Consider the following 113,325-nt stretch of genomic DNA (forward strand, 5'->3'; position numbering starts at 1 on the left):
TCGCTCGAGTGGGCGACCAGCTGCCCGCCGCCGCGGCACAACTTCACCTCGCTGCCGCGCATCCGCTCGGAGCGCCCGGCGTTCGACCTGCACCACCCCGAGGTCGCCGCGATGGACCACGTCGAGCCGGAGGACCCGGGCCCCCTCGACTGGGCGCCGCAGCGCACCGGCGAGCGGGAGCTGGCCGAGGAGCGCATGACCCGGGACACCGGTGAGCAGCGCCAGTCGACGGCGACGGTCGTCGAGGACGACATCGAGGACGTGCGTGCGCGTCGCGAGGAGGACGAGCGGTGAAGATCGAGGCGAAGCTCTTCCTCTACGGGATCCTCTTCTTCATCCCCGTCGGCCTGATCTACGGGTTCTGGAGCGGCGGCGAGGCGGTCGGCACGGTCGGCATCCCGCTCGTGGGTGGCCTGGTCGGCATGATCGGCGGCTACTTCGCGCTGCTGGCCCGTCGGATCGACCCCCGCCCCGAGGACGACGAGCTCGGCGAGATCGAGCAGGGCGCCGGCAACCAGGGCACGTTCAGCCCGTGGAGCTGGTGGCCGCTCGTCGTCGCGCTGGGTGGCTCGGTCGCGTTCCTGGCCATGGCCATCGGCTGGTGGCTCATGGTCCCCGCAGCCGTCCTGGGCGTCATCGGGCTCGTGGGATGGATGTTCGAGTACTCGCGCGGCCAGCACGCGCACTGACGCACAGCACTCCACGACGGCCCGTCACCCTCGAGGTGGCGGGCCGTCGTCGTCCACCTGGGCCCACACGGGGACGGAGATCGAGCAGTACGTCGACACCGACGATCCCCGCTCCAGGCTGTGGCGGGCATCGGGGGAGACGAGCTCGCTCCTCCTCAGTCCGCTGCGGAGTGGCGGGACGACGAGCTCGTCATCCTCTGAGCCGGCGAGCTCTGAGATCGTCGGCCGGCGCTCCCGACCGTCGGGGACACACAGCGGCCGCCCACCCCGAGGGGTGAGCGGCCGCTGTGGTGCGTCAGGGCGTCAGGCGGGGACGATCAGCCCGGCCGTCTGGGTGCGCGCGCGCGTGAAGCGCTCTGCGGCGTCCGCCCAGTTGACGATGTTCCACCAGGCCTTGATGTAGTCCGCCTTGACGTTGACGTAGTCGAGGTAGAAGGCGTGCTCCCACATGTCGAGCACGACGATCGGCACGAGGCCGAGCGGGTAGTTGCTCTGCTGGTCGTACAGCTGGAAGATCGCGAGCTTCTGGCCCACCGAGTCCCAGCCGAGGATCGACCAGCCGGATCCCTGGATGCCCGCGGCGTTCGCGGCGAAGTGCTTCTGGAACGCCTCGAACGACCCGAAGAACTCGTCGATCGCGGCGGCCAGCTCGCCGACGGGCTTGTCGCCGCCGTCGGGGGAGAGGTTCTCCCAGAAGACCGAGTGGTTGACGTGCCCACCAAGGTTGAACGCGAGGTTCTTCTCGTGCAGGTTCACCGCGGCGAAGTCGCCCGCCTCGCGCGCGGCAGCGAGCTTCTCGAGCGCCGTGTTGGCGCCCGTGACGTACGCGGCGTGGTGCTTGTCGTGGTGCAGCTCCATGATCCTGCCGGAGATGTGCGGCTCGAGCGCCGCGTAGTCGTACGGCAGATCCGGGAGCGTGTAGTCAGCCATCTCGTACCTCTCCTGCGTCGGGTGGCGGTGTTCAGCATCCGCCCGGAAACGCCGTCGCGGTGCCCGGCACGTCCGGCCGGACACCGCGAACGGTCGTCTGTGGGGTCAACTCTGGACCAGGATCACCTGTTCCGCGTGCCGGGCCCCGTCTCGTCCTCCGGGCGGAGGCGCGTGCCGCCGCCCGTCGGTGCGCTCTCGCCCAGCAGCTGGGCGGGGGCCTTCTCCTGGTCGGACCCGAGCGCGTCGTGCTCACCGTGCGAGTGCGACGCCTCCAGCTCGGCCGGCGTGACCGGCTCGACCCTGTCCTCGTAGAACACCTGCGACAGGCGCTGGCGCACGCGGTCCATCCGGTAGCCCTTGCGACGCACGCCGCGGGAGTCCTCCGCCGGCTCGATCTCGATCGGTCGCGTCGGGTCGTGCTGGACGCGCAGCCAGCGCGCGTGGGCGTCGAGGGGCTTGTGCACCTCGATGTACTCGCCGGACGCGAACCGCACGATCTGCCCGGTCTCGTGCCCGTGGAGGACCAGCTCGCGGTCCTTGCGCTGCAGCGCGAGGCAGATGCGCTTCGTGATGACGAACGCCGCCCACGGGCCCAGGAAGAACAGGACCCGGAACACCCACGTGATGTCGTTGATCGACAGGTGGAAGTGCGTCGCGATGATGTCGTTCGAGCCCGCGAGCACCAGGATGAAGAACGCGGTCAGCAGCGAGACGCCGAACGCGGTGCGGAACGGCCGGTTGCGCGGACGGTCCAGCACGTGGTGCTCCCGCTTGTCGCCGGTCGCGAACGACTCGACGAACGGGTACAGCGCCAGCAGCGTGAAGAGCACGCCGGGCACGACCACCGCGGGGATGAGGACGTTGAGCGACAGGGTGTACCCGTCGGGTCCGAACAGCACGTACTCCGTCTGGCCGGGCATGAGCCGCAGCGAGCCCTCGAGGAACAGCATGTACCAGTCGGGCTGGGCACCTGCGGACACGGGCGACGGGTCGTACGGGCCGTAGTTCCACACGGGGTTGATCGACAGCGTCGCGCCCATGAGCGCGATCACGCCGAAGACGACGAAGAAGTAGCCGCCCGCCTTCGCGACGTAGATCGGGAACAGCGGGTACCCGACGACGTTCGCGTTGGTGCGTCCGGAACCCGGGTACTGCGTGTGCTTGTGCAGCACCACGAAGAACAGGTGCAGCGCGATCAGCGCGAGGATCAGGCCCGGCACCAGCAGGATGTGGACCGTGAAGAGCCGCGGGATGATGTCGTGCCCCGGGAACTCGCCGCCGAACACGAAGTAGGACAGGTAGCTGCCCACGATCGGGATCGCCTTGATGACGCCGTCGGTGATGCGCAGGCCGTTGCCCGACAGGACGTCGTCGGGGAGCGAGTAGCCCGAGAAGCCGGCCGCGAGGCCGAGGATCAGCAGCACGAAGCCGACGACCCAGTTGAGCTCACGCGGCTTGCGGAACGCGCCGGTGAAGAAGACGCGCATCATGTGCGTGACGATCGCGGCCATGAAGATCAGGGCCGCCCAGTGGTGGATCTGCCGCATGAGCAGACCACCGCGGACCTCGAACGACAGGCGCAGCGTGGAGGCGAACGCCTCGGACATCTCGACGCCGTGCATCGTCGGCCAGGGGCCGTCGTAGTGCACCTCGGCCATGCTCGGCACGAAGAACATCGTGAGGAACACGCCCGAGATCAGCAGCGTGATGAAGCTGTAGAGCGCGATCTCGCCGAGCAGGAACGACCAGTGGTCGGGGAAGATCTTGCGCGCGAACTCCTTGACCGCTGTCCCGATGCCGGTGCGCTGGTCGAGGTAGTCGGCCGTCCTGGCGGCCTTGCCGCTCGGCGGTGCCGTGGTGGTGGCGCTCATCGCAGCCGCTCCCAGAAGCTCGGACCGATGGGCTCGTGGAAGTCGCTCTGCGCGACCAGGTAGCCCTCGTCGTCGACGGTGATCGGCAGCTGGGGAAGCGGCCGCTTGGCGGGACCGAACACGACCTTCGCGCCGTCGGCGACGTCGAACGTGCTCTGGTGGCACGGGCACAGCAGGTGGTGCGTCTGCTGCTCGTACAGGGCCACCGGGCATCCCACGTGGGTGCAGATCTTGGAGAAGGCCACGATGCCGTCGTACGACCAGCCCTCGCCCTGCTCCGACTTGATGTCCCGGGGGTCGAGCCGGACCAGCAGGACGACGGCCTTGGCCTTCTCGTCGAGCGGCGCGCCGGTCTCGTCCAGGCCCTCGGGGATCACGTGCACGACCGAGCCGATGGTCACGTCGGCCGCCTTGATGGGGCGACCGGTGGGGTCGATCGTGAGCTTCTTGTTCTTCGCCCACATCGTGTGCTTGAGCTTGCGGACGTTCCAGTCCTCGCCCACCTCACCGATCAGCGGCAGCGCGATGGTCAGGGGGAACAGCGCGAGCGACGAGACGAGGGCGCCCTTGAGCACGCCCCGCCGGCCGATCGCCGAGTCCTCGACGCCGTCCTTGAGGACCTGCACGGCCTCGGCGCGGGTCTGGTCCGAGCTGCGCTGGGCGTGCCGGTCCTCGGCCTTCTCGTGGTCGTTCATCAGCGACTTGGCCCAGTGCACGGCGGCGAGACCGATGCCCAGCAGGGCGAAGGCGAGCCCGAGCCCGAGCGTGAGGTTCGACCGGTGCAGCGTCTGGGGGGAGTCGCCCAGCGGGAAGGCGAAGTACGCGATGATGAACCCGATCGTGCCCAGGATCGAGATCGCGAACAGGGCGACGACCTGCCGCTCGGCACGCTTGTTCGCGGCCGGGTCGACGTCGGAGCGTCGCGGTCGGTGAGGGCCGAAGCCCGGGTTCGGGAAGCGCTCGGGCGAGTCCTCGCCCTCGCGCAGGACGACGTCCGAGCCCGCCGTGTCGGCGTGCGGCCGCTCGTCGTGGCCGTCGTGGCCGTGCTGGGTGATGCTCACGAGGACCTCGCTCCGATCCAGACCGCTGCTCCGATGAGCAGTCCCATGCCGATGACCCACGCCCACAGGCCCTCGCTGACGGGGCCGAGGCTGCCGAGGTCGAGACCGCCGGGCGGGCTCTCACGCTGCAGGTCGACGTAGGCGATGATGTCGCGCTTCTCGTCCGGCGTGAGGGTGGCGTCGTTGAAGACGGGCATCGACTGCGGGCCGGTCGCCATCGCCTCGTACAGGTGGGTGGGCGTGGTCTCCCACAGGTTCGGGGCCCACTTGCCCTGCGACAGCGCGCCACCGGCGCCGACGGCGTTGTGGCACATCGAGCAGTTGGTGCGGAACAGCGCCATGCCGTTGGCCGGGTCACCCAGCGCGGGGTCGACCTGCTCGGCGGTCGGCACGGCCGGTCCGGGGCCGAGCGCCGCGACGTACGCGGCCAGGGCAGCGATCTGCTCCTCGTCGAACTGCGCCGGCTTGGCGGGGGCCTGCGGACCGTTCGCCTGCATGGGCATGCGCCCGGTGCCGACCTGGAAGTCGACCGCCGCGGCGCCGACGCCGACGAGCGACGGGACCACGTCGGTCCCGGTGGCGTCCGGCCCGTGGCAGGTCGCGCAGTTGGCCTGGAACAGCTTCTCACCGGTCTCGACCTGGTCAGCCGATGCCGCCGCGGGGGCGGCGTCGGCGGACGTGGGGGACAGCACGGCGTACAGCGCGCCGGTGAGGAGCAGCGCCAGCAGGAGCAGCACGACCGGCGCACGCCGGTCGTGCCTGCGGGCTGCGAGTGCCTTCACGGATCGGTCCTCGTCTCGCGTGTCAGGGGATGTGCGGGTGGGTGGCGCCGGCCCGCGCGGGGCCGGCCGGCGTCATCGGACGAGGTAGATGACCGCGAACAGCGCGATCCACACCACGTCGACGAAGTGCCAGTAGTACGAGGTGACGATCGCCGTCGTCTCCTCGTGGTGGGTGAAGCGCTTGGCGGCGAAGGAGCGTCCCAGCAGGAAGAGGAACGCGATGAGGCCGCCGACGACGTGCAGGCCGTGGAAGCCGGTCGTCAGGTAGAAGACGGAGCCGTAGGGCGACGACGAGATCGTCAGCCCGTGCTCCACGAGCTCGGCGTACTCGAAGATCTGGCCGCCGATGAAGACCGCGCCCATCACGTAGGTGAGCGTCATCCACTCGTTCATGCCCCACCGCCGGAACTGCAGCAGCGACCCGGTGCGCACGGGCTGGAGCCGCTCGGCGGCCCACACGCCCATCTGGCAGGTCACGGAGGACAGCACCAGGACGGCGGTGTTCGCGAACGCGAACTGGAGGTTGAGCTTGGCGGACTCGACAGCCCACTCCTCCGGGACGGCCGCCCGCACCGTGAAGTACATGGCGAACAACCCCGCGAAGAACATGAGCTCGCTGGCGAGCCACACGATCGTCCCGACCGACACGGGGTTCGGTCGGTTCACGGTCAGGTGGGGGGCGGGGCGCGAGGCAGCCGTTGCGGTCGACACGTCCGCCATTATGGCTGACGGGAGCGTTGCTTGGGTCGTTGGACCCATGCGCGTCCCCGGGGATATGTCACATCGTCACCTTCGGTGCGACCCGGCGTGCCGCGATCCGCGCCGCGGACCGGTCGTGGCACCCGCGTCGCAGGTCGGACGTGCCAAGATGCAGTCTGCACGTCGACGACGAGTGAGGGGCACCATGAGCACCGCGAACCCGGCGGCCCGCGCGCCGCGCATCCTGCTGTACAGCGACGACGTGGACGCGCGTGAGCAGGTGCGTCTCGCGGTCGGTCGCCGCCTCGGGCGGGGCGAGCCAGACATCGCCTGGGTCGAGGTCGCCACCGCGGACGCCGCGATCGCCGCCACGGACGCCGGCGGCCTGGACCTGCTGGTGCTCGACGGCGAGGCCGACAAGGTCGGCGGGCTCGGCCTGTGCCGCCAGCTCAAGGACGAGGTGTACGACTGCCCGCCCGTGCTCGTGCTGACCGGGCGGCCGCAGGACGCCTGGCTGGCGTCGTGGTCCAACGCCGACGCCGTCGTGAGCCGGCCGCTGGACCCGGTCGTGCTGCACGCGGCGGTCGCCGACCTCGTGCACGCGGGCGTGCCGCGCGGATGACGGTGACGACGACCTGGCCCGACCTGCTGACGACGCTCGTCCGGGGCCAGGACCTCGACAGCGGGCACGCCGCCTGGGCGATGGACCGGATCATGAGCGGTGACGCCTCGCCCTCGCAGGTGGCCGGCTTCCTCGTGGCGCTGCGCGCCAAGGGCGAGACCGTCGACGAGCTCGCCGGCCTGGCGGACACGATGCTGGCCCACGCGCACCGGTTCGAGGTGCCCGGGCGCACCGTGGACGTCGTCGGGACCGGGGGCGACCGCCTGCACACGGTCAACGTGTCCACGATGGCGGCCCTGGTGGTCGCGGGCGCCGGCCTGACCGTCGTCAAGCACGGCAACCGTGCCGCGTCGTCGTCGACCGGTTCCGCCGACGTGCTCGAGGCCCTGGGCATCCGGCTCGACCTGCCGCTGGCACGCGTGGGCGCCCTGGCGTCCGAGGTGGGGATCACCTTCTGCTTCGCCGGCGCGTTCCACCCGGCCATGCGGCACGCGGGCGTCACGCGACGCGACCTCGGGATCGCGACCGCCTTCAACTTCCTGGGTCCGCTGACCAACCCCGCGCAGCCCCGGTCCAACGCCATCGGGGTCGCCGACGCGCGCATGGCGGGCCTCATCGCCGGCGTCCTCGCCGCCCGTGGCAGGTCCGCGCTGGTGTTCCGGGGGGAGTCGGACGGCCTCGACGAGGTCGCCGCGACCGGTCCCACCCGGTTCTGGGAGGTCCGGGACGGGGTGGTCCGCGAGGAGCTCGTCGACTGGGCCGCCGTCGGGGTACCCCCGGTGACGGTCGAGCAGCTGCGCGGCGGTGCCGCCGACCGCAACGCCGAGGTCGTGCGCGCCCTCCTCGGCGGGGAGCACGGTCCGGTGCGGGACACCGTGGTGCTCAACGCCGCTGCCGCGCTCGTCGCCGACGCGACGCTGCCCGGCACCTCCGCGGGCACGCTCGTGGAGCGGCTGGTCGCCGGGGCCGGGCACGCGGAGCGCGCGCTCGACGACGGCGCGGCGGCCGCGGTCCTCGAGCGCTGGCGGGCTGCCGCCGCGGCCTGACGCACGTCCCCGCGGCGGCTGCCGCCCCGGGTCAGTCCTCGAGGCCGAGCGCGAACGCCTCGTCGAGGTCGTGCCGCGAGTACGCGCGGAACGCGATGTACGTCTGCGTCCGCAGGACGCCGTCGAGCTTGCTGACCTTGTCGGCGATGACGTCGGCCAGCCGCTCGTGCTCCCGCACACGGACCATGGCGATGAGGTCGACCTCGCCGGTCACCGAGTACACCTCGCTGACGCCCTCGATCTCCGCGGCCGCGGCCGCGACCTCCGGGATGCGGGCGGCGTCGCAGTCGATCAGCACGATGGCAGTGAGCATGCCGCCATCATGCCGTGCGCTGCGGCACCCCGGCAGGGGAGCCGGGCGTATCGTCGACCAGCGGCGCGCGCGGCGCGACGAGGTCGAGGGCTACCGCCGCAGCCACGTCGCGCACCGCCTGCGCCGCGCGGACCGGCGAGGACCACTCGCCGTCCACCTCCACGAGGCGCACGCCCGGCTGCTCCAGCCAGGTCAGCAGCAGGTCCGTCTCCTCCGGGTGCGCGGCGGTCGCAGGCGCGACGGGCGGCGCCACGTGCTCCCCGCCGGCACGCAGGCTCGCGACGACGGGGCGCGGGTCGGTGCGCCGGTCGACGACGGCGGTGCCGGCCAGCCGGCCGTGCCGGACCAGCACGAGCTCCCACCCGCCGTCCTGCGTGCGGCACGCGGCGACGAGCTCGCGGACCGTGGCCAGGCGGCCGTGCCGTTGCGCGCGCGCCGCGCCGCGCAGGAACGCCGTGAGGCGGTCGCGCACCGCCGCCGCCTCCTCGAAGCGCTCCTGCGTGGCCAGCGTGCGGATGCGCGCCGCGTGGGCCTCGGCCACGGCCGCGGGGTCGCCGGTCATCGAGCGGCGCACCGCGTCCGCCACGCCGGCGTACGTCGTGACGTCCTGGCCGCCGGTGCACGGCGCACCGCACCGCCCGACCTCGGCGAGCACGCAGGCGTGGGCTCCGGGCGCCGGCGTCGCCGGCAGCCGGCCGGTGCACTGGCGCAGCGCGAACGCCGCGTGCAGGGCGTCCACCGCCTGCTGCGCGAGCGCCCGGGACGCGAACGGTCCGATGTGGGTCGGCCCCGGCCGCACGTCCCGCACGACGGACAGCCGCGGGAAGGGCTCGTCCGTCAGGCGCACCCAGGGCATGCGCTCGGGGGACCGGGAGCGGCGGTTGTAGCGCGGGGAGTGCTCGGCGATGAGGCGCAGCTCGCGGACCCGCGCCTCCAGCGGCGACACGCACACCACGGGGTCCACGCGCTCGGCCAGCCGCACCATCTCGGTCATGCGGCCGCGCTTCTCGGCCGAGGTGAAGTAGCTGCGCACGCGGCGGCGCAGCGAGGTCGTCGACACCCCGACGTACAGCACCTCCTCGCGCGGGCCACGGAAGAGGTAGACGCCGGGGGAGTCGGGCAGGCCGTCGGCCAGCGTGCTGCGGCGGCGCACGTCCGCCGGGACGGGGTCGGTGGCCGTCGCGAGGTCCTCGAGGTGCGTGACGCCCAGCGGCGCGAGCCGACCGAGCAGCGCGTGGAGCACGTCGACGGTCGCCCGCGCGTCGGACAGCGCGCGGTGGTTCGGGGTGACCTGCGCGCCGAACAGGGCGGCCAGGGTCGAGAGCTTGTGGTTGGGCGCCTCGTCGCGCAGCACGACGCGGCGCGCGAGCCGCACCGTGTCCACCACCGGGAAGCCGGGCCACGGACGGTCGAGCCGCGCCGCGGCGGCCCGCAGGAACCCGACGTCGAAGGGTGCGTTGTGCGCAACGAGCACCGACCCGCGGGCGAACTCCAGGAAGCTCGGCAGGACCTGGGCGATCGTCGGCGCGCCGACGAGCATCGACGTGGTGATCCCCGTGAGCACCTGGATGAACGGCGGGACGGGCCCCCCGGGGTCGACGAGCGTCTGGAACTCGCCGAGGACCTCGCCGCCACGGACCTTGACCGCCCCGATCTCGGTGATCGCGTCCTCCGTGGCGCGGCCACCGGTCGTCTCGAGGTCCACCACCACGAACGTCACGTCCCGCAACGGCGTGCCGAGCTCGTCCAGCCCGAGCTGCACGGGCGCGGCGCCCGGTCCGGGTGCCGTGTGCTCGAGCGGACGCAGACGACGAGCGGTGGGCATGTGGCGGACGGTACCCGGCCGCACCGACACCCCCCGCCGTCGACGGCGCCCCGACCTAGGGTGGGGCGCATGGCGGAGCCGCAGGACGGGGCGCAGGACGAGGTGCAGGACGCCGCCGAGGTGCCCGCGGACCTGCGGGCGGCGCTGGTGCGCCTGGCCGCCGACGTGCTCGGGGAGACCGACCCCGCGCAGACGCCCGCGGCGCTGCGTGCGGTGCGACGCTTCGCACCCCGGCGGCGCGCGACGGCCGGTGCGCTGCCCCTGTGGACGGCGCTGCAGGAGGACGAGGGCTTCCGGGCGCGCGTCACCCGGGTGTGGCTGCTCGCGCAGGACGGTGCGCCCGCAGCGGCGGAGCCCGACGCGGCCGGACCGCCGCCCGGGGCGTCCCCCGACGCTCCGGCGCTCGACAGGGCGGTCGGCGCCTGGTTGCAGGGGCACCCGTGGCAGGACCTGCTGCGCCCGGAGGCCCCCGCGCCCCGTCAGGACGCCGACGCGCGCCGCGACGAGGCGGCCGCGCGCGAGGCCGCCCGGCTGCGGGTCGCCCTGGGCGTGGCCCGCGAGGGCGAGCGTGCGGCCCGCGAGGAGCTCGCGGCGCTGCAGCGCGAGCTGCGCCGGCTCCGCTCGGACGCCGACCGCGCGCGCGGCGACGCGCGGGCACTGGCCGCGGCGGCCGCCGAGGACGCCCGGCGGGCGGCCGCGGACCACGCCGCCGCCACCGCCGAGCGGGCGGCCGCGGCCGCGGACCTGCGGGCGGCGACGGCCGAGCGCGCCGTGGCCCGGGACACCGCACGCACCGGCCGGCGCCTCGCGGAGACGCGCGCCCGCCTGCTGCTCGACACGCTGATCGACGCCGCCGGCGGGCTGCGTGCCGAGCTGGCGCTGCCGCCGGTCGTCGACCTCCCGGCCGACCTCGCGGCGCCCGCGGACGCGGCGCCGACCGACCGGCCCACGTCGCGGGGTCGCTCGGTCGACGACCCGGCGCTGCTCGACGACCTGCTGCGGCTACCGCGGGCGCACCTGCTCGTCGACGGCTACAACGTGTCGAAGACCGGCTGGCCCGGCACGACGCTGGCCGACCAGCGACGGCTCGTGGTGGACGGCATGGCGGCGCTGGCTGCGCAGACCGGCGCGGAGATCACCTGCTGCTTCGACGGGCAGCCCGGCCACCGGGCCGTCGCGGCCGTGCGGGGCGTGCGGGTGCTGTTCACGTCGGGGGAGACGGCGGACGACCTGCTGCGCCGCCTGGTGGCGGCCGAGCCGCCGGGCCGCGTCCTCGTGGTGGCGACGTCGGACCGCGAGATCGTCCGCGACGTCGAGGCGCACGGCGCCTGGGCGGTGCCGGCGGTGACGGTCGTGGAGCGGCTGCGGCGCCGCTGACGCCGGTGCCTCCAGGAACGACGGGGGACGCACCACGCCCCCGGCACGGGGTGCCGGGGGCGTGGTGACGGTGCGGTCGACGGGCTGCGGGTCAGCGCTCCCCGGAGGTGTACAGGGCCTCGACCTCGGCGGCGAAGTCCTTCAGCACCTCGGCCCGGCGGACGCTGAGCTTCGGCGTGAGGTACCCGTCGGCGATCGTCAGGTCGCGGTCGAGGATCCGGTACCGGCGGATGGACTCGGCGCGCGAGACGGCCTTGTTGGTGCGCTCGACGGCCCGGTCCAGGGACGCCAGGACGTCGGGGTCCTTCGCCGCCTCCTCGACCGACATCGCGGGCTTGCCGTGCGCGCTGAGCCAGCCGGGCACGCCCTCGGGGTCCAGCGTGATGAGCGCACCGATGAACGGCCGCTGGTCACCGACCACGACGACCTGGCTCACCAGGGGGTGGCCCCGCAGCCGGTCCTCGAGCACGCTCGGGGCGACGTTCTTGCCGCCCGCCGTCACGATGATCTCCTTCTTGCGGCCGGTGATCCGCAGGAAGCCGTCCTCGTCGATCGAGCCGAGGTCGCCCGTGCGGAACCAGCCGTCCTGCATGGAATCGGCGGTCGCCTGCGGGTTGTTGTGGTACCCGCGGAAGACCTGGATGCCCTTGATCTCGATCTCGCCGTCGGCGGCCAGCCGCAGCGCGGTGCCCGGCAGCGCGGGGCCGACGGTACCGATCTTGGTGCGCTCGGGCAGGTTGACCGTGGCGGGTGCCGTGGTCTCCGTCAGGCCGTAGCCCTCGAGGACCTTCAGGCCGACCCCGCGGTAGAAGTGCCCGAGCCGCTCGCCGAGGGGCGCACCGCCGGAGATGGCCCACTCGACCTGCCCCCCGAGCACCTTGCGCAGCTTCGAGAGCACCAGCACGTCGGCGACCTTGTGCTGCAGCCGCAGCCAGGGGCTCGGCCCGCGCGGGGTGTCCAGTGCACGGGAGTAGACGATCGCGGTCTTGGCGGCCCGCTGGAAGATCGCGCCCTTGCCCCCGGCGGCGGCCTTCTGCTCGGCCGAGTTGTAGACCTTCTCGAACACGCGCGGCACGGAGAGGATGAACGTGGGGCGGAAGGTCCCGATGCCCTCGATGAGGGTCTTGGTGTCGGGCCAGTGGCCCAGGGTCGCGCCCGCCGGGACCGTCAGCACGTGCACGAACCGCGCGAACACGTGCGCGAGGGGCATGAAGAGCATGGTCCGCGCGCCGGGGTCGGACACGACGGCGCTGAGCTTCTCGACCGCGTTCGTCGTCAGGACCGAGAAGTTGCCGTGCGTGAGCTCGACACCCTTCGGACGGCCCGTGGTGCCGGACGTGTAGATGACGGTGGCGAGGTCGTCGCGCGCCGCGAGACCACGACGGCGCGCCACCTCGGACTCCTCGACGCCGGCACCGGCCGCCACCAGCGTGTCGAGCGCGCCGTCGTCGATGACGAGCACCTCGCGCAGGGTGGGCGCCTGGCCGCGCACCTCGGCCACGACGTCGGCGTGCGCCTGCGTCTCGACCACCAGGAGGCTGACGTCGGCGTCCGTGAGGATCCAGGCGACCTGCTCGGCCGACGACGTCTCGTACAGCGGCACGGGGACCGCGCCGACCGCCCACGTCGCCCAGTCGAGCAGGGACCACTCGTACCGCGTCCGCGACATGATGCCCACGCGGTCGCCGGGCTGCACGCCCTTGGCGACGAGCCCACGCGCGGCCGCCACGATCGCGGCGTCGTACTCGCGCGCCGTCATGGGCAGCCAGGCGCCGTCCACGTAGCGCTCGACGAGCACCCGGTCCGGCGTGCTGCGCACGCGGGACGCGAGCAGGTCGTTGAGGTTGTCCGACGGATCGACCTCGACGAGGAGAGGGCTGTGGGACTCGTCCATGCTGACTCCAGTGGCAGGGGGGCGAAGGGTGCCATGAGGATACGGGACGTCCGTCCCTGGTCACGGGCGTCCGGACGGGTGGAGTCGCAGGCCAGGGGCACAGGGCTGTGCCGGGCGACCGGGTCACGGCCCGGCGTGCGGCGTGGTCGCGCTCCCGCACCGGTCGACACGGGCGCTAGCGTGGGTGGCGCGTGCGCGAGGGACGCGCCGCGGCGAGGGCAGGAGCGGACCGGGACATGCACGCCATCGGGGTCGACATCGGCGGGACGAAGATCGCGGCAGGCGTGGTCGACGACGACGGCAGGATCCTCGCGCAGACGCGGAGGGACACCGACCCCGACGACGTCGCGAGCATCGACGCCGCCATCGCGGACGTCTACCGCGAGCTGACCGCGTCGTACGAGGTGCAGCAGGTCGGTCTGGCCGCGGCGGGCTTCGTGGCCTCGGACCGCGCCCGCGTGCTGTTCGCCCCGAACATCGCGTGGCGCGAGTACCCCCTGCGGGACAACGTCGCCGCCCTCATCGGCGACCCCGACGTGCGGGTCGTCGTCGAGAACGACGCCAACGCGGCGGGGTGGGCCGAGTTCCGGTTCGGCGTCGGGCGGGACGTCGAGGACATGGTGATGCTCACGCTCGGCACCGGGCTGGGCGGTGCGATCGTCTCCGGCGGGCGGCTGGCCCGGGGTGCCTGGGGTGCCGCTGCCGAGATCGGCCACATGCGGGTGGTGCCCGGCGGGCACTACTGCGGCTGCGGGCACGAGGGCTGCTGGGAGCAGTACGTCTCGGGCTCGGCGCTCGTGCGCGACGCGCAGGCCGCCGCGATCACGCACCCGGAGCTCGCGGCAGGACTGCTCGAGCTCGCCGGCGGCGGTCCCGACGCGATCACGGGCCCGCTCGTCACGCGGGCGGCCCAGGACGGCGACCCGCTCGCCCTGGAGCTCCTCGGGGAGGTCGGTCGCTGGGTCGGGGAGGGTGCGGCCAGCGTCGCGGCTCTGCTCGACCCCGAGCTGTTCGTCATCGGCGGCGGCGTGAGCGCCGCGGGCGATCTGCTCCTGGTGCCCGCGCGCAAGGCGTTCGGCGAGCAGCTCTCGGGCCGAGGGCACCGGCCGGAGGCGGCGATCGTCGTCGCGGCCATGGGCAACGACGCCGGCATGGTCGGCGCCGCAGACCTCGCGCGGATCTGACGTCCACCCGCGCCGACGGCGGCGAGGCCGGTGGCCTCGCCGTCGGGACGGGTCAGACGACCGCGCCGTCGCCGTCCGTCGGCTCGCGGCGCTGTGGCATGCGCCACACCAGGATGGCCACGGCGAGGACGAACAGTGCGGCCGCCGCGCGCACGAGCAGGGCGGGCGCGTCCTGCCACGCGACGACCACCACGAGCAGGAACAGGGGCGACCCGATCGCGGCGCCCCAGGCCAGCGTGAGCAGCGGGTTCCCGCCCAGCACCGGGCCGGGGTCCTGCGGGACGAAGTGCTCGATGTCGTCCACGGCGTCCTCGGCCGCGTCGTACTGCGTGGTGCCGTCCCAGTCGCGGGCACCCAGGGGAGCGGGGCCGGGAGCGGTGTCGGCAGGGCCGGGCGCCTCCGGCGGGCCGACCGCGGCGGAGGGCTCCTCGGGTGCCGCGCGCAGCACACGGCCGCGGGTCGGCGGCTCGGGCGCTGCGTCCACGTCGGACAGCCGCGCGACCAGCGAGGCCCACACCTCGTCGTCGGTCGCGACCCCGTCGGCCGGGTCGTCCGCCCGCGGCCGGTCGTCGTGCGGCGGCCCCGCGGGGACGTCGCGGGGGTGCTCCGCGCCGGCGGAGTCGTCGGCGCCGGGGTCGTCCTCGGGACGTGCGTCCATGGGAGCACTCTAGAGTCGGACCCGACGAACCGGCCCGTCGCGGTCGGTGGCGGGTCCGCGGGCCGGCCGGCGGCCCGCGGGACGGGTCGGCGCGACGGATGTCGAGCGAGGAGACACGTTGTTCTACTGGTTGATGAAGCGGGTGTTCGTCGGGCCCCTGCTGCGCCTGGTCTACCGGCCGTGGGTGCGTGGTGCGCAGAACGTCCCCGCCGAGGGCGGTGCGATCCTCGCGAGCAACCACCTGGCCGTCATCGACTCCTTCTTCCTGCCGCTCGTGCTCGACCGCGCGATCGTGTTCATCGGCAAGCAGGAGTACTTCACCGGTGTCGGCCTCAAAGGGCGTGTGACCGCCGGCTTCATGCGCGGCGTGGGCACCATCCCCGTCGACCGCGGTGGCGGCAAGGCCGGTGAGGCGGCGCTGCGGACCGGCCTGCGGCGGTTGTCCGAGGGCGGCCTGTTCGGCATCTACCCGGAGGGCACCCGCAGCCCCGACGGGCGTCTCTACCGTGGCAAGACCGGCGTCGCCCGGCTGGCGCTGGAGTCGGGCGCTCCCGTGATCCCCGTGGCCATGGTCGGCACCGACGTCGCGCAGCCGCTGGGCCGGCGCATCCCGAAGGTCATGCGGATCGGGATCGTCATCGGCGAGCCGCTGGACTTCTCCCGGTACCGGGGCATGGAGAACGACCGGTTCATCCTGCGGTCCGTGACGGACGAGATCATGTACGCGATCATGAGCCTGTCGGGCCAGGAGTACGTCGACGTGTACGCCGCGACGCAGAAGGCCCGGATCGCCACGGGTCACCCCGAGGCGGGCGACGGTGCGGGCCGGATGCCCGCCGCGCCCGGCGGTCGACCGGTGCCCGATGTCCAGGTTCCGGTCCCGCCGCAGGACGAGGCCCCGCCGTCAGTAGGATGAGGTGGACCCGGCCGTGCGTCGGGCCCGTGCGCGTGCCCTGCGGCGCGCGCCCGCCGTCCTCTGCATGACGCCCGGCCCCGGACCTCGGTCCCGGTGGCGGGGTGCACGCAGGCCCCACGCTGGGCGCCGGCCGGGTGCGTCGTCGCAGCCCACGCCGTCATTGCTTGCCAACGAGAGGTGTGTCCCATGTCGGTCCGTCGCGTCGCCCTTCTGACCGCCGGCGGTTTCGCTCCCTGCCTGTCGTCCGCCGTCGGCGGGCTCATCGAGCGCTACACGGAGATCGCTCCCGAGGTCGAGATCATCGCGTACCAGCACGGCTACCACGGCCTGCTGCTCGGTGAGAGCGTCACCGTCACCCCCGAGGTGCGGGCGAAGGCCGGCATCCTCCACCGCTTCGGCGGGTCGCCGATCGGCAACTCGCGCGTCAAGCTCACCAACGCCAAGGACTGCGTCAAGCGCGGCCTGGTGAAGGAGGGCGAGGACCCGCTGCAGGTCGCTGCCGAGCAGCTCAAGGCCGACGGCGTGGACGTGCTCCACACCATCGGCGGTGACGACACGAACACCACCGCGGCCGACCTCGCCGCGTACCTGCACGAGAACGGGTACGAGCTGACCGTCGTGGGCCTGCCCAAGACGATCGACAACGACGTCGTGCCGATCCGGCAGTCGCTCGGGGCGTGGACCGCGGCCGAGGAGGCCGCCGGGTTCGCGCGCAACATCATCGGCGAGCACCGCTCGGGGCCGCGCATGCTCATCGTGCACGAGGTCATGGGCCGGCACTGCGGCTGGCTGACCGCCGCCGCCGCCGCGGAGTACCGCAAGTGGCTCGACACGCAGGAGTGGGTCCCGGAGATCGGCCTGTCGCGCGAGCGGTGGGACATCCACGCCGTCTTCCTGCCGGAGCTGGCCCTCGACATCGACGCCGAGGCCGAGCGCCTCAAGGGCGTCATGGACGAGCTGGGCAACGTCAACATCTTCCTGTCCGAGGGTGCGGGCATGCACGAGATCGTCGAGCAGCTCGAGGCCGCCGGTCAGCCCGTCGAGCGCGACCCGTTCGGTCACGTGAAGCTGGACACCATCAACCCCGGCCAGTGGTTCGCCAAGCAGTTCGCGGAGAAGCTGGGCGCCGAGAAGGTCATGGTCCAGAAGTCCGGCTACTACTCGCGCGCCGCGGCGGCGAACGCCGAGGACCTGCGTCTCATCAAGTCCATGACCGACCTGGCCGTCGAGTGCGCGCTGCGCGGCGAGTCGGGCGTCATCGGCCACGACGAGGAGGACGGCGACCGCCTGCGCGCGATCGAGTTCCCCCGCATCGCCGGCGGCAAGGCGTTCGACGTGTCCCAGGCCTGGTTCGGGGCGCTGCTGTCCGACATCGGTCAGCGGCTCGTTCCCGCGAGCCACTCGTGAGCGTCGAGCCGGACGCGGGCGTCGTCGCCGGGCTCGACGCCTGGGAGACGCTGCCGGTCGGTCAGCAGCCCCAGTGGCCGGACGCGTCGCAGGTGCGGCGCGTCCGCGACCGGCTCGCGAGCCTGCCCCCGCTCGTGTTCGCGGGCGAGGCCGACGCGCTGCGGGCGCAGCTCGCCGCCGCGTCGCGCGGCGAGGCGTTCGTCCTGCAGGGCGGGGACTGCGCCGAGACGTTCGCGGAGGCCACGGCCGACAACATCCGCAACAAGATCAAGACGATCCTGCAGATGGCGGTCGTGCTCACGTACGGCGCCAGCATGCCCGTCGTGAAGATGGGGCGGATGGCGGGGCAGTACGCCAAGCCGCGCTCGTCGGACGTCGAGACGCGCGACGGTGTCACGCTCCCCGCGTTCCGCGGCGACGTGATCAACGGCTTCGAGTTCACCGCGGAGGCGCGCACCCCGGACCCGGAGCGGCTGCTCGAGGCGTACCACACGTCCGCCTCGACGCTGAACCTCATCCGGGCGTTCACGACGGGCGGGTTCGCGTCGCTGCTGCGGGTGCACGAGTGGAACCGCGGGTTCACGTCGAACCCGGCGTACTCGCGCTACGAGGAGATCGCCGCGGAGATCGACCGGGCGATCCGCTTCATGGCGGCGTGCGGTGCGGACTTCGACGCGCTGCGCACGGTCGACTTCTACTCGGCGCACGAGGGGCTGCTGCTCGACTACGAGCGGCCGCTGACGCGCATCGACTCGCGCACGGGCCTGCCCTACGACTGCTCGGCGCACTTCCTGTGGATCGGGGAGCGCACCCGCCAGCTCGACGCGGCGCACGTGGACTTCTTCTCCCGCGTGCAGAACCCGCTCGGCGTGAAGCTCGGCCCCACCACGACGGGTGACGACGCCATCGCGCTGATCGACCGGCTCAACCCCACGGGGGAGCCCGGCCGCCTGACGTTCGTCACGCGGATGGGCGCCGGGAAGGTGCGCGACCTGCTGCCCGCGCTGGTCGAGAAGGTCACCGCCGACGGCCGGCCCGTCACCTGGGTGTGCGACCCGATGCACGGCAACGGCATCACGTCGGCCAACGGGTACAAGACGCGGCGGTTCAGCGACGTCATGGACGAGGTGGCTGGGTTCTTCGAGGTGCACCGCGCGCTCGGCACCGTCCCGGGTGGCCTGCACGTCGAGCTCACCGGTGACGACGTCACCGAGGTCCTGGGCGGCACCGAGGAGATCGACGACGAAGGGCTCGCCCTGCGGTACGAGACGCTCGTGGACCCGCGGCTGAACCACCAGCAGTCGCTGGAGATGGCGTTCCAGGTCGTGGAGCTGCTGCGCCGCGCCTGAGGGTGCGTGCCGAGAGCCCCGGAGCGGTGACGCTCCGGGGCTCTCGTGCGTCCGGGATGTCGCGGCGGCTCGTGCGGCGCCGGGTGGCCGGCCGCGTGCGGCACGGGGCCGGCGGTCACACGACCTGCAGCACGACCTCCGTGCCCCTCGGCACCGCCTCCCCGGCGCGGACGCTCTGGGAGCGCACGGTGCCGAAGATCCCGCCGAGCACGTTGTCCCGCCGGGCCGTGAGGCCGAGTGCCTCGAGCTCCGCCTTGGCCCGGTCGAACTGCTTGCCGGTGAGATCCGGCATCGGCACCGTCTCCGGGCCCTTGGAGACGGTCACGGTGACCACGTCGCCGCGGTGGGCCGTCTCGCGCGCCGCCGGGCTCTGGTCGATGATCCGGCCGGCCGGGACGGTGTCGTGGAACGCCTCCGTGGCCTCCACGGTGAGGGCGTCGGCGGCGAGCTGCTCCTGCGCGTCCTCGACGGTGATGCCGACCACGGAGGTGACCGTCACCGGTGCGGGTCCGTCCGACAGCACCAGCGTGACGGTGCTCCCGCGCTTGATCTGGTCACCTGCCGCAGCCTCGGCGCCGTCCGGCAGCGTCGCCGTGAGGACCTGGCCCACGGGGGCCTCGTCGTCGTGGGCGGGGGAGCCGTACCCGACCGTGAGGCCGGCGTCGGTCAGGGCCTTCTCGGCATCCGCCTGCATCGCGCCGACGACGCCCTCGGGGACCGGCACGAGGTCCGGACCCTTCGAGACCGTGTAGGTCACCGTCCCGTCCTTGCGGACCGGCTCACCGACGGGCGGGTCCGTCGAGACGACCAGGCCGGGCGGCACGTCGTCGTCGAACGCCTCGGCCCGGTCGTGCGTGAGGCCTGCCGCCTCCAGGGCGGCGACGGCGTCGGCCTCGGTCTCCGCCACGACGGCTGGCACCGAGGTGTACGCGCCGGGTCCGACCTGGAGGTACCACCACGTGCCGAGCCCGAGCAGCGCGGCGAGGCCGAGGACGGTGGCCACGAGGGGCCACCGGCGTCGGGTCGGGGGCGGCGGGGGAGCCGCGTCGACGACCCCCAGGCCGATGGGCAGCGCGACGGTGCCGCCGTGCGCGTGGGCCCCCACGGGTACCCGGGCGGTCAGCGCGTCGTCGTCGGGGTCGCCGGCGTCGGTGTCCTGCGAGAGGTCGGACTCCTCCGGGTCGGTCTCTGCCGGCAGCACGACCGTGGGCGGGACGTCGGCCCGCCGGTCGAGCGTGACGCCGTCGAGCACGGAACGCGTGCGTCGCACGAGCTGCAGCGCTGCGCCGGCGTCGACCGGGCGGTCGTCCGGCGTGTGGGCCGCGAGGGCGCCGACGAGCTCGTCGATCTCCGAGGGGAGCCAGTCGACGAGGGTCGACGGCGCGGGGAGCTCCGAGCTGACGTGCTGGAACGCGACCTGGATCGGTGTCTCGCCGGTGAAGGGCTGGCGGCCCGTGAGCATCTCGAAGAGCATGACGCCGACCGCGTAGACGTCGGTGCGTGCGTCGCTGGTGCCCTGGCGGACGAGCTCGGGCGCGAGATAGGCGACCGTGCCGAGCACCGTGCCGGTCGTCGTGGCGGTCACCTCGGTGACCGCACGCGCGAGACCGAAGTCGGCGACGCGCACGCGGTCGTCGGACGCGATCAGCACGTTCTCGGGCTTGACGTCGCGGTGCACCAGACCTGTGCGGTGCGCCGCCGAGAGGGCGTCGAGCACGGCCTCGGTGATGCGCAGCGCCTCACCGACCCGCAGCGCGCCCTGCTCGGCGAGGCGGCGACGCACGTTCGAGCCGTCGACGTACTCCATGGTCAGGTAGCTGGTCTCGCCGTCGAGCCCCTGGTCGAGCACCCCGACGATGCCGGGGTGCGTCAGGCGGGCTGCGCTGCGCGCCTCACGCCGGAAGCGCGCGATGAACGCGCCGCCCTGCGACCCCTCGGCGAGGTGCGGGTGCATGACCTTGAGGGCGACCTCGCGGTCGAGGCGCCGGTCGACCGCGAGGTACACCGTCGCCATCCCGCCGCGCGCGATGCGCGAGACGACCTCGTACCGCCCGTCGACCAGGCGGCCCACGAGCGGATCGGTGACAGTGGTTCCCACGCGCGGCAGTCTACGGGCGGGCTCAGGCAGATCGCGGGAGCCGCGCTCGTCAGCCGAAGCGCGTCATGAGCGTCTGCACGTTCGCCACGTAGCGGCGTGTGTCGGCGTACATGCCGTTGCGCTTCACGGAGCCGGCGCCCTGGTAGTAGGACGCGATCGCGCTCGGCAGGTCGTCGGACGTGCGGACCAGGGACCGCAGGATCGCGACCCCCGCCACGACGTTGTCGTCCGGGTCGAGGAGGTTCAGCTGACGGCCCACGAGCTGGGAGGCCCACTCGCCGGACGACGGGATCACCTGCATCGTCCCGATCGCGTTGGCGGGGGACACGGCCGTGTGGTCGAACCCGGACTCCTGGTGGGCCACGGCCTGGGCGAGCGCGGGGTCGACCCCCATCGCGCGGGCCGTGGCCGCGACCTTGGCCTGCATGTCGGCCCGTGACGGCGCACCCGACGCCAGCAGCGTCCGCTTGTTCTGGTTGGCGGCGTCGACGACACCGGACGAGTACGTGCGCCCGGCGAACGTGTTGCCGACCAGCTGCGTGGCGGGTGCGGCCTGCGGCGCTGCCGCGGCGCCCGGCACGGTCAGCTGCTGACCGGCGCGGATCGTGGCGCGTGCGTCGAGGCCGTTGGCCGCGACGACCGCCTGGACCGTGGTGCCGTGCCGCGCCGCGATGGCGGACACCGTGTCACCGCTGCGCACCGTGTACGCCGCGCCGGCCGCCGCGGGCTGCGCGGTGGCCGCCTGCGGTGATGCGGGGCGGGGTGCGTCGGCGCCGGGGATCGTGAGGGTCTGCCCGGCGCGGACGAAGGCGCGCGCGTCGAGGCCGTTGGCCGCGACGACGGCGGCGACGGTGGTGCCGTGGCGTGCCGCGACGGCGGACACGGTGTCCCCGCGCTGCACGGTGTAGGTGCCACCGCTCGCCGGTGCGGCTGCGGGTGCGGGTGCGGCGGCGGTGCCCCCTGCCGGTCCGGGGATCGTGAGGGTCTGCCCGGCGCGGACGAAGGCGCGCGCGTCCAGCCCGTTGGCGGCGACGACGGCGGCGACGGTCGTGCCGTGGCGTGCGGCGATGCCCGAGACCGTGTCGCCCGACCGCACGGTGTACGACGTGCCGGCGGCGGGTGCGGCCGCGGCCGGCGCCGCGTCGGGGACGCGCAGGACCTGCCCGGAGCGGACCCGTGACGGGTCGGCCAGGGCGTTGTCGGTGGCGATCCGGGCGACGGTCGTGCCGGTGCGCTTGGCGATGGACGTCAGCGTGTCGCCGTCGCGGACGGTGTAGTCGGCGGCGTGGCCGGCGGTCCCGGTCGCGGCGAGCGCGACGGTCGCGAGCGCGAGCGTGGCACCCGTCCCGGTCGCGGCGCGCGCCACGGTGCGCGGGCGCGGAGAGAGTGCGGACATGGCCCCCCCAGGCGGTGGTCAGTGGTGGTGCGTCGGTGATCGGCGTCCCCCGTCAGCACGGGCACCGAGTGACTCGTGGTGCTGGTGTGACAGGTGTGACGTCGTTCGACGCTAGACGAGAATGTCCAGGACGGGAAGCCCAGAGAGCCGATGACGGCCCTCCGACGTCGGAGCCGTAGGCTGACAGGGTGACTTCGCCCTCGGATCTGGACCAGCTGGTCGGCACGTGGCTGACCGTCCCCGACGTCGCGCAGATGCTCGGGGTCGACCCCGGCAAGGTGCGTCGCCTCCTGCAGGAGCGCAAGCTCGTCGGGGTGCGGCGCGGCACCCCGCCGGTGCTGAGCGTGCCGGCGGACTTCCTCGTCCCCGGTCACCTCGCCAACCCGGCCGCGCCCGACGTGCCGTCGGAGGACCGCCCGTGGACCGTGCTGGCGGCCCTGCAGGGGACGCTGACCGTGCTCGGGGACGACGGGTTCTCGGACGAGGAGACGCTCGCGTGGCTCTTCGGCGTCGAGGAGTCGCTGGGTGTCCCCCCGATCGAGGCCCTGCGGGCCGGTCGCAAGACCGAGGTGCGGCGGGTCGCCCAGGCGATGCTCTGACGGACGCCCCTGCCGGGTGAGCGCCCGGGAGACGTTCCGCTCAGGCCGTGCGGTCGACCGCCGCCCGCGCGAGCGCGACGAGCGCGCTGCGTGCCGGCTCGGGCCAGCCCTGCGCCTCGATCTGGGCGAACGCCTGCTCGCGCAGCTCCTCGATGAGCTCCTCGACCTCGGCGACCGCACCGGTGCGCACCAGCAGAGCCGTGAGCTCGGCGACGCCGTCCGCGTCGAGGTCCGCGTCGCCGACGCGACCGGTGAGGGTGGCGACGGCGTCGGTGTCGCCCGTCTCCGTGGCCCGTGCCAGCGCACGTGCCACGAGTACGGTGCGCTTGCCCTCGCGCAGGTCGTCGCCCGTGGGCTTGCCCGTCGTGGAGGGGTCGCCCAGCACGCCCAGCAGGTCGTCCCGCAGCTGGAACGCCTCGCCGAGGGGCAGTCCCACCGCGCGGCAGCCTGCCAGGGCGTCCTCGTCGGCGCCGGCGAGCGCCGCCCCGAGGACGATCGGGTGCTCCACGCTGTACCGCGCCGCCTTGGTCCGCACCACCTCGCGCGCCCGGCGCTCGTCCTCCGCCGGGTCGTCCCAGGGCATGGTCTGCGCGACCAGGTCGAGGTACTGGCCGATCGTCACCTCGGTCCGCATGAGCTCGTACACCGATCGTGCGCCACGCGCGACGGGCTCCGGCAGGCCGGCCAGTGCGCGCGACATCTCCTCGTCGCTGGCGATGAGGGCGAGGTCGCCCAGCAGGATCGCCACGCCGTCCCCGAAGCGCCGGGACCCACCGCGCCGACCCGCGGCGACGTGCTCGTCCGCGAACACGCGGTGCGCGGTGGGCAGGCCGCGGCGGGTGGAGGAGTCGTCCATCACGTCGTCGTGGAACAGGGCGGCCGCCTGGAAGAGCTCGAGCGCGGCGCCGGCCCGCAGGACCGCCACCTCGCGGTCGTCCCCGGGCACGCCGCCGTGGGCGCGCCAGGACCAGTAGCAGAACGCCGCGCGCAGCCGCTTGCCGCCGGCGAGCATCCGCTCCACCGCGTCCGCCAGCGGGGAGGCGTCCGGGCTGATCGCCAGGGCCGTGCCACGCAGCGCCGCCACGTGCCGCGCGAGGGCCGCGTCGATGCCGGCACGGAGGTTCTCGCGGTCGACCAGAGCAGCGTTCGCGGTGGGCACGGACCCACCCTAGGGGGCGGGTGCGCCGACCGTCCCCCCCAGCGTCATCGTGCGGAGCCCGTCACGGTCGAGGATGCCCACGACGACCAGCTCCGCGCCGTCCGAGCGGGCGAACGTCGTCTGGGCGGCCAGGCCCGGTTCGGGCACGGCCGGTGGGGCCTCGGCGAACCCGGCCCCCACCAGGGGCGCGCGCACGGCGTCGAGCAGGGCGGCGGTGTCCTGCCCCGTCCGCACGTTGAGGCTGATGCGCAGCACCCCGTCGGTGACGGGCTCGGCCGACGAGACGAGGATCTCCGCGTCAGGGGGCACCGGGACCAGGTCCGTGGGGAACCCCGGAGCGAGCGTGCCGACCGCCGAGTCCTCGGTGATGTCGTCCGTGAGCAGCGGCTCGCCGGGCGTGGGCGTGGCGCTCGCGGCACTCGGTGACGACGTGGGGGTCGGCCCCGGTGTCGTCGTGCAGCCGGCGCTCAGCACCGTGCCGAGCGCGAGGGCTGCGACCAGGGCGGGTGTCGTCGGGCGGGGCACGGCGCCAGGGTAGCCGCGCGGACCGGGAGCGTGAGCCGGGCACGGGGGAGCGCAGGTCGGCTCGCAGCGAGCCCGAGCCGACCACAGGAAGCCGCCGACGCGCCGTGCCCACAGATCCGCCGTCCCGGGCGCCCGTCGTCGGCCCCGCCCGCTTCGGTGAACCCATGGAACCCCTCGTCCTCCGGATCCACGAACCCCGCGAGCTGCTCGCCCTCGTCCCGCATCTCCTCGGCTTCCAGCCCCGGGACAGCGCCGTCGCCGTCAGCCTGCGTGGAGCACGCGGCCGCGTCGGGCTGGTGGCGCGTGTCGACCTGCCCGACCTCGCGGACGTGCTCCACGGTCCGCAGGTCGCACGGGCGCTGGCGACCCATCTCGACCGGGACGGTGCGCGTCGGGCCGTGCTCGTCCTCTACACCGCGGGCGGTGCCGGCGGTGCCGGCGGTGCGGGCGACGGGGTCGACGCGGCGGTGGCGCACGTGGCCGAGGCGTTCGACGTGCCGTTCGGGGGCGTCGAGGTCGTCGTGGTGGACCGGACGACCTACCGCTGCCTGTCGTGCGACGACGGGTGCTGCCCACCGGGTGGGCGCCCGCTCAGCGACCTGGAGTCCACCCGCGCCGGTGCGGAGATGGTGCTCGCCGGGTCCGTCGTGGCGCACGACCGGCAGGCGCTGGGCCACGTCGCGACGGCGCCGGGCGACGTCCGGCGCGCCGTCGGCCGGGTGCGCCGCCGACGCACCGAGGCCCGGACGCGCGCGACGGCGGACGGGCCCGGTGCTCTGGCCCGGTGGCGGCTCGAGACGCTGGCGGCCTGGCGTGCGCTCGTCACGGACGACGCGCCCCAGCCGCGTCGGGCCTCCCGCGCGGCCCTGCTCGGGCGCGTGGAGGCGGGACTGCACGACCGCCGGGTGCGCGATGCCGTGCTCGTCGCGGCGCTGCCCGGCTCCGGCAGCCTGCCCGAGCGTGCCCTCGCGCGCGGCGGCGCGGACGAGGACGCCGAGCTGCGGACCGCCGTGGGGCGGCTCGTGGACCCGGCGGAGGGCCTGCCACCCGGCGACGAGGTGGCCGCGGTGCGCCGGGCTCTGCAGGACGTCGTGGCGCACGGTCGGCGTGGCGCGCAGGCGCCCGCGACCACGCTGCTGGCCACGCTCGCGTGGTGGGAGGGCGACGGCGCGCTGGCCGCGGTGCTGCTCGGCCGGGCGCTGCAGGACGATCCCGCGTACCGCCTCGCGCACCTCCTGCGCACCGCGCTCGACGCCGGACTCGCACCCGGGTGGGCGCGTGCCGGCGCATGAGTCGAGGCCGGGGGCACACCGTGCGCGCGCCGAGGTCGTCGGTGGTCCTGCGCTCGGGTAGCGTCGCGCCCGAGGCCGGACCGGCCAGGAGGAGGAGCGACGATGGGGATCGTGGTCGGCTACCTGGCGACCCCGGAGGGTCACGCGGCGCTGGACGCCGCCGTCACGGAGGCGCAGCGGCGCTCGTTGCCGGTGGTGGTCGTCCTCAGCGCGCGCCCCGACGAGACCCCGGAGCGTCGTGCCGAGACCGAGCAGGCCCTCGCGCAGGTGCGCGAGGAGCTCGACGCGATCGGGGTCGCGCACGACGTCCGCCTGCTGGACGGTGGGGACGTGGCGGACGACCTCATCAGCACGGCGGAGGAGGTCGGTGCGGAGCTCGTCGTCCTGGGCCTGCGCCGCCGCAGCCCCGTCGGCAAGCTGATCCTGGGGTCCAACGCGCAGCGCGTCCTGTTCGACGCGCCCTGCCCGGTGCTCACGGTCAAGCCCACCGCCTGAGGCTGCCGGCCGGTGCTCCCGGCCCGGTGCTCCCACGTCATGTTCCCGGCGCCACGGGATGCGGTGCCGTGCGGTCGAACGACGCGCCCGGCACGCCGGCGGGAATGCCTGGTGCGCGTCGGACGTTGCAGCAGGTCGACCCCGGAGTTCACCTCGGCCGCCGTCGGCGCGCGCTCGACAGCACGCGCGGCGTGCCCCCGTGGGTCGGTACAATATCCGTCTGTCTCCCGGTCCTTCGGACTCCCCTCGGTTCCGGTTGCCGCGCTGACGAAAGGTCGTTCGTGACGTCCCAGACCCCCCACCCCGCACTTCCGCGCGAGTTCCAGCACCCTGCGCTGCAGGAGCTGGTCCTGCGTGGGCGGACCCACGGCAGCGTCGACAGTGCGGCTGTGCGCGCCGCCTGCGAGGCGGCCGGCGTCGAGGGACCCAAGCGGCTGCGCGCCGTGGTGCGCGGACTCGGCACGGCCGGTATCGACGTCAGCGACCTCGGCACCGCCGGGCGCGCGGTCGCCGCGACGAGCGCCAAGTCCCGCCCCGCCGCCAAGGCGTCCGTCGGTGACGCCGTGAAGCCGGCGCGCGCCAAGGCGGCTGCCAAGCCCGCAGCCAAGGCCCCCGCCGCGAAGGCGACCGCCGCGAAGGCGGCGCCCGCCAAGGCGTCGAAGGTCGGCGACGACGTGGACGTCGACGTCGAGGACGTGGAGGACGTCGAGCTCGAGGACGTCGAGGTCGTCGACACGGTCGACGTCGACACCGAGGTCGAGGAGGTCGTCGCGGACGACGCCGAGGAGACCGAGGCGACCCCGGCTGTCGCGAAGAAGGCCGACGAGCCCGAGGACACGGGCTTCGTCTACTCCGACGCCGACGACGACGACGCCCCTGCCCAGCAGGTCGTGACCGCCGGTGCCACCGCCGACCCGGTCAAGGACTACCTCAAGCAGATCGGCAAGGTCGCGCTGCTGAACGCCGAGCAGGAGGTCGAGCTCGCCAAGCGCATCGAGGCCGGCCTGTTCGCCGAGGAGAAGCTCGCCGAGACGCGTGACTCGCTGGAGCCGAAGCTGCGCCGCGAGCTCGAGTGGATCGCGCAGGACGGCCGCCGCGCCAAGAACCACCTGCTCGAGGCCAACCTGCGCCTCGTGGTCTCCCTGGCCAAGCGGTACACCGGCCGCGGGATGCTCTTCCTGGACCTGATCCAGGAGGGCAACCTCGGGCTCATCCGCGCCGTCGAGAAGTTTGACTACACCAAGGGCTACAAGTTCTCGACGTACGCCACGTGGTGGATCCGCCAGGCGATCACGCGCGCCATGGCCGACCAGGCCCGCACCATCCGCATCCCGGTGCACATGGTCGAGGTCATCAACAAGCTCGCGCGTGTGCAGCGCCAGATGCTCCAGGACCTGGGCCGCGAGCCCACGCCGGAGGAGCTGGCCAAGGAGCTCGACATGACGCCCGAGAAGGTCGTCGAGGTCCAGAAGTACGGCCGCGAGCCCATCTCGCTGCACACGCCCCTCGGTGAGGACGGCGACAGCGAGTTCGGTGACCTCATCGAGGACTCCGAGGCTGTCGTCCCCGCGGACGCCGTGAGCTTCACGCTCCTGCAGGAGCAGCTGCACCAGGTCCTCGACACGCTCTCGGAGCGCGAGGCCGGCGTGGTCTCGATGCGGTTCGGCCTCACCGACGGTCAGCCCAAGACGCTCGACGAGATCGGCAAGGTCTACGGCGTCACGCGTGAGCGCATCCGCCAGATCGAGTCCAAGACGATGTCGAAGCTGCGCCACCCGTCGCGCTCGCAGGTGCTGCGCGACTACCTCGACTGAGACGCCTCAGGCACCGACGACGAGAGCCCGGCCCGCGAGGGCCGGGCTCTCGTCGTTCTGATCCCGTCATCCGTCAGCCTTGACCAACCGTTAGTCGTCGCTGACCATTGCCATGTGACCGGGGTCGAGCAGGGGCGGACCGACGAGGCGTTGCGCGCCCTGGCCGAGCCGCGCCGTCGGGCGATCGTGCGGGTCCTGGCGGCCGGGGAGCTGCCCGTCGGCAGGTTGGCCGAGCAGTTCGACGTCACGCGCAGCGCGGTCAGCCAACACCTGCGCGTGCTCGAGGACGCCGGGCTCGTGACGCACCGCAGGGACGGGACCCGGAACCTGTACCGCACGCGCCCGGACGGGCTCGTGCCGCTGCGCAGGTTCCTCGAGGAGACATGGGCGGCCTCGCTGGACGCGGCGCGACGGGTCGTCGAGCAGGGGGCCGGGACGTCCGACGAGGAGGAGCACCATGAGCGACCTACGGGGTGAGGACACGCGCGGCGCGACTGGGCCTGTGAGGGAGGCACCCGAGCCGGTCCGGCAGGCCGTGACCGTCCGCGCCGACCAGGCCGCGACGTTCGACGTGCTCGTGAACGAGATCGGGGCGTGGTGGCCGGTGACCGGCTTCTCGCTCGGAGGCCCACGGGTCCGGGACGTCCACCTCGACGGCCGCGCAGGTGGGCTGCTCGTCGAGCGCTGGGACGACGGGACGCAGCACCCGTGGGGCGAGGTGCTCGTCTGGGACCCACCGCGTCGCCTCGTGACGTCGTGGCTGGTGACGGCGACCTCGACCGAGGTCGAGCTGCGTGTCCTCGCGCTGGGACCGGGGCTGTGCCGGGTCGAGGTCGAGCACCGCGGGTGGGAGGCGCTGGAACCGTCGCAGGCGCAGGCGGGACGTGCGTCCTACCGTGACGGCTGGCCGGTGGTGCTGGGTCGGCTGCGGGACCACGTCCAGGCCGGGTGACGTGGACCGTCGCGGACGGACGACGAGGGCCCCGGACCGTGCGGTCCGGGGCCCTCGTGGCTCGTACGGTGCTGAGCGGTCAGCCGGCCGCACCGGCGCCGGCGCCGTGCTCGGCGAGCAGGCGGTCGGTCTCGTCCTGGACGTGCGTCGCGACCGAGGCGAACTTCGGCGCGTGCTCACGCGCGTGGTGGGCGCAGAACAGCAGCTCACCGACCGGGAGCACCACGCGGACGTACGCCTGCGCGTTGCAGCGGTCGCAGCGGTCGGCTGCCGTCAGCGGGGTCGTGGGTTCCGTCGTCGTCCCTGTCACATCTCCATACAACCATCCGGGCCGCCGATCCATCCCCTCACGGCCCTCCGGTTCGCTGTCTGCGTACAAGATCGTGACATCCAGGCGGTCCCGGCACGGCGGCACGGGGGCGCGGGCCGGGCGCGACTACGATCGGCGCCGTGACGACGACCTCCGCCCAGGCCGGCTACACCGCCCGCCACCTCTCGGTGCTCGAGGGTCTCGAGGCCGTGCGCAAGCGCCCCGGCATGTACATCGGCACCACCGACAGCCGCGGCCTGATGCACTGCCTCTGGGAGATCATCGACAACTCCGTCGACGAGGCCCTCGGGGGCCACGGCGACCGGATCGAGGTCGTGCTGCACGCCGACAGCTCGGTGGAGGTGCGCGACAACGGCCGCGGCATCCCGGTGGACGTCGAGCCCAAGACCGGCCTGACGGGCGTCGAGGTGGTGCTCACCAAGCTGCACGCGGGCGGCAAGTTCGGCGGCGGGTCCTACGCGGCCTCGGGTGGTCTGCACGGTGTCGGTGCCTCCGTGGTCAACGCGCTCTCGGCGCGTCTCGACGTCGAGGTCGACCGCGGCGGGCGCACACACCGCATGACGTTCCACCGCGGCGAGCCGGGCGTCTTCGACGACCGCGGCGGCGTGGGCCCGGACTCGCCGTTCGAGCCGTTCGTGCAGGGCTCGGAGCTCGCGGTCGTGGGCAAGGTCGCCAAGGGGGTGTCCGGGACGCGGGTCCGGTACTGGGCCGACCGCCAGATCTTCCCCAAGTCCGCCGTCTTCTCCTACGACGAGCTGGTGACGCGGGCCCGGCAGACGAGCTTCCTGGTGCCCGGGCTCGCCATCACGGTGCGTGACGAGCGCGGGCTGGCCGGCACGCCCGGCGAGCACGGGCCCCACGAGGAGACGTTCCTGCACACCGGGGGGGTCGTCGACTTCGCCGACCACCTGGCGCCCGACGCACCCGTCACGGACACCTGGCACCTGACGGGCCAGGGCACGTTCACGGAGACGGTCCCCGTGCTCGACGACCGGGGCCACATGACGCCGCAGGAGGTCTCGCGCACCTGCGAGGTCGACGTCGCCGTGCGGTGGGGGACCGGGTACGCGACCGAGGTGCGCAGCTTCGTCAACATCATCGCGACGCCCAAGGGCGGTACGCACCTCGCCGGCTTCGAGGCCGGGCTGCTCAAGACGCTGCGCGCCCAGGTGGCCGCCAACGCCCGCCGGCTGAAGATCTCGGCGAAGGACTCGTCGTCCGAGCGCATCGAGAAGGAGGACGTGCTCGCCGGTCTGACGGCCGTCGTCACGGTCCGGCTGGCGGAGCCGCAGTTCGAGGGCCAGACCAAGGAGGTGCTCGGCACCGGCCCCGTGCGCGGCATCGTCGCGCGCGTCGTGGAGAAGGAGCTCGCGGCGCTGTTCGCCTCGTCCAAGCGGGAGCACAAGGCGCACTCGGCGCTGCTGCTCGACAAGGTCGTCGGCGAGATGCGGGCGCGGATCTCGGCGCGCAAGCAGAAGGAGATCTCGCGGCGCAAGAACGCGCTGGAGTCCTCCTCGCTGCCGGCCAAGCTCGCCGACTGCCGGATCGACGACGTCTCGCGCAGCGAGCTGTTCATCGTCGAGGGGGACAGCGCGCTCGGGACCGCGAAGCTCGCCCGCAGCTCGGACTTCCAGGCGCTGCTGCCGATCCGCGGCAAGATCCTCAACGTCCAGAAGGCGTCGATCAGCGACATGCTGAAGAACGCCGAGTGCGCCTCGATCATCCAGGTCATCGGCGCCGGGTCGGGCCGGACCTTCGACCTCGAGGCGGCGCGCTACGGCAAGATCGTGCTGATGACCGACGCCGACGTCGACGGTGCGCACATCCGCACGCTGCTGCTGACGCTCTTCTTCCGGTACATGCGCCCGCTGGTCGAGGACGGGCGGGTCTACGCGGCCGTCCCGCCGCTGCACCGCATCGAGGTCATCGGGTCGGGCTCGCGCAAGAACGAGTACGTCTACACGTACTCGGAGGCGGAGCTGGCGGCGACCCTCAAGAAGCTGGACCGCTCAGGGCGCCGGTACAAGGACGACATCCAGCGCTACAAGGGTCTCGGCGAGATGGACGCCGACCAGCTGGCGGAGACGACCATGGACCCGCGGTACCGCACGCTGCGGCGGGTGCGCATCGGCGAGGCCGAGCAGGCGGCGGCCCAGGTGGAGAAGGTCTTCGAGCTGCTCATGGGCTCCGACGTCGCCCCCCGCAAGGACTTCATCGTGGCCAACGCGCACGCCCTGGACCAGTCGCGCATCGACGCCTGAGCGTGCCGGCGGCCGGACGGCCCGGGACCGGAGGACGTGCCGCGCACATGACGTGCCGCGCACATTTCGCTGGACCCGTCGCAGGCGGCCCGCGAGGGTAGGTGCATGACCGACACGATCGCGCCCCTGGCGACCCGCGTGGCGGCGCCCGCGCAGGTCCCGCTCCCGGCACCTGGCCTCGGCCTGACCTGGCGTCCGGCGACGGTCGGCGACGCGGCCGCGATCACCGCGCTGCGCGTGCGCTCGCAGGAGGCGGACGGGCTGCCGTACCGGGCCTCGGTGCCCGAGACGACCGAGGAGCTCGCCCCACCCTGGCGCGACCTGGGGCGCGACACGCTCCTCGGTCTCGACGCCGACGGGACGCCGCGGGCGTGGGCGCACGCGGACTCCGCACCGGGTGACCAGCGCGTGGTGCGAGCGTTCGTCGAGGGCACGGTGGACCCGGCGTGGCGCGGGCGCGGCATCGGCACGGCGCTGGTGGCGTGGTCGCAGGCGCGCGCGCGGCAGCTGCTCGCCGCGTCCGGCAAGGAGCTGCCGGCGCGGATCGCGACGTTCGTCGACGGCGCGACCCCGGCCGTCGCGGTGCTGTACGAGGCCGCCGGCTTCCGGCCCGTCCGCTACTACACCGGGATGCGCCGTCCGCTCGACGTCCCGCTGCCGGACGTCCCCCGCGTCGAGGGCGTCCGCGTGGTGCCCTGGGACCCCCGTCTCGACGACGCGGTACGGGTCGCCCACAACGACGTGTTCGCCGACCACTGGGGGTCCGAGCCCCGGACGCCGGAGCAGTGGAGCCAGGGGCGGGCGATGTTCGCGCCCGAGTGGTCGTTCGTCGCGCTCGACGACGCGGACCGTGTCGTCGGCTACGCCGTCTCCGGGCGCTACGAGCAGGACTGGCCGGTCACGGGGTTCACCTCCGGGTACACCGAGCTCCTGGGCGTCCGGCGGGAGTGGCGCGGACGTCGTCTGGCGGTGGCGCTGCTCGGCACGGTGATGCGGGCGTACGCCGCCGACGGCATGCAGTACGCCGAGCTGGACGTCGACACGGAGAACCCGTCGGGGGCCTACGGCCTGTACGCCGCGCTCGGCTACGACGTGGCCCACTCCTCGACGATGCTGACGATCGAGCTGTGAGATCCGCCGCCCCGGGGTCCGCCGGGGCCACCGCGTGGGCCGGGGGCCGTTAGGGTCAGTGCCCATGACCGACGTGCTCGACCTGCAGGACGTGACGATCCGCCGAGGGACGACGACGATCCTGGAGGAGCTGTCGTGGCGCGTGCGCGACGACGAGCGCTGGGTCGTCCTGGGACGCAACGGCGCGGGCAAGACCACGCTGCTGCAGGTGGCCTCCGGCCGCATGCACCCGACGTCCGGCACGGCGACGCTGCTGGGCGCGCGGATGGGTGCCACCGACGTCTTCGAGCTGCGTCCGCGCATCGGGCTGGCCAGCGCCGCCCTGGCCGACCGGATCCCGTCGGGGGAGACGGTGCGCGACGTCGTCCTCACCGCCGCCTACGGCATGACTGCGCGCTGGCGCGAGTCCTACGAGGCCGTCGACGAGTCGCGCGCCACGGACCTGCTGGCCGCCTTCGGGGTCGCGCACCTGGCCGAGCGCTGGTTCGGGACCCTGTCCGAGGGTGAGCGCAAGCGCGTGCAGATCGCCCGGTCCCTCATGAGCGACCCGGAGCTGCTCCTGCTCGACGAGCCGGCCGCCGGTCTCGACCTGGGCGGCCGCGAGGAGCTGGTCAGCGCCCTCGCCGAGCTCGCCCGCGACCGCCGCTCGCCCGCGCTGGTGCTGGTGACGCACCACGTCGAGGAGATCCCGCCGGGCTTCACCCACCTGCTGCTGCTGCGCGCGGGGCGCGTCTTCGCGGCCGGCCCGATCGCCGAGGTGCTGACGGCCGAGAACCTGTCGGGCACGTTCGACATCCCGCTGCGGCTCGACCACGTCGACGGCCGGTGGGCCGCACACGCCACGGACCGCCCGGCCGGGTGATCGTCACCCTTCCGTGACCCCTGGACCACGTCGTCGCAAAGCGATCGCCTAGGATCGGTCCCAGGACGACGGCGACCAGCGGAGGTGGCGGGCATGGGATGGCTCTGGTGGGTCGGGGGAGCGCTGACGCTCGGGATCCTCGAGATGATCTCGCTGGACCTCGTGCTCGTGATGTTCGCGGGCGGTGCGCTCGCCGGTGGCCTGGCGTACGCGCTGGGGGCACCGGTCGCCGTGCAGATCCTGGTGGCCGCCGTGACGTCGACGGTGCTCCTCCTCACGCTGCGCCCGTACCTGCTGCGTCACCTCAAGAGCCGCGTCGACCTGCCGGAGACCAACGCCGCCGCGCTCGTCGGCCGGCCGGCCGTGGTCGTCGCGACCGTCGACGGCACCGCGGGCCGCGTCAAGCTGGTCGGTGAGGTCTGGAGCGCGCGGACGGCCGACGGTGGGTCGCTGCCGCCCGGCACGGCCGTGACCGTCACCAAGATCGACGGCGCCACGGCCGTCGTCACCCCTGCGGCGGCGACCGCAGCCGGCGACACTGCCGCGCCCGGCGTGGCCCCCGCCTGACACCCGTTCCCGTCATCGGCCCGGGTCCCCGGGTCACCGTGGTCGTCCCGGTACGGGCGACATCACCTGCGGAGGTCCCATGAACGACGGCCCCGGCGCCGGTCAGATCGCGCTCATCGTCGTCCTGCTGCTCGTCCTCGTCTTCGTCGTCGTCGCGCTGGTGCGCGCGGTGCGGATCGTGCCCCAGGCGGTCGCGATCATCGTCGAGCGCCTCGGGCGGTACAACAAGACCCTGGACGCAGGCCTGCACCTGCTCATCCCGTTCGTCGACCGCGTGCGCGCGAGCGTCGACCTGCGCGAGCAGGTCGTCTCGTTCCCGCCGCAGCCCGTCATCACGTCGGACAACCTCGTGGTGAGCATCGACACGGTCATCTACTTCCAGGTGACGTCCCCCAAGGACGCGGTCTACGAGATCGCGAACTACATCACCGGTATCGAGCAGCTCACGGTGACCACGCTGCGCAACGTCATCGGGTCGATGGACCTCGAGCAGACGCTGACCAGCCGTGACCAGATCAACGGCCAGCTGCGCGGCGTCCTCGACGAGGCGACCGGCAAGTGGGGCATCCGCGTCAACCGTGTCGAGCTCAAGGCGATCGACCCGCCCGCCTCGGTGCAGGGCTCGATGGAGCAGCAGATGCGCGCCGAGCGGGACCGCCGCGCCGCGATCCTCACGGCCGAGGGCGTCAAGCAGTCGGCGATCCTCACGGCCGAGGGCGAGAAGCAGTCGGCGATCCTGCGGGCCGAGGGTGAGGCCCAGTCGGCGATCCTGCGGGCCGAGGGTGAGGCGCGCGCGATCCTCCAGGTGTTCGACGCCGTGCACCGTGGCGACGCGGACCCCAAGCTGCTGGCGTACCAGTACCTGCAGACGCTGCCGAAGATCGCGTCGAGCCCGTCCAACAAGATGTGGTTCCTGCCGGCCGAGCTCAGCGGGGCCCTGGGATGGCTGTCCAAGGGCTTCCAGGGCGGCGGCCCGAGCAGCGACGAGGACTACCCCTCGCGTCCGGCGGGCAGCTCACCGCTGTCGCAGGACGACCTGCCGCCCGTGTCGCTGACCGACCCGGGCGAGGCGCTGGCAGAAGCGCGACGCGAGTCGGCGGCCGCCACGGCCGACGCCACGAGCGCGGGCACGCTGTCGGGCGTCCCGTTCGACCCGGCGGCCGAGCGCGGTCAGCGCCCCGGCGCCGGACCTGCCGCGCCGCAGCAGCCGTCGTACGGCACGCCCGTGCCGCGCCCGGAGCAGCAGGACGTCCCGCCGCAGGGCGAGCAGCCGCCCGCTCCCTGACGACGCGCACCCGGTGACGCCGGCGCCCTCGACCGTTGGGGGCGCCGGCGTCGTCGTTCCGCCCACCGCGGAATGGTGGTGCGCACCCGCGGCGGGCGAGGCATCGTGTATCTGCTGCTGCACGGCCTGCTCCCGCCGAGCCGACCGCTGGTTCCGGTGGGCCCCGCCGCCCGCCGTCACGGAAGGGCGCCGCCCCCCATGCTCATGCGACTGCTCCGCGAGCACCTGCGTCCGTACCAGGGTGCCGTGACCGCGGTCCTCGCCCTGCAGCTCGTGCAGGTGATCGCGACGCTCTGGCTGCCCAGCCTCAACGCGGACATCATCGACGACGGCGTCGCGCGCGGTGACACGGCCACGATCTGGCGCCTGGGCGGGGTGATGCTCGGGGTCAGCCTGGTGCAGGTCGTCGCGTCGATCGGCGCGGTGTGGTTCGGTGCGCGGACCGCGATGGCGTTCGGACGCGACGTGCGGGCGCGCCTGTTCGACCAGGTGCAGTCGTTCTCCCAGCAGGAGATGGGCCGGTTCGGCGCCCCGACGCTCATCACGCGGACCACCAACGACGTCCAGCAGGTCCAGATGGTCGTCTTCATGACCTTCGTGTTCCTCGTCATGGCACCGCTCATGCTCATCGGCGGCGTGGTGATGTCGCTGCGGGAGGACGTCGCGCTGTCCGGTCTGCTGATCGTCATCGTGCCGGTCCTGGTCGTCGTCATCGGCCTGATCGTGCGGCGCATGGTGCCGTGGTTCCGGCAGATGCAGCGGCGCATCGACGCGGTCAACCGGGTCATGCGCGAGCAGCTGTCCGGCGTGCGCGTGATCCGGGCGTTCGTGCGGGAGCGGCAGGAGCAGGCGCGCTTCGAGGTCGCCAGCACGAACCTGTACACCGCCTCCCTGCGGGCCGGGATGCTGCTGGCGCTGATGTTCCCCGTCGTCATGCTCGTGATGAACCTGTCGAGCGTCTCGGTGCTCTGGTTCGGCGCCCAGCGGGTCGACGCCGGCCAGATGCAGATCGGGTCGCTCATCGCGTTCCTCAGCTACATCATGTTCGTGCTCATGGCCGTGATGATGAGCTCGATGATGGTCGTCATGGTCCCGCGGGCCATCGTCTCGGCCGACCGCATCGGTGAGGTGATCGACACCCCGACGACCGTCGTGCCGCCCGTGCAGCCCGTCGCCTTCCCCACCGGCGCCGACGCGCGGCCGGGCCTGCTGGAGCTGCGCGACGTGGAGTTCCGGTACCCCGGTGCCGAGCACCCCGTGCTGCAGGCGGTGTCGTTCGTCGCGGAGCCGGGCCGCACGACCGCGGTGATCGGCTCCACGGGCTCCGGCAAGACGACCCTGCTGAACCTGGTGCCGCGGCTGTACGACGTCACCGGCGGTGCCGTCCTGGTCGACGGGGTCGACGTGCGCGACGCCGACCCGATCGCGCTCGGTGACCGGATCGGCCTGGTCCCGCAGCGCCCGTACCTGTTCACCGGCACCGTGCGCAGCAACCTGGAGTTCGGCCGGCCGGACGCGACCGACGAAGAGCTGTGGCACGCGCTCGAGGTGGCGCAGGCGCGGCAGTTCGTCGAGGAGCTGGCCGAGGGCCTGGACGCGCCGATCGCGCAGGGCGGGACCAACCTGTCCGGCGGGCAGCGGCAGCGGCTGGCCATCGCGCGGGCCCTGGTCCGGCGGCCCAGCATCTACCTGTTCGACGACTCCTTCTCGGCGCTGGACTACGCGACCGACGCCGCGCTGCGCGCCGCGCTCGCACCGGAGACGCGCGCGGTGACGGTCCTCGTCGTCGCGCAGCGGGTCGCGACGATCCGCCACGCCGACCGCATCCTCGTGCTCGACGAGGGCCAGGTGGTCGGCGACGGCACGCACGACGAGCTGCTGGCGACGAACGAGACGTACCAGGAGATCGTGTACTCGCAGCTGAGCGCGCAGGAGGCGGCGTGAGCACCACCACGAAGGACGACAGCTCCGCCGGTGCGCCGCAGCGTCCGCCCGGTCGGCCGCACGGCGGCCCCATGGGTATGGGGCTGGGCGTGCCGGGGCAGAAGTCCATGGACTTCCGCGGTTCGCTGCGGCGGCTGCTCACGGTGCTGCGGCCGGAGCGGGCCCGCCTCGCGGCCGTCCTGGTGCTCGGTGCGCTCTCGGTGGCCGCGGCCGTGGCCGGTCCCAAGCTGCTCGGCAACGCCACCGACGTGCTCTTCGAGGGCGTCGTGTCGCGGCAGCTGGAGCAGGTGGTTCCGCCGGGCACGACGCAGCAGCAGGCCGAGGACGCCCTGCGGGCCGCGGACCAGGGCACCCTGGCCGACCTGGTCGGCGGCATGCGCGACCTGACGGTCGGCACCGGTGTCGACTTCGAGCGGCTGTGGTCGATCCTCCTGCTCGTCCTCGGGGTCTACGTCGCGGCGTTCCTGTTCGGCTGGTGGCAGGGGCGGCTGACGACGCGGGCGGTGCAGAACACCGTGCTGCGCCTGCGCTCGCAGGTCGAGGAGAAGCTCACGCGCGTCCCGCTGTCGTACTTCGACCGCCAGCCCCGCGGCGAGCTGCTGTCCCGGGTCACCAACGACATCGACAACGTCGCGCAGACCGTCCAGCAGACGCTGTCCCAGCTGGTCACGTCGGTGCTGACGGTCATCGGGGTGCTGGGCGTGATGTTCTGGATCTCGCCGCTGCTCGCGGTGGTGGCGCTGGTCACGGTGCCGTTGTCCGTGGTGATCGCCGCGGCCATCGCCAAGCGCTCGCAGCCGCAGTTCGTGCAGCAGTGGGCGTGGACCGGCAAGCTCAACGCGCACATCGAGGAGATGTTCACCGGCCACGCGCTGGTCACGGTGTTCGGTCGTCAGCAGCAGGCGGCGGCCACGTTCGCCGAGCGCAACGAGAAGCTGTACGAGTCGTCGTTCCGCGCCCAGTTCATCTCGGGCATCATCCAGCCCGCGCTCGGGTTCGTCGCCAACCTCAACTACCTGGTGATCGCCGTGGTCGGGGGCCTGCGGGTCGCGTCGGGCACCATGACGCTGGGCGACGTGCAGGCGTTCATCCAGTACAGCCGGCAGTTCACGCAGCCCATCACCCAGATCGCCTCGATGGCGAACCTGCTGCAGTCCGGCGTGGCGTCGGCCGAGCGGGTGTTCGAGCTGCTCGACGCCGACGAGCAGAGCCCCGACCCGGCGCAGCCAGCCGTGCTGCCGGAGCGCGTCCGCGGGCGCGTCGCCTTCGAGGACGTCTCCTTCCGCTACGAGCCGGACACCCCGCTCATCGAGCACCTGTCGGTCGTCGCGGAGCCGGGCCAGACGATCGCGATCGTGGGTCCCACCGGTGCCGGCAAGACGACCCTGGTGAACCTCGTCATGCGGTTCTACGAGGTCGACTCCGGGCGGATCACGCTGGACGGCGTGGACACCCGCGACCTGACGCGCGACGCGCTGCGCTCGCAGATGGGCATGGTCCTGCAGGACACGTGGCTCTACGAGGGGACGATCGCGGAGAACATCGCGTACGGCGTGGACGACGCGACGCAGGAGCAGATCGTCGAGGCGGCCGTCGCCACCCACGTGGACCGGTTCGTGCGGACCCTGCCGGACGGGTACGACACGGTGCTCGACGACGAGGGCGGCGCCGTGTCGGCGGGGGAGAAGCAGCTGCTGACGATCGCGCGCGCGTTCCTCGCGGACCCCGCGATCCTGATCCTCGACGAGGCGACGTCGTCCGTGGACACGCGCACCGAGGTGCTGGTCCAGCACGCCATGAACGCGCTGCGCGCGGGGCGCACGTCGTTCGTCATCGCGCACCGGCTGTCCACGATCCGTGACGCCGACGTCATCCTGGTGATGGAGCACGGGCAGATCGTCGAGAAGGGCAGCCACGAGGAGCTCCTCGCCGCGCACGGCGCGTACGCCCGGCTGTACGAGAGCCAGTTCGCGGCGGCGGTCGCACCGGTCGACTGACCGACCTGCACGACGTCGCCGAGCGCGCGTCGTGCAGGTCACACCCGTCGGGGGTGAGCCTCCCCGAAGGTCCCAGGCCCGCAGGAGGCCTGCGCCGTAGCGTCGAGGAGGACGACACCCGCGCCCCACGAGAGGGTCGACCCATCAGCTCCGCCACCGCCTCCGCCCCCACGCACCCGTCCCGCGGACGGGAGCGGCCCGACAGGCCGCCGCGCGCGGAGCGGCTGCGCCGGCCCAGCCGCCCCACGGTCGGGCTGGTCGTCGGCCCCGTGCTCGCACTCCTCGTCGGCTGGGTGGTGCCGGACATGCCGGCCGAGGTGGCCGGTGTGCCCGCCTACGCCGGTGCGGTGACCGCGGCGACGCTCGTGCTCATGGGCGTGTGGTGGATGACAGAGGCGCTGCCCCTGGCGGTGACGGCGCTGCTGCCGCTGGTGGTGCTCCCCGTCGCGGGCGTCGCACCCGTCTCCGACGTCGCCGCGCCGTACGCCAACAAGGTGATCTTCCTGTTCCTCGGCGGGTTCGTGCTCGCCGTCGCGCTGCAGCGGTGGGACGTGCACCTGCGGATCGCGCTCGGGGTGGTGCGCCTGGTCGGCACGGCGCCGCGGCGGCTCGTGCTCGGCATGATGGTCGCCACGGCGCTGCTGAGCATGTGGGTCTCCAACACGGCGACGGCCGTGATGATGCTGCCCATCGGCGTGTCGGTCCTCGCGCTGCTCGGACGTGAGCGCGGCGGCGTCGACGCGCGCCTGTCGGCTGCCCTCATGCTGGGCATCGCGTACGCGGCGACCATCGGCTCGTTCGGCACGATCATCGCCAGCCCGCCCAACGCGCTGCTCGTCGGGTACGTCTCGGAGACCTACGGCATCGAGATCAGCTTCGGCCAGTGGATGGCCGTCGGCCTGCCGCTGTCGATCGTGTTCCTGCTGCTGGCCTGGCTGATGCTGACCCGGGTGGTCTTCCGCGTCGACCCGGCGCCGCTGTGCGAGGACGACTCGGTGGTCCGTGCCGAGCTCGACCGGCTCGGGCCGATGGGCGCCCCGCAGCGGCGGGTCGTCGCGGTGTTCGCCCTCGCGGCCGTGTCCTGGATCGCGCTGCCGCTGGTCTGGCCCGGCACGCCCGTCACGGACGAGGTGGTGGCGGTGATCGTGGCGATCCTGCTGTTCCTGCTGCCGTCCGGCGACGACTGCGGCGGGCGGCTGCTCGACTGGTCGGACACGCGCGAGCTGCCGTGGGGCATCCTGCTGCTGTTCGGCGGCGGTCTGGCGCTCGCGTCGCAGATCACGGCCTCGGGGCTGTCGGTGTGGATCGGTGAGCGCGCGCACGGGCTGGACGGGCTTCCGACGTTCGTGGTCGTCGCCGCGGTGTGCGTGCTGACGGTCGCGATGACGGAGTTCATGTCGAACACCGCCACCGCCGCGACGCTGCTGCCGATCATGAGCACCGTGGGTGACGCCCTGGGCTACGGACCGCTGCTGCTCGCGGTGCCGGTGGCGCTCGCCGCCGGGTGCACGTTCATGATGCCGGCGGCGACCCCGCCCAACGCGATCGCGTACTCCTCGGGCTACGTGCGGGTGCCGGACATGATCCGGGCCGGGGCGCCCCTGAGCGTCGCGTCGGTGCTGCTCGTGACCATCACGGTCACGACGCTGGCGTCGTGGGTGCTCGGCATCCCGGCGTGAGGATGAGAGCCTGATCACCCTTGCCGTCGCCGGTGGTCCGTCCGACGTGGCCCGGCAGGGTGATGTGTTCGTCCAGCCCGTCCTGAGGAGCCGCATGACCGTCCAGCCGAGCTCGCCCACCGCCGTCGCGAGCGCCGCCGTCACCGACCCCGACGTCGCCCACCGCACCCGGACCCGCACCGTCCAGGTGATGGACGCCGCAGGACGGCCGGCGGCCGGTGCGCAGGTCACCGTGGAGCAGGTGGGGCACGGCATCGCGTTCGGCTGCATCGGGTTCGACGAGACCGAGCGCGCGTGGCGCCGGCTGACGGGCGCGACGCCGGACCCGGCGCAGGAGGCGCTGCTCGACCGGCTCGACGAGCTGTGGTTCGGCCTGTTCGACACCGCGACGCTGCCGTTCTACTGGGGCACGTTCGAGCCGCGGCAGGGCGCCGTGCGCACCGCTGCGCTGCGGGAGGCCGCCGAGCACTACGTGTCGCGTGGCGCCCGGGTCAAGGGCCACCCGCTGGTGTGGCACACGGTGGCGCCGCGGTGGCTCGAGCCCTACCCGGACGACGAGGTGCTGCGGCTGCTGCGCGAGCGCGTGCGGCGCGACGCGGGGGAGTTCGCCGGCCTGGTCGACACGTGGGACGCCATCAACGAGGTCGTCATCATGCCCGTGTTCACCAAGGACACGAACGCGGTCACCCGGGTCGCCAAGAGCGTCGGGCGCGTCGGCATGGTGCAGCTCGCGTTCGACGAGGCGCGCGCCGCGAACCCCGCGGCCACGCTGCTGCTGAACGACTTCGACATGTCCGCCGACTACGAGCACCTGGTCGAGGACTGCCTGGCCGCCGGTGTGCGCATCGACGCGCTGGGTCTGCAGAGCCACATGCACCAGGGCGCGTGGGGCCGTGACAAGACGCTCGACGTGCTCGAGCGGTTCGGCCGGTTCGGCCTGCCGCTGCACTTCACCGAGACGACGATGCTGTCCGGCGAGCTCATGCCGAAGCACCTCGACGACCTCAACGACCACCGGGTCGACGTGTGGCCCAGCACGCCCGACGGCCTGGACCGGCAGGCGGAGGAGATGGTGGCGCACTACCGCACGCTCGTCGCCGACGCGCGTGTGCAGGCCATCACCTACTGGGGCCTGTCGGACCACGGGATGTGGCTCAACGCGCCCGGTGGCCTGGTGTTCGCCGACGGCACCCCCAAGCCGGCGTACGACGCGCTGCGCGGGCTCGTGCGCGGGCAGTGGTGGCTCGCGCCGACGCGGGTGACGACCGACGAGCAGGGTCGCGTCGGGATCAGCGGGCTGCCGGGGCGGTACGTCGTCGAGGTCGACGGCACCCGGCACGAGGTCACGCTCGACGACGACGGGACGGACGTCGTCGTGCGATGAGCACGCCGGACGCGCCGGTCCGCCCTCGTCTGGTGCGCGACCGCACCACGGTCGGTCTCTACACGCCGTACGTCGCGTGGGGGTGGGTCCTCTACTCGTTCAACCCGTCGGTCCCGCTGCTCGCCGACGAGCTCGACATCAGCGGCGCGCAGGCGGGGCTGCACGGGACGGCGATGGCGGTCGGGTCACTGCTCGCCTCCGTGGCCGTGCCGCGGTCGGTGCGTGCTGTCGGACGTCGCGGCACGATCGTCGTGCTCGCCCTGCTCGTGGCGCTGGGCGTGGCCGGCCTGGTGCTCGCGCCGTCGCTGCCGTGGACGCTGACCTCGATCCTCGTGGCGGCGCTCGGGGGGTCGGGTGCCATCGCCGCCGTGCAGGTCGGGCTGGCCGACCACACCGGGCCCGCCGCGTCGGCGGCGATCACGGAGGCGAACGGCGTGGGCTCGTCCGTGGGGCTGATCGGCCCGCTCGCGGTCGGGGCGTGCGTGACCGCCGGCTGGGGCTGGCGTCCCGGGGTCGCGGTGGCGATCGTGCTCGGGGTGGTCGCCGCGGTCGTCGTCGCCCGGCTGCCGGTCTCCGCGGCGCTGCCCGCCGTGCGCCGGCGGGCGCACCCTGCGGCGTCCGAGCAGGCCACCGACGAGCAGGCCACCGACGAGCAGGCCACCGACCAGGCGCCCGAACAGGCGCCCGCCCCGGTGGCACCGGCGGAGCTCACCGCCGCGGGCCCGCCCCGGCGTGCCGGTGCCCGGCGTCGGCTGCGTCCGTCGGAGCTGTTCCTCGTGGCGCTCGTCGCCGCCGTCGCGCTCGAGAACGCGACCACCTACTGGGCGGCCGACCTCGTCGTCACGCGGACGGACGCCGGCCCCGGCATCGCGACGGCCACCACCGCCGGCCTCGTGGCCGGCATGTCCGCGATCCGCTTCGTCACCGGGCCGCTGTCGCTGCGGGTCGCGCCGGTCCACGTGCTCGCGGCGTCGTTCGTCGTCGCCATCGGTGGGTGGGCCGTGCTGTGGACGGCGACGGACGCCCGGGTCGCCCTCGCCGGGCTCGTGCTCGCCGGCATCGGCTACGGCGCGCAGTACCCGCTGTCCATCGCCCTGCTGCTCGCGGTCACCCCGGGACACCGTGACCGCGCCCAGGCGCACGCGACGCTCGCCGGCGCGCTCGCGCTCGGCGTGGCGCCGTTCCTGCTCGGGGCGCTCGGCGACGCCGTGGGGCCGCACCTCGCGTTCCTCGTCGTCCCGGTGCTCGCGGTCATGGGCGCCGTGACGGCCGCCGCGGGTGGACGGCTCGCGCGCCGGGACGGGCCCCCGAGCGTCCTGACCCGTGCCTGACCTGCCGCCCGTGCGGACCCCTCGGGCGGCGGTGCGACGAACGTCACCGACGTCGGTCGTCCAGCCGGGGCCCTCGTCCGACGATGCTCCTCTCATGTCCTCCGTCACGTCCCTCGCGCGGCCGCGGCTCGTCCGCGACCGCCTCACGGTCGGCCTCTACACCCCGTTCATGGTGTGGGGCTGGCTGCTGTACTCGTTCAACCCGTCGGTCCCGCTGCTCGCCGACGAGCTCGGGGTGAGCGCGGCGCAGGCAGGGCTGCACGGCACGGCGATGGCCGTGGGCGGGCTGGTGGCCGCGCCGGTGACGCCGCGCGCCGTGCGGTGGGCGGGACGTCGCGGGGCCGTCGTGGGTGCCACGCTGCTGCTGGCGCTCGGGGTCGCGGCGCTGCTGCTCGGTCCGTCGCTGCCCTGGACGCTCGCGGGGATGTTCGTCACCGCGCTGGGCGGCAACGTCATGATCGCCTCCGCGCAGGTGGGCCTGTCGGAGCACACCGGCCCCGCGGCCTCCGCGGCGATCACCGAGGCCAACGGCGTCGGGTCGTCCGTCGGACTGCTGGGCCCGCTCGCCGTCGGGGCCTGCGTCTCCGCGGGGTGGGGGTGGCGCGCGGGCGTCGCCGTCACGATCGTGCTGGCCGTGGCAGCGGCGGTGGTCGTCGCCCGCAGCCCGCACACGACGGCGCTGCCGGCCCGCCGCCGGGCGCGCGCGGCGGAGCTCGCCCCCGTGGACGGCGCGACGACCGCGGCCACGACGGCCGACACGGTCGCGGGTGACGCCGTGGACGGCACGGGGAGGCGGACCGCGCGGCTGGCGGCCGGGCTGTTCCTCACGTCGATCGTGGCGGCCACGGCGCTGGAGAACGCCACGACGTACTGGGCCACCGACCTCGTGCTCTCCCGCACCGACGCCGGCCCGGGCATCGCCGCGGCGACCACCGCCGGGCTCGTCGCCGGCATGTCCGCCATGCGCTTCGTCGTCGGCCCGCTGTCGCTGCGGGTGCACCCCGCGCACCTGCTCGCGGCGTCGTTCGGCATCGCGCTCGTCGGGTGGGCCGTGCTGTGGACGGCCACGGACGTCGGCGTCGCGCTCGCCGGCCTCGTCGTCGCCGGGTTCGGGTACGGCGCGCAGTACCCGCTGTCGATCTCGCTGCTGCTCGCGGCGTCCCCGGGGCAGGGTGACCGTGTCCAGGCACGGGCGACGCTCGCGGGCGCGCTCGCCATCGGCGTCGCGCCCTTCCTGCTCGGCGCGCTCGCGGACGCCTTCGGCACGCACCTCGCGTTCCTCGTGGTGCCGGTGCTCGCGGTGCTCGGCGGCGTCGTCGCGTTCCTCGGGGCGCGCGTGGTGCGGTCGCCCGCCGCCCTCTGACCGTGCTCTGACCGTGCGCCGGCACCGGTGCCGCCTGGGAGGATGACGGCGTGTCCCACCCCGACGTGCAGCCCGTCACCGACCGCGACGACCCCCGGCTGACCGACTACGTCGGCCTCACCGACGTCGCCCTGCGCACCCGGGTCGAGGCAGCGAACGGCCTGTACATCGCCGAGAGCTCGACGGTGCTGGCGCGGGCGCTGCGGGCGGGCCACCGACCGCGCTCCGTGCTGCTCGCGCCGCGCTGGCTGCCGGACCTCGAGGCGATGCTCGCGGACGTGCCGGGCGAGGACCCCGTGCCCGTCTACGTGGCGGACGACCCCGTGCTCGAGGGGATCACCGGCTTCCACGTGCACCGCGGCGCGCTCGCGGCGATGCACCGGCCGGTGCTGCCGTCGGTCACGGACGTGCTGGCCTCCGCCCGCGGGGGTGCCGGGGCGCGGCGCGTCGCGGTGCTCGAGGACCTCGTCGACCACACCAACGTCGGCGCGGCGTTCCGGTCGGCGGCCGCGCTCGGCGTCGACGCCGTGCTCGTCACCCCGCGCTGCGCGGACCCGCTGTACCGGCGGTCGGTGCGCGTGTCGATGGGCACGGTGTTCCAGGTGCCGTGGACCCGCATCGACCCGTGGCCCGAGGGCGTCGCGACGCTGCGGGCGGCGGGGTTCGTCACGGCGTCCCTCGCGCTGTCCGACGACTCCGTGCCGCTCGACGACCTGGCCGCGGACCCGCCGGACCGGCTCGCGCTCGTGCTCGGCACCGAGGGCGACGGCCTCAAGCCGGCCACGATCGCGGCGGGGGACCTGACCGTGCGGATCCCGATGGCCGGGGGCGTCGACTCGCTCAACGTCGCGGCCGCCGCCGCGGTGGCGTTCTGGGCGGTCCGGGTCTGACCTGCGCGGAGCCGCCGTCCCCCGCGAGGGACGGCCGGTCCTCAGGACCCGTCGCGCAGGTCGCCCAGCCGGGTGGGGGTGAAGGCGATCCGGTCGAACGTCACCGCGCAGCCGTCACCGGTGGGGGACTGCCCCTCGAACCCGACGGTCACCGTGCCCGCGGGGTCCTCCAGCGTGAAGTGCCGGACGAGCTCCCACCGCTGCCCGTCGAGGGACGCGTGGTACGCGTAGGCCGCGCCGATACGGGACACCCGCAGCCACACCTGGTCGCGGTCGACCGCGAACCCGTTCGCGTCGTCAGAGACGCCCCGGGTGACGACGGAGACGACAAGCGGGACGCCGTCGGGCGAGTACTCGAAGCACAGCTTGCCCCAGTGCCGGTCGTCGACCCGCAGCAGCAGGACGCCGGCGTCGAACGTCGAGACGAAGCCGACGGTCACGCGGGCGACGAGCTGGAAGTCGCCGACCGGCGGGACGCCCATCAGCGTGGGGGCGTTGAGCACGCCCGCGGAGTCGTACGACATCCCGTCGCTCGGGTCGAGGAAGACGTCCGTGCGCGGCGGGGCGGTGATCCGGAGCGCGCTCGTCGCCTCGTCCACGACCCACGCCGACCCGTCCGAGGGGACCAGCGCGAAGGGGACGGCGGGCACGTGCAGCGGGGTGGTCATCGGGCTCTCCTGGCTCTCGTGCGTCGGCACGCCGCCCACGTCGGCGGATGCTGGGCCAGGATCGCACCGCCGCGGGGTGATCCCGCGGCGTGCGCTGCTTCCGCCGTTTCGCCCGTGTCGGGCGGGCTCACTGACCGATGCGGCCGTCGATGCGCTCACGCAGCAGGTCCGCGTGCCCCAGGTGGCGCGCGTACTCCTCGACCAGGTGGACGAGGACCTCACGGGCTGCTGACCGGTCATGTGCAACCCCGCGTGGATCGACCCTCCTTGCACGCTGACGGTGCGGCGGGTGCACGGCATCCGTGCGGGCGGCGGCGTCAGCCGATGGCGAGCCCGTCGACCACCTCGACACCCGGCGCACGCACCAGCAGGGCGCCGGGCAGCGCGATCTTGGAGCGGCGCACGCCGCTGCCGATGACGACGGTGCCGCCGGCGGCCGGGTCGTCGACCGCCACGCCCGCGTCGGCCAGCACGCGGTACCCGGCGGGCAGTCCCAACGGCGTGATGCCGCCGTACTCCATGCCCGACTCGTCGGTGGCGCGGTCCATCGGCAGGAACGACGCCTTGCGCACGTCGAGCAGGCGCTTGACGGCGTTGTTGACGTCGGCGCGGGTCGTGGCGCGCACGAGGCAGGCCGCCGTGCGCTCCTCGCCCGCGCGCCGGCCCGCGACGAGCACACAGTTCACGGAGGCCGACAGCGGCAGGGCGTACGCGTCGGTCATGGCCGCGGTGTCGGCGAGGTCGGGGTCGATGGCGGCGACGAGGACGGCGTCGGCCACGGTCGGGTCGACGACCGCCCACCCGCTGATCGCGGCGTGCGTGCTCGCGGCCAGCAGGTCGGGACGGTCGACGGCCCGCTCCCAGGTGAGCGTCCCGAGGGCGGTGGTGGTCATGCGCGGCAGGCTACCCCCGGGGCGTCGGTGACCCGCTCAGCGCTGGTACGTCCCCATGAGGACGGCGCGGGCGAGGGTGTGGAACACCAGTGCGCAGCTCGCGGCACCCGGCGGCGTGTCCGGCGTCAGGCCGAGGTCCGCGGTGTCGAGCGCGTGCACGACGGCGTAGTAGCGGTGCACCTGGTCCCCCGGGGGCGGTGCGGCGCCGACGTAGCCGGCCACGCCGTCGTCGCCGCGCAGGTGGTACGCACCGCTCGGCAGCCCGGAGCCGTCGGGGCGCCCCGCGTCGGTGTCGAGGGACGTGACGTCGGGGCCGAGGCCCAGCGCGGTCCAGTGCCACCACCCGGCGACCCCCGGCGCGTCCGGGTCGAACACGTTGACCGCGAACGCGGCGGTCTGCTCGGGGAAGCCGGACCACGCGAGCTGGGGCGAGGCGTTGCTGCCGGACGGGGTGTTGGTGTGCACGTCCGGGATCCGGGCGCCGTGCACCCAGTCCGTGCTGGTGAGGGTGAAGGCCGGGACGGGGGGCAGGAGCGCGTACGGCTCGGGGGCGACAGGACGCGTCAGGGACGTGGGCACGAGAACCTCCGGTCGGCCCCGGCGCCGGTCGCCGGGGGTCAGCCCATCGTGGCGGTGTCCAGGGAGCGGCGCACGTGCGCGCGGGCGTGCGCGAGCGCGTCGTCCAGGTCGTCGAACAGGTGTCGCTCGTCGGCGAGCGCGGCGATGACTCCGAGGCTCTCCGCGAGCCGCTGGTGCTCGGGTCGCAGCCCCTTGAGCAGCACGACGATGCCGCGCCGGCGCAGGTCGTCGATGATCTCGACGAGCGCGTTGGCGCCGCTCGCGTCGAGCATGCGCACGTTGCCCAGCCGCAGCACGACGACGCGCACGTCGCTGACCAGTGCGAGCTCGTCGAGGAACCGGCGCACGTCGGCGAAGAACAGCGCGCCGTCGATGCGGTAGACCGCGATGTGCTCGTGCAGGAGGGTGCGTCCCGTGTCCGCGGTGAGCTGCTCGTGGGACTCCTCCGCCTCGTGCGGCATCGGCTCGCGGTGCAGACCGCTGCTGCGGGCCATCGCGCGCAGCGCCACCACAGCGGCGACGGCGACCCCCACCTCGACGGCCATGACGAGGTCGAAGACGACGGTCACCGCGAGCGTCACGCAGAACACGAGCGCACCGGAGCGCCCGGACCGGCAGATGGCGCGCGCGGTCCGCAGGTCGACCATGCGGGCGGCGGTGACGAGCAGCACGCCGGCCAGCACGGACAGCGGGATGCGCCCGACCAGGGGCCCGGCGAGGTAGATGATCGCGGCCAGCACGAGGGCGTGCATGAGGGCGGCGACCCGGGTGCGCCCGCCGGCGCGGACGTTGACGGCGGTGCGGGCGATCGCCCCGGTCGCCGGCAGGCCGCCGAACAGGCCCGACGCGACGTTGGCCAGGCCCTGGCCGAACAGCTCGCGGTTGGGCCGGGTGCGCTCGATGTCGTCGGCCATGCCGTCGGCGACGCGCGCGGACAGCAGCGACTCCAGGGCAGCGAGCGCCGCCACCGCGAGGGCCGCGGAGAACAGCGCGCTGGTGGTGGCCAGGTCGACGACCGGCAGGTGCGGACCGGGCAGGGAGTCGGGCAGGACGCCGATGCGGTCGACGTCGAGCCGCGCGACCTCGGCGACGAGAGTGGCGAGCACGACGGCCACCAGGGAGGCGGGCAGACCCTTGTGCAGCCGGGGCAGCACGATCATGACGGCCACCACGAGGGCGACGAGGGCGAGCGGCGCGACGGCCTGCGCCCAGTCGGTGGCGCCCAGGGTGCGCAGCGCGACGAGGCCGGCGTTCTCGCCCTCCGCGCGGGGGGTGTCCAGCGCGAGCGGCACCTGCTGCAGCGCGATGACGACGCCGATGCCGCACGTGAACCCCTCGACGACCGGCCACGGGATGTACGCGACGAGGCGGCCGATGCCCAGGACCCCGGCCAGCAGCACGAGGCCGCCGGCCATGATCGCGACGACGGGCACGGCCTCGGCCCCGTGGCGGGCGACCACGGGCAGCAGGACGACCGCCATGGCGCCGGTGGGTCCGCTGACCTGCAGGTGCGACCCGCCGAACACGGCGGCCACGGCACCGGCGACCACCGCGGTGATGAGGCCGGCGGCGGCGCCGAGGCCGGAGGAGACACCGAACCCGAGGGCGAGCGGCAGCGCGACGATGGCGACGGTGAGCCCGGCGATCAGGTCGTGCCGCCACGAGCGCGGCAGGTCGGCGTAGTCGGAGCGGTGGGGGGCGAGTGCGAGCAGGCGTCGCCGGGCGGTCGGCAGGAAGGTCTCGAGGCTCATGTCAGGCGTCGGTGTCGGTGGTGGGGGAGGCAGGGGCGAACGAGGTGGGGGCGGCGAGGGCGGAGGTCTCCTCGAGCCGGTCCCGGTGGCGCGTCGCCGCGTCGACGAGGACGTCACGGGCGGCCGAGAGCATCTCGGCGACGGCGGGCAGCGCGAGCGCGTAGTGCACGGCGTTGCCGGTGCGGTGCGCGGTGACGACACCGGCCCGTCGGAGCACCGCCAGGTGCTGGGACAGGTGCGACGCCTCGAGGCCGAGCTCAGCGAGGAGCTCGCTGACCTGCCGGTCGCGCACGACGAGGAGCTCCAGGGTGCGCACCCGCACCGGGTGGGCGAGGGCCTTGAAGAGGTCGGCCTTGACGTCCGCGAGAGGACGGTCGACTCCGAGGGCGTGCAGGGGCACGAGGCCTCCGGATGGCGGTGTGATGAAACCATCAAATGGTAGCCGCGCCTCCGGTGAGGTCGGGACGGTGTTCCGGCATGCGCGACCGGCACCCTGGCGGCCCGTGCACTCCTAGACTGCGCGCGTGCCATCTCCGCACGGGCGTCGTCGGTCGGTGCTGGTGCGTGCGTCCCTCGTCGGAGCCTGCCTCGCTCTCGGCGGCTGGCTCGTGGCGGTCGTCCAGGGCGTCCTGACGTACAACCGGCTGATGGTGATGGTGAGCGCACGCCAGGCCACGGAGCTGGAGCGGCTGCTGCTCGTGATCGGCGCCGTCCTCCTCGTCGTCCACCTGGTCCAGCGGCGCCGGTGGCGGGGGGTTCTGCGCGCGGGTGCGCGAGGCGACGTCACGGCGACGTGGCTGGCGACGACGGCCGCGCTCGGCGCCGCCTGGTACGGCATCGCCGTCGTCCAGTGGTACCTCGTGGTCCGTCTCGCCTCGACCGGGCCGCAGGACCTGACCCGCGACCCGACGGTCCTGGAGCACCTGCTCCTGACCGGGGCAGGGATCGCGCTCGTCGCGCTGGCCGTGCGCCGCGTGAGTGGTCGGGCGTCCGAGGTGGCCTGAGGGCGGTCCGGCCGTCCTGGTCGGGGCGGCGCGACGTGGGCGCACGTGCTGCCCTCAGCCCACGTCCCCGCGACCGGGGCGGCGACGGTCGCGCTTGACCGACGCCCGCTGCTGCTTCGCCTCGAGGCGCCGCCGCTGTGATCCGCGCGTCGGTCGCGTCGCCCGTCGCGCCGGCCCGGGCGGGGCGAGGGCGTCGGCGACGAGCGCGGCCAGGCGTGCCCGGGCCGCGTCGCGGTTGCGCAGCTGGGAGCGGTGCTCGGAGGCGACGACGGTGAGCACGCCGCCCACGAGCCGCGACGCGAGACGCTCCAGCGCGCGCGCCCGTTGGTCCGGGGTCAGCACCGTGGAGGTCGCGACGTCCCACGACAGCTCGACGCGCGAGTCGGTGGTGTTGACGCTCTGGCCGCCGGGGCCCGACGAGCGTGAGAACCGCCACTGCAGCTCAGCGTCGGGTACCACGAGGGCGGGGGTCACCCGCAGCCCGGCGGACGGCGGGTCGGTCATGGTCCCATCCTCGCCTCTCGTCGGGGCGGTGCGGACTCCCGGCGCGGTCAGTCCTCCGCCGCGGCGGTCTCGGCGCGCAGCAGGGCCGCCGGCCGGACCGTGACGAGGCGCAGGACGCCCTCGGTCGTGTGGCCATCGGCGGTGATCGGGCGACGTGCGGGGCCGGCGCCGTTGCTGTCGGCCCACCCTCCCGGCAGCGGATTGACACCCCTCGAGGTGTCAGCGTCTACTGGCATCATCGAACATGTGTTCGATGATGCGGGACGGCGCGGATGTCCGTAACGCACCGTGGCGTGTCCTGCCCGTGACGGCGAGGGGCGCGGCGGCGGATCGCACGAGGGAGCTGACGTGGCAGGGACGAGCACCGTGGAGCGCGCGGCCCGCGCGCGCGCCGCGCTGGTGGCCGCGGAGCGGCGCACCGGTGCGCGCACGGTGCTGACCGGCGCCCCCGGGGTGGTGGCGGGCGGGGCGCAGGACGCCTCGCCCGGTGCGGTGCACGACGTCCGACGCGACAGCGTGCCCGGCGGTCCGGCGACGGTGCACGCGGCGGCACCGGTCGCTTCGTCCGTCACCTCGTCGGTCGCCCAGCGGCACGACGAGCCGGTGCCCGAGCCCGGTCACCGGCGCACGTCGCTGCTCACCAGCGAGCGTCCGCCGCTGCCCGTGCCGCCGGCGTTGGCCGACCTGCTGCCCGACGGCCTGCGCCGCGGTGCGACCACCTCGGTGCTCGGGTCCACGTCGCTGGCCCTCGGCGTGCTCGCGCACGCGTGCGCGTCGGGGGCGTGGGCCGTGGCCGTCGGGCAGCCGCGGCTCGGCCTGCTGGCAGCCGCGCAGGCGGGGCTCGACCTCGCGCGGTTCGCGCTCGTCCCGGACCCCGGGGCCGACGCCGCCCTCGTGCTGGCCGCGCTGGTCGACGGGATCGACGTCGTGCTCGTCGGGCCGGACGCCCCGCTCGCCGAGGCCGACCGTCGCCGCCTGTCCGCACGTGCACGTGAGCGTGGGGCCGCGCTGGTGACGACCGTGCCGTGGCCCGGTGCCGCCGTCGTGCTCGACGCCGGACCGGTCCGCTGGTCGGGCGTCGGCGACGGGGACGGGCGGCTGCGCACCTGCGAGGTGCAGGTGCGCCGCACCGGCCGCGGCAGCGCCGCCGTCCCGACGTCGGCCGACGTCGTGCTGCCGTTCGCCCCGCCCGGTGAGCACGTGCCCCCGGGTCCCGAGCGCCGCCGTCCCCGGACGGCCGGCGGGTTGCGGCTGGTCGGATGAGCACGCGGACGACGGTCGTGTGGGTGCCCGACTGGCCCGTGGTCGCGGCGATGACCGCCGACGAGGTCCCCCTCGACCTGCCTGCCGCCGTGCACGACGGGCGACGGGTCACCGCCGTGTCGGCGCTCGCCCGCGCCGACGGCGTGCGGCGGGGGATGCGACGACGCCAGGCGCAGGGCGTGAGCCCCGAGCTGGTGCTGCTGCCCGCGGACGACGCGCGCGACGTGCGGCTGTTCGAGCCGGTCGCCGCGGCGACCGAGACGGTCGTCGCCGGCGTCGAGGTCGCGCGTCCCGGCCTGCTCCTGCTGCCCGCCGGCGGTGCGTCGCGGTACCACGGGTCGGAGGAGGCGCTCGCGGAGCGGATCGTCGACGCGGTCGCCCGCGCCACGGGCCACGAGTGCGGCGTCGGGACGGCCGACGGGCTGCTCGCCGCCGTGCTGGCCGCGCGCACCGGGGCCGTCGTCGAGCCCGGGGTGTCGGCGGTGTTCCTCGCACCGCACGGCGTCACCGAGCTCGTGCACGCGACCACCACGCCCGAGCAGGCCGCCGAGGTGATGCGGCTGGTCGACCTGCTGCACCGCCTCGGCCTGCGCACGCTGGGCGCGTTCGCGGCGCTGCCGGCACCGGACGTGCACGCGCGGTTCGGGCGCCTCGGCACGTGGGCGCGCACGCTCGCCCGCGGCCTGGACGAGCGGCCGCCCGCGCGGCGTCGCCCCGAGGCGGACCTGGAGGTGAGCGTCGACCTCGACCCGCCGGTCGACCGCGTCGACACCGCGACGTTCGCCGGGCGGCGCCTGGCAGAGGAGCTGCACGCCGACCTCGTCGCGCGGTCCGTGACGTGCGGGCGGCTGCAGGTCGCGGCACGCACCGACGACGGCACCGAGCTGGTCCGCACGTGGCGCACCGACCTGGGCGGGTGGGGTGCGCTCGCCGCCGCCCGCATCACCGACCGGATCCGCTGGCAGCTCGACGGGTGGCTCACCGCGTCGGCGGTCGCCACGGCGCGGGACCGGCGGCGCGAGGTGTGGGAGCAGGAGCGGGGCGTCGGGTCCGGGCGCCGGCCGGTCGACGTGCGGGCGCCCGGCGACGAGGACGACGTCGCCCCCGTCGCGCTGGTCCGCCTCACGCTCACGGCGCTCGACGTCGCGCCCGCGGGGGCCGAGGCCACGCAGCTGTGGGGCGGCCCGTCGGGCGGTGACCTGCGCGCGCACCGGGCGCTGGAGCGTGCGCAGAGCATCGTCGGCGGGCAGGGGGTCCTCACCGTGACCCTGCAGGGCGGGCGTGACGTGCGCGACCAGGTGCACGTGCGGCCCTGGGGCGAGCAGAGCGACCCACCGCGGCCGCTCGACCGCCCCTGGCCGGGCAGGCTGCCGGACCCGGCGCCGGCGACCGTGCTGGTCGACCCCGTGCGCGTCGAGGTGCGGGACGTCGACGGCGCACCCGTGCGGATCGACCGACGCGGCCGGTTGAGCGGGCGGCCCACCACCGTGCGCGCGGTGTGGTCCGACGTCGACGGCGGCGACCGGGCGCGGGCCGTCGCCGGGTGGGCCGGGCCGTGGCTGCTGTCCGACCGCTGGTGGACGCACCCCGGCGCCGCACCGCAGGTCCGCGGCCACCTGCAGGTCGCGTTCGACGACGGGGGAGCCGTGCTGCTCACGCACACCGACGGGGTCTGGACCTGCGAGGCCGACTATGACTGAGCGCCGCGTCCGGGGGCGGGGCGTGCACGAGGCCCGCACGGACTGGCCCCCGCGGTACGCCGAGCTGCACGCGCACTCCGCCTTCAGCTTCCTCGACGGTGCCAGCCAGCCCGAGGAGCTCGCCGCCGAGGCCGCCCGGCTGGGGCAGAGCGCCTTGGCGCTGACCGACCACGACGGCCTGTACGGCGTCGTGCGGTTCGCGCAGGCGGCGCGAGCCGTCGGGCTGCCCACGGTGTTCGGCGCCGAGCTGCACCTTCCCGCGCCCGATCCCCGCCGGCACCCGCGCGAGAAGCGCCCGACGCCGGGGCCGCCCGTGCTCGACGCGCCGACCGGCGTCCCCGACCCCCGCGCGAGCCACCTGCTGGTGCTCGCGCGCGGGCCCGACGGGTACCGGGCGCTGTCGCGCGCGATCGCCGAGGGGCACCTGCGCACCGGCCGCAAGGGCGCCGCGGAGTACCACCTGGAGGAGCTGGCGCAGGCGGCTGCCGGGCAGTGGCTCGTGCTGACCGGGTGCCGCAAGGGCGCGGTGCGGCGCGCGCTCGCGGGCGGTGACCCGTCGGGCGTGCTCGGGGTGGCTCCCGGCGGGCTGGAGTCCGCGCGCCGCGAGCTCGACCGGCTCGTCGCGCTGTTCGGGCGCGACAACGTGGCCGTCGAGACCACGGTGCACGGTGACGCGTACGACACCGACCGCGCGGACGCGCTCGCCGCCCTGGCGAGCGAGGCGAACCTGCCGCTGGTCGCGACCGGCAACGTCCACTACGCCACCGAGCGCGACGCGGACCTGGCGCAGGCGCTGGCGGCCGTGCGCGCGCGGTCCTCCCTCGACGACCTCGACGGGTGGCTGCCCGGCGCTCCCGTCGCCCACCTGCGTTCGGCGACCGAGATGCTCTACCTGCACCGCCGGCACCCCAGCGCCGTGAGCACGGCCGCGGACCTGGCCGCGGAGTGCGCGTTCGACCTGTCGCTCGTCGCCCCGAGCCTGCCGCCGTACCCCGTGCCGGACGGGCACACCGAGGCGACGTGGTTGCGCGAGCTCGTGCGTCGCGGTGCGCTCGAGCTGTACGGGCCGCCGGAGGCTGAGCGCGTGCCCGGTGCGTACGCGCAGCTGCAGCACGAGCTGCGCGTCATCGAGGACCTCGGGTTCTGCGGCTACTTCCTCGTGGTCTACGAGCTGGTCGACTTCTGCCGTCGCAACGGGATCATGGCGCAGGGGCGCGGCTCGGCGGCCAACTCCGCGGTCTGCTACGTGCTGCGCGTCACCGCGGTCGACCCCGTGAAGCACGGCCTGCTGTTCGAGCGGTTCCTCGCCCCGGAGCGCGACGGCCCGCCGGACATCGACGTCGACATCGAGTCCGCGCGCCGTGAGGAGGTCATCCAGCACGTCTACGCCATGCACGGGCGCACGCACGCCGCGCAGGTCGCCAACGTCATCTCCTACCGGCCGCGCTCGGCGGTGCGCGACGCTGCCCGGGCGCTGGGGTACGACGCGGGGCAGCAGGACGCGTGGAGCTCGTCGATCGAGCGGTGGGGGAGCCTGCGCGGGCAGGAGAAGCCCAGCCCGTGGTGGCACCTGACGCGCTCCGGGCCGGTGGCGCCGGAGACGCCGGGGCGTCCGACCGCTGACAACCACGACGTCGTCCCGGCGCACCTGCCGCCGGCCGCGGCGGACACCGAGGACATCCCCGAGCACGTCATCGACCTGGCCGAGCGGTTCCTGCGGCTGCCGCGGCACCTGGGCATCCACTCCGGCGGCATGGTGATGTGCGACCGGCCGGTCATCGAGGTGTGCCCGGTGGAGTGGGCGCGCATGGAGGGCCGCACGGTCCTGCAGTGGGACAAGGAGGACTGCGCCGACGCCGGCCTGGTGAAGTTCGACCTGCTGGGCCTGGGCATGCTCACCGCGCTGCGGCTGGCGTTCACCGAGGTCGAGAAGCACGAGGGCGTCGTGCTCGACCTGCACGGGCTGCCGCACGAGGACCCGGCGGTGTACGAGCTGCTGTCCGCCGCCGACACCGTGGGCGTGTTCCAGGTGGAGTCCCGTGCGCAGATGGGGACGCTGCCGCGGCTGCGGCCGCAGAAGTTCTACGACATCGTGGTGGAGGTCGCGCTCATCCGGCCCGGGCCGATCCAGGGCGGGTCGGTGCACCCGTACATCGAGCGCGCCCAGGGCCGGCAGAAGGTCACGTACCTGCACCCGTCGCTGGAGAAGTCGCTGAGCAAGACCCTCGGTGTGCCGCTGTTCCAGGAGCAGCTCATGCAGATGGCCATCGACGTCGCGGACTTCACGCCCGCCGAGGCCGACCAGCTGCGCCGCGCCATGGGGTCGAAGCGGTCCGTCGAGCGCATGGAGGCGATGCGGGCGCGGCTCATGGACGGCATGGCGGCCAAGGGCATCGGGCCGAAGGTGCGCGAGGAGATCTTCGACAAGCTCAAGGCGTTCGCGGACTTCGGGTTCCCCGAGTCGCACGCGTACTCGTTCGCGTTCCTCGTGTACGCGAGCTCGTGGCTCAAGGTGCACCACCCGGCCGCGTTCTACGCCGGCCTGCTCGCGGCGCAGCCCATGGGCTTCTACTCGCCGCAGTCGCTCGCTGCCGACGCGCGACGGCACGGCATCGACGTGCTGCGTCCGGACGTGCAGGCGTCCGACGTGCTGGCGGTCGTCGAGCGGGTGGGCACGACACCGCCCGGCGGTGAGCCGCGCCTGGTGGCGCAGCCCAGCGGCACCGGTCCGACCCGGCCCGTGGGGGTGCGCACTGGCGAGGGGTCGGTGCGCTCGCTGGCGGTGCGGCAGGGGCTGACGCAGGTGCGGACCATCGGCGAGGACGTCGCGCGTGCCCTCGTCGACGCGCGCACCGCGCGCGGCCCGTTCGCCGACCTGCACGACCTGGTGCAGCGTGTGCAGCTCACCACCGCGCAGCTCGAGGCGCTCGCGACGGCCGGTGCGCTGGACTCCCTCGGGGTGGACCGGCGGGCGGGGCTGTGGGCAGCGGGTGCGCTCGCGCAGGAGGGACCGGACACGCTGCCCGGGGTGGCCGTCGGTGTGAAGGCCCCGACGCTGCCGGGGCTGTCGGACGTCGAGGTCGCGACCGCCGACGTGTGGGCGACGGGGGTGTCGGTCGACTCCTACCCGACGCAGTTCGTCCGCGAGGGTCTGGACGAGGCCGGTGTGCTGCGCGTCGAGCAGGCGTTCCGCACCGAGGAGGGCCGCCGCATCGCCGTCGCCGGCGTCGTCACGCACCGCCAACGCCCGGGCACAGCCGGGGGAGTGACCTTCCTGTCCCTGGAGGACGAGACCGGGCTGCTCAACATCGTGTGCTCCGCCGGGCTGTGGCAGAGGTTCCGGCGGACGGCCCGGACGGCGAAGGCGATGGTCGTGCGGGGGCGGCTGGAGAAGGCGGACGGGGCGACCAACCTCGTCGCGGAGCACCTCAGTCCGTTGTCGTTGAAGGTGCGGAGCAGGTCGCGGGACTTCCAGTAGGACCGCGCCTGCGGCCGGTGACCGCCCTGCGTCGAGCTGATCCAGTCAGCGTCGAGCGGATCCTGTCAGGAGGCGTGCTTCCGTCCGTACCGTTGCCGTGCGGCCTCGCCGCTCGTGCCGACTGCGGCGCCGATGACCTCCCACGGGGTGTGCGACTCCCGCGCCGCGGCGACGGCCTCCGCGATCTCACGCTCGGCAGCTGCGCGCTTGAGCGCAGCGAGCCGCATCTGCGTGACCGGCGAGACGGTGTCCCGGTCCTCCGGGCGCGGCTCGTACGCCTCGAACGTGTCGGCCAGGTCGTCGGCCTGAGCCAGGATCTCCTCCAAGGAGCGGGGCATGGGCATCACCTCAGGAACGTCGAGCGAGCGGGCATCGCGTGCACCACGTGGAGGTCGCCGTACCGCTCGACGACACCGACCTCGATGAGAGACCACCGCTGTGGTCCGGACCGATGACCATCGTCATCCCGTCGCCCACGTCGAACAGGTCGACGTGGTTCTCCAGCGCGTGCCTCATCGACCCTCCGGGACACCGTGGCGAAAGGCGCTGTGGAGCACGATCAGCTCGTTGTCCACCTCGACAAGTGAGCTTTGCGACGTGCTCCGTGGGCAAGCATGCGACGACCTCTGCGCGCTGGACCGGCTGCGGGTCGGACAGCTGCCCCATTCGCGACCGCGTCCGGGGCTCAGGGTGCTGTCGAGCGAGCAGCCCTGCCCGCGGGACACACCGGTATCGCCTTGGCAGAGTCGGTGCTGCTGCGCTCACCAGGCTTCGGTGAGGTGTGCGAGGCGCTCGCGGATGCTCTCGACGTCGTCCACCCGGCCGGCAGCGACATCCATGATGAGGTCGTAGGCGTCGTCGTTCGTGGCGACGAGTCGTGTGCCGTTGACGCCGAGGAACACGATCGTGCCTGCGAGTGCCAGCCTCTTGTTCCCGTCCAGAAGTGCGTGGTTTCGGGTCAGTGAATGAAGGAGCGCTGCGGCCTTGGCGAGGAGGTCGGGGTAGGCGTCGGTCCCGCCGATCTGAGTCCGTGGTCGTGCGGCTGCCGACTCCACGAGGCCGATGTCACGCACGACCAGATCGCCGACGACGCGCCGCGCGACGACGAGCAGCTCTTCGGCGGTGAGGTAGATCATCGACCGAGTCGCTCGAGCGCCTCTGCGTAACGGGGGAGCTCGCTGTCCATCACGGCGTTGACGAGGTCCTCTCGTGAGGTGCGCTCGATGTAGTCGCGAACGGCTTGACGGGCTACGTCCTGCATCGAACGGTGCTCGACCTCCGCGCGGCGCCTCAGGGCCTCTGTCTCGGCCGTGTCGAGTCGAAGAGTCATTGCCATACGGCCAAGGTATCAGCCGCGGTATCAGACGCCGGCGACGCAGGCCGCGAGGGTGTATCTGCAACTGATCGCCTTGGCGGGCTCGGTGGGGTTGCGTGCACGGACCTGCCGCCGCGGCTGGCTGACGACTAGCCTGTCGCCATGATCCACGTCGACGAGCGCCAGTACCGCGCGCTGGTCGACCTGTGCGCGAGATTCGGGTTCGCCAGGCTCGACGTCTTCGGGTCGGTAGCTCGTGGCGAGGAGCGCGCGGACTCCGACATCGACGTGCTCTACGACCTGCTCCCCGGGCGGCATGTGACCTGGGAGATCATCGATGCCGCGGAGGAGATGTCGGAGATCCTCGGACGTCCGGTGGACCTCGTCTCACGCAGGGCGGTGCACCCGCTGCTGCGTGAGCGAATCGAGACAGAGGCTCGGGCGCTCTATGCGGCCTGACGTGCTGTTCGTCGCCGAGATGATCGACGCCGCGACACGCATCGTCACGTTGAGCGCCGACCGTGACGCGCACGCCGTCGACCAGGACGCGACGGTGCGTGAGGCGCTGCTGTGGAACTTCACCGTCCTCGGAGAGGCGGCGAAGCAGGTCTCCCAGGAGACGCGGGAACGGCATCCAGATGTGCCGTGGCGCCGCGCCGCGGGACTGCGCAACCGGATCGTGCACGGGTACTGGTCGACCGACACCGACGTTCTCGTCTCGACGGCGCATGACGTGATCCCGGCTCTGCTGGTCCAGCTGACCAGGGTCCAGGACTCGCTCGGCTGAACGTGCCCGACCGGGTGGGTCGACAACTGGTCGCCTCAGTGAGGGCGGATGTCCCTCACGGTCGGTGCTTGCGGGCGAGTGTGTCCGGAGCCGGGCGACCCTGCTGCTGACGCGCACGCAGCATCCGCATGGTGGCGATCGATGGTCGGATCGCGGAGTACAGCAGCATGTCCACCCGTCGCCCGCCGATCACCTGCCGGCTGCGCAGCAGCCCTTCGCGTTCGTAGCCGGCGTTCTCGGCGGTGCGGGTGGACGCCACGTTCCACGGCTCGATGAGGAGCTCGATGCGGTGCAGCTCGGGGATGGTCCACGCGAACGCGGTGACCGCCGTCAGAGCACGCGCCGCGACGCCTCGGCCGCGTTCGGTCGGTGCGACGCCGTACCCGGCGGTCGCGCGCCCGTGCTCGATGTCGGCGAGCCACAGCCCGACCTGCCCGAGGGCGCGGTCGTCGGCGGCGTCGGCGACGCAGAACGAGTACCCGGCACCCGTGACCAGGCGTTCGTGCTGCCGGTCGATCCACTCCTGGGCCTGCGCGGCCGTGGCATCGGCCACCAGCGTGCCGGTCAGGGGCGTGTACGGGTCCGTGGAGAGGTCCTGGACCATCCCGACGTCGCGGGGTCCGAACGCCCGCAGGCGGACGCCACCGAACGTCGGGGCGGGCGTCGGCAGCACGAGCATGCGGACAGTGTCGACGCACTGCCGAACCTCGTCCACGGCTCCGCGCTGGCGACTTCGTGCCTCGAGCATCCGCGCGGTGCCGCCGTGCGCGGAGCACTCCGAAGCGGAAGCGCGCACCTCGTGTCCCACCCGCAGGTACGAGCCGGTGGTCGCCCCGCTCCCTCCGCGGACCCGAACCCGCCCGTGGGCGTGGATCACGCTGGGTCTCATCGCCGTGGTCGCCGCGGGCGCATTCGTCGCGACAGGGCTCGAGGTCTGCGCTGCGCGCTACCGCGTGCGCACCGTGCTCCACGTCGCGCTGCGGCCCACACCGTCCACCTCGACCAGTCCGTCGTTCCTCAGCTCGCCGAGGACGAGCCGGATCGTCTGGTCGGAGACCCCGGGCAGCGCGGTCCGGGCATCGCTCATGCGGAACGAGCGCCCTGCGTGATGCAGCACGTAGGTGCGGACGCGCTCCTGCTTGCTCCGGCCGCTACGTGCCGTGGCGACGAGGGAGGAGAGCTGCTCGGAGCAGTCCGCCAGTGCCCGGACCAGGGAGTGCAGCCACGGCCACGGATCGTGCCGGGCGCCCTGCCAGTCCGCGGTCGAGTCGAGCAGTGCGGCGGCGTGCGCCTCGGCTGACCGCGCGATGGCCGCGTCGAGCGACACGTACCGCGCGACGTCGTACCCGGCATCGTGCAGCAGGCCCGGCGTCAGGGCACGCGCGAGCCGGCCGTTGGCGGTGGTGAAGGGGCGGATCGCCACGAGGTCGAGCACGAACAGGCCGGTGAGCAGGACGGGATGATGGCGGTCGGTGGCGAGCGCACCGCGGTAGCGCGCGATCAGCTCGTCGAGGTGGTGGGGGACGTCGGCCACCGCGACGGGTGTGAAGCGCTTGACCCGCGCGGCACGCGGGTCGCGGTCCAGGACGACGCTCTCGACCCGCCGGAGCCGTCCGCCCGGTGTCGGGGTGTGTGCGAGCAGCAGCCGGTGGACGTCCAGGACCAGGTCGACGTCCAGGGGCCCCCGGTCCTCCTGGGCGACGTGATCGAAGGCGTCGCGGCACCCGGCGAGCGTCTGCTCCTCGCGTCCCCGCAACCGATCGGCCTCACCAGCGACGATGTCCGCTGCGCGTCGCCGCGGGACGACGACCCCGTCGAGGGCTGCCGACGACTCGATGCTCGCGGGGCGTGCACGGTCGGCCAGGCTCGACAGGAGGCCGGGCAGGACGTCCGGGAGCAACGCCGCGCTGCCGCGCACCGTGTCCACGACGCGGAGGTCCGCGACGACGTCGAACGGGACGGACCCGATCAGGGAGTCGAGGTCCTCGAACGACTTCACGCTGTCACCAGGTCTCACCAATCGCTACAGAAGATGCCATCAATTGGTGAGTTTAGCTGCTGGTTAGCGATTTGACCGGCGTGGTGACGGCTGGTGCGCGCACGTCGCTGCCGAGGCTGAGGGCAAGGTCCTCGTGTGCACGGCCAGCTCGACGCACCGCGTGCGGAGGTACTCGTCGAACAGCAGCGGGTGGCCTTGGTGGCGCACGGCGGTCGGTGGGCTCCTGCGGGAGCCGGGCGCGCAGGCGGTCGAGCGCGGCGGCCACCTCGGTGGTGCGCCCTTCGACGCCCTGCGCTCGACCTGGAGCACACGCTGCGCGACAGGTGCGCCGGGAGCTCTCCGACGCTCATGCCGCCGAGCACGGACGGGTCGTGCCACGCGCGGGCCACCGCGTGGCTCGTCACGAGGTCCACGGCCGTGTCCGCCCCGGCGCGGTAGGCGTCTCGCGCTGCCGTCGCCATGGCCGCGAGTATGCCGTCGCGTCGTCAGGAGCCGGGGCGGTCCTCGTCGGGGGTGAGGTGTGCGGTCAGCTCGTCCATCGTCCTGCTGAACGCCGCGGACAGGTCGACCCCGTACGCGTCGGCGAGCACGAGGACCGACCACAGGCAGTCGGCGAGCTCGTGCGCGAGGGCGTCGTCGAGGTCGGCGCGGGGGCGTACGCCCGCCTTGCCCTGCACGAGCTTGGCCAGGTCACCGACGTCGCCGACGAAGCCGAGCATGATCTCCTCGGTCGTCCACGTCCGCCCGTACCGCGCGGCCTCTGCCCGCGCGTAGAGCTCACGCACCGCGACGGCGCGCCGCTGCAGCGCGGCGAGGTCGTCGCCGTCGCCGGTCACTCGGCCGGCCCGTCCGCCGGGAGCCCTGCCACCGGCTTGGTCCGCGACCGGCCCGTGGCGTCCTTGAGCACGACGTACTTGAGGTCCACGTGCGGCTCCAGCGCGCTGAACTTGTCGTTCGGCGCGCCGATGATCAGCTGGAAGCCCAGCCCGCGCCACGCGCCGATGGCGCGTCCGGTGAACCGGGCGTCGGCCTTGATGAGGGCCTCGTCGAGGAACACCGGCGCGTACCGGGGGCGCGCGGCACCCGCGTCGCCGAGCTGGTAGCGCAGCGCCGCGCCGACGATGAACGCCACGAGCTCCTGCGACTCCCCGCCGGACTTCTCGCCGATGTGGTCGTACAGCGCGACGTGGTTCCCGTCGAGGTCGACCTTCTCGGCCGACAGCCGCACGTGCCGGCGCACGTCCACGAGGTCGGCGAAGTCGGGGGAGGTGCGCCGGATGCGGTCGATGACCTTCGCCATCCGGTGGTACCGGCGCTCGCGCTCGGCGTCCGTCGCCTCGGTCGAGAGCACCTCGCGCAGGTCGCGCAGCTCCTTGCGGAACCGGGCGACGACGGTCGACTGGGTGTCGCGGGCGTCGATGCGCAGGCGGTGGTCGTCGTCCGCGAACGGCAGGTCCGCGAGGATGTCGTTGACCGGGCGGATGCGCTCCTTGATCTCGCGCACCGAGCGCGACAGCGCGCTGTGCAGGTCGGCCAGGTCGTTGCCGGACAGCCGCAGCAGGCTCTTGCGCCACTCGGCCTCGAGCTCGTGCAGGCCCTGGGCCTGCAGCTCGGTGAGGATCCGGTCGTAGTCGCCGTACGAGGCGTCGGGGTCGGTGCCGAGGTTCGGGTCGGGCCAGCGCTCGACGAACGTCTCGAACGTGCGGCGCAGGGCGTCGCGCGCGGTGGCGACGGTCTGCTGCGCGGCCTGCCGGTCGGCGCGCAGCAGGTCGGCGGCGCGCGACACGACGGCGTCGAACGCGTCGAGCGCTGCCGACGGGTCGGTGCGCGCGTCGTCGCCCGGCAGGTCCGCGGCGGTGCCGCCCGGCAGGTCCGCGGCGGTGCCGCTCGGCAGGTCCGCGGCGGTGCCGCCCAGCACGTGCTCGAGGTACGCCCGCTGCTCCGGGTCGAGCTGGGTCCCCGCGTCGTGCGCGGCGTCCAGCGCGCCCTGGGCGACGTCGACCGCGTCGGTCGTCGCCGACCAGCGTTCCCCGAGGTCGCCCGCGGCGCCCTTGGTGCGCCCGAGCTGCTCGGTGAGGTCCTGGATGAGCACCTCGAGCTCGACGGCCCGTTGCTGCAGGCGCACCACGTCGGGGTTGCCGGACGTGACCTCGTCGACGACGAACTGCCAGCGGTCGCGCTCGGCCTCGACGCCCGCGACGTCGACCTGGTCCCACGTGAGCTCGACCACGGCGGTGTACGCGCGCAGCGTCGCGTCGTGCCGGTCCCAGGCGGCCTCCGCCTCCTCGACGCGGGCCTCCGCGGACGTGAGCCGCGCCTCGGCGGCCTCGACCTGCCGCTCCAGGTCGCTCAGGCGGCGCGTGTTCGTGAAGCCGAGCACGTTGCGGGCGCCCTGCCCGCCGTGCGCGCCGCGACGCCCCTCGGAGACCTGGCCGCCGCGCGTCAGCGCCTTCTCGTGCTGCGCGAGCTCCCCGGGGGTGTCCACGCAGACGTACGCGAACCGTGACGCGAGCTCACCCTTCAGCCAGCCCGTGAACGGGCTCTGCCGGTAGTCCAGCCGGCCGGGCAGCGTGCGGCCGTCCATGCCGACGTCGTCGCGCAGGTCCGTGGGGACGCCCTCGAAGCGGATGCGCCGGCCCGTGCGGACCGTGTCGATGGCACGCCGGAACGCCTGCAGGTGGGCGATGTCGATCAGCAGGAGCGTCGCGAACCCGCCGAGCGCGAGGTTGAACGCGTCACGCCACGGCTCGTGCTCGGTGCGGACCTCGACCAGCTCGGCGACGAACGGCAGGTCCTCGGGTGCGAGGCCCGCTGCCTGAGCCAGTGCCGCGCGCGTCGCGTGCAGGTCGCCCGGGATGTTGTCGTGGCGGTGCCGCGCGTCGTCGTGGTCACGGCGCAGGACGGCCAGGTCGGCCGACGCCTCCTTGCGCTCGGACATCGCGTCGAACAGCGCCTGCCGGGCGCCGGCCTTGGCGTCGGAGTCGGCGAGCGCGTGCCGCGCACGGGCGACGAGGTCGGTGAACTCCTCGAGCGTCGTGACCGACGTGCCGAGCGTCGAGGTGAGGACCTCCTCGAGCCGGGCGCGAGCCCGGGTGACCTCGTCCAGCCGGGTCGCGACACCGCGCAGCTCCCGCTGCGCGGTGGCGAGCCGGTCGCCCCCGGACGCCCACAGCGTCTGCTTGACGCCGTCGAGCTCCGTGCGGGCGGCGGCGATGCGGGCGGAGGTCTCCGCGGCCAGGCGCTGGGCCTCGCGGTGCCGGCCCTGCAGGTCCGTCTCGACGTCCCGCAGCAGTCCCAGGCGCCGCTCGTGGCGCCACAGCGCGGCCGGTGAGGTGCCGTCGTCGAACCCGCCGACGGCGTCGACGACGCGCAGCCGGGCCGCGGCCTGCTCGATCGCCGCACGGTGCTCCCGGATCGGGTCGAGCGCCTTGACCTGCTGCCGCGCCGTGATCATCTGCTCGCGCGTGCCCGTGAGCTTGTCGAACTGCTCGACGACCGCGTCGGCCGTGGCGAACGTGTCGGGCTCCTCGAGCACCATCGCCTTGTACAGCGCGTCGACGGTCGTGATCTGCTGCCCGGCCTGGATGCGCCCCAGCAGGGCCACGGCCTTGCCGCCGTCGCCCGCGGCGCCGATGCCGAGCGTCGAGTGCAGCCGCGCGGTGAACTCGCGGTCGGTGTCGAAGCAGGTGAGGCCCGCGGCGGCCACCGCGGAGCGCGTCAGGCGCTGTGCCGCTGCCGGCTCGAGCGCCCGTAGGTCGAACTCCGTCTCGCACGTCGCCCGCACGGCCGCGACGTCCTCGAGCGTGCGCGCCGACGACGGCACGTACCACCCGCGCACCGCGGTGAAGCGGGTGCCCGACTGGTCGGCCCACGTCATCGCGATCGCCGACCACGTGTCCTTGCCGTCGCCGCGCAGCACCCGCTGGCGGGTGCCCTCCTCGGTGCGGGACTCGTCGAGCTTGCCGCGCGCGTAGGACAGGATGTTGCGCTGGTCCTTGCCGCGCGGACGGCCCACGACCCCGCCGTTGGACGCGCCGTTGAAGGGCGTGGTGTGCGGCATGAGCAGCGCGATGTACGCGTCCATCAGCGTGGACTTGCCGGACCCCGACCCGCCGGACAGCAGCGTCGCGGTTGACGCCAGGCGCACCCGGTGGTGCCCGTCGTAGCCGCCCCAGTTGACCAGCTGCAGGTCCAGCGCCACCCACTGCTGACCCGTCGACGCCGCGGGGATCAGCCCGAACAGCGAGTCGACCATCGTCACGGTGCCGTCTCCTCGTCGTCGTCGGACGCCTGGTCCGCCAGTGCCTCGTCGATCGTCCCCTGGCCGGGGATCTCCTCGACCGGGCTGCCCGGGACCGCCTCGCCCGGCGGCTCGGGCGCCTCGCCGGCGGTCGTCGGGTCGGTGCGGCCGTCCTGCTCCGCCGTCCCTGCGGACTCGGTCTCCCCGTCCGTCCCGGCGTCCTCGACGTCGCTGTCGCCGCCCTCGGGGACGTCGGACTGCAGGGCGGGGGCGCCGGGCTCGTCGCCGCCCGGGGCGCCGCCGTCCGCCGCGTCGTCCGAGTCGCGCGTCCGCAGCCACTCGCGCAGCTCGGCGAGCCGCTCGTTGCTGAGCACGACCTCGACCAGGGGAGTCACGCGGTACCGGCCCTCGGACTCCTCGTCGATCACGCCGTCCTTGGCCAGCCGCGCGACCGCCGTGCGGATCTCACGCTGGTGCGCCGCGACGTTGGTGTCGTCCGGGTCGAAGTACGTCAGTGCGGTGGCCTCGAGCTCCTCGACGTCCACGCGGGCGGAGGTCTCCCCGGCGCCGCGCTCCCGCTGGAACACCGTGCGCAGGTGGACGAGGACGAGGGTCTCGGCGCGCGTGTACGGCTCGTCGCGCAGCAGCACGGGCACGTCGAGCTCGGCCGAGCGCACCTGCCGCTTGTACGCGATGCCGCGGTCGTGGTCGACGACGAGGTGGACGAACAGGTCGTGCAGGCGCGACTCGACGACCTGCTGGTTCTCCAGCAGGGTGCGCCACTGCGCGGGGTTGCGCTCGGCCAGCAGGAACCGTCGCTGCAGCAGCCGCACGAGGACCCGGCGCACGTCGGCATCGAGCGTCCCGGTGTCCCCGGCGAACAGCTCGGCCGGGTCGTCCTCCATCGCGACGGGCGCGATGAACCCGCCCGCCTCCACGTCGTCGTGCACGACGGTGTCCGTCATCGGTCCTCGTCCCTCGTCCTGGTCGTCGTCGCACCGAAGGCGAACCGGCGGCGCGTGCCGTCCGGTCGCACCGCGTCGACGAACGCGACCTCGTCGCTCTCGGTCATGCCGCGCTGGTGCGCGAGCTCCAGCAGGCCCAGCAGGTCCACCGGCCGGCGCAGCTCCTGCGGGGCGGCACGGAACGCCGCCGCCAGGTCCACCTCGGACGCGTCGACGCCGAACGCGCTCAGGTGCGCCTCGAGGTCCGCGTAGTGCGGCCCGCCCCAGGCGCGGGCGTCGGTGTCGGAGACGTCCGGCCCGTCGTCCCAGTCGGTCAGCGCGTCGGGCGCGCGCGGCGGGCGCAGGTCGCCGGGCGTCTGGCGCAGGTGCTCGACGTCCGCGACCGGTAGCCGGCGCAGCGGTGTCACGGCCTGCCCGCGGCGCGAGTCCGGGAGCCACGCCGCCATCCCCGTCATGACGTCGCGCAGCAGGTCGTCGACCTGCCGGTCGCGCAGCGGGTCGTGGTTGCGCACCTGCGCCGTGATCACGTACGACGCCTCGCGCTGGGCGGCGAAGACCTGGTCGAGCCCTTGCTCGATGCGCCGCACGATCTCGCGCAGCTCGGCGCGCTGCGCCGAGGGTAGCCGGGCGGCGAACCGGTGGCGCAGCACCGTGTCGAGCTGCACCGACAGCTCGTCGAGCCGCTGCGGGTCGCCCAGCAGCCGCAGCGCACCGGCGAACGCACGCCCCTCGGGGGTCGAGTCCATCACCTGCTCGCCGCGCTGCAGGTACTCGCGCAGCACGTCACCGGTCGGGCGCTGGTCCTGGCGCAGGGCGGTGACCACGTCGCGCTGCATCGCCTTGATCGACTCCGCGACGCGTGCGAAGTCCGCGGGCAGCTCGCGCACGAGGTGCACGACGTTCTCGGCCTCCTCGAGCAGCTCCTCGTCGTCGACCTCGTCGACCTCGCCCGTGCGCTCGAGGCGCGCGATCTCGGCCTGAAGCCGCCTCACCTCGGTGTCGAGGCGGGCGATGCGGACCATGACGTCCGGGTCGGCGTCGAGCGCGAGCCGCTCGACGGCCTCGAGCAGCGTGCGCACGCGCGACTGCGACACCCGGGCGCGTGCACCGCCGGCACGCCCCGCGACCTCGAGGGCCCCGACCGCGTGCGCCGACAGCCGGTACACCTCGACGTCGTCGTCGAGCACCTGGCGCACGAGCCAGCCCGCGTCCGCCCACTGCCGGCACAGGTCGCGCGCCGAGCCGACCGGCAGGGCGTCGCCGTGGCCGGCGGCGCGCAGCTGGTCCAGCGCGTCGGCGACCTCCGTGTGCACGTCGGCGACCGGCACGGCGGGCCGCTCGGCCGTGAACACGAGCGACAGCAGCGAGACGACCAGGGGAGCGTGCCGCTTGTGCAGCAGGTCGAGCATGGGGTTCTGGAACGCCCGGACGGCTCCCAGGTACGCCCCTTCGGCACGAGTGATCATCGCGGGACAGCGTAGGTGGTGCGGCGGCGTCCTCCCGCCCGCGCGGCGTCGGGGTGCGCACGGCGAGCGGGCGGAGCACGGCCACCGCCGTGGTGCGCGGCGTCGTGCCCGGTACCGGCGCGTCCCTCGCGCGGCGCCCGGCACACCCGAGCCGGGCGCCGACCGGCTCGCCGCACGAACGACGAAGGCCCCGATCACCAGGATCGGGGCCTTCGTCGTCGCTGTCTCAACGAGTGTCCGGAGGGGGACTTGAACCCCCACGCCCTTTCGGGCACTAGCACCTCAAGCTAGCGCGTCTGCCATTCCGCCACCCGGACGGGTGGACGTCGGGGAGCCGTTTCCGGCCCCTCGGCGCGGCAGAGAACATACCACGGTGGGGTCGTGGTTCCCGCATCGGCGGGTTCGCTCGGCTCGCCGGTGGGTCACCGCGCAGGAGCCGTGCGCGAGGGGCAGACTGCTCGTGTCAGCGCCACGGCGGAGCGGAGGTCGGCATGATCGAGGGGTCGGACGTCCGGTCGACCGCAGGTGCCGCCGGCCCCGCCACCCGCAAGGTCGCCGGCGGTCGCCGCAACCCCGCGGTCGCGGGTCGCGACGACACGGCGCCCCGGTGGCTGCGGCGGTCGGCGGGTGTCTCCTGGCGCCTGCTCGTGGTCCTCGCCGCCGTGGTCGTCGTCTTCTTCGCGACGTCCCGCGTGACGTTGCTGTTCATCGCGGTCTTCCTGGCGCTGGTCTTCACTGCCGTCCTGCGCCCGCTGGTCGAGCTCATGTCGCGCGTGATGCCCCGGGGCCTGGCCACCGCCCTGTCGCTGCTGGGCGGGACGCTGTTCTTCCTCGGCATGCTCACGTACGTCGGCTACTCGATCGCCACGCAGTGGAACGACCTGAGCAAGCAGTTCGCCACCGGCATCAAGCAGATCACCGACTTCCTCGAGAGCGGGACGCTGCCGTTCACGATCACCAGCGAGCAGATCGCCGCGTGGATCGAGAACGGGGTGAAGTGGATCCAGGACCACGCGGGTGACCTGGTCGGGGAGGTGGCGGCGAGCGCGGGGTCCGTCGTGGAGGGCTTCACCGCGCTCGCGCTCGCGGTGTTCTGCACCGTCTTCTTCCTCGCCCGCGGCGCCCAGATGTGGACGTGGTTCCTCAACCAGCTCCCGGCCCGCAACCGCCCGACCTGGCAGACAGCCGGTGACGCCGGCTGGTACACGTTCTCCGGGTACACGCGAGGCACCGTCATCATCGCGATCACGGACGGTCTCCTCGCCTTCGTCCTGCTCACGGCCCTGCGGGTGCCGCTCGCCGCACCGCTCGCCGTGCTGGTGCTCATCGGTGCGTTCATCCCGCTGATCGGCGCACCGGCGGCGATGGTCGTCGCGATGATCGTGGCGCTCGCGGCCAACGGCCTGTGGTCGGCGCTCGGGGTGGGCGTCGGGATCGCCCTCATCGGGCAGCTCGAGGGGCACATCCTGCAGCCGCTCATCATGGGCAAGCAGGTGTCGTTGCACCCCGTCGTCGTGGCGCTGTCCGTCACCGCGGGGACGCTGACCGCCGGCATCCTCGGTGCGGTGATCTCGGTCCCGCTGGTCGCCGTGGCCTGGGCGGTCTTCTCCCGGCTGCGCACGCTCGACCCGCCCATGGACGAGGACGTGACGGCCGACGACGACGAGGAGGACGGTGGCCCCGACCGCTCCGTCGAGCCCGGCGGGCGTGCGGGTGCGGCCCTCTCGACGCCGAGCGCGGAGCCGGACGCCGTGCGCTGAGCGGGCTACCGTGACGCCGTGGAACCGCACGGGGTCGACGTCGCCGCGCCCCGGCTGCAGCGTGGCCCCAGCCCGCAGCACCTGCTGACCACCGTCCTGGGGGAGCACCTCGACTCCGCCGACGCGGCGCTGCCGTCCGCGACGGTCGTCGCCGTGCTCAGGGAGTTCGGCATCAGCGCCGCGAGCGCCCGGGCGGCGCTGTCACGGCTGGTCCGGCGCGGCCTGATCGGCGTGCGCGCCAACGGCCGGACGCCGCTGTACCACGTGGCGCCGCAGGCGGTCGCGCGGCACCGCGAGACCATGCACCGGTTCCTCGCCTTCGGTGGTGTTCCGCGGGCGTGGGACGGGCAGTGGCTCACCGTCTCGTTCTCGTTGCCGGAGTCGTTGCAGCCGCAGCGGCACGCGCTGCGCAAGGCCCTCGGCTCCCTCGGCTTCGTGCGGCTGTACGACAGCGTGTGGATCAGCCCGGGCGACGACCCGGTGCCGGTCCGCGACAGGCTCACGCAGCTGCTGGGCGGCGTGCCCGGCGCGCGCTGGTCGGTCATGCGCACCCGCTTCGAGGACGAGGCCGGCCCGGGTGGACCGGCCGCGGCGTACGACCTGGACGCGCTGGAGCGCGCGTACCGGGACTTCGTCGAACGGCACGAGCCGCTGCTGCGGGACGTCCGGGCGCGGCGCGTCGGTCCGGCGCGCGCGCTGGTGGCGCGCGCGACCCTGATGGACGGGTGGCGACGCTTCGCCGCGGTGGACCCCGAACTCCCCCCGCACCTCCTTCCGTCCGGTTGGCCGCGGGAGCAGGCGCGCGCGACGTTCCTCGAGGCGCACACCGCGCTGGGACCCCTCGCGCACGAGCGGCTCGTGGACGTGATGTCGCCCACGTGGCCGGACGCCCCTCGGTGGGTCACGCACTACGTCGCGGCGGACGACCCGCGGGACCCGCCGCGCCGCGCGTCCCGCTGACCGGGAGGACGTCGGACTGCCCGGGGGTCGCACGGTCGGGTGGCGGAAACGTTTCGGAGCCCCAGGTGGTCCGGGCAGTTCCTGGACATTTGTCGTGACTGCAGCGACGGTGAGTGTGCATCTGCTCGACCGGTTCGCCAGCGGCGCCGCCCGGTCGCGGGTACCGCCGCCCGCCGAGGCCACCGGGCCCGTGGCGGACGTCGCCCCCATCGGAGGTCCCCATGAGACGACGAACGTTCGCCCGCCCCGTCCTGGCCGCAGCACTGGCCGCCGGGGCTCTCGTCGGCACGGCCGTGCTGACGCCCGCCGCGGCCGCACCGGGCGGGTCCGGCCCGTACCCCGCCGACTACTCGACGACGAGCGCGCTGCCCAACCACACGGTGTACCGCCCGGTGAACCTGCCCGCGGAGCGCATGCCCGTCGTGGTCTGGGCGAACGGGGCGTGCTCGGCCGACGGGACGTCCGCCCAGAACTTCCTGCGGGAGATCGCCTCGCACGGGTTCCTCGTGATCTCCAACGGCCGACCCGGAGGCGGCGGCAGCTCCAACGCGAGCTGGCTGACGCAGGCGATGGACTGGGCCACCGCCGAGAACTCCCGGCAGGGCAGCCCGCTGTACGGGCGGATCGACCCGGACAACGTCGGTGCCGCCGGGTTCTCGTGCGGCGGCATCGAGGCCTACGCCGTGTCGAACGACCCGCGTGTGCGCACCACCGGCATCTTCAGCAGCGGGCTGCTCAACGACGCCGACGACTACCAGCTGCGACGCCTCGACCACCCGATCGCGTACATCATCGGTGGGCAGAGCGACATCGCGTACCCCAACGCGATGGACGACTGGGGCAAGCTGCCCGCCGGGCTGCCCGCGTTCATGGGCAACCTCGACGTGGGGCACGGCGGCACGTACCACGAGACCAACGGCGGCCAGTTCGGTCGCGCGGCGCAGCTGTGGTTCCGTTGGCAGCTCAAGGGTGACCGGCAGGCCGGGCAGGCCTTCGTGGGCCAGAACTGCGGCCTGTGCACCTCGGGCTGGTCGGTCCAGCAGAAGAACCTGACGCTGGGGGCCGACCCGACGCCGACGCCCACGCCCACGCCCACGCCCACGCCCAGCGTGACGCCGACGCCGACCGTGACGCCGACACCCACCCCGACGCCGTCCCTCACGCCCACGCCGCCCCCGACGGACGGCGGCGGCACGTCCGCCTGCACCGCCGCCTACCGGGTCGTGAACCAGTGGGGCGAGGGCTTCGTGGCCGACGTCACGGTCACGGCGCGGTCCTCGCTGACCGGCTGGCGGGTACGGGTCACGCTGCCCGGTGGTGGCGTGTCGACCAGCTGGAACGGTGTGGCGAGCGGCTCGGGCGGTGCGGTGACGGTCTCCAACGCGCCGTGGAACGGCGCGGTCGCCGCGGGCCAGAGCACGACGTTCGGGTTCCAGGGCACGGGCAGCGGGGCGGGTGCCACCGTCACGTGCGAGGCCGCCTGACCTCGCGCTCACGCGCCTGACGCGGCGGGCCGGTGCTCCGGCCCGCCGCGTGGCGCGTCCGGTGCCCGTCCGATGGCGGGCGGATCCGCCGGGGTCCGGTGGTCCGTGGCCGGCACCACGCTCGAACACGTGTTCGACTATGCTGCTGCCATGGCGGGCCCCACGATCCTGCACGCCGACCTCGACGCGTTCTACGCGTCGGTCGAGCAGCTGCTGGACCCCCGCCTGCGCGGGCGTCCGATCGCGGTGGGCGGCAGCGCGCGCGGGGGCGTGGTGCTCGCCGCGTCGTACGAGGCGAAGGCGTACGGCGTGGCCGGGGGAATGCCGGGCTGGCGTGCCGCGCGGCTGTGTCCCGCGCTGCAGTTCGTCCCCGGTCGGTTCCGGGAGTACCAGCCACTCGCGGACCGCGTCATGGACATCCTGGGCGACGTCACCCCGGCCGTGGAGCGGATCTCGATCGACGAGGCCTTCCTCGACGTCTCCGGGTCGACGCACCTGTTCGGCCCGCCCGAGCGGATCGCGCAGCTCCTGCGGCGGCGGGTCCGCGAGGAGGTCGGTCTGCCGATCTCGGTGGGCGCCGCACGCACCAAGCACCTGGCCAAGATCGCCTCCCAGGTGGCCAAGCCGGACGGCCTGGTGGTCGTCGACCCCGAGCGGGAGCGCGAGTTCCTCGACCCGCTGCCGGTCGGGCTCCTGTGGGGTGTCGGACCGGTCGCCCGCGCCCGGCTCGCCGAGCGCGGCATCACGACGATCGGGGAGCTGGCCCGCACGCCGTCGAGCGCCGTCGAGCAGGTGCTGGGGCACGCGGTCGGTGCACGGATGTCGGCACTCGCGCACAACGAGGACCCGCGCCGGGTCGCCGGTGCGGGGCGGGCGCGGTCCGTCGGGGCGCAGTCCGCGCTCGGCCGGCAGCCCGTGACGCGCGAGCTGGTGCGCGAGGTGCTCACCCAGCTCGCCGACCGCGTCGCCGGCCGCCTGCGGGCCAAGGACCGTGCCGGGCGCACCGTGACCGTGCGGGTGCGGTTCCCCGGCATGCGGTCGGTCACGCGGTCGTCCACGCTGCCCGGGCCGGTGGCGGCGACCCTGACCCTCACCGAGGTCGCCGAGCAGCTCGTGTGGCAGGCGATCCGCGAGCAGCCGCAGCCCGAGCCCGAGGTGACGCTGCTCGCGGTCTCGGTGTCCGGGCTCGTCCCGCAGTCGGCGCTGCAGCTCGAGCTGCCGCTGGAGGCCGACGACCCGCGACGACCGGGGTCGGAGCACGGCGCCGCGCGGTGGGCCGTCGACCGGTCCGTCGACGCGGTGCGCGCCCGGTTCGGCACCCGCGCCGTGGGGTACCTGCCCGCCGCGATGCCGCGCGTGCGCACGGTGCCGGACGAGTTCCGGGAGCTCGCCGAGCACGACCTGTGACCGGGTGCCCTCCCGGCCGTTCTGCCGTCAGCAGATCGTGTTCCGCGCCGACCCCGACGGACCTAGGTTCGGTCCATGGACCACGACGTCGTCCCGCTCGCCCCGCTCGTGCCGCGACGCCCGTCGGCGTGGCGGCGGACCATCGGCGCGCTGCTGCGGGCGGCCAGGGAGGACCGCGGGCTGCGCCTGGTCGACGTGGCCGCCCGGGCGCGACTGTCGCCGCAGTACCTCTCCGAGGTCGAGCGAGGGCTGAAGGAGCCGTCGTCCGAGGTGCTGGCGGCACTGACGGACGCCCTCGGGCTGACGCTCGTCGACCTCGCCGAGGGCATCGCCGCGGTCCTGGGCCGCACGGCCGTGCGCGGGCGCGTGGGCGGGACGGTCCGGTCCCTGTCCGCGCTGCCGGGGCGGGCGGACGGCCCCGCGGCACCGCGGCGTCCGGACGTCCTGCTGGCCGCCTGACGCCTGCGGGCCCGCCGGCGCCGGTGCGGGGCCGCTCGCCCCGTCAGCGTCCCCGTGACCGCACCACGTGGTCGGCGATGCCGTACGCCACCGCCTGCTCGGCCGTCAGCACCAGGTCGCGGTCGGTGTCGCGGCGCAGGGTCGCCGTGTCCTTGCCCGTGTGGCGGGACAGCACCTCCTCGAGCTGGGCCCGCACCCGCACCACCTCGTCCGCGGCCAGGATGAGGTCGGGCACCGTCCCCTGCCCGCGGGTCGACGGCTGGTGCAGCACCACCCGACCGTGCGCGAGGATCGCGCGCCGCCCGGCGGCGCCCCCCGCCAGCAGCACGGCCGCGTCCGCCGCGGCCTGCCCCACGCAGGTGGTCTCGACGTCGGGGCGCACGTACTGCATCGCGTCGTAGACGGCGAGCATCGCCGACGTGTCGCCGCCGGGGGAGTTCACGTACAGCTGGATCGGCAGGTCGGGGTTGTCCGCCTCCAGGTGCAGCAGCTGCGCGAGCAGCACGTTCGCCACCCCGTCGTCCAGCGGCGTGCCCAGGTAGACGATCCGCTCGGACAGCAGCCGGCTGAACACGTCCACCGACCGCTCGACGGTGCCGCGCCGCTCGACGACGTTCGGCACCAGGTAGCCGCTCATGCGCCGAACCCCGCGATCCCCACCGTGGCGCCCGGGTGCCGGGGGCGCACGTCGGCCAGGCCAGGGGTGACCGCGTCGACGAACCCGTACGCGAGCGCCTCCTGCGCCGTGAACCAGCGGTCGCGCAGCGAGTCCTCCCGCACGCGGTCGACCGGCTGGCCCGTGTGCTGCGCGATCAGCCCCAGCACGGTGTCGCGCGTGTGCCGCAGGTCGTCGGCCTGCAGCTCCACGTCCACGGCGGTGCCGCCGATGCCCGCCGACCCCTGGTGCAGCAGCACCCGCGCGTGCGGCAGCGCGTACCGCTTGCCGGGCGTGCCGGCCGAGAGCAGGAACTGCCCGGCGCTCGCGGCCATCCCGGCCGCCACGGTCCGCACGTCGTTGGGGATCAGCCGCATGACGTCGTGGACCGCGAGCATCGCGGGGACGGACCCGCCGGGCGAGCTGATCCACAACGTGATGTCGGTGCGCGGGTCGTCGGCCGACAGCAGCAGCAGCTGCGCGGTCAGGCGGTGCCCGGTCTGCTCGTCGAGCGCCGTGCTGAGCGCGACGACGCGCTCGTCGGCCAGCCGCGCGAGCAGCTCGTCGTCGTAGGGACGTGTCGGTGTGGTCATGACCCCACCCTGCGCCGGGCCCGGGACGCCCGGGACGGCGCGCTGCCGACGGCGGATCCGCCACGGGCAGCGCACACCGTCGGCCGTCGCCGGCGGGTCGCGGCACGGACCACGCCCTAGGCTCGGGCCCCGTGAGCACCAGCGCGCCGCCCGTCGTCAGCACCACCGTGGGGGAGTCCGGGCAGCCGGTCGTCTTCCTGCACGGGCTGTTCGGCCAGGGGCGCAACTTCACGCAGGTCGCCAAGGCGCTGGCGCCGGACTTCCGCTCGCTGCTCGTCGACCTGCCCAACCACGGCCGCTCGGGCTGGACCGAGGACGTCGACTACGCGGGGACCGCCGACCTGGTGGCCGAGCACCTGCGGGGCGGGTTCGCCGCGGACGGGCCCGTGCACGTCGTCGGGCACTCGATGGGCGGCAAGGTCGCCATGCTGCTCGCCCTGCGGCACCCCGATCTCGTGGACCGGCTCGTCGTCGCGGACATCGCCCCGGCGTCCGGAGGGTCGCTGGGGGAGTTCGCGCACCTGCTCGACAGCCTCGCGGCGATCGACCTGAGCACGCTGACCCGCCGCGGCGAGGCCGACGAGCGGCTCGCGGAGCGCGTCCACGACGCCCGGGTGCGCGGCTTCCTGCTGCAGAACCTGCGTGCCGACGGCGACGGGTTCCGGTGGCAGGCCAACCTCGACCTGCTGCGCCGCGACCTGCCCACGATCGGCGGGTTCCCCGACGTGGGGGACGCCACGTTCGACCACCCGGTGCTGTGGGTCGCCGGGGACCGCTCGGACTACGTGAGGCCCGAGCACGGTCCGGCGATGCGGCGCCTGTTCCCCCGCACGACGCTCGTGACGATCAAGGGCGCCGGGCACTGGGTGCACTCCGAGCAGCCCGAGGCGTTCGTGTCCGCGCTGCGCACGTTCCTCGGCGCTGCAGACCGCTGACCCCGGCGGGCCCGTCCGCCCGGCGGGGTGCGCACGGCCCGGTCGGTCGGCGCGCGCGCTCAGACGTCGTCGGCGCGCAGGCCGCGCTCCGCGTGCAGACCCCGGTACACGGCCGTGCGCAGCTCGATCGCGTACGCCTCGCGCTCGGGCATCCCCAGGTCCCGGGCCACCGCGATCTCGGCCTCGACGTCGTACGGCACCCGCACCACCTGCAGCGAGAACGGAGCCGACGCGTCACCACCCGGCTCGCCCTCGAGCACGACGTAGGAGGCGGTCGGCTCGTCGAGCGGGTTGCCCACGCTGCCGACGTTGAACAGCGTGCGACCGTCCTGCGTCTCGACGTAGGTGTCGTGGACGGCGCCGTACCCGACCATCGTCGGCACCGGGCCGTCACCCGTGAGCTCGGTGGTCGCGAACATCCCGGCGAACTCCTCGTCCGTGTGGTGGAAGTGCACGCGCACGTGGACGCTGCGCGCGGACGCGTGCAGCAGCCGGATCCGGCGGCCGCTGAGCTCGAGGTGGTGCACCAGCCGGCTCCCTCCGTCGTCGTCCGGCGAGGGCAGCGGGACGTCAGGCGGCTGCGGCCAGGGCGGGCGCGGGCCTGCGGGCCGCGAGCTCGTGCAACGCGTCCAGCAGCACCCGGTTGAAGGCGGCGGGGGCGTGGGAGTTGACGTCGTGGCCCGCGCCGGGGACGACGGTCAGGCGGGCGCGGGGCACCGCGCGCAGGTAGCGCCGCTCGTCGAGGCGCAGCGGGTCGCGCGCACCGTTGACGAGCCAGACCGGCAGCAGCACACGGCGCAGGTCGTTCAGCGGGGAGTAGCCGGCCATCGCGGTCAGCATGTCGGTCACGACGTGCCACGAGCCCTTGCCCAGGCCGAACCACCGCGTGACGTGGTGCGCCGCCCGGCGGTACAGCGACAGCGGCTTGCCCTTGATCTCCGTCGAGCAGCCCGCCAGCACGATGCCCGCGATGCGCTCCTCGTGGCGCCCCGCGTACGCCAGCGCCGTGTAGCCGCCCAGCGACAGCCCTACCAGCAGCGGCTGCTGCGCGCAGGACCGCACCGCGTCGTCGATCGCGGCCAGGGCGCCGTCGAGCGTGAACCGCTCGTCGGAGCGCGAGCCGTGCCCCGGCAGGTCGATCGCCACCGTCGGGTGCCCGCTGCGCTGCAGCGCCCGGACCTGGGGCGACCAGATCTCCGAGGACGTGCGGGTGCCGTGGACGAGGACGATGGGGCGTGTGATGAGGGGCCTCCCGGGCGTGGGTCGATCGGTCGTCCCGGCCCGCACGGCGCCGGTGCCGTGGTCCGGGACATTGCGACGCTAACCCGCCGATCCGGGTGCCCGCCTGTCGTGCCCGGGTCCCTCACGAAGTTCTCACACGAGGACGTCGCGCAGCAGCGCCCGGGTCTGCGCGACGTACCCGCCGCCGAACAGCAGGGCGTGCACCGCGACCGGGTACAGCTGGTGCAGACCCACCCGGTGCCGCCGGCCCGGCAGCGGGTGCACCTCCTCGTACCCCCGCAGCACCTCGTCGAGGTGGGGCAGGCCGAAGAGCTCGAGCATGGCCAGGTCGGTCTCGCGGTGCCCGCCGTGCGCCGCCGGGTCGATCAGGGTCGCGCCCCGCGCCGTCCACACCACGTTGCCCTGCCACAGGTCGCCGTGCAGGCGCGCGGGCGGCTCGCCGTCGTCCCAGCGGCCCGCCCGCAGCAGGTCCGCGAGCCTGCCGAAGGCGTCGTCGTCCTGCGGGGTGGTCAGGCCCGCGCGGCGCAGGTCCCGCGCGACCGGCTCGATGCGGCAGTCCGCGAGGAACGGCCCCCACGCGTCGTACGACCCTGCCGGCATCGGCAACGGTGCGTCCAGGGGGCCGAACCACCCGTCCCCGGACCACCCGTCGGGCGGTGCTCCGAACGCCGCGGCCCCGGCGTCGTGCGTGCGGGCCAGGTCCCTCCCGAACGCCCGGGCCGCGGCGGCGTCCGGGGGGACGGGGAGCAGCCGCACCAGGTCGAGGTGGTCGTCAGCGACGTCGAGGACCTCGACGACCGGGACGCCCCCGGCGGCGGCCAGCCAGCGCAGACCCGCGGCCTCGCACGCGAAGAACCCGGCGGGCGCGTCCTGGCGGGACTTGCGGTGCACGGTCGACACACGGCCACGCTACCGACCGCCATCAGGTCGTCATGCGGGCGCAACGTCCCCGCAGGACACTGGACGGACCGCACCACCGCCCTCGGCCACAGGAGATCCGTCATGCAGGTCGGCGTCCCGCGCGAGACCAAGAACCGCGAGTACCGGGTCGCCCTGACCCCGGCCGGGGTGCAGCACCTCGTCGCGCGCGGGCACAAGGTCCTCGTCGAGGCCGGCGCGGGTGCCGGTTCCGCCGTGCCCGACGAGGACTACGCCGCCGCCGGCGCCCGCATCGTCCCCACCGCCGCCGACGCGTGGGCGGCCGAGCTGGTGTGCAAGGTGAAGGAGCCGATCGCCCAGGAGTACGGCTACCTGCGCGAGGACCTCACGCTGTTCACCTACCTGCACCTGGCCGCCGACCGGCCCACCACCGACGCGCTGCTGTCCGCCGGCACCACGTCGATCGCGTACGAGACCGTGCAGCTGCCCGACGGCTCGCTCCCGCTGCTCGCACCCATGAGCGAGGTCGCCGGGCGGCTCGCCACGCAGGTGGGCGCCTACCACCTCATGCGCAACGAGGGGGGCCGCGGCCTGCTGCTCGGCGGGGTGCCCGGCGTCGACGGCGCCAAGGTCGTGGTCCTCGGCGGCGGCGTCGTCGGGACGCACGCCGCTCAGATCGCCGCCGGCATGCGCGCCGACGTGACGGTGCTCGACCTGTCGGTGCCGCGGCTGCGCGAGCTCGACGACCTCTTCGGCGGGCGCGTGCGCACGATCGCGTCGTCGACCTGGGCGATCGAGCACGAGTTGCTCGACGCCGACCTCGTGGTCGGCGCGGTCCTGCTGCCCGGGGCGCGCGCGCCCCGCCTCGTCAGCAACGAGCTGGTGTCCCGCATGCGGCAGGGGTCGGTGCTGGTCGACGTGTCCGTCGACCAGGGCGGTTGCTTCGAGGACACCCGGGCCACGACCCACGACGAGCCGACGTTCCGTGTGCACGGCTCCGTGCTGTACTGCGTCGCCAACATGCCCGGGGCGGTCCCGGTGACGTCGACCCGCGCGCTGACCAACGCGACGCTGCCGTACCTCGCCTCGCTGGCCGACCTGGGGTGGCAGGGTGCCGCGGCGGCGGACCCGGCGCTCGCGGGCGGTCTGACGACGCACGGTGGCCGGCTGCTCAACGCGGCGGTCGCGCAGGCCCACGGCTACCCCTGGACGTCACCCGACGCGTTGCCGGCGGCGTAGGGCGACGCGCAGCGCCGAGCCACCGGCCGCACCGCGCCCCGCACGGCCCCGCACCGGAGGCGTGACGTGCGCGACGCGACGCCCCGGTGCGCCGGCGCGTGCCCGGCGGTGCCCGCGTCTGTGACGATGGCCCCATGACCTCCGACGCGCTGCCGCTCGACCCCGCCAACCCGTTCGCCCGGGCGTCCGACCTGCCCTACGGCCTCCCGGACTTCCGGGAGCTGCGCGAGGAGCACTTCCTCCCGGCGATCCGTGCCGGCATGGCCGAGCAGCGCGCCGAGGTCGAGGCCGTCGCCACCGACCCCGCCGAGCCCACCGTCGAGAACACGCTCGAGGCCCTGGAGCGCTCCGGAAAGCTGCTGTCGCGGGCCGCGTCGGCGTTCTACGTCCAGGCCGGTGCGGACTCCACGCCGGGCCTGCAGGCGATCGAGGAGGAGGTCGCGCCGCTGCTCGCCGAGCACTCCGACGCCATCTGGCTGGACGCCCGGCTGCACGCCCGCGTGGAGGCGCTCGCCGCGGCGCTCGAGGCCGAGGGCGCGCAGCTCGCGCCCGACACGGCGTGGCTGCTGCACCGCACCCGCACCCGGTTCGCGCGCGCGGGTGTCGGGCTCGGGCCGCAGGAGCAGGAGCGGCTGCGTGCCATCAACGCCGAGCTGACCACGCTCGACGCGACGTTCGGCCGGCGGCTCCTGGCCGCGACCAACGCGGCGGCCGTGCTCGTCACGGACGAGGCGGAGCTCGACGGGCTGCCCGAGGACGCGCGCGCCGCGGCGGCGCAGGCGGCCACCGCGCGCGGCCACGAGGGCGCCTGGCTCATCGAGCTGCAGCTGCCCACCCAGCAGTCCGTGCTGTCGCTGCTGCGCGACCGCGGGCTGCGGGAGCGGATCATGACCGCGTCGCTGGGCCGCGGGGCCGCCGGCGACGAGAACGACACCCGCAGCACCCTGCTGGGCATGGTGCGGCTGCGTGCCGAGCGGGCCCGCCTGCTGGGCTTCGAGCACCACGCCGCCTACGTCGCCGCGGACGCCACGGCGGGGTCGGCGCAGGCGGTGGAGGACATGCTGTCGCAGCTGGCACCCGCGGCCGTCGCCAACGCGCGCGCCGAGGCCGCGGACCTCGAGAACGCGCTGCAGGCCGACCACCCGGGGTCCTCGCTGGAGCCGTGGGACTGGGCGTACTACGCCGGGCGCGTGCGGCAGGAGCGCCGCGCCCTGGACGAGGCGGAGCTGCGTCCCTACCTGGAGCTCGAGCGCGTGCTCGCCGACGGCGTCTTCCTGGCGGCCAACCGCCTCTACGGCCTGACGTTCGCCGAGCGGCACGACCTGGTCGGCTACCACCCCGACGTCCGCGTCTTCGAGGTGTTCGACGCCGACGGCTCGGGCCTCGGGCTGTTCCTCGGCGACTGGTGGACGCGTCCTGCCAAGCGTGGCGGCGCGTGGATGAACTCCCTGGTGGAGCAGTCGACGCTGCTGCGCGACGCGCCCGTCGTGGTCAACAACCTCAACGTGCCCAAGCCGCCGCCCGGGGAGCCGACGCTGCTGACCTGGGACGAGGTCATCACGCTCTTCCACGAGTTCGGGCACGCGCTGCACGGGCTGCTGTCCGACGTGCGCTACCCGTCGCAGTCCGGGACCAACGTGCCGCGGGACTTCGTCGAGTACCCGTCGCAGGTCAACGAGATGTGGGCGTGGGACCCCGAGGTGCTGCGGTCGTTCGCGGTGCACCACGAGACCGGCGAGCCGATGCCCGAGGAGTGGGTGCGGACGCTGCTCGCGGGCCGTCAGGACGGCGAGGGGTTCGCCACCACGGAGTACCTCGCCGCCGCGCTGCTGGACCAGGCCTGGCACCGGCTGACCCCCCAGGAGGTGCCGGCGGACCCGGCCGACGTCGTGGAGTTCGAGGCCCGCGCGCTGCGCGCCGCCGGCGTCGACCTGCGCACGGTCCCGCCGCGGTACCGCACGACGTACTTCAACCACATCTTCTGCAGCGGGTACTCGGCCGGCTACTACGCGTACATCTGGTCCGAGGTGCTCGACGCCGACACCGTGGAGTGGTTCACCGAGAACGGCGGGCTGGACCGCGCCAACGGCGACACGTTCCGCGCCCGGTTGCTGGCCCGGGGCGGGTCGGTGGACCCGCTGCAGTCGTTCGCGGACCTGCGGGGTCGGGGCCCGCGCATGGAGCCGCTGCTCACGCGGCGCGGCCTGCTCGGGGCGGTCGCGCGGTGAGCGGCGGGGCCACCGCCGCGGACGAGGTCGTCGACCTGTGCCGCGAGCTCATCCGGTACGACACCACCAACCCGGGCGACGGCACGGGGCCGGGGGAGCGGGCGGCGGCGGAGTACGTCGTGGGTCTGCTGCAGGACGTCGGCCTGGAGCCGGAGCTGTTCGAGAGCGAGCCGGGACGGGCCAACGTCGTCGTGCGGCTGGAGGGCGCCGACCCGTCACGGCCGGCCCTGGTGGTGCACGGGCACCTCGACGTGGTGCCCGCCCACGCGCCCGACTGGTCGGTGGACCCGTTCGCCGGCGAGCTGCGCGACGGCCTGGTGTGGGGCCGCGGTGCGGTCGACATGAAGGACATGGACGCGATGGTGCTCGCCGTCGTGCGGCAGATGGTCCGCGAGGGCCGGCGGCCGGCCCGTGACGTCGTCGTCGCGATGTTCGCCGACGAGGAGGCGGGCGGTCGGCTCGGCGCGCACTGGGCCGTCGAGCACCGACCCGAGCTGTTCGCCGGTGCCACCGAGGCGATCAGCGAGGTCGGGGGCTTCTCCGTCGACGTCGCCGGGCAGCGGGTGTACCTGCTGCAGACCGCGGAGAAGGGCCTGGCGTGGTTGCGGCTCGTGGCCCGGGGCCGCGCCGGGCACGGCAGCCAGGTCAGCACCGACAACGCGGTGACGCACCTGGCGGCGGCCGTCGCCCGCATCGGTGCGCACCCCTGGCCGCTGCAGCTCACGCCGACCGTGCGTGCGCTGCTCGAGGGGGTCGCGGACCTCACGGGGCTGCCGTTCGACGCGGACGACCCCGCGGGCGTCGAGGCGCTGGTCGAGGCGCTGGGACCGGTGTCGCGGTTCGTGGGGGCGACGCTGCGCCACTCGACCAACCCCACGCGTCTGGCCGCCGGGTACAAGGAGAACGTCATCCCCGGGGAGGCGACGGCCGTGGTCGACGGCCGGTTCCTGCCCGGTCGCTCGGCCGAGTTCGACGAGACCGTCGCCGGCCTGGCAGGTCCTCACGTGCAGGTCGAGGACCTCGTGCGTGACACCGGGCTCGAGGTGCCGTTCGAGGGTGCGCTGGTCGACGCCATGACCGCGGCGGTCCTCGCGGAGGACCCGGGAGCGCACGTCCTGCCCTACATGCTCTCGGGCGGCACCGACAACAAGTCGCTGTCGCGCCTGGGCATCACGGGGTACGGCTTCGCGCCGCTGCGGCTGCCCGCCGACCTGGACTTCGCCGGGATGTTCCACGGCGTCGACGAGCGGGTGCCGGTCGACGCCCTGCAGTTCGGCACGCGCGTGCTGGACCGGCTCCTCTCGACCTGCTGACGACGGTGCCGGGCAACCGCCGCCGGGCGGCCCGGCACGCGTCGGCGTTCCCGGCCGGCCGGTCAGCCGAGGGTCTCGGCCAGCGTGGAGCGCACGCGGATGATCTTGCGGCGCAGCCACACACGTCGCTCGCCGCCCGCGTACAGCCGCAGACGGGCCAGCTCCCACCGCCCGTACTCGGCCTCGTCCGTCAGCAGACGGCGGGCGTCACCGCCCGAGGTCGTCGGCGGGATCCGCAGGACCCGGTACTCCCACTGCCCGCCCTGCGTGTCCCACTCGCTGCGCCGGTCGCGCACCGTGTTCTTCGCCATCGCCTCACCCCGTCCCGCCCGTCCGGGCCCGGCGTCGTGCCAGGAGCGCCCACGAGCGCCGATGCGCTGCCATTGTGCCCTGCGCGGCGCTACCGTCGTCGCATGACCGTGGACCCGCGTGCCGCCCTCGACCGTCTGGTCGCCGCCCTCGAGGCGCACTACGCCGCCGTCCTCGCCAAGCAGGGCGACGACGACCCGGTGGTGGACGACGCCTACGACGTCCTGGCCGACGCGTTCGAGGTCTACGACGACGCGCTGGGCACGGAGCACGGGGAGGCGACCCCGTTCTACCTCGCCGAGGAGGACGACGAGGACGACGAGGACGACGACGACCTCGACGAGGACGACCTCGACGACGAGGACGACGACGACCTGGACGAGCACGGGGAGGTCGACGACGACGACCTCGCCTACCCGCACGCGGGCGCCTGACCCGCAGGGGCGGACCGACCCGTGGGCCGGTGCCCGACGCCGGCGCGTCCTCAGCGCTCCGGGTAGCCGGCCGGCGGTGCGGTGATCTCGTCGAGGGCGACGACGATCTCCGGCGGCAGCCGCAGGTCGTCGACCGCGAGCGCGCCCCGCAGCTGCGTGGCCGTGCGCGCGCCGACGACCGCGCTGGCCACACCGGGTCGTGACGTCACCCAGGCGAGGGCGACCTCCAGGGGGGTGCGGTCCAGACCGGCGGCGGCGGTGACGACGGCGTCGACCACCCCGGCGGCGTCGGCCGTGAGGTAGGGCTGCACGAACCCCGCGAGGTGCGCGGAGGCCGCCCGCGAGTCCGCCGGGATCGTGCGCCGGTACTTGCCCGTCAGGACACCGCGACCCAGCGGTGACCAGGCCAGCAGGCCCGCACCGAGCGCCGTGCAGGCGGGCAGCACCTCACGCTCGACGCCACGCTGCAGCAGCGAGTACTCCGCCTCGACGCCCGCGAGCCCCGGGTCGTGCTCCAGCAGCGTCGCCGCCCGGGCCACCTGCCACCCGGCGTGGTTGGACAGCCCGACGTACCGCGCCTTGCCGACCGCCACGGCGTGGCGCAGCGCCGAGACGGTCTCCTCGAGCGGGGTGCGGGCGTCAGGCGTCGCGAGCCACAGGTCCACGTGGTCCGTGCGCAGCCGCCGCAGCGAGCCGTCGAGGCTGTCCAGCAGCGCCCCGCGCGAGGCGTCGACGACGCCCCCGTCGGCGGTGCGCCGCACGCCCGCCTTGGTGCAGATGACGACGTCCTCACGCGCCGCGACGTCCCCGAGCAGCGTGCCCAGCAGCTCCTCGGCGCCGCCGTCGGCGTACGCGGCCGAGGTGTCGACGAGCGTGCCGCCGGCCTCGACGAAGTCGCGCAGCTGGTCGGCCGCCTCGTGGTCGTCGGTGTCCCGGCTCCACGTCATGGTGCCGAGGCCCAGGGACGAGACGCGCAGACCCGTACGGCCCAGACGGCGGTGCTCCATGGGGCGCCACCCTAGCCGCGTCCGCGGGTCCGCCCGGTACGCCGGGCCGCGCGCCACCGTCGCGGGGCACCGCTATCGTTGCGCCTCGTGGCGACGGGTATCGGGACAGGCGAGGCGATCCTCCTGGGGCTGGTCCAGGGGCTGACGGAGTTCCTCCCGGTCTCCTCCAGCGCGCACCTGCGCATCGTGGGTGAGCTGGTCGGGTCGGGCGACCCGGGTGCGGCGTTCACCGCGATCACGCAGCTCGGCACGGAGACCGCGGTCCTGCTGTACTTCCGCCGCGACATCAAGCGCATCGTGCTGGCCTGGTGGGCGGCGCTGCGGGGCGCGTACGGCACGGACTGGCGCTCGCGCGCCGGCATGCCGGCGGGGCGTCCGTCGGACCACGACGCGCTCATGGCCTGGTTCATCGCCCTGGGCACGGTGCCGATCGTGGTGCTGGGCCTGGCGTTCCAGGACGCGATCGAGCGCCCGTTCCGCAACCTGTGGCTGGTGGCGTTGACGTTGGCCGTCTTCGCCCTCGTGCTCGGCTGGGCCGACCGCCGGGGGGCCAAGACCCGCACGCTGGACGAGCTGACGCCACGCCACGCGCTGGCCTTCGGGTTCTGGCAGGCCCTCGCGCTGGTGCCCGGTGTCTCCCGCTCCGGCGGCACGATCACCGGCGGGCTGCTCATGGGCTACACCCGTGAGGCCGCCGCGCGGTACTCGTTCCTGCTCGCGATCCCCGCAGTGTTCGGCTCGGGGTTCTTCCAGCTCGCCAAGAGCGTCGGCGACTTCGGTGAGGCGGGGACGCCCGGGTTCGGGGCCACCCTGATCGCGACGCTCGTCGCCTTCGTGGTCGGCTACGTCGTCATCATCGCGTTCCTCAAGATCGTGTCGACCTTCAGCTACACGCCCTTCGTGTACTACCGGCTCGGCCTGGCCGCGCTCGTCGTGGTGCTGCTGCTCACGGGCGTCCTCGAGCCGGTGACGGCGCCGACGAACGCCTGACGGCTCACAGCCACCCGGAACGCCGGAACGCGCGCCAGAGCGCGAACGACGCGCCCGCCATGAGCAGCAGCGCGAGCGCGTAGCCGAACGTCCACGACAGCTGGGGCACGTGGCGCAAGCTCATGCCGTAGATCCCCGCGACGAGCGTCGGCACCGCGATCATCGCGGCCCACGCGGAGATCTTGCGCGCGGCCTGTCGCCAGGCGCCCTCCTGCACGACCCCGGCACGCGTGCCCGGTGCGAGCGGCGCAGGTGGGGCACCGGCGGTGCGCGGGGACGCCGCGCGACGGCGGTTAGGCTTCCTGGCGTGCTCACCTGGCCCGCCCCCCAGATCCCTCGGCTGCCCGGGACGGGCGAGCCGGTCCGCGTCCACGACACGTCGTCCGGACAGCTGGTCGTGGCCGCGCCCGGCGCCGACGCCCGGCTCTACGTGTGCGGCATCACGCCCTACGACGCGACCCACCTGGGCCACGCCGCGACGTTCATCGCGTTCGACGTGCTCGGGCGTGCGTGGCGCGACGCCGGGCAGCGCGTGACCTACGCGCTGAACGTCACCGACGTGGACGACCCGCTGCTCGAGCGGGCGACGGCCACCGGGGTCGACTGGCGCGCGCTGGCCGCCGACCAGACGGCGCTGTTCGCGTCGGACATGGCCGCACTGGGTGTGGTCCCGCCCGAGGTGTTCCGCGGCGTCGTGGAGTCCGTGCCGCAGGTCGTCGACGGCGTGAACCACCTGCTGGCCCGTGGCGCCGCCTACCGGCTGCCCGCGCCCGACGGTGGCGAGGACGTCTACGCCGACCTGTCCGTGGACCCTGCGTTCGGGACGGTCGCACGGCTCGACCCCGCCACGATGCTCGCCCTGAGCGCGGAGCGCGGCGGTGACCCGGACCGACCCGGCAAGCGGTCCCCGCTGGACCCGCTGCTGTGGCGAGCGGAGCGTCCCGGCGAGCCGGCGTGGGACGCGCCCGGGCTCGGCCGTGGGCGGCCCGGCTGGCACATCGAGTGCTCGGTCATCGCACGCGACGCTCTCGGCGTGCCGTTCGACGTGCAGGGCGGCGGATCCGACCTGGTCTTCCCGCACCACGAGTGCAGCTCCTCGCACCTGCGCCTGCTGGACGCGGGGGAGTCCGCCCGGGCGCACGTGCACACGGGGATGGTCGGCTACGAGGGCCACAAGATGAGCAAGTCGCGGGGCAACCTCGTGCTCGTCTCGACGCTGCTGGCCCAGGGCGTCGAGCCCATGGCCGTGCGGCTCGCCGTGCTGGCCCACCGCTACCGCGACGACTGGGAGTGGACCGAGGCGGACCTGGCCGACGCGCAGCGGCGCCTCGTCACGTGGCGTCGCGCGCTGTCCGGCAACGGTGGGCCCGACGCCGCACCGGTCCTGGCCGAGGTGCGGGCCGCGGTCGCGGACGACCTCGACACGCCGCGTGCGCTCGCGGTGGTCGACGCGTGGGCGGCGACCGCGCTGGCGGGCGACGTGCCGTTCGACGAGGGCGCGCCCGGCGTCGTCGCGCGGACCATCGACGCCCTGCTCGGCGTGCGGATGTGAGCAGACCGCGGATGTGAGCTGACCCCCGGGGCCGACGCGCGGCCCGGGGGTGCCCCGCGACCGGGGCGTCCAGCGGCGGTCAGCCGCCGGTGCCCTTGTCCCGGCGCCGCAGGTAGCGCTCGAACTCCTGCGCGATCGCCTCGCCGCTGGCCTCGGGCAGCTCCGCGGTGTCCTTGGCCTCCTCGAGCTGGCGCACGTACTCGCCGATCTCCGAGTCCTCGCCCGCCAGCTCGTCCACGCCGTGCTGCCACGCCGCGGCGTCCTCCGGCAGGTCCGCCAGGGGGACCGGCTCGCCGAGCAGGCCCTCGATGCGGTGCAGGATCGCCAGCGTCGCCTTCGGCGACGGGGGAGCCGCCACGTAGTGCGGGACCGCCGCCCACAGGGACAGCGCCTGCATGCCACGGGCCGCCGCCTCGTGCTGCAGGACCCCGACGATGCCCGTGGGGCCCTCGTAGGTGTTGGGCTCCAGACCCATCACCTCGCGCACGTGCCCGTCCTCGCTGGTCGCGTTCACGGGGATGGGCCGCGTGTGCGGCACGTCCGCCAGCAGGGCGCCGACCGTGACGATCGTCCGGACCCCCAGCCCGGCCGCGATGTCCAGGAGCTCGCCGCAGTACCGGCGCCAGCGCATCGACGGCTCGATCCCGTGCACGAGCACGACCTGCCGGCCGGAGCGGGGTGTCGTGGCGACCGCCACGGCCGTGGTGGGCCACGTGATCTCGCGCGTCCCTTCGGGTCCCATCCCGACGACGGGCCGGTTCACCTGGAAGTCGTGGTACTCCTCCGGGTCGAGCTCGTCGACCTGCTCGGCACCCCACACGTCGTGCAGGTGCTCCAGGGCCGCCGTCGCGGCGGCGCCCGCGTCGTTCCAGCCCTCGAAGGCCGCGAGCAGGACGGTCTCACGTGCGGGCAGGTCGGGGGCTGCGTGCTCGCTCACCGTCCCAGCCTAGGGTGCGAGCGGCGCACGGGCCGGACGACGGCGGGGCGTCGGACCCCGCCGGTACGCTCGTGCGACCGTCCACGCCCGCCCCCGCACCCCCCGGAGACACCCCTGAGCACCGTCACGAACCCGACCGGACCCGCCGCCGCGCAGGACGTGGGTGGCCCGGCGCTGCCCGCCGCGATCCTGTGGGACATGGACGGGACGCTCATCGACACCGAGCCGTACTGGATGGCCGCCGAGATCGAGCTCGTGGAGGCCCACGGCGGGGTCTGGACGCCGCAGGACGCGGTCGCGATGATCGGCAGCTCGATGGACGTGTCCGCCGGGCTCCTGCAGGCGGCCGGCGTGGCGCTCGACGTCGCGGAGATCGCGGACGCCCTCAACACGGCGGTGCGCGCGGCCGTCGCCGCGGGGATCCCCTGGCAGCCCGGCGCGCAGGAGGTCCTGCGTGCGCTGCACGCCGCCGGCGTCCCGCAGGCGCTCGTCACGTCGTCCTTCGGCGTCCTGGCCACACCCTTCGCGGACGCGGTGGGCCTGTTCGACGTCGTCGTGTCGGGTGACACCGTCACGCGGCCCAAGCCGCACCCGGAGCCCTACCTCGCGGCTGCACGGGCCCTCGGGGTCGACGTCGCGGCGTGCGTCGCCTTCGAGGACTCGCGGTCGGGGCTCGCCTCGGCCGTCGCCAGCGGGGCGCGGGTCGTGGCCGTGGACTCCCACGTCGCGCTCGACCCGCCCGCCGGCGTGTCCCGCGCGTCGTCGCTGCTGCACGTCGACCTCGACGTGATCGCCCGCATCGCGGCGGGGGAGACCCTGCACCTGCGCGACGCGGACTGACCGCTCAGGCGGTGGGCACCGGCGTGACGCCGATCGCCCGCTCGACCGCACCGACGGGGACCTCGGGCGGCGTGCCGCCGAAGGCGGGGCACCGGTCGCGGAACGCGCACCAGTCGCACAGCCGGGACGGCCGCGGCCGCCAGTCGCCGGCGCGTGCCGTGTCCTCGATGCCGGCCCAGATCGACCGGACCCGCGCCTCGAGGGTGTGCATCTCCGGCTCGGTCGGCTCGTGGGTCACCACCACGCCGTCGCCCAGGTACGCCAGCTGCAGGCGCTTGGGCAGGACGCCCCGCGTGCGCCACACGACGTACGCGTAGAACCGCATCTGGAACAGCGCGGAGCCCTCGTAGCCCGCCCGCGGGGAGCGGCCCGTCTTGTAGTCGACGACCCGGACCCACCCGTTGGGGGCGACGTCCACCCGGTCGACCACGCCGCGCAGCTGGGGGCCGTCGGGCAGGTCGTGCCGCACCTGCAGCTCGCGCGCCCGCGGCTCCAGCCGCGTGGGGTCCTCGAGCGTGAACCACGTCGCGAGCAGGCGCTCGGCCTCGGCTATGAACTCCGCACGCTCGGCGTCGGTGGTGTGCAGCTCCCCGTACCGCGGGTCCCGCTCCAGCAGCTCGGCCCAGCGCGCGGGCAGGGAGGCGCACGCCGCGGCGAGCGTGCGCTCGGGCGCCGGCAGGTCGAACAGCGTCTCCAGCGCCGCGTGCACGAGCGTGCCCCGCGCCGCCGCGGGCGACGCCGGCTCGGGGAGTCGGTCGACCACGCGGAACCGGAACAGCAGCGGGCACTGCAGGAAGTCGTTCGCGCGCGAGGGGGACAGGCCGGGGGCGCGCCGCTCGGCGGGTGGGTCCCCGACGACGACGTCGGGGACCACGGCCCCGGGCGCCGCACCGGTCTGCCGGCCCGTGCCGGGCGCACTGTCGGTGGCCCGCGGTCGGTCGGTGCCCTCGGCCTGCTCGATGTCCACGCTCACGCCACGAGGGTAGGCGCGCCCGCCGACACGACGGTCCGCACGACACCGCGGACACCCCTGCAGGCGGCGCCCCCCCGGGGGGGGTCCCCGGCGCTGCGGGGACGCGACCTGCCCGGCCGCGAGCGGGTTCGCCGCGACCGCGACCGTAGGCTGGGCGCGTGAGCGCACCGCGACCCGACCGTCGGTCCGGCTGGGTGATCGGCCGCGTGGCCGGTGCACCCGTCGTCCTGGCCCCGAGCTGGCTGCTGGCCGCCGTGGTCCTGACGCTCGTCTTCACGCCCAGCGTGCGCACGTGGACCGGCACCGGCGGCGGGGTGCTGCCGTACCTCGTGGCCCTCGTGTTCGTGGTGCTGCTGTTCGCGTCGGTCCTGGTGCACGAGCTCGCCCACGGGCTCGTCGCCAAGGCGCGGGGGCAGCAGCCGCGCGAGTTCGTCCTGACGCTGTGGGGCGGGCACACCACGTTCGGCGGTGCGGCACCCACACCCGCCACCAGCGCGCTCGTCGCGGTCGTGGGGCCGGTCGCGAACCTCCTGCTCGCGGGCGGGTTCCTGCTGCTGGCCGACCACGTCGCCCCCGACGGCAGCGTGCTGCGGGCGATGGCCTGGGCCGGTGCCGTCGCCAACGGGTTCGTCGGGCTGTTCAACCTGGTGCCCGGCCTGCCGCTGGACGGCGGGCGCATCCTCGAGGCGGCCGTGTGGGCGGGCACCGGCGACCGCCACCGCGGCAGCGTCGTCGCCGGCTGGACGGGCCGCGTCGTCGCGGTGGGGGTCGTGCTGCTGGTCCTCGTCCGGCCGTACGTCACGGGCGGCACGCCCGACCTCGTCACCGTCGCCTGGGCCGCGCTGATCGGCGCGTTCCTGTGGTCCGGCGCGTCCGGCGCGGTGCGTGCCGGCCGCACGGGACGCGTGGTCGACGCGATGACGATCACCACCGTCGGGCGGCCGGCCGTCGCGGTCGGGGTCCGGTCGTCGCTGGCGCAGGCGCGGGCGACCGCCGCTGCGGCGCACGCCGCGGAGGTGGTCGTGATCGCCCCCGACGGCAGGCCGGCCGCGTACGTGGACGCCGACGCGGCCGCGCGCGTCCCCGCGGATCTCGCCGGCAGCACGGACGTCCTCGCGGTCGCCACCCCGCTGCCCATGGGCACCGTGGTGGACGGCACCCTGACCGGCGACGCCCTGCTGGCGGCGCTGTCCCGCGCGTCCGCGAACGGACCGGTGATGGCGGCGGTCGTCGACGGCCGCGTGGTCGCGCTGGTGCGGACGGCGGACGTGGTCGCCGCCCTGCGGCGCTGACGCACCGCCGGGGCGCGGCGCCGCTCCCGGGGGACACCACCGGGGCCGCGGGCTAGATTCGGCCCAGGATCGCGTCCAGCCCCGGGGGGACGGCATGACGACGACCGTGCGCACGTCGACGGCGACGTGCGACGCAGGGCGGCCGCCCGTCGGCAAGACGACGGCGCCGCACGCCCCGACCCTGCAGGTGGACAGGCCGCGGTGCACCGCCGCCCTCGCCGAGGCGCTCGCGACGCACGGCGTGACCGCCGTGACGGCCCCCGCCGGCTACGGCAAGTCCACGTTGGTCGGGCAGTGGGGCGCCGGCCACCCCGGGCCCGTGGCGTGGGCGAACCTCGACGGGTTCGACGACGTGCCGCGGCTCGTCCGGCTGCTGGCCACGTCCGTCGCGCTCGCGGTGCCGGCCACGCCCGCCGCGGACGCGCTGGACGCGGTCGTCGCAGCCACGCGGTCCGGCGCCGCCTCCGGCCCGACCGAGCTGCTGCTCGCCGCGCTCGAGCGGCTCGAGCAGTCCGTCGTCCTCGTGGTCGACGATGTGCACGAGCTGCCGCTGGAGAGCGTCCGTGCCGTCCTCGACCCCCTCGTCCGCTACCGCCCCGACCTCCTGCGCCTGGTCCTGACCAGCAGGTACGACGCCGTGCTGCCCCTGCACCGGCTGCGGGTGCGGGGTGCGTTGGGCGAGCTGCGCTCCGACCGGCTCGCGTTCACGCCCGAGGAGGTGGCCGCACTGGTCCGTGCCGGCGGCCACCGGGCCGACCCGCAGCGGGTCGCCCGGCTGCACGCCGTCACCCGCGGCTGGCCCGTGGCCGTGCGCCTGGCCCTCCTCGCGGGTGACGAGGACGGCATCGACGCGCGCCTGGAGGGCATGGAGGCGTCCCGGGTGCCGCTGACCGGGTACCTGGTCGAGGAGGTCCTCGGATCGCTGCCCGACCGGCTGCGCACGCTGCTGCTCACCGGCAGCGTCTGCGAGACGCTCGACCCCGCACTGGCGGAGCTTCTGGTGCCCGGTGGGGCGGCCGCGCTCGCGGAGTGCGTCGCGCGCGAGCTCTTCGTCACGCCCGTCGCCCGGGCCGGTCTGCCGGCGGTGTACCGGTGGCACGACCTGGTCGCCACGCACACCCGCATGGCCTTCGAGCGCAACGACCCTGCCGGTGCGGCCCGCGCGCACCGCGTGGTCGCCGAGCACCGGCGCCGCACCGACCCCGCCGCGGCGGTGCGCCACGCACTCGCCGCCGGCGAGGTGCCGCTCGCGGTCGAGGTCCTGGCGGACCAGTGGCCCGAGATGCTCGTGCGGGGGGACGCGCTCGTCGTCGAGCGGCTCGTCGACGCGATCCCCGTCGCCGTGTCCGCGACGCCCGACCTGCAGGTGGCGCTGGCGGCGGTCCGCACCCTGCGCAACGCGGCCTGCGCCGGAGGGCCGGACGGGGCGCCGGCGGTGGTCGTGCGGTGCGTCGAGCTCCTCACCGGCGGCGTGGGCGCACCGGAGGAGAGGACCGCGGCCGCGCGTGCGCTGCTCGCGGCGGAGCCGTTGCGCCCGTCGGACCGCGCCCTCGGCCTGTACCTGCTGGGGCGGGCCGAGGCGCAGCGGGCCGGCGACGCGACGTCCGCCGTGCAGCACCTCGCCGAGGCGCGGGACCTGGCCACGGCCCGCGGGTGGACAGCCGTCGCCGTCGCGTGCCGCGCGGAGACGTGCGTCGCACTTCTGCACGGCGACGACCCGGGCGAGGCGGGGCGGCTCGCGGCGGACGTCCTGGCCGAGGCGGCGGTCCACGGCTGGGCCGGCAGCGGCGTCACCGCGGGCGCCTCCCACGTCCTCGGCGTGCTCGCCTACTGGCGCGGGGAGTTCACGGCGGCGGTCGAGCACCTCGAGGAGGTGCTGCGGGCGACCGGCACGGCGCGTCCGGAGCCGACCGTCGCCGCGGGGGCGTACCTGGCACTCGTCGGGCTCGACGCGCACGACCCCGGTGTCCTCGCGCGGGCCCGGCACGCGCTGACGACCGTCGGCGACGGGACGGTCCTGTCGCCCGAGGTCCGGGACCTCCTGCTCGCTGTGCGCGCGCGCGACCGCGCGGCGCACGGCCGGTCGACCGAGGCGCTGGCCCTGCTCGCGGACGCCGCGGGCAGCGCGGCGCACGGGCCGCTGAGCCGGTGCTGGGAGGCCGAGCTGCGCCGCCTCGCCGGGGACGCCGCCGGGGCGTGCCGGGTGCTCGGCGGCCTGCGCGGGCAGGGCGCGTCGGGTGACCCCGCCGACGAGCGCGACGTGGGCAGCCGCGACGTGCCCGGTGGCGCCGTCCCCGGTGGAGACACGCCCGGCGGCGGGCACCTGCCGGTGCGCGTGCTCGCCGCGCTGGTGCGTGCCCGGCTCGCCCCGGACCGGCGCACCGCGCACGCGACGCTCGAGACGGCGCTCGACCTGGCCGCGCCGCTCGGGCTCGTCACGCCCTTCCTGGTCGACGACCCCGGCTGGCGCGCGCTGCTGTCGGAGCACCTCGAGCGGGCCGGGCGCCACGACGCCCTCGTGACGCGGGTCCTCGAACGGCTCGCCGACGCGCCGGCGATGACGCGCTCGTCGTGGGACCTGACCCCGCGCGAGCGGGACGTCCTGGTGCGGCTGCGCACCGCCGCCACGGCCGAGGAGATCGCCGCGGGGTTGTTCGTGTCCGTCAACACCGTCAAGACGCACCAGCGCGCGATCTACCGCAAGCTCGGCGTGGCGGGTCGGCGGGCGGCCGTCCGCACGGCCGTGGAGCGCGGGATGGTCTGACACGGGGGTGCGCGGCCCCGTGCCCCGCCGCGGTCACGCCGGCGGCCGCGGCGGGGGCACGTCGTCGGGGACGCGGTAGATCTCCGCGATGGTCAGGCCCAGGTCCGTGAGCAGCGCGACGAGGCCGGTCAGCGCCGCGGCGTCGGGCAGCCGGCAGGACAGCGCGGCACCGTCCGGTGTGGGCGCCGCCACGACGTCGGCGAAGTCCGCGAGCGACGCGAGGTCGTGCGCGGCCGACACGACGCGGATGTGGTAGAGCATCAGGCCTCCTCGCTCACGCGGACCGAGCCTGGCAGGGGTGTCGCGCGGAGACGTCATGCCCACCGGATGACGCCGTGCCCGGCCGCGCCTGCCGCGGTACCCGGGTGCCCCCGCCCGGACCCCTCCGTGCACCCGCGTGCGAGAAGCCCCGGGGCCCGCCGGCGCGCGGGGGCCGGGTGCGCGCTCATCCGCGCCGGGTGAGGCACGGCGGCGCGCCCCGGGTGACAGTGACAGCCGGAGCCCCGTGCGGGCGGACCCCAGGAGAGCGCCATGCGTCGTCCCCGTCTCGTCGTCGTCCTGCTGAGCCTCGTGGCGCTGCTGCTGGCCCAGTGCTCGACCGGGACGCCCGAGGCGGCCACGACCCGCGCGTGCGAACGCGCCGAGGACCTCGCCGCCGCGCTCGCCTCGCTGGACGAGACGATCGGCGAGGGAGCCCCGCTCGCGGACGTCCAGGACGCGGCCCGGCGCGCCGAGGACGCGCAGGGCGCCCTGGACGACGCGGCCGAGGACCTCGCGCGGGAACGCGTCGACGCCCTCGACGCCGCGTGGGAGCGGGTCGACGACGGGGTCGACGCGCTGGCGGACGACGCGGCCGTCACCGCCGGGGCCGACCGTCTGCGCGAGGACGTCGCCGCGGTCGAGGACGCGCGGGCGGACGTGGTGGCCGAGCTGGGCTGCTGAGACGGTGGGGCGTCGCGGGGCGCCTAGACTCGTCGCCCGTGACCTCCGACGACGCCGCCGTGCCCGCACCGACCGGGGCCGCCCAGCGGCGCGGTCCCTTCCGCGTCGGCGAGCGCGTCCAGCTGACCGACCCGCGAGGACGGCTGCACACCGTCACGCTGCACCCCGACGGCGCCTTCCACACCCACCGCGGCTACCTGCGGCACACGGACCTGATCGGCGCGAGCGAGGGCGTCGTCGTGCAGAACACGTCGGGCATCGCGTACCTGGCGCTCCGCCCGCTGCTGGCCGACCACGTGCTGTCGATGCCGCGCGGTGCTGCGGTCGTGTACCCCAAGGACGCCGGCCAGATCGTCACGATGGGCGACGTGTTCCCCGGCGCGACCGTCGTCGAGGCGGGCGTGGGCTCCGGTGGGCTCACGCTGTCCCTGCTGCGCGCGGTGGGCGACGGCGGACGCCTGGTGTCCATCGAGCGCCGCGAGGACTTCGCCGCGATCGCGCGCGGCAACGTCGAGACGTTCTTCGGCGGCCCGCACCCCGCGTGGGACCTGCGGCTCGGTGACCTGTCCGACGTGCTGCCCACGGCGGTGGAGCCCGGAACGGTGGACCGGGTGGTGCTCGACATGCTGGCGCCCTGGGAGAACCTCGACGCGGTGGCGACCGCGCTCGCACCCGGGGGTGTCCTGGTCTGCTACGTGGCGACGACGACCCAGCTGTCCCGCCTGGCCGAGGACGCACGGTCGGACGGCCGGTTCACCGAGCCCGAGGCGTGGGAGTCGATGGTGCGCGGGTGGCACCTCGAGGGCCTGGCCGTGCGGCCGCAGCACCGCATGGTCGGCCACACCGGCTTCCTGCTCACGACCCGCCGGCTCGCCGACGGCGTCGAGCCGCCGCACCGCAAGCGTCGGCCTGCCAAGGGGTCGTACCCGGTCGCCGAGGACGGCGCGCCCGTGACCGACCCCGAGCTGTGGTCGCCCGAGGCGATGGGGGAGCGCGAGACGTCCGCGAAGAAGATCCGTCGGGTGCGGCGCGAGCTGCACGTCGCCCCCGAGGACCTCGGGCCGCAGGGTCCCGCGACGGGGGACTGACCCCCGGTGGTGCGTCCCGGGTCCGTGCGTGCGGCGCGTCCCGGGGCGCGCCGTCCACCCTGCGGGACGCCCTCGGCCCGCGGGCCGCGACACGCGCCAGGTGTTGACACCTGCGGTTAGTGTCGTCTGACCAGCAGGCACAGCGGCGTGCACGGTGGACCGGAGGAAGGGCGCATCGCGCGGAACGGAGGCCGAGCACCATGACCGAACCGGCTGTCCCCGGACGTGACCTGCACCGCGAGCTCGCGGTGCTGGCAGCGAAGAACGAGCGCCTGAGCGAGGCGCTCGTGGCGGCGCGCGAGCAGATCCTCGAGCTCAAGCGGCAGGTGGACGACCTCGCCAAGCCGCCCGGCACCTACGCGACCTTCCTCGGTGCGCGGGAGGACGGGACGGTGGACATCGTCTCCGCCGGCCGCAAGATGCACGTGGGCGCGAGCCCCTCCCTCGACGTGCACCGGTTGCGCCCCGGCCAGGAGGTCATGCTCAACGAGGCGCTCACGGTCGTCGAGGCCGGCGGTTACGAGCAGGTCGGCGAGATCGTCACGGTCAAGGAGATGCTCGGCGAGGGCCGCGCGCTCGTCGTCGGGCGCGGTGACGAGGAGCGGGTCGTGCGCTTCGCCGGGCAGGTCGCCGACGGCGGCGTGCGCGTGGGCGACGCGCTGACGATCGACCCCCGCAGTGGGTTCGTGTTCGAGGTGATCCCGCGGGCCGAGGTGGAGGAGCTCGTCCTCGAGGAGGTCCCGGACATCGACTACGCGGACATCGGTGGGCTGGGTCCGCAGATCGAGGCCATCCGTGACGCCGTGGAGCTGCCCTTCCTGCACCCCGAGCTGTTCCGCGAGCACGGCCTCAAGCCACCGAAGGGCGTCCTGCTCTACGGCCCCCCGGGGTGCGGCAAGACGCTCATCGCCAAGGCGGTGGCGCACTCCCTGGCCGCGACCGCCGCCGCGGCGCGCGGCGCCGACGTCGCGGACGCCCGCTCCTACTTCCTCAACGTCAAGGGCCCCGAGCTGCTCAACAAGTACGTGGGGGAGACCGAGCGGCACATCCGGTTGATCTTCGCCCGCGCCCGGGAGAAGGCGTCCCAGGGGCACCCGGTCGTCGTGTTCTTCGACGAGATGGAGTCGCTGTTCCGCACCCGCGGCACCGGCGTCTCCAGCGACGTCGAGACGACGATCGTGCCGCAGCTGCTGGCCGAGATCGACGGGGTCGAGCGGCTGGACAACGTCATCGTCATCGGTGCGTCCAACCGCGAGGACATGATCGACCCCGCGATCCTGCGCCCGGGGCGCCTCGACGTGAAGATCAAGATCGAGCGCCCGGACGCCGAGGGCGCACGGGAGATCTTCGCGAAGTACCTGACCGCGAACCTGCCCATCCACGACGACGACATCGCGGAGCACGGCGGGTCCGCGAGCGCGGCGGTCGAGGCGATGATCTCGCGCGTCGTGGAGCGGATGTACTCCGAGGCCGACGAGAACCGGTTCCTCGAGGTCACCTACGCCAGCGGGGACAAGGAGGTCCTGTACTTCAAGGACTTCAACTCCGGGGCCATGATCCAGAACGTCGTCGACCGCGCCAAGAAGTCCGCGATCAAGGACCTGCTGTCCACCGGGCAGCGCGGCATCCGCGTTGACCACCTGCTCGCGGCGTGCGTGGACGAGTTCAAGGAGAACGAGGACCTGCCCAACACGACCAACCCCGACGACTGGGCCCGGATCTCCGGCAAGAAGGGCGAGCGGATCGTGTTCATCCGCACGATCGTCCAGGGCAAGAAGGGCATCGAGGCGTCGCGGACCATCGAGAACGTCACGAGCACCGGCCAGTACCTGTGACGTCGCCCGCGTGAGCGGTCCGGCGGGGCGCCCGCGAGGCCGTGACCGCCTCGCGGGCAGCCGCGGCCCGTGGTCCCGGCGGCGCCTAGGGTGGACGGCGTGACCGTGCGCCGCGTGATGGGCATCGAGACCGAGTACGGCGTGCTGCAGCCGGGCCGGCCGCTGGCGAACCCCATGCTGCTGTCCAGCCACGTGGTGGCCGTGCACGCGGCTGCGCGCGAGGCGGGCCGCTCGCGGGCGCGGTGGGACTACGACGACGAGGACCCGTTGCACGACGCGCGGGGGTTCCACCTGCAGCGCGCCGCCGCGCACCCGTCGATGCTGACGGACTCGCCGACGGTCCCGGCGCCGTCGGGTGACGGTCCGCAGGCCATGCCACGGTCCGAGGGCGAGGAGTACGAGGACCCGGGCGCCGCGAACGTGATCCTCACCAACGGGGCGCGGCTGTACGTCGACCACGCGCACCCCGAGTACTCCTCGCCCGAGGTGACGTCCCCCCTCGACGCGGTGCGGTGGGACCGGGCCGGCGAGCTCGTCATGCTCGAGTCGGTGCGCCGGCTCGCGGCGAGCCCCGCCCTGCCCGACGTCACGCTGTACAAGAACAACGTCGACGGCAAGGGCGCCACCTACGGCACGCACGAGAACTACCTCGTCGAGCGCTCCGTCCCGTTCGCGGACCTGGTCGCGGGCCTGACGACGTTCCTGGTGACGCGCCAGGTCTTCACCGGCGCGGGCCGGGTCGGGCTGGGGCAGCGCGGCGAGCACCCGGGGTTCCAGCTGTCGCAGCGCGCGGACTACATCGAGGCGGAGGTGGGCCTGGAGACGACGCTGCGCCGTCCGATCGTCAACACCCGCGACGAGCCGCACGCCGACCCCACCCGCTGGCGGCGGCTGCACGTCATCATCGGCGACGCCACCATGCTGGAGCCGGCGACGTACCTGCGGCTCGGGACGACGTCGCTCGTCCTCTGGCTCCTGGAGCAGGCCACGGCGGGCGGCCCCGGGCGTCGTGCGGCGCAGCGCGTCGAGCGGCTGGCGCTGCGCGACCCCGTGCAGGCCGTGCACCGGGTCAGCCACGACCTCGGGCTGGGCGAGCGGCTCGAGCTGGTCGACGGGCGACGGCTGACGGCCCTCGAGCTCCAGACGGAGTACCTGGCGGCGGTCCGCGAGGCGCTCGACGCCGCCGGCGGCGCGCCCGACGACCAGACGCGTGACGTCCTCGCGCGCTGGGGGTCGCTGCTGGAGCGGCTGGGGACCGAGCCCGCGTCCTGCGCACGGGAGGTCGAGTGGCTCGCGAAGCTGCGCCTGCTCGACGGCATGCGCCGGCGGGACGGTCTGGCCTGGGACCACCCGCGCCTGGCCGCCGTGGACCTGCAGTGGTCGGACGTGCGCCCCGAGCGAGGGCTGTACCACCGGCTCGCCGCCGCCGGGGCGGTCGAGCTGCTGGTGACGCCGCAGGAGGTGGCCGACGCGGTGCGGCACCCGCCCCAGGACACCCGGGCGTACTTCCGCGGGGAGGCCGTGGCACGCTACGGCTCCGAGATCTCGGCGGCGAGCTGGGACTCGGTGGTGTTCGACGTGCCCGGCGCCCAGACGCTGCAGCGCGTGCCGATGCGGGACCCGATGCGTGGCACCCGGGCGCACGTGGGTGAGCTGCTGGACCGCAGCCCGGACGCCCGCTCGCTGCTGGCGGCACTCGGCGGCTGACCGCCGTCGCGCGCGAGGTGGTGCGGTCAGCGCATCTCGCCGACGAACCGCACCGCCTCGCGGGCCTCCTGCACACGCTTCTCGTACGTCACCCCGAGTCCGAGGACGAGGGTGCCGCCCACCGCGAGCAGGATCCAGCCGTCGATCGCGGCGAGGGCCCCCGCCGCGATCGGGCTGAGCACCACGACCAGTGTCACGAGCACGGCTCCGGCGCCCAGCAGGAACGGGGCCTGCCGGCGGCGCGTCGCACCGGTGACGACCGAGGCCACGCCGAGCGCGAGGAGCAGGGTCGCCCGCCACCCCGCGGGCTCGGCCACGAGGAGCGTCAGCGGCGCCCCGAGCGTGAGCGCCAGCGGGACGCCGAGGTGGGCCCACGAGCCCTGTGCCGGGTCCCGCCGCAGGCGCTGGATCCCCAGGGCGAGCGTCAGGAGCCCGAGCACGGTCCAGGGGACGTCGGCCGGCTCCGGCCCGCCGCGCAGGGCCAGCACCGTGGTGGCGAGCGTCGCGGTGGTGACCCCCAGCACGGTGCCCACGCGGTCGCGGGCCCCCCAGGCCAGGGCGGCTCCCGCGCCCAGCACGACGATCCCGCGCGCGGTGCCGAGTGCCGTCGCGTCCACCGCCACGAGCGTGGGGAGCGCGAGCAGACCGACCAGCAGGCACCGCAGCACGGCGTCCGCGCGCCGGCCGGGCCCTGTGCGGCGGTGCGCGAGCCCGACCCCAAACGTGAGGACGGCGACGCCCTCCACCGCGAGCAGCGGCGGGCCGACGGGGCCGGGCCGGTGCACGAGTGCCTCGGCCCACGGCCCCACGGTGGCCACCACGAGTGCGGCACCCGTGAGCACCGGGGCCACGTACCGCGCCGCGAGCAGTCCGCCGGCGCTCCGGACCGGGCCCTGCGGGTCACCGGGTGCGAGCTGCGGGTCCGCGGCCCCGGGGCTGCTCCCGCGGCGGCTCCGGGCCACCAGGGACAGCCCGAGGAGTGCTGCCGCCGTGGCCCACCACACGACCGGGCGTGCGTCGGGGGTCCGCAGGAGCACGGACGGGACGAGGGCGAGCAGGCCTGCCGCCACCCAGACGCGCGGGACGTCACCGCGGCGGGCGGTGAGCGCCGCTGTCGCGAGCATCACCAGGCCCGCGGCCGCGAGGGGCAGGTCCGCCAGGGGCGGCACGCCGACGCCGGGGGCTCGCGCGACGAGGACTGCGGTGCCCGTGGCGGTGGCCCCCGCGAGCAGGAGCAGGCCCAGGCCGGCCAGCCCGGCCCCGGCACCACCCGCGGACGTGTCACCGGCCGGGCCCGCCGCCCGGGGTCGCGACAGCGGCGCGCGCAGGCGCTGCCCGCTCACGCCGCCCCCGAGCGCGAGGGCGACGGCCGCAGCGCCGAGCGCGAGGGCGCGGACCGTCGCGGCCGGTCCTGCCGGCGCGGCGAGCGCGGCGAGCACCGTCGGGGCGGAGGCCGTGAGGACGACCGCCCAGGGTGCGGCCGTGTCGACGACCGCACGCACGCGGGGCGTGCGGGACGTCCCCGCGCACAGCAGCAGGGCGGCCGCCGCCGGCCACGACCAGACCTCCACGGCGACCGTACCGTCCGGCAGCCACGGGCCGCTGACGACCGCGTCGGGGGCCACCGCCGCGACCACCGCGCGGGCGATCGGTCCGACGAGCAGCAGCAGTGCGGCCAGCCCTCCGAGCAGCTCACCGGCCGCCGGTCGACGCGGTGCGACGAGCACCGCGGCCGCGGTCACGGCGACCGTGACGCCCGCGGTGAGCAGGCCCCGGTCCACCCACCGCGTGCCCACCTCGAGCACGGCGGGCAGGAGGGCCGTCGGCAGGGTCGCCGACGCGAGCCCGGCGACCAGCAGACCGGCGGCACCGGGGCGGTCCCGCGCCACGCGCCAGGCGCCGACCCCGGCGACCACCAGGGCGGGCGGCAGCGTCCAGACCTCGACGACGGTGGCGTCGCGCACGCCCAGCACCGCCCACCACGCGCACGTCGCCAGGACCAGCGCCAGCCACCAGACCCGCGAGCGCCCCGGTCCCAGCGCCCACGCGGCCGCGCCGACGGCGGCGAGCACGAGCGCGACCGCCAGGGGCACCTGCCCCTGGACGGCCGCCGCGGCCAGGCCACCCGCCACGACCGTCGTCCCGGCCGCCTCGACCGCGACCCGTGCCGCGGGGGCGCCGCGCAGACCCGCGGGTGCGGCCGCGGCCCACGCCACGGCGCCCACGAGCGTGACGAGCAGGGCCGTGCCCGTCGCGCCGGGCCGCCCCAGCGTGAGGTGGGCCGTGGCCACGACCAGCGCCGTGACGGGGGCAGCGGCGCCCGCTCCCGCGGTTACGTGGTCGGCACCCCACCGTCGGCCGTCGTGCAGCAGCACCACGACGAGCGCCACGGCCGCCGCGGCGGCGGCGAGGGGCGCGGCCGTGACGAGCACCGACAGGGCGCTCGGCCCGCTGCCGTGCGCTGCGGCCGCCTGCGCGGTCGCCGACGCCCACGAGACCGCGACCGTCGCGCCCGCCAGCCCGAGGGCGGTGTCGCGCTCGGCGGCGGCGCCGGTGCCCAGGCGGTGCGCCAGCACCAGGAGCGCGGCGGCCACCGCCGTGACCGCGAGGGCGAGCGCGGCGGCGACCGGCAGGCCGGCGGCCGTTCCCGCGGTCGTGCCGGCCGCCACGAGGAGGAGGGCGGCCGTGGCGGTCGAGGCGGCCCCCGAGCGCGCGGTTGCCGACCAGGTCCGTGCGTGGACGGCGATCGCCGCGGGGACGAGCAGCGCGGCGGCCGTCCACCCGGGGTGCGGCAGCGCACCGAGGACCGCGAGGACACCGGCGGCGACCGCCCCGGTGCGGACCGACGCCCGGCCGAGCCGCCGGGCGGTCGGGGGGGTGAGCAGCACCGCGGCGACCGCGCCGTGCGCGCCCACGGCGACGACCGGGGCCGCGGGTCCGACGGCCGTCAGGACGGGCACCACGACCGCGATCCCCACGACCACCGCACGCCAGGCGAGCGCCGCGGCCCGTGCGACGGTGCCCTCCTCCCACCGTGCGACGAGCACGCCGAGCGCGCCCGCACCCGCGAGCGCGCCGACGGCGGCGGCACCGACCGGCGGGACGCTCCCGGGGGCGGGGTCCCGCAGGAGGTGCGTCGTGGCGGCCGTCACGAGGACGGCGGCCGACCATGAGGCGGCCGGCGCCGTCGCCGCGAGCGCCGCGGCGGCGCCGGCGCGCACGTCGGCACGCCAGGCCACGGGGACCACCGGGTCCACCCGCAGGAGCCCGGCGGCCGCGACGCACGTGCCGACCACGCCCGCGAGCGACGCCAGGACCGCGTCCGTCGCGCGGGTCGACCCGGTGACGCCGACCACGGCCGTGGCGAACGCGGCGGCGAGGGCCAGCGCCGTGGTCACGCCCCCGGCCCACGCCCAGGCGGCGCGCGCGGACGCCCGGGCGGTGCGCGGGCCGACTCCGCTGCGCGTGCCCGGGGGCGGTGCGACCGCACCGCGCGCCTCCACGACCACCTGGAGGGCCGACACCGCGGCGACGCCCGCGAGGACGGCCACGGCGGGCCACGCCGTCCCGGCCGGGCTCGTGACGGTGCCGACCAGCGCCGTCACCGCGGCCGCCGGCAGCAGTCCGGCGGCCGCGCCGTGCAGCACCGCCCGCTCCGCGCGCGAGTGCACCCAGGGCGCCACCGCACGCACGGCGGTCGACGCCGCGGCCAGCAGCAGCAGCGCGGCGGCCGTGGCGGCGTCCGGTGCGGTGAGCAGCCACGGGAGCGGCGTCAGCGGCACCAGCACGGCACCGGCCACCGCGCCCACGCGCAACCGTGACCGGACGCCCCAGGCCGTGAGCAGCCCGGCGCAGACGAGGGCGGACAGACCGGCCTGCGTGGCGGCGTCCCCGACGACGAGCGTCCCGGTCGCCCGGACCGCCCAGGCGTCCAGCAGGAGCAGCACGACCGCTACCGCGCCCACCGCCTCCGCGCCCTGCGGGAGGCTGCGCGCGCGCAACCACGACGCGAGTCCGAAGATCACCACGGTGCCGACGGCGACGACCAGCGCCCGGCCGCCGAGCCCCATCACGTCCCAGGCGAAGACGAGGAACGCGATGCTCGCCGCGACCAGCAGCGCCGCGCCGACGACCTGCAGGACGGTCTGCACCCGCCACGGCCGGCGTGGTGCGGCCGGCGGCACGGGCGGCCGGACGGCGCGCGGCACGGCGGGCGTCGTCGCAGCGGTCGGGACAGCACGCGGGCGGACCGCCGGTGCGGGTGCCACCGGTGCCGGGCGAGGGCTCGGCGGGACGTCCGGCAGCGCCGCCCTGGCCGACCCGCGGCCCGTGGCCGTCCGCAGCTGCGCCGCCCGCAGCGCGGCGACCCGGTCCTGGCGCGCCCGCAGTGCACGGACCACGGCCTGGCTGTCCTGCCAGACCAGCGCCCCGTCCGGTCCGGAGACGTCGAGCCCGCACGCGCCGCAGCGGCCGGCGCTCAGCGTGGCCGCGCAGCCGGGGCACAGCGTCGGGTCCTGCAGCGCGCGCAGCACGCGGCCGTAGAGAGTCTCGGGCATGCGGGCATCGTGCCAGGCCACGGGCGCCGCGGAGCCGTCATCCACAGCTCGTGCGCGCGCTGGACCACCCGGGTGGCCCAGCGCGGGGGTCCGCGGCGGCGCGCCGTCCGTGTCGTGGTCACGGGTACGGCGACGGGGTGTTGGGCCTAGGGTGGTCGGGCGGGCACGCGCACGTGGTCGCAGGACGGAGATCACCATGGCTGGGCAGGATCAGGTCAGGCACGGTCACGAGGACGAGCCGGTCGACGAGCCGGCCCCGCCCGCCCCGTCGGCGGCCGGTGCGCAGGCCAGGGACGCCGAGGTCGACGCCCTGCTCGAGGAGATCGACGACGTCCTGGAGCAGAACGCCGAGCAGTTCGTGCGGGGGTTCGTCCAGAAGGGCGGGCAGTGAGCGCCGATGACCCCGAGCGACTCCTCCGGCCGGCTCCCGCACGCCTTCACGACCCCCGGCACGCCCTCGTTCGTCGACTTCCTGTCGGGGTACGCCCCTGACCTGCTCCCGGGACGTCGACCCGTCCCCGTGGGTGACCTGCAGACCCCGCACGCCACGACGATCGTCGCGCTGACCTTCGACGGCGGCGTGGTCATGGCGGGGGACCGGCGCGCGACGATGGGCTCGATGATCGCGAGCCGGCGCATCGAGAAGGTCTTCCCGGCCGACGAGTTCTCCGCCGTGGGCATCGCCGGCACCGCCGGTCTGGCCATCGAGCTGGTGCGGCTGTTCCAGCTCGAGCTGGAGCACTACGAGAAGATCGAGGGGAGCCTGCTGTCGCTCGACGGCAAGGCCAACCGGCTCGCCACCATGATCCGCGGCAACCTGGGGCTCGCCATGCAGGGGCTGGCGGTGGTCCCGCTGTTCGGCGGCTACGACCTGGACCTCGGCGTGGGACGGATCTTCTCGTACGACGTGACGGGCGGGCGCTACGAGGAGCACGGGCACCACGCGGTGGGCTCCGGGTCCGTGTTCGCGCGCGGCTCGCTCAAGAAGCGCTGGCGCCCCGACCTCGACGCGGACGCGGCGGTGCGTGTCGCCGTCGAGGCGCTCGTCGACGCCGCCGACGACGACTCCGCCACGGGTGGCCCCGACCGCTCCCGACGGATCTGGCCGGTGGTCGCCACCGTGACGCAGGCCGGCTACCTGCGCGTGTCGGACGACGAGCTCGCCGCGGCGGTGGACGTCGTGGAGAACGGCCGGCGCAGCGCCCGGCGCGACGGAGGTGCCGCATGAGCATGCCGTTCTACGTCTCGCCCGAGCAGCTGATGAAGGACCGGGCCGACTACGCACGCAAGGGCATCGCGCGCGGCCGGTCGGTCGTCGTCCTGCAGTACGACGACGGCATCGCGTTCGCCACCGAGAACCCGTCGCGCGCCCTGCACAAGATCTCGGAGATCTACGACCGCATCGCGTTCGCCGCCGTCGGCAAGTACAACGAGTTCGAGAACCTGCGCGTGGCCGGCGTCCGGTACGCCGACCTGCGCGGCTACTCCTACGACCGCGTCGACGTGACGGCGCGCGGGCTGGCGAACGCGTACGCGCAGACCCTGGGCACCGTGTTCACCACGGAGTCCAAGCCGCTCGAGGTGGAGCTGGTCGTGGTCGAGGTGGGGCGCGAGCCGGCGGGGGACCAGATCTACCGCCTGTCCTACGACGGCTCCGTCACCGACGAGCACGGGTGGGTCGTCATGGGCGGGCAGGCCGAGCGCCTGGGCACCCTGCTGGGCGGCGAGTGGCGGCCCGGCATGACCCTCGCGCAGGTGCTGGGGCTCGCGGTGCGTGCCCTGGGTGGCACGGGCGAGGACGGTGCGCCCCGGGTGCTGGGCGCGGCGCAGCTCGAGGTCGCGGTGCTGGACCGCACCCGGCCCCGGCGGGCGTTCCGGCGGCTGACCGGTGCGCTCCTGGAGGACGTCCTGGGCGGTGCCGCCGCGCCGACGGGCGGCGGGGACGAGCCGGTCGCACCCTGAGGGTGTGTCCCGGCGGCGCCGGACCGACGAGCGACGGGGAGTGACGCATGGACAGACGCATCTTCGGCCTGGAGACCGAGTACGGGGTCACGTGCGCGGCGCAGGACGGTCGTGGCCTGTCCGCCGACGAGGTCGCGCGCTACCTCTTCCGGAAGGTCGTCGCCTGGGGGAGGTCCTCGAACGTCTTCCTGCGCAACGGCTCACGGCTGTACCTCGACGTCGGCTCGCACCCGGAGTACGCCACCGCGGAGTGCGACGACTGGCGCCAGCTGGTCACGCACGATCGCGCGGGCGAGCGGATCCTCGAGGGCCTGGTCGGCGACGCGCAGCAGCGGCTCGAGCACGAGGGCCTGCCGGGGCGGATCCACCTGTTCAAGAACAACACCGACTCCGCGGGCAACTCCTACGGGTGCCACGAGAACTACCTCGTGCGCCGTCAGGGCGACTTCGCGCGGCTGTCGGACGTGCTCGTCCCGTTCCTCATCACACGCCAGGTCCTCACGGGTGCCGGCAAGGTGCTCGCGACGCCGCGCGGGGCGGTCTACTGCCTCTCGCAGCGTGCCGACCACATCTGGGAGGCCGTCTCGAGCGCGACGACGCGCTCGCGCCCCATCATCAACACGCGTGACGAGCCGCACGCCGACGCCGAGCAGTACCGCCGGCTGCACGTGATCGTGGGCGACTCCTCGATGTCGGAGACCACGACGATGCTCAAGGTCGCGTCGACGGACCTGCTGCTGCGGCTCGTCGAGGCCGGCGTGACCATGCGCGACATGACGCTGGAGAACCCGATCCGCGCGATCCGGGAGATCAGCCACGACATGACCGGCCGGCAGCCCGTGACGATGGCGTCCGGGCGCACGGTCACCGCGATCGACCTGCAGGAGGAGTACCTCGCGCGGGTCTCGGACTTCGTGACGGCCGAGATGGGCCCGTCGCCGGAGACCAAGCAGGTGCTCGACCTGTGGGAGCGGGGGCTGCGGGCGCTGCGCACGGGCGACCTGACGCTCGTCGAGCGCGAGCTGGACTGGGTCATCAAGTACCGGATGATCGAGCGCTACCGCGCCAAGCACGGCCTGGAGCTGTCGGACGTGCGGGTGCAGCGGCTCGACCTGGCGTACCACGACATCTCGCGGACGGAGGGCCTGTACAACCTCCTCGCCGCCCGGGGGCTCGTCGAGCGGGTGACGACGGACCTGGACGTCTTCGAGGCGACGGCGGTGCCGCCGCAGACGACCCGCGCCAAGCTGCGCGGCGACTTCGTGCGTGCCGCGCAGGACGCGCGCCGGGACTACACCGTCGACTGGGTGCACCTCAAGCTCAACGACCAGGCGCAGCGCACGGTGCTCTGCAAGGACCCGTTCCGCAGCGTCGACGACCGGGTGGAGCGGCTCATCGAGTCGATGTGACGCAGCCGGTGGCCCGTCCTGACGGGCGGTGACCCGGACGTCGCGCCGCCGGGTCGCGCCGGGGTCGTACAGTGAGTCCCCGTCGACGGCGGACCCGTGTGCGCGGTCCGGTCCGGCACGACCGGTGGGACGACCTGGAGGAGGCACGGACGTGCGGTGGGTGGCTGCCCGACGCCTGGCGGTGCTGGCCGTCGTGGGCATGCTGGCCGCGTGCAGCGCGGTCGCCCCGGTCGAGCCGGAGGTGACGGTCACCGGGGCCGCGGGCGCGGCCCCGACGGTCACGTACCTGACGCCGCTCACGGTCGACGAGACCCATCGGGAGACGGTCTGGCCCGGCACGGGTGCCGAGCTCGTCGAGGGCGCTCCGGTCCTCATCGACTTCTGGCTGGAGAACGCGACGGACGCCAGCCTGGTCAAGGAGAGCTACTCGACCAGCCCGACGCCGCGTCTGCTGACGGCCGAGGACCTCGGCACGGACCTGTACGAGACCCTCAAGGGCCAGCAGGTCGGCGCGCGCCTCCTGCAGGTCGTGCCCGGCGGCGCGGGCGTGGACTACCCGACCGTGACGGTCCTCGACGTGCTCCCGACGCGGGCCGTGGGTGAGCCCGTCCCGCCGGACCCGTCGCTGCCCGTCGTCACCGAGGGCGGCGACGCCGGGTTCTCGCTGGCGCCCACGGGCGCGGCGCCCCCGGACGAGCTCGGGATCCAGCCGCTCGTGCGCGGCACCGGTCCCCAGGTCGCCGCGGGCGACGTCATCACGGTGCAGTACAGCGGGTTCGCGTGGGACGACGGCACGCTGTTCGACTCCACGTGGCAGCACGGGCTGCCCGTGTCGTTCCTGCTCTCCGACGTGCCGCCGTGGGCCGAGGGGCTGGTCGACCAGCCCGCCGGCAGCCGCGTGATGCTCGTCGTGCCCCCCTCGTACTCCCTCGGTGTCACCGACAGCGAGGAGCTCTCCGGGAAGACGGTGGTGTTCGTGATCGACATCCTGGCCACGGGCAACCCTGCGCAGGGTGCCTCGTGAGCCTCGCGCTGCGGGTCATCCCGTGCCTGGACGTCGACGCGGGCCGCGTCGTCAAGGGCGTGAACTTCGAGAACCTGCGGGACGCCGGTGACCCGGTCGAGCTGGCGCGCCGGTACGACGCGGAGGGCGCCGACGAGCTGACCTTCCTGGACGTGTCCGCGTCGTCGTCGGACCGCGAGACCACCTACGACGTGGTGCGCCGCACCGCGGGCGAGGTCTTCGTCCCCCTGACCGTCGGTGGGGGCGTCCGCTCGCCGCACGACGTGGACCGCTTGCTGCGCGCCGGTGCCGACAAGGTCGGTGTCAACACCGCGGCGATCGCCCGGCCCGAGCTCATCACGGAGATCGCCGACCGGTTCGGCTCCCAGGTCCTCGTGCTGTCCGTGGACGCGCGACGCACGACGGGCGACGTGCGCACGCCGTCGGGCTACGAGGTGACGACGCACGGTGGGCGCCGCGGCACCGGGATCGACGCGGTGGAGTGGGCGCACCGCGCCGTCGAGCTCGGGGTCGGTGAGGTCCTGCTCAACTCGATGGACGCGGACGGCACCACCGCGGGGTTCGACCTGGCGATGATCGCCGACGTCCGCGCGCGGGTGAGCGTGCCCCTGATCGCCTCGGGCGGCGCGGGCACCGTCGAGCACTTCGTGGAGGCGGCCCGCGCGGGCGCCGACGCGGTCCTGGCGGCGAGCGTCTTCCACTTCGGCACGCTCACGGTGGGCCAGGTCAAGGACGCCCTGCGCGCCGCCGACGTCGTCGTGCGCTGACGGTCCCGCGGTCAGGGCCCGGTGAGCAGGTCCCGGACCGTCTGCACGTCGTCCGGGGCGCCGTCGACGGTCACGTCCGCGGCCTGCAGCCGGCCCGAGACGGCGAGCACGAGCTCGCCCACGTCGCCGCGCAGGACCACCGACCCGTGGCCGGCGCGGGGCCGGTGGACGGCCGAGCGGACGTCGTCGGTGCGGACGAGCACCACGCCGGGACCCAGGCCACGCAGCCGCAGCGGGGCCATCCGCACCAGCTGGGACCACAGCACCTCGGCCAGCCCCGCGGGCAGCTCGCGCGGCTCCCGGGTCCCGGACCCGCGGCGCACGTCCTCGGTGTGGACGAAGTACTCGGTGGTGTTCACGGCGTCGCCGGCCCACGCCAGCGGGCTCCAGCGCGGCGGGGGAGCGGCGAACCGGTCGACGAGCGCGGTGTACCCCGCCGGGTCCGCCGCGGTGTCCGCGAGGCGCTCGGTCGCCGCGGCGACGCCACCGCGCAGGGCGCCCGTGGCCGTGGCCGGGCTCTCCCGGAGCACCAGGTGGGCCGCCAGGTGCCGGGCCTGCCAGCCGTCGCACAGCGTGGGGTCGTGCGGGTCCGCGGCGCGCAGCGCGTCGGCCAGCCAGTCGCGTTCGGTCTCGTGCCACGTCATGCCACCGGATCGTGCCACGTGCGGGTGACCTGTGCGCACGTCCCCGGCGCCGGTCGTGTCGCAGGCGGGCGTGTCGCAGGTGCGTGAGAGGATCCCGGGATCCCCTTTCCCGTCAGGAGTGTGAACGCCGTGCCCGCACGTCCCCGGCAGCCGGACGAGCCGCCCGCCGGCGGCGCCATGCTCCAGGGCTCCGCCGCGCGCCGGTCCGCCGCGCTGGTCTGGCGGGGCTTGCGCTCGCACCCGCGGACGCACGTGGCGGCCGTCGGGACGTCGGCGCTGTACGGCGGCCTGGTCGTCGTGGTCAGCCGCGTGCTGGGGGCGGCGACGGACCAGGTCGTCGTGCCGGCGCTCGAGGGCTCGGCCGAGGCGCAGGACCGGATCTGGCTCGCGGGCCTGACCATCGCGGTGGTGGCGCTGACGCTGGCCGTCACCGTGGCCGGGCGCCGCATCTTCGCCGGCATGGGTGTCGCGGACATCCAGGCGGACCACCGTCGGGCGGTCACCCGGCAGTACCTGCGGCTGCCGATGACGTGGCACCGGCAGCACCCGACGGGCCAGCTGCTGTCGAACGCCGGCTCGGACGTCGAGGCGGCCACCGGCGTGTTCAACCCGCTGTCGTTCGCGCTCGGCGTCGTCGTGATGATCGTGACCGCGACGGTGGCCCTGCTGCGCACCGACGTGTGGCTGGCCGCCGCCGCGCTGGTCGTGCTGCCGCTCGCGGTGATCGCCAACCTGGTCTTCCAGCGCCGCATGACGCCGGCCATCACGCGCGCGCAGCAGCTGCGCGCGGAGGTCGCGGACGTGGCGCACGAGAGCTTCGAGGCCGCCGCGCTCGTGAAGTCGCTGGGCACCGAGGACCGGGAGGACGAGCGCTTCACCGACCGGGCGCGCGCCCTGCGGGACGCGAACGTGCGCGTCGGGGTCGTGCGGGCCGTGTTCGACCCGGTCATCGACCTGCTGCCGAACCTGGGCACCCTGCTCGTCCTGCTCGTCGGCGCCCAGCGGGTCGCCGCCGGGGTGATCGGCACCGGTGACGTCGTGGCGGCGGCGTACCTGCTGACGATGCTGGCCGTGCCGGTGCGGGCGTTCGGGTGGGTGCTCGGCGAGCTGCCCCGCAGCCTCGTCGGGCACGACCGCATCGCGCGCGTCCTCGACGCACCGGGCGTGCCCGTGCCGGGGCGGACGCCGTTGGCGGCGTCCGGTCCTGGCGCCGACGTCCGGCTGCGCGGCGTGCACCTGCGCGTGCCCGGTGAAGGTGGCGAGGTGGCGCTGCTGTGCGACGTCGACCTGCACGTCGCACCCGGCAGGACGCTCGCCCTCGTCGGCCCCACCGGGGCCGGCAAGTCCACGCTGGTCGGCCTGGTGCCGCGCCTGGCGGACCCGTCGGCGGGCGTCGTCGAGATCGACGGCATGGACGTGCGCGACCTGCGCCCGGCGGACCTCGCCGCCCAGGTCGGCTACGTGGGCCAGTCGACCTTCGTGTTCGAGGACACCGTGCGAGGCAACGTCACGCTCGCCGACGCCGGCGACCCCGACGCCCCCGACGACGAGCAGGTCTGGGCGGCCCTCGCCGCCGCGCACGTCGACGACGTCGTCCGTGCCCTGCCCGGTGGCCTCGACGCCCCGCTCGGCGAGCGGGGGGCCAACCTGTCGGGGGGCCAGCGTCAGCGGCTGGCCCTGGCGCGTGCCCTGGTGCGGCGCCCGCGCGTGCTGGTCCTCGACGACGCGACCTCCGCCGTCGACCCGCGCGTCGAGCGGGACATCCTCCTGGGCCTGCGGTCCGCGGACGGTGCCGCGGGTCCGACCGTGCTGCTCGTGGCGTACCGGATGGCCTCGGTGCTGCTGGCCGACGAGGTGGTGCACATCGAGGCGGGCCGTGTCGTGGACCGCGGCCCGCACGACGAGCTGCTGGTCCGCGACCCCGGGTACCGCGAGCTGGCCACCGCCTACGAGCGGGAGTCGCTGCGCCGTGCCCAGGAGCGGGCCGACGAGGACGCCGCGGCGTCGTGGTCGGACGACGTGCCGGCCGAGGGAGGACGCAGGTGAACGCGACCACGGAGCCGCAGCGTACGGACGCGCGGATGGCACCCGCGAGCACGCTCGGCGTGTGGGCGACCCTGCGCCGCGCGACGCAGGTGTCGCCCGAGCTGCTCGACGGCCTGACCGTCACGCTCGGCCTGGCCGTGCTGGCGGCCACCGCGCGGGTGCTCGTCCCGATCACCGTCCAGCAGACCGTCGACACGGCGATCCTCGCGCCGGGCGGCGTGGACGTGCAGCGTGCTGCCGTGCTCGTCGGCCTGGCGGCGATCGGGCTGGCGGTGGGCGCGGCGTGCTCGGCGCTGGTCAACGTGCGGCTCTTCCGGTCGAGCGAGTCCGGGCTGCTCACGCTGCGGACCCGCGCCTTCCGGCACGTGCACGACCTCTCGCTGCTCACGCAGAGCACCGAGCGCCGCGGCTCCCTGGTGTCCCGCGTGACGTCCGACGTCGACACCGTCTCGATGTTCGTGCAGTGGGGCGGCATCATGCTGCTCGTCTCGGTGCTGCAGATC

At 74.7% G+C, this 113,325-nt stretch carries 101 protein-coding genes, 1 tRNA gene and 1 pseudogene (2 of these 103 running past the window's edge); 60 read left to right on the forward strand and 43 right to left on the reverse strand.

Translation table 11 applies throughout. The features are described from left to right. Both ctaD and J1G43_RS09045 read left to right on the forward strand, forming a co-directional pair. Positions 1 to 294 carry the 3' end of a cytochrome c oxidase subunit I gene (ctaD, locus tag J1G43_RS09040; protein WP_207341146.1) on the forward strand. It extends 1,530 nt beyond the left edge of the window, so 294 of the gene's 1,824 nt are visible here — the last part of the coding sequence; its start codon lies beyond the left edge, outside the window; it ends in the stop codon at positions 292 to 294. Then, complete coding sequence (locus J1G43_RS09045; RefSeq protein ID WP_207341147.1) at positions 291 to 689, forward strand: cytochrome c oxidase subunit 4; 399 nt, start codon at positions 291 to 293, stop codon at positions 687 to 689. Before ctaD ends, J1G43_RS09045 begins: the two co-directional genes overlap by 4 nt. A 303-nt stretch (positions 690 to 992) precedes the next feature. On the opposite strand, the gene J1G43_RS09050 is transcribed toward J1G43_RS09045, so the two are convergent. From J1G43_RS09050 to J1G43_RS09070, 5 genes are all read right to left on the reverse strand, one after another. After that, the gene (locus J1G43_RS09050) at positions 993 to 1,619 is read right to left on the reverse strand and encodes a superoxide dismutase (protein ID WP_207341148.1); all 627 of its coding nucleotides are present in this window, start codon (positions 1,617 to 1,619) and stop codon (positions 993 to 995) included. Between the two features lie 122 nt (positions 1,620 to 1,741). Further along, the gene (locus J1G43_RS09055) at positions 1,742 to 3,490 is read right to left on the reverse strand and encodes a cytochrome bc complex cytochrome b subunit (protein WP_207378348.1); all 1,749 of its coding nucleotides are present in this window, start codon (positions 3,488 to 3,490) and stop codon (positions 1,742 to 1,744) included. Next, positions 3,487 to 4,551: a ubiquinol-cytochrome c reductase iron-sulfur subunit gene (locus J1G43_RS09060; protein ID WP_207370516.1), complete on the reverse strand. Its 1,065-nt coding sequence runs from the start codon at positions 4,549 to 4,551 to the stop codon at positions 3,487 to 3,489. Before J1G43_RS09060 ends, J1G43_RS09055 begins: the two co-directional genes overlap by 4 nt. Continuing rightward, a complete protein-coding gene (locus J1G43_RS09065) occupies positions 4,548 to 5,333 on the reverse strand; it encodes a cytochrome c (protein ID WP_089799463.1) in 786 nt (261 codons plus the stop codon). The genes J1G43_RS09060 and J1G43_RS09065 overlap by 4 nt, the downstream gene beginning before the upstream one ends. A gap of 72 nt (positions 5,334 to 5,405) precedes the next feature. After that, positions 5,406 to 6,053 (reverse strand): heme-copper oxidase subunit III, encoded by a 648-nt coding sequence (locus J1G43_RS09070; RefSeq protein ID WP_207341151.1) that lies wholly within the window; start codon positions 6,051 to 6,053, stop codon positions 5,406 to 5,408. A 184-nt stretch (positions 6,054 to 6,237) separates the two neighbouring features. On the opposite strand from J1G43_RS09070, the gene J1G43_RS09075 reads away from it, so the two are divergent. Together J1G43_RS09075 and trpD are read left to right on the forward strand one after the other, a co-directional pair. Beyond that, on the forward strand, positions 6,238 to 6,654 hold the full coding sequence (locus J1G43_RS09075; RefSeq protein WP_207341152.1) for a response regulator transcription factor: 417 nt from the start codon (positions 6,238 to 6,240) through the stop codon (positions 6,652 to 6,654). Then, positions 6,651 to 7,700, forward strand: a complete 1,050-nt coding sequence (trpD, locus tag J1G43_RS09080) for an anthranilate phosphoribosyltransferase (RefSeq protein ID WP_207341153.1) — start codon at positions 6,651 to 6,653, stop codon at positions 7,698 to 7,700. Before J1G43_RS09075 ends, trpD begins: the two co-directional genes overlap by 4 nt. A gap of 31 nt (positions 7,701 to 7,731) precedes the next feature. On the opposite strand, the gene J1G43_RS09085 is transcribed toward trpD, so the two are convergent. Next, a complete protein-coding gene (locus J1G43_RS09085) occupies positions 7,732 to 8,013 on the reverse strand; it encodes an Lrp/AsnC family transcriptional regulator (protein WP_207341154.1) in 282 nt (93 codons plus the stop codon). A 7-nt stretch (positions 8,014 to 8,020) separates the two neighbouring features. After that, positions 8,021 to 9,838 (reverse strand): DEDD exonuclease domain-containing protein, encoded by a 1,818-nt coding sequence (locus J1G43_RS09090; protein ID WP_207378349.1) that lies wholly within the window; start codon positions 9,836 to 9,838, stop codon positions 8,021 to 8,023. Between the two features lie 69 nt (positions 9,839 to 9,907). On the opposite strand from J1G43_RS09090, the gene J1G43_RS09095 reads away from it, so the two are divergent. Beyond that, a complete protein-coding gene (locus J1G43_RS09095; protein ID WP_207378350.1) occupies positions 9,908 to 11,215 on the forward strand; it encodes an NYN domain-containing protein in 1,308 nt (435 codons plus the stop codon). A gap of 91 nt (positions 11,216 to 11,306) precedes the next feature. Here J1G43_RS09095 and J1G43_RS09100 read toward each other — a convergent pair whose 3' ends face one another. Next, positions 11,307 to 13,109 carry a long-chain fatty acid--CoA ligase gene (locus J1G43_RS09100; RefSeq protein WP_207341157.1) on the reverse strand — a complete coding sequence of 601 codons (1,803 nt, stop codon included), beginning with the start codon at positions 13,107 to 13,109 and terminating at the stop codon, positions 11,307 to 11,309. 236 nt (positions 13,110 to 13,345) lie between these two features. On the opposite strand from J1G43_RS09100, the gene J1G43_RS09105 reads away from it, so the two are divergent. Beyond that, positions 13,346 to 14,293 carry an ROK family glucokinase gene (locus J1G43_RS09105; protein WP_207341158.1) on the forward strand — a complete coding sequence of 316 codons (948 nt, stop codon included), beginning with the start codon at positions 13,346 to 13,348 and terminating at the stop codon, positions 14,291 to 14,293. 52 nt (positions 14,294 to 14,345) lie between these two features. Here J1G43_RS09105 and J1G43_RS09110 read toward each other — a convergent pair whose 3' ends face one another. Then, positions 14,346 to 14,951 carry a hypothetical protein gene (locus J1G43_RS09110; protein WP_207378351.1) on the reverse strand — a complete coding sequence of 202 codons (606 nt, stop codon included), beginning with the start codon at positions 14,949 to 14,951 and terminating at the stop codon, positions 14,346 to 14,348. Positions 14,952 to 15,069: 118 nt separating this feature from the next. Here J1G43_RS09110 and J1G43_RS09115 point away from each other — a divergent pair, with 118 nt between their 5' ends. The 3 genes from J1G43_RS09115 to J1G43_RS09125 all read left to right on the forward strand — a co-directional run bounded on the left by J1G43_RS09115 (position 15,070) and on the right by J1G43_RS09125 (position 18,623). Beyond that, complete coding sequence (locus tag J1G43_RS09115) at positions 15,070 to 15,867, forward strand: 1-acyl-sn-glycerol-3-phosphate acyltransferase (protein ID WP_242635526.1); 798 nt, start codon at positions 15,070 to 15,072, stop codon at positions 15,865 to 15,867. 186 nt (positions 15,868 to 16,053) lie between these two features. Continuing rightward, positions 16,054 to 17,274: a pyrophosphate--fructose-6-phosphate 1-phosphotransferase gene (locus J1G43_RS09120; RefSeq protein ID WP_207341160.1), complete on the forward strand. Its 1,221-nt coding sequence runs from the start codon at positions 16,054 to 16,056 to the stop codon at positions 17,272 to 17,274. Next, positions 17,271 to 18,623, forward strand: a complete 1,353-nt coding sequence (locus J1G43_RS09125) for a class II 3-deoxy-7-phosphoheptulonate synthase (protein WP_207341161.1) — start codon at positions 17,271 to 17,273, stop codon at positions 18,621 to 18,623. The genes J1G43_RS09120 and J1G43_RS09125 overlap by 4 nt, the downstream gene beginning before the upstream one ends. Before the next feature lie 115 nt (positions 18,624 to 18,738). On the opposite strand, the gene pknB is transcribed toward J1G43_RS09125, so the two are convergent. Beyond that, positions 18,739 to 20,721 (reverse strand): Stk1 family PASTA domain-containing Ser/Thr kinase, encoded by a 1,983-nt coding sequence (pknB, locus tag J1G43_RS09130; protein WP_207378352.1) that lies wholly within the window; start codon positions 20,719 to 20,721, stop codon positions 18,739 to 18,741. A gap of 49 nt (positions 20,722 to 20,770) precedes the next feature. Further along, positions 20,771 to 22,117, reverse strand: coding sequence for a lytic transglycosylase domain-containing protein (locus tag J1G43_RS09135; protein WP_207378353.1), 1,347 nt, complete (start codon positions 22,115 to 22,117; stop codon positions 20,771 to 20,773). 188 nt (positions 22,118 to 22,305) lie between these two features. On the opposite strand from J1G43_RS09135, the gene J1G43_RS09140 reads away from it, so the two are divergent. Next, positions 22,306 to 22,716 carry an Rv2175c family DNA-binding protein gene (locus J1G43_RS09140; protein ID WP_207341164.1) on the forward strand — a complete coding sequence of 137 codons (411 nt, stop codon included), beginning with the start codon at positions 22,306 to 22,308 and terminating at the stop codon, positions 22,714 to 22,716. A 40-nt stretch (positions 22,717 to 22,756) separates the two neighbouring features. On the opposite strand, the gene J1G43_RS09145 is transcribed toward J1G43_RS09140, so the two are convergent. Beyond that, on the reverse strand, positions 22,757 to 23,875 hold the full coding sequence (locus J1G43_RS09145) for a polyprenyl synthetase family protein (RefSeq protein ID WP_207341165.1): 1,119 nt from the start codon (positions 23,873 to 23,875) through the stop codon (positions 22,757 to 22,759). A 9-nt stretch (positions 23,876 to 23,884) separates the two neighbouring features. Next, positions 23,885 to 24,400 carry a hypothetical protein gene (locus tag J1G43_RS09150; protein WP_207341166.1) on the reverse strand — a complete coding sequence of 172 codons (516 nt, stop codon included), beginning with the start codon at positions 24,398 to 24,400 and terminating at the stop codon, positions 23,885 to 23,887. A 164-nt stretch (positions 24,401 to 24,564) separates the two neighbouring features. Between J1G43_RS09150 and J1G43_RS09155 the strand changes: the two genes are divergently transcribed. From J1G43_RS09155 to J1G43_RS09175, 5 genes are all read left to right on the forward strand, one after another. Then, positions 24,565 to 25,692, forward strand: coding sequence for a DUF4192 domain-containing protein (locus J1G43_RS09155; protein WP_207378354.1), 1,128 nt, complete (start codon positions 24,565 to 24,567; stop codon positions 25,690 to 25,692). 102 nt (positions 25,693 to 25,794) lie between these two features. Next, entirely contained in the window at positions 25,795 to 26,187 is a 393-nt protein-coding gene (locus J1G43_RS09160) for a universal stress protein (RefSeq protein WP_207341168.1), read from the forward strand. Between the two features lie 281 nt (positions 26,188 to 26,468). Further along, entirely contained in the window at positions 26,469 to 28,001 is a 1,533-nt protein-coding gene (locus tag J1G43_RS09165) for an RNA polymerase sigma factor (protein ID WP_207370507.1), read from the forward strand. 114 nt (positions 28,002 to 28,115) lie between these two features. Then, positions 28,116 to 28,478 carry a metalloregulator ArsR/SmtB family transcription factor gene (locus J1G43_RS09170; protein ID WP_307859536.1) on the forward strand — a complete coding sequence of 121 codons (363 nt, stop codon included), beginning with the start codon at positions 28,116 to 28,118 and terminating at the stop codon, positions 28,476 to 28,478. Between the two features lie 25 nt (positions 28,479 to 28,503). Then, a complete protein-coding gene (locus tag J1G43_RS09175) occupies positions 28,504 to 28,953 on the forward strand; it encodes an SRPBCC domain-containing protein (RefSeq protein ID WP_249670544.1) in 450 nt (149 codons plus the stop codon). Between the two features lie 79 nt (positions 28,954 to 29,032). On the opposite strand, the gene J1G43_RS09180 is transcribed toward J1G43_RS09175, so the two are convergent. Further along, entirely contained in the window at positions 29,033 to 29,296 is a 264-nt protein-coding gene (locus J1G43_RS09180; RefSeq protein WP_089799424.1) for a hypothetical protein, read from the reverse strand. 107 nt (positions 29,297 to 29,403) lie between these two features. On the opposite strand from J1G43_RS09180, the gene J1G43_RS09185 reads away from it, so the two are divergent. The 12 genes from J1G43_RS09185 to J1G43_RS09240 all read left to right on the forward strand — a co-directional run bounded on the left by J1G43_RS09185 (position 29,404) and on the right by J1G43_RS09240 (position 45,978). Beyond that, positions 29,404 to 31,545 (forward strand): type IIA DNA topoisomerase subunit B, encoded by a 2,142-nt coding sequence (locus J1G43_RS09185; protein WP_207370506.1) that lies wholly within the window; start codon positions 29,404 to 29,406, stop codon positions 31,543 to 31,545. A gap of 105 nt (positions 31,546 to 31,650) precedes the next feature. After that, positions 31,651 to 32,676 carry a GNAT family N-acetyltransferase gene (locus J1G43_RS09190; RefSeq protein WP_207370505.1) on the forward strand — a complete coding sequence of 342 codons (1,026 nt, stop codon included), beginning with the start codon at positions 31,651 to 31,653 and terminating at the stop codon, positions 32,674 to 32,676. A 64-nt stretch (positions 32,677 to 32,740) separates the two neighbouring features. Next, on the forward strand, positions 32,741 to 33,538 hold the full coding sequence (locus tag J1G43_RS09195; RefSeq protein ID WP_207341174.1) for an ABC transporter ATP-binding protein: 798 nt from the start codon (positions 32,741 to 32,743) through the stop codon (positions 33,536 to 33,538). A 93-nt stretch (positions 33,539 to 33,631) separates the two neighbouring features. Further along, complete coding sequence (locus J1G43_RS09200; RefSeq protein WP_207370504.1) at positions 33,632 to 34,105, forward strand: NfeD family protein; 474 nt, start codon at positions 33,632 to 33,634, stop codon at positions 34,103 to 34,105. Positions 34,106 to 34,184: 79 nt separating this feature from the next. After that, positions 34,185 to 35,390, forward strand: coding sequence for an SPFH domain-containing protein (locus J1G43_RS09205; RefSeq protein ID WP_207341176.1), 1,206 nt, complete (start codon positions 34,185 to 34,187; stop codon positions 35,388 to 35,390). A gap of 198 nt (positions 35,391 to 35,588) precedes the next feature. Further along, positions 35,589 to 37,334, forward strand: a complete 1,746-nt coding sequence (locus J1G43_RS09210; RefSeq protein WP_207341177.1) for an ABC transporter ATP-binding protein — start codon at positions 35,589 to 35,591, stop codon at positions 37,332 to 37,334. Between the two features lie 71 nt (positions 37,335 to 37,405). After that, entirely contained in the window at positions 37,406 to 39,331 is a 1,926-nt protein-coding gene (locus J1G43_RS09215; RefSeq protein ID WP_207378460.1) for an ABC transporter ATP-binding protein, read from the forward strand. Between the two features lie 269 nt (positions 39,332 to 39,600). After that, positions 39,601 to 41,010, forward strand: a complete 1,410-nt coding sequence (locus J1G43_RS09220) for a DASS family sodium-coupled anion symporter (RefSeq protein WP_207370503.1) — start codon at positions 39,601 to 39,603, stop codon at positions 41,008 to 41,010. A 94-nt stretch (positions 41,011 to 41,104) separates the two neighbouring features. Next, positions 41,105 to 42,394, forward strand: a complete 1,290-nt coding sequence (locus J1G43_RS09225) for an endo-1,4-beta-xylanase (protein ID WP_207341179.1) — start codon at positions 41,105 to 41,107, stop codon at positions 42,392 to 42,394. Continuing rightward, on the forward strand, positions 42,391 to 43,725 hold the full coding sequence (locus J1G43_RS09230) for a sugar MFS transporter (protein ID WP_207378355.1): 1,335 nt from the start codon (positions 42,391 to 42,393) through the stop codon (positions 43,723 to 43,725). Before J1G43_RS09225 ends, J1G43_RS09230 begins: the two co-directional genes overlap by 4 nt. 94 nt (positions 43,726 to 43,819) lie before the next feature. Beyond that, positions 43,820 to 45,088: a sugar MFS transporter gene (locus J1G43_RS09235; protein WP_207341181.1), complete on the forward strand. Its 1,269-nt coding sequence runs from the start codon at positions 43,820 to 43,822 to the stop codon at positions 45,086 to 45,088. Positions 45,089 to 45,138: 50 nt separating this feature from the next. Further along, positions 45,139 to 45,978, forward strand: a complete 840-nt coding sequence (locus J1G43_RS09240; protein ID WP_207341182.1) for an RNA methyltransferase — start codon at positions 45,139 to 45,141, stop codon at positions 45,976 to 45,978. 41 nt (positions 45,979 to 46,019) lie between these two features. On the opposite strand, the gene J1G43_RS09245 is transcribed toward J1G43_RS09240, so the two are convergent. The 6 genes from J1G43_RS09245 to J1G43_RS09270 all read right to left on the reverse strand — a co-directional run bounded on the left by J1G43_RS09245 (position 46,020) and on the right by J1G43_RS09270 (position 50,269). Further along, entirely contained in the window at positions 46,020 to 46,646 is a 627-nt protein-coding gene (locus J1G43_RS09245; protein ID WP_207378356.1) for a DUF1349 domain-containing protein, read from the reverse strand. Between the two features lie 127 nt (positions 46,647 to 46,773). After that, entirely contained in the window at positions 46,774 to 47,007 is a 234-nt protein-coding gene (locus J1G43_RS19020; protein WP_207341184.1) for a DUF664 domain-containing protein, read from the reverse strand. After that, a complete protein-coding gene (locus J1G43_RS09255) occupies positions 46,964 to 47,539 on the reverse strand; it encodes a YbaK/EbsC family protein (RefSeq protein WP_207378357.1) in 576 nt (191 codons plus the stop codon). Before J1G43_RS09255 ends, J1G43_RS19020 begins: the two co-directional genes overlap by 44 nt. 36 nt (positions 47,540 to 47,575) lie before the next feature. Beyond that, entirely contained in the window at positions 47,576 to 48,118 is a 543-nt protein-coding gene (locus J1G43_RS09260; RefSeq protein ID WP_207378358.1) for a YbhB/YbcL family Raf kinase inhibitor-like protein, read from the reverse strand. 38 nt (positions 48,119 to 48,156) lie between these two features. Next, positions 48,157 to 49,869, reverse strand: a complete 1,713-nt coding sequence (locus J1G43_RS09265) for a SulP family inorganic anion transporter (protein ID WP_207378359.1) — start codon at positions 49,867 to 49,869, stop codon at positions 48,157 to 48,159. A gap of 1 nt (position 49,870) precedes the next feature. Next, positions 49,871 to 50,269, reverse strand: a complete 399-nt coding sequence (locus tag J1G43_RS09270; RefSeq protein WP_207370497.1) for a metalloregulator ArsR/SmtB family transcription factor — start codon at positions 50,267 to 50,269, stop codon at positions 49,871 to 49,873. Between the two features lie 124 nt (positions 50,270 to 50,393). Between J1G43_RS09270 and J1G43_RS09275 the strand changes: the two genes are divergently transcribed. Further along, on the forward strand, positions 50,394 to 50,873 hold the full coding sequence (locus tag J1G43_RS09275; RefSeq protein ID WP_207378360.1) for a hypothetical protein: 480 nt from the start codon (positions 50,394 to 50,396) through the stop codon (positions 50,871 to 50,873). A gap of 54 nt (positions 50,874 to 50,927) precedes the next feature. On the opposite strand, the gene arfB is transcribed toward J1G43_RS09275, so the two are convergent. Beyond that, positions 50,928 to 51,377 (reverse strand): alternative ribosome rescue aminoacyl-tRNA hydrolase ArfB, encoded by a 450-nt coding sequence (arfB, locus tag J1G43_RS09280; RefSeq protein ID WP_207341190.1) that lies wholly within the window; start codon positions 51,375 to 51,377, stop codon positions 50,928 to 50,930. Between the two features lie 348 nt (positions 51,378 to 51,725). Here arfB and J1G43_RS09285 point away from each other — a divergent pair, with 348 nt between their 5' ends. Genes J1G43_RS09285 through J1G43_RS09295 form a run of 3 tightly spaced genes read left to right on the forward strand, consistent with a single transcriptional unit; the run spans position 51,726 to position 57,818 of the window. Then, complete coding sequence (locus J1G43_RS09285; protein ID WP_207370495.1) at positions 51,726 to 52,640, forward strand: hypothetical protein; 915 nt, start codon at positions 51,726 to 51,728, stop codon at positions 52,638 to 52,640. Continuing rightward, complete coding sequence (locus J1G43_RS09290; RefSeq protein WP_207341192.1) at positions 52,637 to 54,340, forward strand: DNA polymerase Y family protein; 1,704 nt, start codon at positions 52,637 to 52,639, stop codon at positions 54,338 to 54,340. Before J1G43_RS09285 ends, J1G43_RS09290 begins: the two co-directional genes overlap by 4 nt. Further along, positions 54,333 to 57,818 carry an error-prone DNA polymerase gene (locus J1G43_RS09295; RefSeq protein WP_207370494.1) on the forward strand — a complete coding sequence of 1,162 codons (3,486 nt, stop codon included), beginning with the start codon at positions 54,333 to 54,335 and terminating at the stop codon, positions 57,816 to 57,818. The genes J1G43_RS09290 and J1G43_RS09295 overlap by 8 nt, the downstream gene beginning before the upstream one ends. A 65-nt stretch (positions 57,819 to 57,883) precedes the next feature. Here J1G43_RS09295 and J1G43_RS09300 read toward each other — a convergent pair whose 3' ends face one another. Continuing rightward, positions 57,884 to 58,156, reverse strand: coding sequence for a hypothetical protein (locus tag J1G43_RS09300; RefSeq protein ID WP_207378361.1), 273 nt, complete (start codon positions 58,154 to 58,156; stop codon positions 57,884 to 57,886). Positions 58,157 to 58,579: 423 nt separating this feature from the next. Then, positions 58,580 to 58,954 carry a type II toxin-antitoxin system death-on-curing family toxin gene (locus tag J1G43_RS09305; protein ID WP_207341195.1) on the reverse strand — a complete coding sequence of 125 codons (375 nt, stop codon included), beginning with the start codon at positions 58,952 to 58,954 and terminating at the stop codon, positions 58,580 to 58,582. Positions 58,955 to 59,295: 341 nt separating this feature from the next. Between J1G43_RS09305 and J1G43_RS09315 the strand changes: the two genes are divergently transcribed. Beyond that, complete coding sequence (locus tag J1G43_RS09315; protein ID WP_207370492.1) at positions 59,296 to 59,592, forward strand: nucleotidyltransferase family protein; 297 nt, start codon at positions 59,296 to 59,298, stop codon at positions 59,590 to 59,592. Further along, positions 59,582 to 59,920, forward strand: a complete 339-nt coding sequence (locus J1G43_RS09320) for a DUF86 domain-containing protein (RefSeq protein WP_207341198.1) — start codon at positions 59,582 to 59,584, stop codon at positions 59,918 to 59,920. Before J1G43_RS09315 ends, J1G43_RS09320 begins: the two co-directional genes overlap by 11 nt. A 55-nt stretch (positions 59,921 to 59,975) precedes the next feature. Here J1G43_RS09320 and J1G43_RS09325 read toward each other — a convergent pair whose 3' ends face one another. From J1G43_RS09325 to J1G43_RS09355, 7 genes and pseudogenes are all read right to left on the reverse strand, one after another. Beyond that, on the reverse strand, positions 59,976 to 60,599 hold the full coding sequence (locus tag J1G43_RS09325; RefSeq protein ID WP_207341199.1) for a GNAT family N-acetyltransferase: 624 nt from the start codon (positions 60,597 to 60,599) through the stop codon (positions 59,976 to 59,978). Between the two features lie 267 nt (positions 60,600 to 60,866). Beyond that, a complete protein-coding gene (locus J1G43_RS09330; protein ID WP_207341200.1) occupies positions 60,867 to 61,919 on the reverse strand; it encodes a Fic family protein in 1,053 nt (350 codons plus the stop codon). A 485-nt stretch (positions 61,920 to 62,404) separates the two neighbouring features. Then, positions 62,405 to 62,755 (reverse strand): MazG nucleotide pyrophosphohydrolase domain-containing protein, encoded by a 351-nt coding sequence (locus tag J1G43_RS09335; RefSeq protein ID WP_227563154.1) that lies wholly within the window; start codon positions 62,753 to 62,755, stop codon positions 62,405 to 62,407. Further along, entirely contained in the window at positions 62,752 to 66,180 is a 3,429-nt protein-coding gene (locus J1G43_RS09340) for an ATP-binding protein (protein ID WP_207378362.1), read from the reverse strand. Before J1G43_RS09340 ends, J1G43_RS09335 begins: the two co-directional genes overlap by 4 nt. A gap of 248 nt (positions 66,181 to 66,428) precedes the next feature. Next, a pseudogene (locus J1G43_RS09345) lies at positions 66,429 to 67,124 on the reverse strand (DUF4194 domain-containing protein); the annotation flags it as partial. Further along, positions 67,121 to 68,590: a DUF3375 domain-containing protein gene (locus J1G43_RS09350; RefSeq protein ID WP_207378364.1), complete on the reverse strand. Its 1,470-nt coding sequence runs from the start codon at positions 68,588 to 68,590 to the stop codon at positions 67,121 to 67,123. The gene J1G43_RS09350 and the pseudogene J1G43_RS09345, both read right to left, overlap by 4 nt. Before the next feature lie 234 nt (positions 68,591 to 68,824). Then, positions 68,825 to 68,907, reverse strand: a tRNA-Leu gene (locus J1G43_RS09355). Between the two features lie 174 nt (positions 68,908 to 69,081). Between J1G43_RS09355 and J1G43_RS09360 the strand changes: the two genes are divergently transcribed. The 5 genes from J1G43_RS09360 (at position 69,082) to J1G43_RS09380 (ending at position 74,660) form a co-directional block, all read left to right on the forward strand. Next, positions 69,082 to 70,350, forward strand: a complete 1,269-nt coding sequence (locus tag J1G43_RS09360; RefSeq protein WP_207378365.1) for an AI-2E family transporter — start codon at positions 69,082 to 69,084, stop codon at positions 70,348 to 70,350. A gap of 18 nt (positions 70,351 to 70,368) precedes the next feature. Next, positions 70,369 to 71,310, forward strand: a complete 942-nt coding sequence (locus J1G43_RS09365) for a PaaX family transcriptional regulator C-terminal domain-containing protein (protein ID WP_207378366.1) — start codon at positions 70,369 to 70,371, stop codon at positions 71,308 to 71,310. Between the two features lie 221 nt (positions 71,311 to 71,531). Further along, positions 71,532 to 72,794, forward strand: a complete 1,263-nt coding sequence (locus tag J1G43_RS09370) for a cellulose binding domain-containing protein (RefSeq protein WP_207378367.1) — start codon at positions 71,532 to 71,534, stop codon at positions 72,792 to 72,794. Between the two features lie 150 nt (positions 72,795 to 72,944). Continuing rightward, positions 72,945 to 74,201, forward strand: a complete 1,257-nt coding sequence (gene dinB / locus J1G43_RS09375; RefSeq protein WP_207378368.1) for a DNA polymerase IV — start codon at positions 72,945 to 72,947, stop codon at positions 74,199 to 74,201. Between the two features lie 75 nt (positions 74,202 to 74,276). Next, the gene (locus J1G43_RS09380) at positions 74,277 to 74,660 is read left to right on the forward strand and encodes a helix-turn-helix domain-containing protein (RefSeq protein WP_207341208.1); all 384 of its coding nucleotides are present in this window, start codon (positions 74,277 to 74,279) and stop codon (positions 74,658 to 74,660) included. A 43-nt stretch (positions 74,661 to 74,703) separates the two neighbouring features. Here J1G43_RS09380 and J1G43_RS09385 read toward each other — a convergent pair whose 3' ends face one another. Together J1G43_RS09385 and J1G43_RS09390 are read right to left on the reverse strand one after the other, a co-directional pair. After that, a complete protein-coding gene (locus J1G43_RS09385; protein ID WP_207378369.1) occupies positions 74,704 to 75,297 on the reverse strand; it encodes a ClpP family protease in 594 nt (197 codons plus the stop codon). Further along, complete coding sequence (locus J1G43_RS09390) at positions 75,294 to 75,908, reverse strand: ClpP family protease (protein WP_207341210.1); 615 nt, start codon at positions 75,906 to 75,908, stop codon at positions 75,294 to 75,296. Before J1G43_RS09390 ends, J1G43_RS09385 begins: the two co-directional genes overlap by 4 nt. 131 nt (positions 75,909 to 76,039) lie before the next feature. Here J1G43_RS09390 and J1G43_RS09395 point away from each other — a divergent pair, with 131 nt between their 5' ends. After that, complete coding sequence (locus tag J1G43_RS09395) at positions 76,040 to 76,843, forward strand: alpha/beta fold hydrolase (RefSeq protein ID WP_207341211.1); 804 nt, start codon at positions 76,040 to 76,042, stop codon at positions 76,841 to 76,843. 59 nt (positions 76,844 to 76,902) lie between these two features. Here J1G43_RS09395 and J1G43_RS09400 read toward each other — a convergent pair whose 3' ends face one another. From J1G43_RS09400 to J1G43_RS09410, 3 genes are all read right to left on the reverse strand, one after another. Continuing rightward, positions 76,903 to 77,370 carry a metallophosphoesterase gene (locus J1G43_RS09400; protein ID WP_207378370.1) on the reverse strand — a complete coding sequence of 156 codons (468 nt, stop codon included), beginning with the start codon at positions 77,368 to 77,370 and terminating at the stop codon, positions 76,903 to 76,905. 43 nt (positions 77,371 to 77,413) lie between these two features. Then, positions 77,414 to 78,130: an alpha/beta fold hydrolase gene (locus J1G43_RS09405; protein ID WP_249670542.1), complete on the reverse strand. Its 717-nt coding sequence runs from the start codon at positions 78,128 to 78,130 to the stop codon at positions 77,414 to 77,416. An 87-nt stretch (positions 78,131 to 78,217) separates the two neighbouring features. Next, positions 78,218 to 78,985: a fructosamine kinase family protein gene (locus tag J1G43_RS09410; RefSeq protein WP_207341212.1), complete on the reverse strand. Its 768-nt coding sequence runs from the start codon at positions 78,983 to 78,985 to the stop codon at positions 78,218 to 78,220. Between the two features lie 102 nt (positions 78,986 to 79,087). Here J1G43_RS09410 and ald point away from each other — a divergent pair, with 102 nt between their 5' ends. The 3 genes from ald (at position 79,088) to J1G43_RS09425 (ending at position 83,744) form a co-directional block, all read left to right on the forward strand. Then, positions 79,088 to 80,203 (forward strand): alanine dehydrogenase, encoded by a 1,116-nt coding sequence (gene ald / locus J1G43_RS09415; protein WP_207341213.1) that lies wholly within the window; start codon positions 79,088 to 79,090, stop codon positions 80,201 to 80,203. A 134-nt stretch (positions 80,204 to 80,337) separates the two neighbouring features. Next, on the forward strand, positions 80,338 to 82,431 hold the full coding sequence (locus J1G43_RS09420) for a M3 family metallopeptidase (protein WP_207341214.1): 2,094 nt from the start codon (positions 80,338 to 80,340) through the stop codon (positions 82,429 to 82,431). Further along, complete coding sequence (locus J1G43_RS09425; RefSeq protein WP_207378371.1) at positions 82,428 to 83,744, forward strand: M20/M25/M40 family metallo-hydrolase; 1,317 nt, start codon at positions 82,428 to 82,430, stop codon at positions 83,742 to 83,744. The genes J1G43_RS09420 and J1G43_RS09425 overlap by 4 nt, the downstream gene beginning before the upstream one ends. Before the next feature lie 62 nt (positions 83,745 to 83,806). Here the strand turns inward: J1G43_RS09425 and J1G43_RS09430 are convergent, their stop codons facing one another. Next, the gene (locus tag J1G43_RS09430; RefSeq protein ID WP_207378372.1) at positions 83,807 to 84,055 is read right to left on the reverse strand and encodes a DUF5703 family protein; all 249 of its coding nucleotides are present in this window, start codon (positions 84,053 to 84,055) and stop codon (positions 83,807 to 83,809) included. 102 nt (positions 84,056 to 84,157) lie between these two features. Here J1G43_RS09430 and J1G43_RS09435 point away from each other — a divergent pair, with 102 nt between their 5' ends. After that, positions 84,158 to 84,487, forward strand: coding sequence for a primosomal protein (locus J1G43_RS09435; RefSeq protein ID WP_207341217.1), 330 nt, complete (start codon positions 84,158 to 84,160; stop codon positions 84,485 to 84,487). Positions 84,488 to 84,537: 50 nt separating this feature from the next. Here the strand turns inward: J1G43_RS09435 and J1G43_RS09440 are convergent, their stop codons facing one another. Beyond that, positions 84,538 to 85,494, reverse strand: a complete 957-nt coding sequence (locus tag J1G43_RS09440; protein ID WP_207378373.1) for an aldo/keto reductase — start codon at positions 85,492 to 85,494, stop codon at positions 84,538 to 84,540. Positions 85,495 to 85,581: 87 nt separating this feature from the next. On the opposite strand from J1G43_RS09440, the gene J1G43_RS09445 reads away from it, so the two are divergent. Further along, entirely contained in the window at positions 85,582 to 86,484 is a 903-nt protein-coding gene (locus J1G43_RS09445; protein ID WP_372437906.1) for an undecaprenyl-diphosphate phosphatase, read from the forward strand. A gap of 4 nt (positions 86,485 to 86,488) precedes the next feature. Here J1G43_RS09445 and J1G43_RS19370 read toward each other — a convergent pair whose 3' ends face one another. Beyond that, a complete protein-coding gene (locus J1G43_RS19370; protein WP_307859537.1) occupies positions 86,489 to 86,701 on the reverse strand; it encodes a CorA family divalent cation transporter in 213 nt (70 codons plus the stop codon). Between the two features lie 90 nt (positions 86,702 to 86,791). Between J1G43_RS19370 and mshC the strand changes: the two genes are divergently transcribed. Continuing rightward, a complete protein-coding gene (gene mshC / locus J1G43_RS09455) occupies positions 86,792 to 88,036 on the forward strand; it encodes a cysteine--1-D-myo-inosityl 2-amino-2-deoxy-alpha-D-glucopyranoside ligase (RefSeq protein ID WP_207341219.1) in 1,245 nt (414 codons plus the stop codon). A gap of 79 nt (positions 88,037 to 88,115) precedes the next feature. Here mshC and J1G43_RS09460 read toward each other — a convergent pair whose 3' ends face one another. After that, positions 88,116 to 88,973, reverse strand: coding sequence for a PAC2 family protein (locus tag J1G43_RS09460; RefSeq protein WP_207341220.1), 858 nt, complete (start codon positions 88,971 to 88,973; stop codon positions 88,116 to 88,118). A gap of 159 nt (positions 88,974 to 89,132) precedes the next feature. Here J1G43_RS09460 and J1G43_RS09465 point away from each other — a divergent pair, with 159 nt between their 5' ends. Further along, positions 89,133 to 89,813 (forward strand): HAD family phosphatase, encoded by a 681-nt coding sequence (locus J1G43_RS09465; RefSeq protein WP_307859538.1) that lies wholly within the window; start codon positions 89,133 to 89,135, stop codon positions 89,811 to 89,813. A 4-nt stretch (positions 89,814 to 89,817) separates the two neighbouring features. On the opposite strand, the gene J1G43_RS09470 is transcribed toward J1G43_RS09465, so the two are convergent. Continuing rightward, the gene (locus J1G43_RS09470) at positions 89,818 to 90,687 is read right to left on the reverse strand and encodes a PD-(D/E)XK nuclease family protein (protein ID WP_207378462.1); all 870 of its coding nucleotides are present in this window, start codon (positions 90,685 to 90,687) and stop codon (positions 89,818 to 89,820) included. A 257-nt stretch (positions 90,688 to 90,944) separates the two neighbouring features. Between J1G43_RS09470 and J1G43_RS09475 the strand changes: the two genes are divergently transcribed. Next, entirely contained in the window at positions 90,945 to 92,078 is a 1,134-nt protein-coding gene (locus J1G43_RS09475) for a site-2 protease family protein (protein WP_207378375.1), read from the forward strand. A gap of 94 nt (positions 92,079 to 92,172) precedes the next feature. Next, a complete protein-coding gene (locus tag J1G43_RS09480) occupies positions 92,173 to 94,842 on the forward strand; it encodes a LuxR C-terminal-related transcriptional regulator (RefSeq protein WP_207341222.1) in 2,670 nt (889 codons plus the stop codon). Positions 94,843 to 94,875: 33 nt separating this feature from the next. On the opposite strand, the gene J1G43_RS09485 is transcribed toward J1G43_RS09480, so the two are convergent. Beyond that, complete coding sequence (locus J1G43_RS09485; RefSeq protein ID WP_207341223.1) at positions 94,876 to 95,103, reverse strand: hypothetical protein; 228 nt, start codon at positions 95,101 to 95,103, stop codon at positions 94,876 to 94,878. A gap of 270 nt (positions 95,104 to 95,373) precedes the next feature. Here J1G43_RS09485 and J1G43_RS09490 point away from each other — a divergent pair, with 270 nt between their 5' ends. The 4 genes from J1G43_RS09490 (at position 95,374) to dop (ending at position 100,414) form a co-directional block, all read left to right on the forward strand. Beyond that, positions 95,374 to 95,784 (forward strand): hypothetical protein, encoded by a 411-nt coding sequence (locus J1G43_RS09490; RefSeq protein WP_207378376.1) that lies wholly within the window; start codon positions 95,374 to 95,376, stop codon positions 95,782 to 95,784. A gap of 38 nt (positions 95,785 to 95,822) precedes the next feature. Beyond that, complete coding sequence (locus J1G43_RS09495) at positions 95,823 to 96,872, forward strand: tRNA (adenine-N1)-methyltransferase (protein WP_249670541.1); 1,050 nt, start codon at positions 95,823 to 95,825, stop codon at positions 96,870 to 96,872. A gap of 200 nt (positions 96,873 to 97,072) precedes the next feature. Beyond that, positions 97,073 to 98,707 (forward strand): proteasome ATPase, encoded by a 1,635-nt coding sequence (gene arc, locus J1G43_RS09500; RefSeq protein WP_207341225.1) that lies wholly within the window; start codon positions 97,073 to 97,075, stop codon positions 98,705 to 98,707. 99 nt (positions 98,708 to 98,806) lie between these two features. Then, the gene (dop, locus tag J1G43_RS09505; protein WP_307859539.1) at positions 98,807 to 100,414 is read left to right on the forward strand and encodes a depupylase/deamidase Dop; all 1,608 of its coding nucleotides are present in this window, start codon (positions 98,807 to 98,809) and stop codon (positions 100,412 to 100,414) included. Positions 100,415 to 100,440: 26 nt separating this feature from the next. Here the strand turns inward: dop and J1G43_RS09510 are convergent, their stop codons facing one another. Beyond that, positions 100,441 to 104,970 carry an SCO7613 C-terminal domain-containing membrane protein gene (locus J1G43_RS09510; protein ID WP_207378377.1) on the reverse strand — a complete coding sequence of 1,510 codons (4,530 nt, stop codon included), beginning with the start codon at positions 104,968 to 104,970 and terminating at the stop codon, positions 100,441 to 100,443. Positions 104,971 to 105,166: 196 nt separating this feature from the next. Here J1G43_RS09510 and J1G43_RS09515 point away from each other — a divergent pair, with 196 nt between their 5' ends. The 6 genes from J1G43_RS09515 (at position 105,167) to hisF (ending at position 110,132) form a co-directional block, all read left to right on the forward strand. Then, positions 105,167 to 105,361 (forward strand): ubiquitin-like protein Pup, encoded by a 195-nt coding sequence (locus tag J1G43_RS09515; protein WP_089799290.1) that lies wholly within the window; start codon positions 105,167 to 105,169, stop codon positions 105,359 to 105,361. A 6-nt stretch (positions 105,362 to 105,367) separates the two neighbouring features. Continuing rightward, entirely contained in the window at positions 105,368 to 106,198 is an 831-nt protein-coding gene (gene prcB / locus J1G43_RS09520) for a proteasome subunit beta (protein ID WP_207341227.1), read from the forward strand. After that, positions 106,195 to 106,932 (forward strand): proteasome subunit alpha, encoded by a 738-nt coding sequence (gene prcA, locus J1G43_RS09525; protein ID WP_207370477.1) that lies wholly within the window; start codon positions 106,195 to 106,197, stop codon positions 106,930 to 106,932. The genes prcB and prcA overlap by 4 nt, the downstream gene beginning before the upstream one ends. Positions 106,933 to 106,979: 47 nt before the next feature. Continuing rightward, on the forward strand, positions 106,980 to 108,341 hold the full coding sequence (gene pafA / locus J1G43_RS09530) for a Pup--protein ligase (RefSeq protein WP_207341229.1): 1,362 nt from the start codon (positions 106,980 to 106,982) through the stop codon (positions 108,339 to 108,341). A 160-nt stretch (positions 108,342 to 108,501) separates the two neighbouring features. After that, the gene (locus tag J1G43_RS09535) at positions 108,502 to 109,365 is read left to right on the forward strand and encodes an FKBP-type peptidyl-prolyl cis-trans isomerase (RefSeq protein WP_307859540.1); all 864 of its coding nucleotides are present in this window, start codon (positions 108,502 to 108,504) and stop codon (positions 109,363 to 109,365) included. Continuing rightward, on the forward strand, positions 109,362 to 110,132 hold the full coding sequence (gene hisF / locus J1G43_RS09540) for an imidazole glycerol phosphate synthase subunit HisF (protein WP_207341230.1): 771 nt from the start codon (positions 109,362 to 109,364) through the stop codon (positions 110,130 to 110,132). The genes J1G43_RS09535 and hisF overlap by 4 nt, the downstream gene beginning before the upstream one ends. A gap of 11 nt (positions 110,133 to 110,143) precedes the next feature. Here hisF and J1G43_RS09545 read toward each other — a convergent pair whose 3' ends face one another. Continuing rightward, a complete protein-coding gene (locus J1G43_RS09545) occupies positions 110,144 to 110,776 on the reverse strand; it encodes a TIGR03085 family metal-binding protein (RefSeq protein WP_207378378.1) in 633 nt (210 codons plus the stop codon). Positions 110,777 to 110,953: 177 nt separating this feature from the next. On the opposite strand from J1G43_RS09545, the gene J1G43_RS09550 reads away from it, so the two are divergent. Then, entirely contained in the window at positions 110,954 to 112,822 is a 1,869-nt protein-coding gene (locus tag J1G43_RS09550; RefSeq protein WP_207378465.1) for an ABC transporter ATP-binding protein, read from the forward strand. A gap of 35 nt (positions 112,823 to 112,857) precedes the next feature. Further along, a protein-coding gene (locus J1G43_RS09555) for an ABC transporter ATP-binding protein (protein ID WP_207378466.1) crosses the window boundary here: on the forward strand, positions 112,858 to 113,325 show its 5' portion. The gene runs 1,338 nt beyond the window's last position; 468 of the gene's 1,806 nt are visible here — the first part of the coding sequence; it begins with the start codon at positions 112,858 to 112,860; its stop codon lies beyond the right edge, outside the window.

It is taken from the genome of Cellulomonas sp. zg-ZUI22, assembly GCF_017353535.1.
GTDB classification, from domain to species: Bacteria; Actinomycetota; Actinomycetes; order Actinomycetales; family Cellulomonadaceae; genus Cellulomonas; species Cellulomonas wangleii.

What these genes read in the sequence shown, in the direction of transcription:
- J1G43_RS09090 (WP_207378349.1), bottom strand. Translation starts at nt 9,838, where the DNA reads ATGCCCACCGCTCGTCGTCTGCGTCCGCTCGAGCACACGGCACCCGGA.
- J1G43_RS09290 (WP_207341192.1), top strand. Translation starts at nt 52,637, where the DNA reads ATGAGCACGCGGACGACGGTCGTGTGGGTGCCCGACTGGCCCGTGGTC.
- J1G43_RS09180 (WP_089799424.1), bottom strand. Translation starts at nt 29,296, where the DNA reads ATGGATCGGCGGCCCGGATGGTTGTATGGAGATGTGACAGGGACGACG.
- J1G43_RS09075 (WP_207341152.1), top strand. Translation starts at nt 6,238, where the DNA reads ATGAGCACCGCGAACCCGGCGGCCCGCGCGCCGCGCATCCTGCTGTAC.
- arfB (WP_207341190.1), bottom strand. Translation starts at nt 51,377, where the DNA reads ATGACCGACCCGCCGTCCGCCGGGCTGCGGGTGACCCCCGCCCTCGTG.
- J1G43_RS09215 (WP_207378460.1), top strand. Translation starts at nt 37,406, where the DNA reads ATGGGTATGGGGCTGGGCGTGCCGGGGCAGAAGTCCATGGACTTCCGC.
- J1G43_RS09255 (WP_207378357.1), bottom strand. Translation starts at nt 47,539, where the DNA reads ATGACCACCACCGCCCTCGGGACGCTCACCTGGGAGCGGGCCGTCGAC.
- prcB (WP_207341227.1), top strand. Translation starts at nt 105,368, where the DNA reads ATGACCCCGAGCGACTCCTCCGGCCGGCTCCCGCACGCCTTCACGACC.
- J1G43_RS09095 (WP_207378350.1), top strand. Translation starts at nt 9,908, where the DNA reads ATGGCGGAGCCGCAGGACGGGGCGCAGGACGAGGTGCAGGACGCCGCC.
- J1G43_RS09420 (WP_207341214.1), top strand. Translation starts at nt 80,338, where the DNA reads ATGACCTCCGACGCGCTGCCGCTCGACCCCGCCAACCCGTTCGCCCGG.
- J1G43_RS09390 (WP_207341210.1), bottom strand. Translation starts at nt 75,908, where the DNA reads ATGACCACACCGACACGTCCCTACGACGACGAGCTGCTCGCGCGGCTG.
- J1G43_RS09480 (WP_207341222.1), top strand. Translation starts at nt 92,173, where the DNA reads ATGACGACGACCGTGCGCACGTCGACGGCGACGTGCGACGCAGGGCGG.
- J1G43_RS09300 (WP_207378361.1), bottom strand. Translation starts at nt 58,156, where the DNA reads ATGCCCCGCTCCTTGGAGGAGATCCTGGCTCAGGCCGACGACCTGGCC.
- dinB (WP_207378368.1), top strand. Translation starts at nt 72,945, where the DNA reads ATGGCGGGCCCCACGATCCTGCACGCCGACCTCGACGCGTTCTACGCG.
- J1G43_RS09320 (WP_207341198.1), top strand. Translation starts at nt 59,582, where the DNA reads ATGCGGCCTGACGTGCTGTTCGTCGCCGAGATGATCGACGCCGCGACA.
- J1G43_RS09085 (WP_207341154.1), bottom strand. Translation starts at nt 8,013, where the DNA reads ATGCTCACTGCCATCGTGCTGATCGACTGCGACGCCGCCCGCATCCCG.
- J1G43_RS09200 (WP_207370504.1), top strand. Translation starts at nt 33,632, where the DNA reads ATGGGATGGCTCTGGTGGGTCGGGGGAGCGCTGACGCTCGGGATCCTC.
- J1G43_RS09100 (WP_207341157.1), bottom strand. Translation starts at nt 13,109, where the DNA reads ATGGACGAGTCCCACAGCCCTCTCCTCGTCGAGGTCGATCCGTCGGAC.
- J1G43_RS09550 (WP_207378465.1), top strand. Translation starts at nt 110,954, where the DNA reads ATGCTCCAGGGCTCCGCCGCGCGCCGGTCCGCCGCGCTGGTCTGGCGG.
- J1G43_RS09370 (WP_207378367.1), top strand. Translation starts at nt 71,532, where the DNA reads ATGAGACGACGAACGTTCGCCCGCCCCGTCCTGGCCGCAGCACTGGCC.
- J1G43_RS09305 (WP_207341195.1), bottom strand. Translation starts at nt 58,954, where the DNA reads ATGATCTACCTCACCGCCGAAGAGCTGCTCGTCGTCGCGCGGCGCGTC.
- J1G43_RS09515 (WP_089799290.1), top strand. Translation starts at nt 105,167, where the DNA reads ATGGCTGGGCAGGATCAGGTCAGGCACGGTCACGAGGACGAGCCGGTC.
- J1G43_RS09510 (WP_207378377.1), bottom strand. Translation starts at nt 104,970, where the DNA reads ATGCCCGAGACTCTCTACGGCCGCGTGCTGCGCGCGCTGCAGGACCCG.
- J1G43_RS09225 (WP_207341179.1), top strand. Translation starts at nt 41,105, where the DNA reads ATGACCGTCCAGCCGAGCTCGCCCACCGCCGTCGCGAGCGCCGCCGTC.
- arc (WP_207341225.1), top strand. Translation starts at nt 97,073, where the DNA reads ATGACCGAACCGGCTGTCCCCGGACGTGACCTGCACCGCGAGCTCGCG.
- J1G43_RS09315 (WP_207370492.1), top strand. Translation starts at nt 59,296, where the DNA reads ATGATCCACGTCGACGAGCGCCAGTACCGCGCGCTGGTCGACCTGTGC.
- J1G43_RS09350 (WP_207378364.1), bottom strand. Translation starts at nt 68,590, where the DNA reads ATGATCACTCGTGCCGAAGGGGCGTACCTGGGAGCCGTCCGGGCGTTC.
- J1G43_RS09430 (WP_207378372.1), bottom strand. Translation starts at nt 84,055, where the DNA reads ATGGCGAAGAACACGGTGCGCGACCGGCGCAGCGAGTGGGACACGCAG.
- J1G43_RS09055 (WP_207378348.1), bottom strand. Translation starts at nt 3,490, where the DNA reads ATGAGCGCCACCACCACGGCACCGCCGAGCGGCAAGGCCGCCAGGACG.
- J1G43_RS09230 (WP_207378355.1), top strand. Translation starts at nt 42,391, where the DNA reads ATGAGCACGCCGGACGCGCCGGTCCGCCCTCGTCTGGTGCGCGACCGC.
- pafA (WP_207341229.1), top strand. Translation starts at nt 106,980, where the DNA reads ATGGACAGACGCATCTTCGGCCTGGAGACCGAGTACGGGGTCACGTGC.
- J1G43_RS09210 (WP_207341177.1), top strand. Translation starts at nt 35,589, where the DNA reads ATGCTCATGCGACTGCTCCGCGAGCACCTGCGTCCGTACCAGGGTGCC.
- J1G43_RS09265 (WP_207378359.1), bottom strand. Translation starts at nt 49,869, where the DNA reads ATGAGCCTCGAGACCTTCCTGCCGACCGCCCGGCGACGCCTGCTCGCA.
- J1G43_RS09190 (WP_207370505.1), top strand. Translation starts at nt 31,651, where the DNA reads ATGACCGACACGATCGCGCCCCTGGCGACCCGCGTGGCGGCGCCCGCG.
- J1G43_RS09105 (WP_207341158.1), top strand. Translation starts at nt 13,346, where the DNA reads ATGCACGCCATCGGGGTCGACATCGGCGGGACGAAGATCGCGGCAGGC.
- J1G43_RS09360 (WP_207378365.1), top strand. Translation starts at nt 69,082, where the DNA reads ATGATCGAGGGGTCGGACGTCCGGTCGACCGCAGGTGCCGCCGGCCCC.
- J1G43_RS09435 (WP_207341217.1), top strand. Translation starts at nt 84,158, where the DNA reads ATGACCGTGGACCCGCGTGCCGCCCTCGACCGTCTGGTCGCCGCCCTC.
- J1G43_RS09050 (WP_207341148.1), bottom strand. Translation starts at nt 1,619, where the DNA reads ATGGCTGACTACACGCTCCCGGATCTGCCGTACGACTACGCGGCGCTC.
- J1G43_RS09295 (WP_207370494.1), top strand. Translation starts at nt 54,333, where the DNA reads ATGACTGAGCGCCGCGTCCGGGGGCGGGGCGTGCACGAGGCCCGCACG.
- J1G43_RS09485 (WP_207341223.1), bottom strand. Translation starts at nt 95,103, where the DNA reads ATGCTCTACCACATCCGCGTCGTGTCGGCCGCGCACGACCTCGCGTCG.
- J1G43_RS09195 (WP_207341174.1), top strand. Translation starts at nt 32,741, where the DNA reads ATGACCGACGTGCTCGACCTGCAGGACGTGACGATCCGCCGAGGGACG.
- J1G43_RS09385 (WP_207378369.1), bottom strand. Translation starts at nt 75,297, where the DNA reads ATGAGCGGCTACCTGGTGCCGAACGTCGTCGAGCGGCGCGGCACCGTC.
- J1G43_RS09155 (WP_207378354.1), top strand. Translation starts at nt 24,565, where the DNA reads ATGGAACCCCTCGTCCTCCGGATCCACGAACCCCGCGAGCTGCTCGCC.
- ald (WP_207341213.1), top strand. Translation starts at nt 79,088, where the DNA reads ATGCAGGTCGGCGTCCCGCGCGAGACCAAGAACCGCGAGTACCGGGTC.
- J1G43_RS09545 (WP_207378378.1), bottom strand. Translation starts at nt 110,776, where the DNA reads ATGACGTGGCACGAGACCGAACGCGACTGGCTGGCCGACGCGCTGCGC.
- J1G43_RS09135 (WP_207378353.1), bottom strand. Translation starts at nt 22,117, where the DNA reads ATGTCCGCACTCTCTCCGCGCCCGCGCACCGTGGCGCGCGCCGCGACC.
- trpD (WP_207341153.1), top strand. Translation starts at nt 6,651, where the DNA reads ATGACGGTGACGACGACCTGGCCCGACCTGCTGACGACGCTCGTCCGG.
- J1G43_RS09110 (WP_207378351.1), bottom strand. Translation starts at nt 14,951, where the DNA reads ATGGACGCACGTCCCGAGGACGACCCCGGCGCCGACGACTCCGCCGGC.
- J1G43_RS09490 (WP_207378376.1), top strand. Translation starts at nt 95,374, where the DNA reads ATGCGTCGTCCCCGTCTCGTCGTCGTCCTGCTGAGCCTCGTGGCGCTG.
- J1G43_RS09440 (WP_207378373.1), bottom strand. Translation starts at nt 85,494, where the DNA reads ATGGAGCACCGCCGTCTGGGCCGTACGGGTCTGCGCGTCTCGTCCCTG.
- J1G43_RS09380 (WP_207341208.1), top strand. Translation starts at nt 74,277, where the DNA reads ATGGACCACGACGTCGTCCCGCTCGCCCCGCTCGTGCCGCGACGCCCG.
- J1G43_RS09120 (WP_207341160.1), top strand. Translation starts at nt 16,054, where the DNA reads ATGTCGGTCCGTCGCGTCGCCCTTCTGACCGCCGGCGGTTTCGCTCCC.
- J1G43_RS09160 (WP_207341168.1), top strand. Translation starts at nt 25,795, where the DNA reads ATGGGGATCGTGGTCGGCTACCTGGCGACCCCGGAGGGTCACGCGGCG.
- J1G43_RS09325 (WP_207341199.1), bottom strand. Translation starts at nt 60,599, where the DNA reads ATGCTCGTGCTGCCGACGCCCGCCCCGACGTTCGGTGGCGTCCGCCTG.
- prcA (WP_207370477.1), top strand. Translation starts at nt 106,195, where the DNA reads ATGAGCATGCCGTTCTACGTCTCGCCCGAGCAGCTGATGAAGGACCGG.
- J1G43_RS09205 (WP_207341176.1), top strand. Translation starts at nt 34,185, where the DNA reads ATGAACGACGGCCCCGGCGCCGGTCAGATCGCGCTCATCGTCGTCCTG.
- J1G43_RS09070 (WP_207341151.1), bottom strand. Translation starts at nt 6,053, where the DNA reads ATGGCGGACGTGTCGACCGCAACGGCTGCCTCGCGCCCCGCCCCCCAC.
- J1G43_RS09245 (WP_207378356.1), bottom strand. Translation starts at nt 46,646, where the DNA reads ATGACCACCCCGCTGCACGTGCCCGCCGTCCCCTTCGCGCTGGTCCCC.
- J1G43_RS09235 (WP_207341181.1), top strand. Translation starts at nt 43,820, where the DNA reads ATGTCCTCCGTCACGTCCCTCGCGCGGCCGCGGCTCGTCCGCGACCGC.